The organism is Candidatus Pelagibacter sp. PS_44, assembly GCF_059417735.1.
The window spans coordinates 230,153-345,495 of the sequence record NZ_CM182063.1 but is presented as its reverse complement, the minus strand read 5'-3'; the positions used below and the strand labels follow the sequence as shown (position 1 = coordinate 345,495).

The 115,343-nt window shown below is 30.5% G+C and carries 123 protein-coding genes and 1 riboswitch (2 of these 124 running past the window's edge); of the genes, 53 read left to right on the top strand and 70 right to left on the bottom strand.

Going from position 1 to position 115,343, the window contains the following annotated elements; all coding sequences use genetic code 11:
• Both AC5SLO_RS01840 and AC5SLO_RS01835 read left to right on the top strand, forming a co-directional pair.
• Positions 1-462 carry the 3' portion of an NAD-dependent epimerase/dehydratase family protein gene (locus AC5SLO_RS01840; protein WP_494573509.1) on the top strand. Its footprint begins 561 nt before the window's first position, so the window shows 462 of its 1,023 coding nt (coding positions 562-1,023); its start codon lies beyond the left edge, outside the window; it ends in the stop codon at positions 460-462.
• A complete protein-coding gene (locus AC5SLO_RS01835) occupies positions 462-1,508 on the top strand; it encodes an NAD-dependent epimerase/dehydratase family protein (RefSeq protein ID WP_494573508.1) in 1,047 nt (348 codons plus the stop codon). Before AC5SLO_RS01840 ends, AC5SLO_RS01835 begins: the two co-directional genes overlap by 1 nt.
• Position 1,509: 1 nt before the next feature.
• On the opposite strand, the gene AC5SLO_RS01830 is transcribed toward AC5SLO_RS01835, so the two are convergent.
• Together AC5SLO_RS01830 and AC5SLO_RS01825 are read right to left on the bottom strand one after the other, a co-directional pair.
• Entirely contained in the window at positions 1,510-2,754 is a 1,245-nt protein-coding gene (locus tag AC5SLO_RS01830) for a PQQ-dependent sugar dehydrogenase (protein ID WP_494573507.1), read from the bottom strand.
• Position 2,755: 1 nt separating this feature from the next.
• Positions 2,756-4,261: a hypothetical protein gene (locus tag AC5SLO_RS01825; protein WP_494573506.1), complete on the bottom strand. Its 1,506-nt coding sequence runs from the start codon at positions 4,259-4,261 to the stop codon at positions 2,756-2,758.
• Positions 4,262-4,626: 365 nt separating this feature from the next.
• Between AC5SLO_RS01825 and AC5SLO_RS01820 the strand changes: the two genes are divergently transcribed.
• The 4 genes from AC5SLO_RS01820 (at position 4,627) to hisD (ending at position 8,624) form a co-directional block, all read left to right on the top strand.
• Entirely contained in the window at positions 4,627-5,346 is a 720-nt protein-coding gene (locus AC5SLO_RS01820; RefSeq protein ID WP_494573505.1) for a glycosyltransferase family 2 protein, read from the top strand.
• Positions 5,347-5,353: 7 nt separating this feature from the next.
• The gene (locus tag AC5SLO_RS01815) at positions 5,354-6,358 is read left to right on the top strand and encodes an Ldh family oxidoreductase (protein WP_494573504.1); all 1,005 of its coding nucleotides are present in this window, start codon (positions 5,354-5,356) and stop codon (positions 6,356-6,358) included.
• Positions 6,359-6,363: 5 nt separating this feature from the next.
• Complete coding sequence (locus tag AC5SLO_RS01810) at positions 6,364-7,275, top strand: bifunctional enoyl-CoA hydratase/phosphate acetyltransferase (protein WP_494573503.1); 912 nt, start codon at positions 6,364-6,366, stop codon at positions 7,273-7,275.
• Positions 7,276-7,337: 62 nt separating this feature from the next.
• Entirely contained in the window at positions 7,338-8,624 is a 1,287-nt protein-coding gene (gene hisD / locus AC5SLO_RS01805) for a histidinol dehydrogenase (protein ID WP_271622958.1), read from the top strand.
• A 2-nt stretch (positions 8,625-8,626) separates the two neighbouring features.
• Here the strand turns inward: hisD and AC5SLO_RS01800 are convergent, their stop codons facing one another.
• From AC5SLO_RS01800 to AC5SLO_RS01780, 5 genes are all read right to left on the bottom strand, one after another.
• A complete protein-coding gene (locus AC5SLO_RS01800; protein WP_494573502.1) occupies positions 8,627-9,232 on the bottom strand; it encodes a LysE/ArgO family amino acid transporter in 606 nt (201 codons plus the stop codon).
• Positions 9,233-9,241: 9 nt separating this feature from the next.
• Positions 9,242-10,747, bottom strand: coding sequence for an ABC transporter permease (locus AC5SLO_RS01795; protein WP_494573501.1), 1,506 nt, complete (start codon positions 10,745-10,747; stop codon positions 9,242-9,244).
• On the bottom strand, positions 10,740-11,789 hold the full coding sequence (locus AC5SLO_RS01790) for a quaternary amine ABC transporter ATP-binding protein (protein ID WP_494573500.1): 1,050 nt from the start codon (positions 11,787-11,789) through the stop codon (positions 10,740-10,742). The genes AC5SLO_RS01795 and AC5SLO_RS01790 overlap by 8 nt, the downstream gene beginning before the upstream one ends.
• Positions 11,790-11,874: 85 nt before the next feature.
• Entirely contained in the window at positions 11,875-12,837 is a 963-nt protein-coding gene (locus AC5SLO_RS01785; protein WP_494573499.1) for an ABC transporter substrate-binding protein, read from the bottom strand.
• Positions 12,838-13,008: 171 nt separating this feature from the next.
• Positions 13,009-13,419, bottom strand: a complete 411-nt coding sequence (locus tag AC5SLO_RS01780; RefSeq protein WP_494573498.1) for a VOC family protein — start codon at positions 13,417-13,419, stop codon at positions 13,009-13,011.
• Between the two features lie 75 nt (positions 13,420-13,494).
• Between AC5SLO_RS01780 and epsC the strand changes: the two genes are divergently transcribed.
• From epsC to AC5SLO_RS01765, 3 genes are all read left to right on the top strand, one after another.
• Entirely contained in the window at positions 13,495-14,073 is a 579-nt protein-coding gene (epsC, locus tag AC5SLO_RS01775) for a serine O-acetyltransferase EpsC (protein WP_494573497.1), read from the top strand.
• On the top strand, positions 14,073-15,074 hold the full coding sequence (locus AC5SLO_RS01770; protein ID WP_494573496.1) for a cysteine synthase A: 1,002 nt from the start codon (positions 14,073-14,075) through the stop codon (positions 15,072-15,074). Before epsC ends, AC5SLO_RS01770 begins: the two co-directional genes overlap by 1 nt.
• A gap of 96 nt (positions 15,075-15,170) precedes the next feature.
• Positions 15,171-15,503: a DMT family transporter gene (locus tag AC5SLO_RS01765; protein ID WP_494573495.1), complete on the top strand. Its 333-nt coding sequence runs from the start codon at positions 15,171-15,173 to the stop codon at positions 15,501-15,503.
• Between the two features lie 304 nt (positions 15,504-15,807).
• Here the strand turns inward: AC5SLO_RS01765 and AC5SLO_RS01760 are convergent, their stop codons facing one another.
• From AC5SLO_RS01760 to AC5SLO_RS01700, 13 genes are all read right to left on the bottom strand, one after another.
• Entirely contained in the window at positions 15,808-16,152 is a 345-nt protein-coding gene (locus tag AC5SLO_RS01760) for a DUF952 domain-containing protein (RefSeq protein ID WP_494573494.1), read from the bottom strand.
• 215 nt (positions 16,153-16,367) lie between these two features.
• Positions 16,368-16,928 carry a DUF924 family protein gene (locus AC5SLO_RS01755; protein WP_494573493.1) on the bottom strand — a complete coding sequence of 187 codons (561 nt, stop codon included), beginning with the start codon at positions 16,926-16,928 and terminating at the stop codon, positions 16,368-16,370.
• A complete protein-coding gene (locus AC5SLO_RS01750) occupies positions 16,929-17,735 on the bottom strand; it encodes an inositol monophosphatase family protein (protein WP_494573492.1) in 807 nt (268 codons plus the stop codon).
• Complete coding sequence (locus tag AC5SLO_RS01745; RefSeq protein WP_494573491.1) at positions 17,732-18,316, bottom strand: FMN-dependent NADH-azoreductase; 585 nt, start codon at positions 18,314-18,316, stop codon at positions 17,732-17,734. The genes AC5SLO_RS01750 and AC5SLO_RS01745 overlap by 4 nt, the downstream gene beginning before the upstream one ends.
• A gap of 23 nt (positions 18,317-18,339) precedes the next feature.
• Entirely contained in the window at positions 18,340-19,047 is a 708-nt protein-coding gene (locus tag AC5SLO_RS01740; protein WP_494573490.1) for a cytochrome c biogenesis CcdA family protein, read from the bottom strand.
• 6 nt (positions 19,048-19,053) lie between these two features.
• Complete coding sequence (locus AC5SLO_RS01735) at positions 19,054-19,896, bottom strand: fumarylacetoacetate hydrolase family protein (protein ID WP_494573489.1); 843 nt, start codon at positions 19,894-19,896, stop codon at positions 19,054-19,056.
• 1 nt (position 19,897) lies between these two features.
• On the bottom strand, positions 19,898-20,767 hold the full coding sequence (locus AC5SLO_RS01730) for an NAD(P)-dependent oxidoreductase (RefSeq protein WP_494573488.1): 870 nt from the start codon (positions 20,765-20,767) through the stop codon (positions 19,898-19,900).
• Positions 20,768-20,784: 17 nt separating this feature from the next.
• Positions 20,785-21,894, bottom strand: a complete 1,110-nt coding sequence (locus tag AC5SLO_RS01725; RefSeq protein ID WP_494573487.1) for an ABC transporter ATP-binding protein — start codon at positions 21,892-21,894, stop codon at positions 20,785-20,787.
• Between the two features lies 1 nt (position 21,895).
• The gene (locus AC5SLO_RS01720; RefSeq protein WP_494573486.1) at positions 21,896-22,753 is read right to left on the bottom strand and encodes a carbohydrate ABC transporter permease; all 858 of its coding nucleotides are present in this window, start codon (positions 22,751-22,753) and stop codon (positions 21,896-21,898) included.
• On the bottom strand, positions 22,743-23,618 hold the full coding sequence (locus tag AC5SLO_RS01715) for a carbohydrate ABC transporter permease (RefSeq protein ID WP_494573485.1): 876 nt from the start codon (positions 23,616-23,618) through the stop codon (positions 22,743-22,745). Before AC5SLO_RS01715 ends, AC5SLO_RS01720 begins: the two co-directional genes overlap by 11 nt.
• Positions 23,619-23,680: 62 nt before the next feature.
• Entirely contained in the window at positions 23,681-24,940 is a 1,260-nt protein-coding gene (locus tag AC5SLO_RS01710) for an ABC transporter substrate-binding protein (protein ID WP_494573484.1), read from the bottom strand.
• A 190-nt stretch (positions 24,941-25,130) separates the two neighbouring features.
• The gene (locus tag AC5SLO_RS01705; protein ID WP_494573483.1) at positions 25,131-26,033 is read right to left on the bottom strand and encodes an ROK family protein; all 903 of its coding nucleotides are present in this window, start codon (positions 26,031-26,033) and stop codon (positions 25,131-25,133) included.
• Positions 26,034-26,038: 5 nt separating this feature from the next.
• Positions 26,039-27,481, bottom strand: a complete 1,443-nt coding sequence (locus AC5SLO_RS01700) for an NAD-dependent succinate-semialdehyde dehydrogenase (RefSeq protein WP_494573482.1) — start codon at positions 27,479-27,481, stop codon at positions 26,039-26,041.
• A gap of 96 nt (positions 27,482-27,577) precedes the next feature.
• On the opposite strand from AC5SLO_RS01700, the gene moaA reads away from it, so the two are divergent.
• From moaA to msrQ, 7 genes are read left to right on the top strand one after another with little or no spacing between them, the layout of a single operon-like run.
• Entirely contained in the window at positions 27,578-28,570 is a 993-nt protein-coding gene (moaA, locus tag AC5SLO_RS01695; protein ID WP_494573481.1) for a GTP 3',8-cyclase MoaA, read from the top strand.
• The gene (moaC, locus tag AC5SLO_RS01690; protein WP_494573480.1) at positions 28,571-29,116 is read left to right on the top strand and encodes a cyclic pyranopterin monophosphate synthase MoaC; all 546 of its coding nucleotides are present in this window, start codon (positions 28,571-28,573) and stop codon (positions 29,114-29,116) included.
• A gap of 6 nt (positions 29,117-29,122) precedes the next feature.
• Entirely contained in the window at positions 29,123-29,593 is a 471-nt protein-coding gene (locus AC5SLO_RS01685; protein WP_494573479.1) for a thioesterase family protein, read from the top strand.
• Positions 29,590-29,859, top strand: coding sequence for a MoaD/ThiS family protein (locus AC5SLO_RS01680; protein ID WP_494573478.1), 270 nt, complete (start codon positions 29,590-29,592; stop codon positions 29,857-29,859). Before AC5SLO_RS01685 ends, AC5SLO_RS01680 begins: the two co-directional genes overlap by 4 nt.
• On the top strand, positions 29,859-30,311 hold the full coding sequence (locus tag AC5SLO_RS01675) for a molybdopterin synthase catalytic subunit (protein WP_494573477.1): 453 nt from the start codon (positions 29,859-29,861) through the stop codon (positions 30,309-30,311). The genes AC5SLO_RS01680 and AC5SLO_RS01675 overlap by 1 nt, the downstream gene beginning before the upstream one ends.
• On the top strand, positions 30,298-31,197 hold the full coding sequence (gene msrP / locus AC5SLO_RS01670; protein WP_494573476.1) for a protein-methionine-sulfoxide reductase catalytic subunit MsrP: 900 nt from the start codon (positions 30,298-30,300) through the stop codon (positions 31,195-31,197). The genes AC5SLO_RS01675 and msrP overlap by 14 nt, the downstream gene beginning before the upstream one ends.
• Positions 31,198-31,202: 5 nt before the next feature.
• Positions 31,203-31,781, top strand: coding sequence for a protein-methionine-sulfoxide reductase heme-binding subunit MsrQ (gene msrQ, locus AC5SLO_RS01665; RefSeq protein WP_494573475.1), 579 nt, complete (start codon positions 31,203-31,205; stop codon positions 31,779-31,781).
• Here the strand turns inward: msrQ and AC5SLO_RS01660 are convergent.
• Complete coding sequence (locus AC5SLO_RS01660) at positions 31,768-32,115, bottom strand: DUF779 domain-containing protein (RefSeq protein WP_494573474.1); 348 nt, start codon at positions 32,113-32,115, stop codon at positions 31,768-31,770. The genes msrQ and AC5SLO_RS01660 overlap by 14 nt on opposite strands.
• A 45-nt stretch (positions 32,116-32,160) precedes the next feature.
• The gene (locus AC5SLO_RS01655) at positions 32,161-33,711 is read right to left on the bottom strand and encodes an aldehyde dehydrogenase family protein (protein ID WP_494573773.1); all 1,551 of its coding nucleotides are present in this window, start codon (positions 33,709-33,711) and stop codon (positions 32,161-32,163) included.
• Between the two features lie 315 nt (positions 33,712-34,026).
• Between AC5SLO_RS01655 and AC5SLO_RS01650 the strand changes: the two genes are divergently transcribed.
• Positions 34,027-34,272, top strand: coding sequence for a DUF1244 domain-containing protein (locus tag AC5SLO_RS01650; protein WP_494573473.1), 246 nt, complete (start codon positions 34,027-34,029; stop codon positions 34,270-34,272).
• 12 nt (positions 34,273-34,284) lie between these two features.
• Here the strand turns inward: AC5SLO_RS01650 and AC5SLO_RS01645 are convergent, their stop codons facing one another.
• Both AC5SLO_RS01645 and moaB read right to left on the bottom strand, forming a co-directional pair.
• On the bottom strand, positions 34,285-35,001 hold the full coding sequence (locus tag AC5SLO_RS01645; protein WP_494573472.1) for a class I SAM-dependent methyltransferase: 717 nt from the start codon (positions 34,999-35,001) through the stop codon (positions 34,285-34,287).
• 16 nt (positions 35,002-35,017) lie between these two features.
• The gene (gene moaB, locus AC5SLO_RS01640; RefSeq protein WP_494573471.1) at positions 35,018-35,518 is read right to left on the bottom strand and encodes a molybdenum cofactor biosynthesis protein B; all 501 of its coding nucleotides are present in this window, start codon (positions 35,516-35,518) and stop codon (positions 35,018-35,020) included.
• Between the two features lie 18 nt (positions 35,519-35,536).
• Here moaB and AC5SLO_RS01635 point away from each other — a divergent pair, with 18 nt between their 5' ends.
• From AC5SLO_RS01635 to AC5SLO_RS01625, 3 genes are all read left to right on the top strand, one after another.
• Complete coding sequence (locus AC5SLO_RS01635; protein WP_494573470.1) at positions 35,537-36,283, top strand: sulfite exporter TauE/SafE family protein; 747 nt, start codon at positions 35,537-35,539, stop codon at positions 36,281-36,283.
• A gap of 29 nt (positions 36,284-36,312) precedes the next feature.
• Positions 36,313-36,903, top strand: a complete 591-nt coding sequence (locus AC5SLO_RS01630; RefSeq protein WP_494573469.1) for a 2OG-Fe(II) oxygenase family protein — start codon at positions 36,313-36,315, stop codon at positions 36,901-36,903.
• An 89-nt stretch (positions 36,904-36,992) separates the two neighbouring features.
• Positions 36,993-37,056: riboswitch (SAM riboswitch) on the top strand.
• Between the two features lie 9 nt (positions 37,057-37,065).
• Positions 37,066-37,974, top strand: coding sequence for a homocysteine S-methyltransferase family protein (locus tag AC5SLO_RS01625; RefSeq protein WP_494573468.1), 909 nt, complete (start codon positions 37,066-37,068; stop codon positions 37,972-37,974).
• Here AC5SLO_RS01625 and AC5SLO_RS01620 read toward each other — a convergent pair whose 3' ends face one another.
• The 4 genes from AC5SLO_RS01620 to AC5SLO_RS01605 are packed head-to-tail and all read right to left on the bottom strand — an operon-like array spanning position 37,975 to position 41,211.
• Positions 37,975-38,409, bottom strand: coding sequence for a DUF3726 domain-containing protein (locus AC5SLO_RS01620; protein WP_494573467.1), 435 nt, complete (start codon positions 38,407-38,409; stop codon positions 37,975-37,977).
• A gap of 8 nt (positions 38,410-38,417) precedes the next feature.
• Positions 38,418-38,585 (bottom strand): DUF3726 domain-containing protein, encoded by a 168-nt coding sequence (locus tag AC5SLO_RS01615; RefSeq protein ID WP_494573466.1) that lies wholly within the window; start codon positions 38,583-38,585, stop codon positions 38,418-38,420.
• A 5-nt stretch (positions 38,586-38,590) separates the two neighbouring features.
• Positions 38,591-40,243 carry a hypothetical protein gene (locus AC5SLO_RS01610; protein WP_494573465.1) on the bottom strand — a complete coding sequence of 551 codons (1,653 nt, stop codon included), beginning with the start codon at positions 40,241-40,243 and terminating at the stop codon, positions 38,591-38,593.
• Positions 40,243-41,211 (bottom strand): membrane dipeptidase, encoded by a 969-nt coding sequence (locus AC5SLO_RS01605; RefSeq protein ID WP_494573464.1) that lies wholly within the window; start codon positions 41,209-41,211, stop codon positions 40,243-40,245. The genes AC5SLO_RS01610 and AC5SLO_RS01605 overlap by 1 nt, the downstream gene beginning before the upstream one ends.
• Before the next feature lie 114 nt (positions 41,212-41,325).
• On the opposite strand from AC5SLO_RS01605, the gene purE reads away from it, so the two are divergent.
• The 4 genes from purE to AC5SLO_RS01585 all read left to right on the top strand — a co-directional run bounded on the left by purE (position 41,326) and on the right by AC5SLO_RS01585 (position 43,674).
• Positions 41,326-41,817, top strand: a complete 492-nt coding sequence (gene purE, locus AC5SLO_RS01600; RefSeq protein WP_494573463.1) for a 5-(carboxyamino)imidazole ribonucleotide mutase — start codon at positions 41,326-41,328, stop codon at positions 41,815-41,817.
• 7 nt (positions 41,818-41,824) lie between these two features.
• Complete coding sequence (locus AC5SLO_RS01595; protein WP_494573462.1) at positions 41,825-42,871, top strand: 5-(carboxyamino)imidazole ribonucleotide synthase; 1,047 nt, start codon at positions 41,825-41,827, stop codon at positions 42,869-42,871.
• Positions 42,872-42,880: 9 nt separating this feature from the next.
• The gene (locus AC5SLO_RS01590; protein ID WP_494573461.1) at positions 42,881-43,345 is read left to right on the top strand and encodes a GNAT family N-acetyltransferase; all 465 of its coding nucleotides are present in this window, start codon (positions 42,881-42,883) and stop codon (positions 43,343-43,345) included.
• 122 nt (positions 43,346-43,467) lie between these two features.
• Positions 43,468-43,674: a cold-shock protein gene (locus tag AC5SLO_RS01585; RefSeq protein ID WP_008545539.1), complete on the top strand. Its 207-nt coding sequence runs from the start codon at positions 43,468-43,470 to the stop codon at positions 43,672-43,674.
• An 81-nt stretch (positions 43,675-43,755) separates the two neighbouring features.
• Here AC5SLO_RS01585 and AC5SLO_RS01580 read toward each other — a convergent pair whose 3' ends face one another.
• The gene (locus AC5SLO_RS01580) at positions 43,756-44,514 is read right to left on the bottom strand and encodes an alpha/beta fold hydrolase (protein WP_494573460.1); all 759 of its coding nucleotides are present in this window, start codon (positions 44,512-44,514) and stop codon (positions 43,756-43,758) included.
• 59 nt (positions 44,515-44,573) lie between these two features.
• Between AC5SLO_RS01580 and AC5SLO_RS01575 the strand changes: the two genes are divergently transcribed.
• Genes AC5SLO_RS01575 through AC5SLO_RS01565 form a run of 3 tightly spaced genes read left to right on the top strand, consistent with a single transcriptional unit; the run spans position 44,574 to position 46,148 of the window.
• Positions 44,574-44,921: a cupin domain-containing protein gene (locus AC5SLO_RS01575; RefSeq protein ID WP_494573459.1), complete on the top strand. Its 348-nt coding sequence runs from the start codon at positions 44,574-44,576 to the stop codon at positions 44,919-44,921.
• A gap of 36 nt (positions 44,922-44,957) precedes the next feature.
• The gene (locus AC5SLO_RS01570; protein ID WP_494573458.1) at positions 44,958-45,704 is read left to right on the top strand and encodes an aspartate/glutamate racemase family protein; all 747 of its coding nucleotides are present in this window, start codon (positions 44,958-44,960) and stop codon (positions 45,702-45,704) included.
• Between the two features lie 3 nt (positions 45,705-45,707).
• Positions 45,708-46,148, top strand: coding sequence for a hypothetical protein (locus tag AC5SLO_RS01565; RefSeq protein WP_494573457.1), 441 nt, complete (start codon positions 45,708-45,710; stop codon positions 46,146-46,148).
• On the opposite strand, the gene AC5SLO_RS01560 is transcribed toward AC5SLO_RS01565, so the two are convergent.
• Positions 46,138-46,452 carry a hypothetical protein gene (locus tag AC5SLO_RS01560; protein WP_494573456.1) on the bottom strand — a complete coding sequence of 105 codons (315 nt, stop codon included), beginning with the start codon at positions 46,450-46,452 and terminating at the stop codon, positions 46,138-46,140. The two genes, AC5SLO_RS01565 and AC5SLO_RS01560, sit on opposite strands and share 11 nt — an antisense overlap.
• Positions 46,453-46,558: 106 nt before the next feature.
• On the opposite strand from AC5SLO_RS01560, the gene AC5SLO_RS01555 reads away from it, so the two are divergent.
• Positions 46,559-47,410 (top strand): DMT family transporter, encoded by an 852-nt coding sequence (locus tag AC5SLO_RS01555; protein WP_494573455.1) that lies wholly within the window; start codon positions 46,559-46,561, stop codon positions 47,408-47,410.
• A gap of 4 nt (positions 47,411-47,414) precedes the next feature.
• On the opposite strand, the gene AC5SLO_RS01550 is transcribed toward AC5SLO_RS01555, so the two are convergent.
• From AC5SLO_RS01550 to AC5SLO_RS01535, 4 genes are read right to left on the bottom strand one after another with little or no spacing between them, the layout of a single operon-like run.
• The gene (locus tag AC5SLO_RS01550; RefSeq protein ID WP_494573454.1) at positions 47,415-48,002 is read right to left on the bottom strand and encodes a sarcosine oxidase; all 588 of its coding nucleotides are present in this window, start codon (positions 48,000-48,002) and stop codon (positions 47,415-47,417) included.
• A complete protein-coding gene (locus AC5SLO_RS01545) occupies positions 47,999-50,995 on the bottom strand; it encodes a sarcosine oxidase subunit alpha family protein (protein ID WP_494573772.1) in 2,997 nt (998 codons plus the stop codon). The genes AC5SLO_RS01550 and AC5SLO_RS01545 overlap by 4 nt, the downstream gene beginning before the upstream one ends.
• Before the next feature lies 1 nt (position 50,996).
• On the bottom strand, positions 50,997-51,263 hold the full coding sequence (locus AC5SLO_RS01540; protein ID WP_494573453.1) for a sarcosine oxidase subunit delta: 267 nt from the start codon (positions 51,261-51,263) through the stop codon (positions 50,997-50,999).
• Positions 51,264-52,520, bottom strand: a complete 1,257-nt coding sequence (locus AC5SLO_RS01535) for a sarcosine oxidase subunit beta family protein (RefSeq protein ID WP_494573452.1) — start codon at positions 52,518-52,520, stop codon at positions 51,264-51,266. It abuts the gene before it with no gap.
• A gap of 125 nt (positions 52,521-52,645) precedes the next feature.
• Here AC5SLO_RS01535 and AC5SLO_RS01530 point away from each other — a divergent pair, with 125 nt between their 5' ends.
• Complete coding sequence (locus tag AC5SLO_RS01530) at positions 52,646-54,331, top strand: formate--tetrahydrofolate ligase (RefSeq protein WP_494573451.1); 1,686 nt, start codon at positions 52,646-52,648, stop codon at positions 54,329-54,331.
• A gap of 3 nt (positions 54,332-54,334) precedes the next feature.
• On the opposite strand, the gene AC5SLO_RS01525 is transcribed toward AC5SLO_RS01530, so the two are convergent.
• Genes AC5SLO_RS01525 through AC5SLO_RS01510 form a run of 4 tightly spaced genes read right to left on the bottom strand, consistent with a single transcriptional unit; the run spans position 54,335 to position 57,517 of the window.
• Positions 54,335-55,126 (bottom strand): type 1 glutamine amidotransferase, encoded by a 792-nt coding sequence (locus AC5SLO_RS01525; RefSeq protein ID WP_494573450.1) that lies wholly within the window; start codon positions 55,124-55,126, stop codon positions 54,335-54,337.
• Positions 55,123-56,286, bottom strand: a complete 1,164-nt coding sequence (locus AC5SLO_RS01520) for an iron-containing alcohol dehydrogenase (RefSeq protein WP_494573449.1) — start codon at positions 56,284-56,286, stop codon at positions 55,123-55,125. Before AC5SLO_RS01520 ends, AC5SLO_RS01525 begins: the two co-directional genes overlap by 4 nt.
• Before the next feature lie 14 nt (positions 56,287-56,300).
• Positions 56,301-56,495 carry a hypothetical protein gene (locus tag AC5SLO_RS01515; protein ID WP_494573448.1) on the bottom strand — a complete coding sequence of 65 codons (195 nt, stop codon included), beginning with the start codon at positions 56,493-56,495 and terminating at the stop codon, positions 56,301-56,303.
• Entirely contained in the window at positions 56,489-57,517 is a 1,029-nt protein-coding gene (locus AC5SLO_RS01510; protein WP_494573447.1) for a 2-dehydropantoate 2-reductase N-terminal domain-containing protein, read from the bottom strand. Before AC5SLO_RS01510 ends, AC5SLO_RS01515 begins: the two co-directional genes overlap by 7 nt.
• An 80-nt stretch (positions 57,518-57,597) precedes the next feature.
• On the opposite strand from AC5SLO_RS01510, the gene AC5SLO_RS01505 reads away from it, so the two are divergent.
• Positions 57,598-58,935 carry a trimethylamine monooxygenase gene (locus AC5SLO_RS01505; RefSeq protein WP_494573446.1) on the top strand — a complete coding sequence of 446 codons (1,338 nt, stop codon included), beginning with the start codon at positions 57,598-57,600 and terminating at the stop codon, positions 58,933-58,935.
• Between the two features lie 20 nt (positions 58,936-58,955).
• On the top strand, positions 58,956-59,330 hold the full coding sequence (locus AC5SLO_RS01500; protein WP_494573445.1) for a cupin domain-containing protein: 375 nt from the start codon (positions 58,956-58,958) through the stop codon (positions 59,328-59,330).
• Here the strand turns inward: AC5SLO_RS01500 and tmoV are convergent.
• The 6 genes from tmoV to tmoX all read right to left on the bottom strand — a co-directional run bounded on the left by tmoV (position 59,327) and on the right by tmoX (position 65,012).
• Complete coding sequence (tmoV, locus tag AC5SLO_RS01495) at positions 59,327-61,480, bottom strand: trimethylamine N-oxide ABC transporter permease protein TmoV (RefSeq protein WP_494573444.1); 2,154 nt, start codon at positions 61,478-61,480, stop codon at positions 59,327-59,329. The genes AC5SLO_RS01500 and tmoV overlap by 4 nt on opposite strands.
• A gap of 3 nt (positions 61,481-61,483) precedes the next feature.
• Positions 61,484-62,515, bottom strand: a complete 1,032-nt coding sequence (gene tmoW, locus AC5SLO_RS01490; protein WP_494573443.1) for a trimethylamine N-oxide ABC transporter ATP-binding protein TmoW — start codon at positions 62,513-62,515, stop codon at positions 61,484-61,486.
• A 64-nt stretch (positions 62,516-62,579) separates the two neighbouring features.
• Entirely contained in the window at positions 62,580-63,131 is a 552-nt protein-coding gene (locus AC5SLO_RS01485) for a hypothetical protein (protein WP_494573442.1), read from the bottom strand.
• The gene (locus AC5SLO_RS01480; RefSeq protein WP_494573441.1) at positions 63,131-63,508 is read right to left on the bottom strand and encodes an MORN repeat-containing protein; all 378 of its coding nucleotides are present in this window, start codon (positions 63,506-63,508) and stop codon (positions 63,131-63,133) included. Before AC5SLO_RS01480 ends, AC5SLO_RS01485 begins: the two co-directional genes overlap by 1 nt.
• Before the next feature lie 35 nt (positions 63,509-63,543).
• Entirely contained in the window at positions 63,544-64,005 is a 462-nt protein-coding gene (locus tag AC5SLO_RS01475; protein WP_494573440.1) for a hypothetical protein, read from the bottom strand.
• Between the two features lie 62 nt (positions 64,006-64,067).
• Entirely contained in the window at positions 64,068-65,012 is a 945-nt protein-coding gene (tmoX, locus tag AC5SLO_RS01470; protein ID WP_494573439.1) for a trimethylamine N-oxide ABC transporter substrate-binding protein TmoX, read from the bottom strand.
• Positions 65,013-65,122: 110 nt separating this feature from the next.
• Between tmoX and AC5SLO_RS01465 the strand changes: the two genes are divergently transcribed.
• The 14 genes from AC5SLO_RS01465 to AC5SLO_RS01400 all read left to right on the top strand — a co-directional run bounded on the left by AC5SLO_RS01465 (position 65,123) and on the right by AC5SLO_RS01400 (position 80,311).
• Positions 65,123-67,450, top strand: coding sequence for a trimethylamine N-oxide demethylase (locus AC5SLO_RS01465; protein ID WP_494573438.1), 2,328 nt, complete (start codon positions 65,123-65,125; stop codon positions 67,448-67,450).
• Between the two features lie 2 nt (positions 67,451-67,452).
• The gene (locus AC5SLO_RS01460; protein ID WP_494573437.1) at positions 67,453-67,803 is read left to right on the top strand and encodes a hypothetical protein; all 351 of its coding nucleotides are present in this window, start codon (positions 67,453-67,455) and stop codon (positions 67,801-67,803) included.
• Positions 67,804-67,905: 102 nt separating this feature from the next.
• Positions 67,906-69,234, top strand: coding sequence for an NAD(P)/FAD-dependent oxidoreductase (locus AC5SLO_RS01455; RefSeq protein WP_494573436.1), 1,329 nt, complete (start codon positions 67,906-67,908; stop codon positions 69,232-69,234).
• A 75-nt stretch (positions 69,235-69,309) separates the two neighbouring features.
• Positions 69,310-70,779: a glutamine synthetase family protein gene (locus AC5SLO_RS01450; RefSeq protein ID WP_494573435.1), complete on the top strand. Its 1,470-nt coding sequence runs from the start codon at positions 69,310-69,312 to the stop codon at positions 70,777-70,779.
• A gap of 25 nt (positions 70,780-70,804) precedes the next feature.
• Positions 70,805-71,749 (top strand): class II glutamine amidotransferase domain-containing protein, encoded by a 945-nt coding sequence (locus AC5SLO_RS01445; RefSeq protein WP_494573434.1) that lies wholly within the window; start codon positions 70,805-70,807, stop codon positions 71,747-71,749.
• Positions 71,737-72,591 (top strand): GltB/FmdC/FwdC-like GXGXG domain-containing protein, encoded by an 855-nt coding sequence (locus tag AC5SLO_RS01440; protein WP_494573433.1) that lies wholly within the window; start codon positions 71,737-71,739, stop codon positions 72,589-72,591. Before AC5SLO_RS01445 ends, AC5SLO_RS01440 begins: the two co-directional genes overlap by 13 nt.
• Positions 72,591-74,000, top strand: coding sequence for an FMN-binding glutamate synthase family protein (locus AC5SLO_RS01435; protein ID WP_494573432.1), 1,410 nt, complete (start codon positions 72,591-72,593; stop codon positions 73,998-74,000). The genes AC5SLO_RS01440 and AC5SLO_RS01435 overlap by 1 nt, the downstream gene beginning before the upstream one ends.
• An 8-nt stretch (positions 74,001-74,008) precedes the next feature.
• Positions 74,009-74,434 carry a hypothetical protein gene (locus AC5SLO_RS01430; RefSeq protein ID WP_494573431.1) on the top strand — a complete coding sequence of 142 codons (426 nt, stop codon included), beginning with the start codon at positions 74,009-74,011 and terminating at the stop codon, positions 74,432-74,434.
• A gap of 128 nt (positions 74,435-74,562) precedes the next feature.
• A complete protein-coding gene (locus AC5SLO_RS01425; protein WP_494573430.1) occupies positions 74,563-75,963 on the top strand; it encodes an ammonium transporter in 1,401 nt (466 codons plus the stop codon).
• Positions 75,964-75,974: 11 nt separating this feature from the next.
• Positions 75,975-76,199 (top strand): hypothetical protein, encoded by a 225-nt coding sequence (locus tag AC5SLO_RS01420; protein ID WP_494573429.1) that lies wholly within the window; start codon positions 75,975-75,977, stop codon positions 76,197-76,199.
• Positions 76,200-76,257: 58 nt separating this feature from the next.
• Positions 76,258-76,410 (top strand): hypothetical protein, encoded by a 153-nt coding sequence (locus AC5SLO_RS01415; protein ID WP_494573428.1) that lies wholly within the window; start codon positions 76,258-76,260, stop codon positions 76,408-76,410.
• A gap of 17 nt (positions 76,411-76,427) precedes the next feature.
• Positions 76,428-77,753, top strand: a complete 1,326-nt coding sequence (glnT, locus tag AC5SLO_RS01410; RefSeq protein WP_494573427.1) for a type III glutamate--ammonia ligase — start codon at positions 76,428-76,430, stop codon at positions 77,751-77,753.
• Position 77,754: 1 nt separating this feature from the next.
• Positions 77,755-78,885, top strand: coding sequence for a diaminopropionate ammonia-lyase (locus AC5SLO_RS01405; protein WP_494573426.1), 1,131 nt, complete (start codon positions 77,755-77,757; stop codon positions 78,883-78,885).
• 4 nt (positions 78,886-78,889) lie between these two features.
• A complete protein-coding gene (locus AC5SLO_RS01400; RefSeq protein WP_494573425.1) occupies positions 78,890-80,311 on the top strand; it encodes a cryptochrome/photolyase family protein in 1,422 nt (473 codons plus the stop codon).
• A gap of 10 nt (positions 80,312-80,321) precedes the next feature.
• Here the strand turns inward: AC5SLO_RS01400 and AC5SLO_RS01395 are convergent, their stop codons facing one another.
• Genes AC5SLO_RS01395 through AC5SLO_RS01360 form a run of 8 tightly spaced genes read right to left on the bottom strand, consistent with a single transcriptional unit; the run spans position 80,322 to position 87,783 of the window.
• Complete coding sequence (locus AC5SLO_RS01395; protein WP_494573424.1) at positions 80,322-80,741, bottom strand: secondary thiamine-phosphate synthase enzyme YjbQ; 420 nt, start codon at positions 80,739-80,741, stop codon at positions 80,322-80,324.
• Complete coding sequence (zapE, locus tag AC5SLO_RS01390; protein ID WP_494573423.1) at positions 80,741-81,796, bottom strand: cell division protein ZapE; 1,056 nt, start codon at positions 81,794-81,796, stop codon at positions 80,741-80,743. Before zapE ends, AC5SLO_RS01395 begins: the two co-directional genes overlap by 1 nt.
• Positions 81,796-82,227: a hypothetical protein gene (locus AC5SLO_RS01385; RefSeq protein ID WP_494573422.1), complete on the bottom strand. Its 432-nt coding sequence runs from the start codon at positions 82,225-82,227 to the stop codon at positions 81,796-81,798. The genes zapE and AC5SLO_RS01385 overlap by 1 nt, the downstream gene beginning before the upstream one ends.
• A 1-nt stretch (position 82,228) precedes the next feature.
• Positions 82,229-83,530, bottom strand: coding sequence for a PQQ-binding-like beta-propeller repeat protein (locus tag AC5SLO_RS01380; RefSeq protein WP_494573421.1), 1,302 nt, complete (start codon positions 83,528-83,530; stop codon positions 82,229-82,231).
• Complete coding sequence (locus AC5SLO_RS01375; RefSeq protein WP_494573420.1) at positions 83,523-84,167, bottom strand: hypothetical protein; 645 nt, start codon at positions 84,165-84,167, stop codon at positions 83,523-83,525. The genes AC5SLO_RS01380 and AC5SLO_RS01375 overlap by 8 nt, the downstream gene beginning before the upstream one ends.
• Before the next feature lies 1 nt (position 84,168).
• Positions 84,169-86,838: an aconitate hydratase AcnA gene (gene acnA / locus AC5SLO_RS01370; protein ID WP_494573419.1), complete on the bottom strand. Its 2,670-nt coding sequence runs from the start codon at positions 86,836-86,838 to the stop codon at positions 84,169-84,171.
• 6 nt (positions 86,839-86,844) lie between these two features.
• Positions 86,845-87,435 (bottom strand): LysE family translocator, encoded by a 591-nt coding sequence (locus AC5SLO_RS01365; protein WP_494573418.1) that lies wholly within the window; start codon positions 87,433-87,435, stop codon positions 86,845-86,847.
• Positions 87,436-87,441: 6 nt separating this feature from the next.
• The gene (locus AC5SLO_RS01360) at positions 87,442-87,783 is read right to left on the bottom strand and encodes a tRNA-binding protein (RefSeq protein ID WP_494573417.1); all 342 of its coding nucleotides are present in this window, start codon (positions 87,781-87,783) and stop codon (positions 87,442-87,444) included.
• 27 nt (positions 87,784-87,810) lie between these two features.
• Here AC5SLO_RS01360 and argE point away from each other — a divergent pair, with 27 nt between their 5' ends.
• Genes argE through AC5SLO_RS01340 form a run of 4 tightly spaced genes read left to right on the top strand, consistent with a single transcriptional unit; the run spans position 87,811 to position 91,428 of the window.
• The gene (argE, locus tag AC5SLO_RS01355; RefSeq protein WP_494573416.1) at positions 87,811-89,001 is read left to right on the top strand and encodes an acetylornithine deacetylase; all 1,191 of its coding nucleotides are present in this window, start codon (positions 87,811-87,813) and stop codon (positions 88,999-89,001) included.
• Between the two features lie 38 nt (positions 89,002-89,039).
• On the top strand, positions 89,040-89,939 hold the full coding sequence (gene puuE, locus AC5SLO_RS01350; RefSeq protein ID WP_494573415.1) for an allantoinase PuuE: 900 nt from the start codon (positions 89,040-89,042) through the stop codon (positions 89,937-89,939).
• A gap of 2 nt (positions 89,940-89,941) precedes the next feature.
• Positions 89,942-90,928, top strand: a complete 987-nt coding sequence (alc, locus tag AC5SLO_RS01345) for an allantoicase (RefSeq protein WP_494573414.1) — start codon at positions 89,942-89,944, stop codon at positions 90,926-90,928.
• Positions 90,925-91,428, top strand: coding sequence for an ureidoglycolate lyase (locus AC5SLO_RS01340; RefSeq protein WP_494573413.1), 504 nt, complete (start codon positions 90,925-90,927; stop codon positions 91,426-91,428). The genes alc and AC5SLO_RS01340 overlap by 4 nt, the downstream gene beginning before the upstream one ends.
• 46 nt (positions 91,429-91,474) lie before the next feature.
• On the opposite strand, the gene AC5SLO_RS01335 is transcribed toward AC5SLO_RS01340, so the two are convergent.
• The 3 genes from AC5SLO_RS01335 to speB form a co-directional block, all read right to left on the bottom strand.
• On the bottom strand, positions 91,475-92,923 hold the full coding sequence (locus tag AC5SLO_RS01335) for an NCS1 family nucleobase:cation symporter-1 (RefSeq protein ID WP_494573412.1): 1,449 nt from the start codon (positions 92,921-92,923) through the stop codon (positions 91,475-91,477).
• A 190-nt stretch (positions 92,924-93,113) separates the two neighbouring features.
• Positions 93,114-94,550 (bottom strand): aldehyde dehydrogenase family protein, encoded by a 1,437-nt coding sequence (locus tag AC5SLO_RS01330; protein WP_494573411.1) that lies wholly within the window; start codon positions 94,548-94,550, stop codon positions 93,114-93,116.
• 13 nt (positions 94,551-94,563) lie between these two features.
• Positions 94,564-95,529, bottom strand: a complete 966-nt coding sequence (gene speB / locus AC5SLO_RS01325; RefSeq protein ID WP_494573410.1) for an agmatinase — start codon at positions 95,527-95,529, stop codon at positions 94,564-94,566.
• Between the two features lie 55 nt (positions 95,530-95,584).
• On the opposite strand from speB, the gene AC5SLO_RS01320 reads away from it, so the two are divergent.
• The 3 genes from AC5SLO_RS01320 to AC5SLO_RS01310 all read left to right on the top strand — a co-directional run bounded on the left by AC5SLO_RS01320 (position 95,585) and on the right by AC5SLO_RS01310 (position 98,236).
• Entirely contained in the window at positions 95,585-96,334 is a 750-nt protein-coding gene (locus AC5SLO_RS01320) for a putative zinc-binding metallopeptidase (protein ID WP_494573409.1), read from the top strand.
• Positions 96,335-96,357: 23 nt separating this feature from the next.
• Complete coding sequence (locus AC5SLO_RS01315; protein WP_494573408.1) at positions 96,358-97,002, top strand: peptidylprolyl isomerase; 645 nt, start codon at positions 96,358-96,360, stop codon at positions 97,000-97,002.
• 76 nt (positions 97,003-97,078) lie between these two features.
• On the top strand, positions 97,079-98,236 hold the full coding sequence (locus AC5SLO_RS01310) for a primosomal protein (RefSeq protein WP_494573407.1): 1,158 nt from the start codon (positions 97,079-97,081) through the stop codon (positions 98,234-98,236).
• Here the strand turns inward: AC5SLO_RS01310 and AC5SLO_RS01305 are convergent.
• The 14 genes from AC5SLO_RS01305 to AC5SLO_RS01240 form a co-directional block, all read right to left on the bottom strand.
• The gene (locus tag AC5SLO_RS01305; protein ID WP_494573406.1) at positions 98,233-100,455 is read right to left on the bottom strand and encodes a 3-hydroxyacyl-CoA dehydrogenase/enoyl-CoA hydratase family protein; all 2,223 of its coding nucleotides are present in this window, start codon (positions 100,453-100,455) and stop codon (positions 98,233-98,235) included. The genes AC5SLO_RS01310 and AC5SLO_RS01305 overlap by 4 nt on opposite strands.
• A gap of 16 nt (positions 100,456-100,471) precedes the next feature.
• A complete protein-coding gene (locus AC5SLO_RS01300) occupies positions 100,472-101,326 on the bottom strand; it encodes an ABC transporter permease (protein WP_494573405.1) in 855 nt (284 codons plus the stop codon).
• A 3-nt stretch (positions 101,327-101,329) separates the two neighbouring features.
• A complete protein-coding gene (locus AC5SLO_RS01295; RefSeq protein WP_494573404.1) occupies positions 101,330-102,577 on the bottom strand; it encodes an ABC transporter permease in 1,248 nt (415 codons plus the stop codon).
• A gap of 67 nt (positions 102,578-102,644) precedes the next feature.
• Complete coding sequence (locus AC5SLO_RS01290) at positions 102,645-103,760, bottom strand: extracellular solute-binding protein (RefSeq protein ID WP_494573403.1); 1,116 nt, start codon at positions 103,758-103,760, stop codon at positions 102,645-102,647.
• 142 nt (positions 103,761-103,902) lie between these two features.
• Positions 103,903-104,991: an ABC transporter ATP-binding protein gene (locus AC5SLO_RS01285; RefSeq protein ID WP_494573402.1), complete on the bottom strand. Its 1,089-nt coding sequence runs from the start codon at positions 104,989-104,991 to the stop codon at positions 103,903-103,905.
• Between the two features lie 49 nt (positions 104,992-105,040).
• Positions 105,041-106,207, bottom strand: coding sequence for a M24 family metallopeptidase (locus AC5SLO_RS01280; protein ID WP_494573401.1), 1,167 nt, complete (start codon positions 106,205-106,207; stop codon positions 105,041-105,043).
• Between the two features lies 1 nt (position 106,208).
• A complete protein-coding gene (panB, locus tag AC5SLO_RS01275; protein ID WP_494573400.1) occupies positions 106,209-106,982 on the bottom strand; it encodes a 3-methyl-2-oxobutanoate hydroxymethyltransferase in 774 nt (257 codons plus the stop codon).
• An 81-nt stretch (positions 106,983-107,063) separates the two neighbouring features.
• The gene (gene guaA, locus AC5SLO_RS01270) at positions 107,064-108,629 is read right to left on the bottom strand and encodes a glutamine-hydrolyzing GMP synthase (protein ID WP_494573399.1); all 1,566 of its coding nucleotides are present in this window, start codon (positions 108,627-108,629) and stop codon (positions 107,064-107,066) included.
• A complete protein-coding gene (locus AC5SLO_RS01265) occupies positions 108,619-109,056 on the bottom strand; it encodes a hypothetical protein (RefSeq protein WP_494573398.1) in 438 nt (145 codons plus the stop codon). The genes guaA and AC5SLO_RS01265 overlap by 11 nt, the downstream gene beginning before the upstream one ends.
• On the bottom strand, positions 109,056-110,132 hold the full coding sequence (gene guaB / locus AC5SLO_RS01260; RefSeq protein WP_494573397.1) for an IMP dehydrogenase: 1,077 nt from the start codon (positions 110,130-110,132) through the stop codon (positions 109,056-109,058). The genes AC5SLO_RS01265 and guaB overlap by 1 nt, the downstream gene beginning before the upstream one ends.
• Before the next feature lie 37 nt (positions 110,133-110,169).
• Positions 110,170-110,781: an RlmE family RNA methyltransferase gene (locus AC5SLO_RS01255; RefSeq protein WP_494573396.1), complete on the bottom strand. Its 612-nt coding sequence runs from the start codon at positions 110,779-110,781 to the stop codon at positions 110,170-110,172.
• Positions 110,782-111,693 carry a glycosyltransferase gene (locus tag AC5SLO_RS01250; RefSeq protein WP_494573395.1) on the bottom strand — a complete coding sequence of 304 codons (912 nt, stop codon included), beginning with the start codon at positions 111,691-111,693 and terminating at the stop codon, positions 110,782-110,784.
• Positions 111,694-112,497, bottom strand: coding sequence for a CDP-diacylglycerol--serine O-phosphatidyltransferase (gene pssA, locus AC5SLO_RS01245; RefSeq protein WP_494573394.1), 804 nt, complete (start codon positions 112,495-112,497; stop codon positions 111,694-111,696).
• Positions 112,498-112,500: 3 nt separating this feature from the next.
• Positions 112,501-113,148, bottom strand: a complete 648-nt coding sequence (locus AC5SLO_RS01240; RefSeq protein WP_494573393.1) for a phosphatidylserine decarboxylase — start codon at positions 113,146-113,148, stop codon at positions 112,501-112,503.
• A 77-nt stretch (positions 113,149-113,225) separates the two neighbouring features.
• Here AC5SLO_RS01240 and AC5SLO_RS01235 point away from each other — a divergent pair, with 77 nt between their 5' ends.
• On the top strand, positions 113,226-114,440 hold the full coding sequence (locus AC5SLO_RS01235) for an NADP-dependent isocitrate dehydrogenase (protein WP_494573392.1): 1,215 nt from the start codon (positions 113,226-113,228) through the stop codon (positions 114,438-114,440).
• On the opposite strand, the gene alaS is transcribed toward AC5SLO_RS01235, so the two are convergent.
• Positions 114,433-115,343: the end of an alanine--tRNA ligase gene (alaS, locus tag AC5SLO_RS01230; protein WP_494573391.1), read on the bottom strand. It continues 1,759 nt past the right edge of the window; 911 of the gene's 2,670 nt are visible here — the last part of the coding sequence; its start codon lies off the right edge, out of view; it ends in the stop codon at positions 114,433-114,435. The two genes, AC5SLO_RS01235 and alaS, sit on opposite strands and share 8 nt — an antisense overlap.

The following is a 115,343-nucleotide window of genomic DNA, read 5'->3' as shown; positions in this document are numbered from 1 at the left end:
GTGGTTTCTGGTCCTTTACAATTTGGAAAACAAGATCAGGGATTTGTTAGTCTTTGGATTTGGAAACATTTAACACAAGGTAAATTAAAATATTTTGGATATGGTGGATTCGGTAATCAAGTAAGAGACATTCTGCATGTTTATGATTTGTGTGAACTCATAAATATTCAAATTAAAAAAATGCACTTAATTAATAATAAGTTATTTACAGTTGGTGGATCTATAAAAAACACAATCTCTCTTAAAAAGCTAACAAAAATATGTGAAAAAATTACAAATAAAAGATTAAAAATTTCAAAAATTAAAAAAACATCGATCTATGATATACCATATTATGTAACTGATAATTCAAAAGTTACAAAAACTTATAGCTGGAAACCAAAAAAGACTGTAATAAATACTATTAAAGATACTTACAATTGGCTAACAAGTGATAAATCTAAAATAATTAAATATTTTTAATGTCAACTATAATCATAACAGGATCAACAGGTTTGGTTGGATCAGAGTCTGTAGATTTTTTTTGTAAAAAAGGATTTGATGTTATTGGTATCGATAATAATTTGCGAAGTTTTTTTTTTGGTAAAGAAGGATCAACTGAATGGGTAAAAAAAAAACTTTTAAAAAGATTTAATAATTTTTATAATTATAATACAGATATAAGAAACTTAAATAGTTTGAAAAAGATATTTCAAAAATACAAAAAAAATATTTCTCTAGTTATTCATTGTGCTGCTCAACCATCTCATGACTATGGTAAAAATTTTCCAATCTTAGATTTTAATGTTAATGCTACAGGGACTTTAAATTTATTGGAAATGACAAAACTTTTCTGTCCTGATGCACCTTTTATATTTATGTCTACAAATAAAGTTTATGGAGATAATCCTAATAAACTAAGTCTAATTGAAAAATCAAAACGATGGGAAATTAAAAAAAGCCACATTAATTACAAGGGAATAAATGAAAATTTTTCTATAGATAACTGCACACATAGTTTTTTTGGTGTCTCAAAAACTTATGCTGATTTAATCGTTCAGGAATATGGTAAAAACCTTGGTTTAAAAACTGTTTCTTTTAGAGGTGGCTGCATTACAGGTCCAAATCACTCTGGAGCTAAACTACATGGTTTTTTATCATATCTAGTTAAAACAGGTATTTCAAAAAAAAAATATTCACTAATTGGCTATAAAGGGAAACAAGTTAGAGACAATCTTCACAGCCACGATCTGGTAAACTGTTTTTGGGAATTTTTCAAAAAACCAAAGTATGGTGAAGTTTATAATATAGGTGGTGGTAGATATTCTAATTGTTCAATTTTAGAGGCTCTAGAATTGGTTGAAAATATTAAAAAAATTAATATTAAAAAAGAGATTATTAAAAAAAATAGAGTTGGTGATCATATGTGGTACATTTCAGATACAAGAAAGTTCAGAAAAGACTTTCCAAATTGGAAGCAGAAATATAATACAAAACGGATAATCGAAGAATTAATAGATAGTAATTAGTCTATTTAGATTTGGATATAATTCCTATCTCACCCTTCAATTCTAAAGACAAATATACTTCATTTAATTGATTATTATAAATTAAATCTCTTATTCTCTCCCCAATAAAAATTCTCTCATAATAAACAATTTTATTAAAATTTTCATCAAATTTAACTCTATATAAATATTTTCCATTTAAAGAAGCAACTAAAAAATTATCTTGCCACATATCAGAAAAGTTATTTGGTAATTTTATAATCTCTGAAATACCAATTGCTGGTATAAAAGAAAAAATTGGTTCAATAAAACCATGTTGTTTGTGATTTTTTTTATAATTAGGTGGTTCATTAGACTGACCTCGCGAATACTTTTCTCCATATGATGAAACGGGCCATCCATAACTATTACCTTTTTGTAATTTGTTTATTTCATCACCAGCAAATGGTCCATGTTCGGTTGAAAGAATAATATTTTCATCAGCGTACATTCCTATAATATTTCTATGTCCACTTGTAAAAATCTCATATTTTCCTGTTAATGAGTTAATTAATAATGTTTTACCACAAATGCTATCAGAATTTAAATTTTCCATACCTTCATTATCAGCTGAGGAATTTACACTCAAAATAATTTGATCTTTATTTCCTTTATAGGATTGTATTTTTCCTGAGTGTACAGCGTGTCTAAAAAAACATTTTTTTGACTGTAATTGTGTTATAGTTTGGAAATTCAATTGATCAAAATTTATATTTGCTCTAGCGACATGTAGTTCTGTATTATTATTGTTAATTTTTTTTCCAGAAACGTAAATTAAATCATCCACTATGAAGGTATCTAAAATAGTATCGAAATTTAAATTTGAAGGAATTGTTTTTAAAAAATTTATATCTTTTTTAATTTCATCAAATTTTGCAAATCTAAATGATCCAAACCGATCGGTAATAACTAAGTTATCATTATATTGTTCTAAATAGAAAGTATAGCATTTACCAAAATAACAATCATTCAAAGTTAAAAAGTCTAAATCAATTTTTTTATATTCTAGTTTTATGAATTGTGTGTTTGGTAAAAACTCTTCTCTATAATCGTTAAAGATATGATTACTAATAGTATTTTTCTTAATAATTGATTTTATTATTCTTCTACTATCTTTAATTGAAGGTTCGTTTGAATTAATGATATAAATTAAAGAGCAAATAAATATTATAAATAATAAATAAAACATATAGACACTAATTTTTTTTATAATTGTCAAATAATTCATATTACTTATATCTAAATTCCCATTTAAGAATTTTTTTACTATTTCTAAAATTTATATTTATATATTTGTTTACCATCGTCAATTTTTTTTGTGGAGAAGGACCCCAATTATCAGTTTGACCTCTATAGATAATGAATTCAGTATTTTTTAAATCTTTAATCAAGGACTCTTGATCTTTAATTGATCCTAATGAATAAGTAAAATAAAATTTTGAACAGTTTGGTTTTTTCAGAATATAAGGTAATGCAGCATCATATGTAAATAGTTGGATACATTTGTACTCATTAATAATTGGTTTTAGATTTTGTATTAAATAATTTTGATCATCTGATAAATAATTTTTATCTTCTAAATAAATAAATTGTTTTAATCTCAATGAATAATCTGAGATATTTTTCATATCAATTTTTAAATTAAAGACAAATATTACAAATAAAAGTATGCTTAAGATATACGAAAAATTAAAATTTAAGACTTTTTTTGAAAAAAAGTACTCATTAAATTTTAAAAAATAAAAAGAAACAAAAATTGAAAAAAATAAAATTACAGTTCCAGTTGTTTGTTTTATATGTCCTCCATCAGATCTGCTGAGTGCATATAAATATGAACAAAAACAAATAAAACTTAATGAAATTATGATAATTTTGAAAGTATTGTAATATTTTTTTTTCTCATGAAATAAAAAGTTTAAACTAATTATTATCGATAAAATAATCAATAATAAAGATCGAGTTGCTCTTGAAGAGTGCGGCATTTCACTAAATGGCTTTGGATGTACCAAGCCATGAATATAATTTTGATTTTCTAAAACTGACAAAGTATTACTAATAAAATAATAAAACTCGTTTTCTAAATAAAAGTAAAAAAAAATCCAAAAAAATATTATTGATATAATGATAGTTAATATATTTTTGAATTTTCTATTAATAAAAATATATGAACATATAAAAATTATGAAAAGATTGCTTACTATAGCTCTATCTATGCTCCAAAAAAAAGTTGCAATACTTAGTAATCCTATCAATATTAAGTTTAATTGCTTAAAATTATTTAAATATTTAATAAATAATATTAAACAAAATATAACTGGTAAATCTCTATATGAGTATGAGTCTCCTGAATTTAAATTATAATCAATTAATTGTGTTGAAATAATAGAAATTATTAAAAAAAAAACTAATTTAATGTCACTTCTAAATAAACTGTTTTTAACAATCTGATAAATTAAAATAATCAATGAAATTTTAAAAAACAGAATATAAACTAACTGTAGGTATCGCATTGACCCTATGCTTTGATGATTTATAATTTTCCAAATTGCTTTAATGCCGAGGTTTTCATTAATTATTCCTGTTGTAACAAAGGATCCAGACCATAATTTTTCATCTATTAAACTTTTAAAAGGAGCACTTAGTTTTTGCCCCTCATGAAATATATCAATTTGATTAAGTGGAAATGAGATAGAGCAAAATTCTATAAATAAAAATATTATTGTTAATAAGCTCAAAAATAGAAGATTAGTGGAAAAATCATCCTTTTTGAGTTTTTCGGATTTAATATAATCAAAGTAAATTTTTTTTTTTCAAAAAAAAACTTAAAACTAAGATAGGTAACAATTGGTATAAATACAAATGCAATAAATCTTAAGGGATCATTTAAAGCGTGATGGCTATTATTATAATATTCACCCAATATTTGAGTGTCCCCAAAATTAATACTTATTTTGTCCCATATTACTGTCGAAATAAAAATTGAAGAAAGTATAAGTAATGATAAATAAATATTATTTTTCATATTATTATTTGATGTATTACTAATTTATATCAATTATACTAACAACAGTTTTATAAGAATATTAAGTTTATAATTTAAATGTCTCTTTCAGTTATAATACCCGTCCATAATGAAAATAAGAATATTAAAAAAACTATAAATAACTTAAAAAAATTAAAGAAATACATTAAAAATTTCAATATCTTGTTTATAGATGACTTTAGTAAAGATGATACTTTTGAATTACTAAAAAAATATTCAAAGAAGTATTATTTTATAAAAGTTTTCAAAAATAAAAAAAAAGGACTCGGCTCTGCTATAGAAGAAGGGATCAAGAGATCAAAATTAAATTATGTTAGTATATTTATGTCAGATTCTTCAGACTCAGTAAGTGATTTGATTAAATATTATAAAATTATATCTAAATATAAATGTGATGCAGTATTAGGATCAAGGTTTATTAAAAAATCTAATATAAAGGATTATCCATTAATTAAATTATTTTTAAATCGATTGTTTAATAATTTTGTAAAGTTAATTTTTTTTTCAGATTATAATGATTTTACAAATGCTTTTAAGATTTATAAAAAAAATGTTTTAAAAGATCTCTTGCCTATTGTATCAGAAAATTTCAATGTTTTTTTAGAAATACCACTTAAAATAATTTCAAGAAAATACACTTATAAGATTATTCCAATAAATTGGAAAAATCGCAAAATTGGAAAATCAAATTTTAAAATAAAAGAATTAAGTTCTATGTACATTTTTACTTTATTTTATTGTGTCATAGAAAAAATTTTATTAAATAAAAAGAAATAACTTTAAGATGAAATCAAAAAAACTAAATCTACTTGTTACTAATATTTTTAAAAAACATGGTTTAAGCAATCAGCATGCTAAAATAAGTTCTTCTGCTCTAATAAACGCAGAGTTAGTTGGTGCCTACGGGCATGGTCTATCGAGGTTAAAAATGTATTGTGATCGTATTTTAAAAAAAGTTATAAATCCCAAACCAAAAATTAAGATAAAGAAAGTTTCTCAATCTATTTATCATATTGATGCTAATAATAGCATTGGGTTTGTGGCGGCTGATCTTGCAATTAAAACTGCAATTAAAAGTGCTAAAAAAACTGGTATTGGAATGGTAGCTGTAAAGAACAGCGGTCATTATGGTCTTTCAGGATATTACGCTGAACAAGCTGTTAAAAAAAATCTTATTACAATGATTTATACAAACGCACCTCCTGCCGTTGCACCACATGGTGCGTTAAAAAGTTTATTTGGAACCAACCCTATTTGTTTTGGTACACCAACCGGATCTAAAATACCTTTTATTTTAGACACTTCGATTTCAATGATAAATAGAGGAAAAATTAGAGTAGCAGCAAGAAACAATCAAAGTATACCTGAAGGCGTAGCGTTAGATAAATTTGGTAAACCTACCACAGATGCAAAAAAAGCTTTAGAAGGTGTTCAGCTTCCAATTGCTGGTTTTAGAGGTTCTGGCCTTGCATGGATGGTGGATATTTTAAGTGGTGTGTTAACTGGCGGAAACCATGCTGGAAGGGTCAAAGATCCTTTTGACGATTTTTCAGGCCCACAAAACATTGGTCACTTATTTATCACATTTAAAACAAATTTATTTGTAAATAATTTTAATAGTAGAATTAAAAATAATATAAAGACAATTAAAAGATTACCAAAGATTAAAGGGATAAAAGAAATAATGTATCCTGGTCAAAATAAATATAAAAGATTTAAAATAAACTCAAAAAGAGAAATTAAAATTTCTAAAATTATTAAAAAAGATATAGAAATTCTTAAAAATTAAAAACTATGCTTTCAAATAAAGAAATTATTTGTCCAAATAACCTTTTGGACCATTCCAATAAAAAAAGAGGCGTTAATGCAGCTATTGTTAATGCGGGTCTACCCTTGCCCATGCTCTCCGTTCAAGATGCTGTAAAAGAAGGTCTGATCAGACCTATCTTTATAGGAAATAAAAAAGAAATCTTAAAATGTGCAGAAAATTTAAAATGGGATATCTCTGAATTTGAAATTATTGATGAGCCTGTAGAAAATAAAACAGCTGCTATTGCTGCAAAGCTTGCTAGTGAAAAAAAGATAAAGATTATTGTTAAAGGTCATATTCATACAGATATTTTAATGAAAGAAGTTTTAAAAAGAGATTATAATTTACTTGGAAAAACTAGACTAAGTCATATATGGCATATGACAAATACTAAAGACGACAAACCACTTATAATTACTGATGGTGCTTTAAATGTTTTGCCTAATGTAAAAACAAAAATGCATATTTTAAGAAATGTAATTGATTTTTCAAATCGTATAGGAATTGAAAGACCAAAAATTGCAGTTCTGTCAGCGACAGAAGAAATTTTAGATAGTGTACCAAGCTCAATCGAAGCAGATGAAATTACAAAACTTGCAAAAGAGGAGAATTTAAATGCTGATGTTTTTGGTCCCCTGGCATTTGATAATAGTATTTCAAAAAAATCTGCTGGTATAAAAGGTGTTAAGAATATTGTTGCTGGTGATGCAGACGTATTATTAGTTCCTAGTGTTGAAACTGGAAATAGTTTGGTTAAAATGATGATTTACTTTATGGGAGCTTGTGCAGCTGGTGTAGTTGTTGGTGGTAAAGTTCCAATAGTAATTACAAGTAGATCTGATGAGGCACAAGCTAGATTGGCTTCTATTGCTGCTGCTGTTGTTGCTTTAGACTAATTCTTCATTGAAATAATCATATTAATGTTTTAAATAAAGCTTCAAAATTAAAGAGAAAAAAAATGGCTATAACTTATTTAAAAAAATCACCTAAAACATCATCAACAGATGACACTAAAACAACTGGAATTGTTCAAGATTTATTAAAAAATATTGAAACTACCAAAGAACAAGGGTGTATCGATCTTACAAAGAAATTTGATAAATATGATGGTGATATTATTGTTTCCAAAGAAAGAATTGAAGAAATCAAAAAAACATTAGACCAAAAAACAAAAGATGATGTTCAATTTTCATATGAAAGAGTTAGAAAGTTTGCTGAAGCACAATTAAAAAACTATGGTCAGGACTTTGAAGTAGAGCTTTCAGATGGATTATTTGCTGGTCAAAAATTAATACCAGTTAATACTGCCGGATGTTATGTACCAGGAGGTCGTTATGCACACATTGCATCTGCAGTGATGAGTGTAACAACTGCTAAAGTTGCTGGTGTAAAAAATGTTATTGCATGCAGCCCTCCTAAAGAAGGTGTGGGTGCTCATCCAACAATTATTTATACAGCTGACTTGTGTGGTGCTGATGTAATTTTAAATTTAGGTGGTGTTCCAGCTATAGCTGCAATGACTAATGGTTTATTTAATAATCCTCCTGCTGATATTATTGTTGGTCCTGGAAATCAATTTGTTGCTGAAGCTAAAAGAATTTTATTTGGAAAAGTTGGTATTGATTTATTTGCAGGTCCTACTGAAATTGGAATTATTGCAGATGCTAAAGCTGATCCTGAAATAGTTGCTGTTGATTTAGTGGGTCAAGCTGAACATGGTTATAATTCACCCTGCTGGTTATATACAACAAGCAAGGAACTAGCAGAAAAAGTGATGAAAAGAGTTCCAGAATTAATTGCAGAATTGCCTGAAGTTCCAAGAACAAACGCTGATGCAGCTTGGAGAGATTATGGAGAAGTTATTCTTTGCGATACTGATGAAGAAATGGCAACCATTAGTGACGAGTATGCTCCTGAACATTTAGAAGTTCAGACGGAGAATTTAGAGTGGTTTCACAAAAGACTTACAAACTATGGTTCTTTATTTATTGGTGAGGAAACGACTGTTGCTTATGGAGATAAGTGTTCAGGAACTAACCATATTCTTCCAACCAAAGGTGCTGGAAGATATACGGGTGGACTATTTGTTGGTAAGTTTGTTAAAACATTAAGTTTCCAAAGAATGACCAAAGAATCTACAGAGCTAGTTGGTGCTGCAGCTGCAAGAATTTCTAGATATGAAGGAATGGAAGCGCACGCAAGAACCGGTGATGTTAGACTTAAAAAGTATGGTTATTCTAACTAAACTTAGATAATTTCTATTAACACTGTTAAGGCTAAAATAGACATAAAAAGAATAATTAAATAATTTATTCTTCTCCATATATTTTTACTTTTTAGATGTTTGGAAAAATATTTTGATAAATATCCCAACATAAAAAAAAATAAGAACGAAGAAGTAGCTGCACCAACTCCAAAATAATACTTATCTATCTGGTTAAAATTTTTAGAAAAATTTCCAAGAAAAAATACAGTATCTGAATAAACATGTGGATTAAGAAAGGTAAATCCTAGAGTTTTAGTTAAAATCCCAAAAAAATTATTAGTTTCACTATCCACATTGAATGTTGCTTCTAAAACTTCAGTTTTTAATTTTCCCCAAATAAAATGTAATAAAAATATTAAGAGTAAAATGTTAAAGATTAGCTCTACTGTTGGAGTAAAAAAATTACTTAAATATTGAAATAAAAAAATACCTAAAAAAATTAACAATAAATCTGATAATGAGCATACTAAACAAACAATAAAGATTTGTTTTTTTTTTAAACCTTGTTCAATGACAAATATATTTTGAGCACCTATTGCTAAGATTAAACTTAGTCCAGTAAAAAAACCCAATAATAAAAAATCCATTAAATTTTATTAAACTCTTTTTTTACCTTGAACAACTCTATCCAATATTAAAGCGACAAACAAAATAGCAATACCTGCTAGTATACCTTGTCCAACATTAGCATACTGTAAAGCCTCAAGAACATCTTGTCCTAAACCTTTTGCACCAATTAGAGATGCTACAACTACCATAGCTAAACTAAGCATTACAGTTTGGTTAACACCTGCCAGAATTGAAGGTGTGGCTAGTGGTAAATCTACTTTTCTAAGTAAATACCATTTAGTTGCACCGTAAGCGATAGCTGCCTCACGAATTGTTTCTGGCACTCCACGTAACCCTAAAACCGTAAGTCTTACAACAGGTGTACCACCAAAAATCATTGTAATAATTACTGCCGCAACTTTTCCAGTTCCAAAAAAAGCTATAACTGGAATCATAAATACAAAGGCTGGCATTGTTTGCATGAAATCCATTATGGGTCTTATTAGTGAATAAAATCTTTGTCTTCTTGCACAATAAATTCCAAGAGGAATACCAATTGCTATACTTAAAATTGCAGCAGTTCCAAGTAACGCAAGAGTTGTCATAGCTTTTACCCAAAACCCTAGAAATCCCATATAACATAAAAATCCAGTTGAGTATATTGCTGCCCTTGGTCCAGCTGATAAACCAGTAAGTGTTACAATGGCTGTTATAATTACTATCCAAGGGGTTTTAACGAATAGTAATTCTAAAAAATCTAGAACTGACCTAATACCAATTGTTATAGCAGTAAAAATTACATCTCCTTTAACAACCGCATAATCAAAAATAATTTCTATCCACTTAATTGAAAATAATCTTATTTCTGGATGAGTTGGAAACGTATCCATTAACTGAAGTAAACCTGGAAAGCTGTAATGGATAACAGTAAAAATCATTATTACAGAAGTAAAAACACTACTTAAGATATAATTTTTCATCTGCATACCTGGATCAATAGATTTATCAGATAACCATTCAGAATATTTTTTTTCCAAAATTGAATTCGCCAAAACTCCTTGGACAACCTTTACTGCTATCAATAAAATAAATCCAAAAATTGTAATCCAAATTGCTGAGGCCTCTACTCTTGTAATCTCATCAAGATAACCTTGCATAGCATCCTCTAATGATTTTATATTTCTTTTAAAAACATCAATCTTATCTGGATTATTTTCTATTGCTGCTTCTAATTGTTTATTCCTAAAAGCTATTGTACTTTTAACTTGTTCTACTTTAGCAATAGCTTCTGCTGTAATATTGCCAAATAAACCTCTAATAATTTGTACTACTGAAAAAGTTTCAATAATTAAAAAAGCTAATGTCCAATTCCAAACATTACGCATTCCAAACCAAACTGGACCTAAAATAAATGCAAATAGATTAAATGAAAATGAATAAGTAGGTTTACTACCAATTTTTTTAAACTCTTTAATATAGTAATTTGGATTACTTTTTACAAAATCAGTAATCAATTCATCTCTAGATGGATTTTTAACTGCTCTATTATCCATCACTACCCTCTACAACAGCCTTAAGTAAATCAGCTTGTGTTATCACCCCAACATTTTTATTATCATTGTTAATTACTAATATTGGTTCGTCTTTAATAGAAGATTTTTCAATCAATTTATTTAGCAAATCATTTTCATAAACACTTTCTAAATCTTTGGCCAGTGATCCAAATTCTTTTTTGAATTTTTCAATTGGTTGCATGATAGATTTAGCTTGAACAATTTTTAATCTAGATATTCCTTTTACAAAATCAGCAACATAGTTATCCACTGGCTTCATTACTATTTCTTCTGGTGTTCCTATTTGAATAACTTTTCCATCTCTCATGATAGCAATTCTATGACCTACCCTAACAGCTTCATCTAAGTCATGCGTTATAAACACTGTAGTTTTTTTCATTTGTTTTGAAAGTTTGATAAATTCTGCTTGAAGTTGTCTTCTAATTAATGGATCTAATGCACTAAATGGTTCATCCATTAATAAAAAATCAGGATCGGCTGCTAAAGCTCTTGCTAATCCTACTCTTTGTTGCATTCCGCCTGATAGCTCATGAGCAAATTTATTTCCCCAGCCTTGAAGTTCTACGATATCTAAAATTTTATTAGCGGCATCTAGCCTATCATTTTTGCTTATACCTCTTATTTCAAGTGGCATTGCTATATTATCCAGTACAGATCTATGGGGCATTAAAGCAAAGTTTTGAAAAACCATACCTATTTTTTTATTTCTTAAATCTTGCAAACTTTTTGAGTCAAACTTCATCACGTCTTCATTATTGATTAAAATTTGTCCAGAGGTTGGCTCTAATAATCTATTAATATGTCTAACTAAAGTAGATTTACCACTTCCAGAAAGACCCATTACACAAAAAATCTCTCCTTTTTTAACATTAAAAGAAACATCAGATACACCAATTACTGAATTATATTTTTCTAAAGCTTCCTGTTTTGAAATACGTTGATTTTGAATAGCATTTAATGCTTCTTCAGAATTATTACCAAATATTTTCCAAACATTTTTTATTTCAATAGCTGATTCCATCAGATCCATTCGAAAATTTAATAAATTTTTTTTTAAGAAAATTACCTGGCAACTTTTTAGTTGCCAGGTAAAAATTTAATTTAAACTAAAGTCCTAACCAACCGTCAACTTTGGACTTATTATTTTTCATCCATGTTCTAGCAACAGCAGCTGGATCTTTTTTTTCAACTGAAATTTGATAGGCCATTAATGAAACATCATCTGCTGACAATTGAAAGTTCTTAAAAAATTCAACAATAGCTGGTGATTTAGCTTCTAATGAAGTTCCCCAACCAATTTGAATTTGTTTAAGAGCATCTTTTGATGCAACATAAGATTTTTTGTACCAGTCAGCATCTTCTTTGGGTTGAACCATTTTATATTTAGCTTCATCAAACTTTGGTTCTGTTAACATTACAACATCTGCCATTCCCCAAATTGCATGTGGCTTGTAACAATAAAATGCATAGCCCTCACCTTTTTTAATTGAATCAAGCACTCTTGCATTTTTAACAGCTTCTGCTGCTCTTATGCCTTCAATACCAGCATCATATAAACCGTAATCTCTAAGTTTAACTTGGTTTACATTTGCTGAAGCCCATCCATCAGCACCAATCCAAAACTCTCCTTTTCCATTTCCGTCGCTGTCCATTGCTTTAACAACTTCTGGTCTAGCTAAGTCTTCAATTGCTGTAATATTCATTTTTTTAGCAAATTGTTGAGACACACAATATCCTTGGTTTCCCTCATACGGCTTTGAACTTAACTTAAGAGTTCCTTTAGGAACTAGATCGTTAGTATAAGCCTGTTGATTAGGTAGCCAGATATCTGGGTGAACTTCTATTTCACCTTTACTTCTATCAATTGCTGCGTAGATAGCAGTATTGTTCCCTGGAACTAATTCTGCTTCTCCACCCATTTTATCATTAACAACTGCTGCTAATAAATTTGCAATAGCTGTTGCACCTGTCCAACCTGGATCTCCAATTTTTACTTTCTCAGCAAATGTTGAAAAAGTAGCAAATAAAGAAATCAAACCAGCTACAAGTGTAGTTTTAATTATTTTCATTATTTTCTCCTATTAATTTAAAAAATAAGTCTAACGCGAATGAACAAAGTGTGTCAAAGGAAATAAAGATATAAAAAATATATATAACTGGCCTATATTTTACAAATTTATCAAAATCAATTATGACTGATTCAGATAGTTTTTGTTTGAAGATAAGCTGTTATTTAACAGTTATTCAGGATTACTTGTAAGAGTTTTAATTTCTAAAATGTTTTCGTTAGGATCTTTTACAAAGAAAGTTTCTTGCTCATATTTAGTACCCTTAAATCTTAAATAAGGTTCATCGTAATATTTAGTACCATTATCTTTTAATCTTTGTTTAAGAGCATCAAAATCTTTTCTTGATAAATGAACACCAAAGTGTGGGACAGAAACATTTCCCATATCAACATCGTGTCTTTCGTTTTCTAATTTATGAGCACTTGCGTGAAGGGTTAATTCATTTCCCCAAAAATCAACATCAGCCCATTCTTGAGCTGAATTATCTAATCTGCAGCCTAAAGCTTCGTTGTAAAACTTTTTTGCAACTTCTAAGTCACCGCAAGGTATTGCTAGGTGAAAACAGTTGGTATTTTTGTACATATTTTTTTCTCTTTAATTACTAGATATAATGACTATATAAAGATCGCTTTTAAGTCAATCTAGCAAAAAGATAAAATGGAAAAATTTTTACAATCTATAATAGACAGAGACCCTGCTGCAAAATCAAAATTAAGTTTAATATTAACTTATCCTGGAGTTAAAGCAGTTTTTTTTCACAGAATTGCTAATTTTTTTAGTACTGCTAAATTTGATTTAATTGCTAGAATTATTTCACAATTTTCAAGATTCTTAACTGGTATTGAAATTCATCCAAAAGCAAAAATTGGAAAAAATTTATTTATTGATCATGGTATGGGAGTTGTGATTGGAGAAACTTCTGAAATTGGTGATAACGTCACTATCTATCATATGGTAACACTAGGTGGAATTGCTCCAAGTATTAATTCAAAGGATCAGCGTAATATAAAGAGACATCCAACAATTGAAGATGAAGTTGTAATTGGCTCAGGTGCGCAAGTATTAGGTCCTGTTAGAGTTGGAAGATGCGCAAAGATTGGTGCTAATGCAGTGATTACAAAAGATGTTCCAGAAAAAGCTGTAATGGTTGGCATACCTGCGAAAAATGTTGGTATCGCTGATAGTGAATTCAAACCTTATGGTATTACTCCAGATAGTGATACAAAATCAGATTAATGAGCAACATTCAAAATGATTTTATTTCAGGAATTGGTAATACTCCTTTAATAAAATTAAAAGCAGCATCAGAAATTACAGGGTGCAATATTTATGGTAAGGCTGAATTTTTAAATCCAGGTGGATCAGTTAAAGACAGAGCGGCCCTTGCTTTAATTAAAGACGCTCAAGAAAAAAAATTAATTTCAAAAGGTGGAATCGTTGTTGAGGGTACAGCTGGCAATACTGGAATTGGCTTAGGACTTTTAGGAAATTCATTAGGATACAAAACAATTATCGTAATGAATGATAATCAAACTCAAGAAAAAAAAGATTTACTTAGAAATTTAGGTGCAGAACTAAGATTGGTTGCTCCAAAACCCTACAAAGATGACAATAACTTTGTAAAAATTGCAGCTAGACTTGCTGATGAGCTTAGACCATCAAACAATAATGGAGTTATCTGGGCTAATCAATTTGACAATACTGCAAATGCAAAAGGCCATTACGAGGGAACAGGACAAGAAATTTGGAAACAAACAAAAGGTAAGGTTGATGGTTTTGTATGTTCATCTGGAACAGGTGGAACAATTTCTGGAGTAAGTAATGCTCTTAAAGAAAAAAATAAAGATATTAAAATATTTTTATCTGACCCTAAAGGTTCTGCTCTTTATAATTATATTAAAAATGGTGAATTAAAATCTGAGGGTGGCTCAATTACTGAAGGAATTGGCTCAAGTAGAATAACAAAGAATTTTGAAAATGCTAAAATAGATGATGCCTATTCTATTGATGACCATGAAGCATTACCTATTCTTTATGATCTAATTCAAAATGAAGGACTAAGTCTTGGGACTAGCTGTGGAATTAATATAGCAGGAGCAATAAGATTAGGTAAAGAATTGGGGCCTGGAAAAACTGTTGTGACCATTCTTTGTGACAGAAGTGATAAATATTCTACAAAAATGTTTAATAAAAAATTTCTTGAAGAAAAAGGCTTGCCTTTCCCTAATTGGCTTTAAATATCAAGATGGAAAAATGATTTCACTTGAAACAGGGGCAACTAAATTACCTAAATAATTATATATATTTAGCAAGATTTCATTTAATGTTAAGGAATGAGTCTTGCTACTTCATATGGATTTCTACTCCTAGCAGTTATTCTTGGAGTAACCTCAAATAGTTTTGCAAAAAGTGCAGAAGGTTTTACCCTTCTCTTTCCAAGTATTATTACCGCAATTACAATTGTTTCATGCATGTATGCTTTGTCTATGGTGATGAAAAATATTCCAATGGGAATTACCTATGCATCATTTGCAGGATTAACAATTATTTCAACAGTAATTGTTGGCGTCATAAGATTTAATCAAATACCAAATCTTTATTCAATGATTGGTTTAGGTTTAATTATAATAGGTGTGTTAATGGTTAACTTGCTTGGAAATAATTAAACAATGATTTAGTAAAAAATATTATGGAAGAGTTTATTAAATTATCGAGACTCTATTCTTAAGTCAGGTTGTATTCAATAAATATATTTAAATAAATATTTTGAATGAAGTTTTTTAAAATGTTATATTGAATATATCAACAAAGGAGGTGCGATTATGAATTTATCACCACCTGACACTTAGCTGGTGTGATTTAATAATCAAAGTTAATAAGAAAACAAAAAATAAGTCCATTATTATGGATTTTGCGTAAATCGCTAAATTATAGGGGAACTCTTTTGGAGTTTCCGAAAGGGTGTCCCCCTTAGAAATTATCTGGTAATACGTGAGAACCATCATCCTTCAAAGAAATTTCAAATTCTTCTACAACATTAGATAAATCAAGTGGTGAATATAAATGGGGAAACATAGTTCCGTCTGATGCTTGTTCCCAAACTAAATGATCTAACTTTAAAGTATCAACCTTTAATAAAATTAAATCATTTTGATTTTGGTAAAATTTTTTAAGAGTTCCTGCAACTTGGTCATCACCTGAAAAGTGAATAAAGCCATCTTCTAAATCTTTTTTAGAACCTGTTAATTGACCTATATTTTTAACTTCTTGCCACTCAGATTTAGTGCATATTTTATAAACAAACTTAAAGTTCATTTAAAATTTATATTATTCAGTGAGGATGATGACAATAAGAAACTTCCCCTTGCGGGGAAGTTTATATTAACTACCTAATAGAGGGAGAAGATAATGTTAATTTTTGAATTCTTAAATTCTTTATAGACGGCACATCAAAATATTAAAACGATATATTATCATTATAGGTATGATAATATTGAATATCTTATTTTACCTGTTCACTTAATGAATGTTTACCAGGAAGAGTTCGGTTGACTTAAAAACTCTATCTCTTCAGGAGTAGATTTTCTTCCTAATACTATGTTTCGGTGAGGGTATCGATGAAATTTCTTAATTGCTAATGTGTGATCTTTCCAAAATTTTTTTATAGAAACTAAGTCTGGATGATCTTTTAAATATTTATCGAGTAAATAGTAGGCCATATCATGGTCGGTTATTTCTTCACTATGAATAAGTGGCAATAACATAAAAAATCTTTGGTCTTGTTCCATTTCATCTAAAAATCCTGCATAAACAGAATCATTAACTATTAACCTTGCTTTATGATCTTGGCTAAAGGCTTTTGGGTCATCTCTAAACATATTTCTTGAAAATTGGTCAAATAAAATAACTAAAGCTAATGAACCAAGGGGGCTATCTTGCCAATCATCATACTCATTGGAACCTGCCAGTTCATAATCTTTTAAAAAATTATTTTTTATTAGTGCATCAAAATCTTTATGTTTTTGAAATCTTTTTTTTGGTGAGGTTTCTTTAAACCAAAAATCTAATATTTTTTTAGCTCTTGTATGCATTTATTTTGAAATAGGTTTTAAAAGTTTAAGCATTTTATTATGAATAGATTGATTAGCTGAAACTAAAATATTTCCAGCATTAACTGCATTTCTATTATCCCAAGTTGTAACAATTCCTCCTGAAGCTTTTATAATTGGCATCAATGGGTGAATATCCCAAATTTTATTATTAGCTTGAAAAACAACATCAATTTTTCCCTCACATAAATGAGAGTAGCTTAACGCATCTGCAGTTGGAAATTGCATTAATTTTAAAACTTTTGGAATTCTACTTTGCTGCTTAAGAGAGACTGCTCCATGAAATGCTCCTGATACTTTAATCTGACTAAATAGTATTTTTTTTGAAACAGAAATTTTTCTTTTTTTACCTTTTTCAAAAACAAAAGAATTTTTATTATCAAAGTTTAAATAATATTTATTTAATATCGGGAAATTTGCTAAACCCACAACTGGTACACCTTTAAAATTAAGAGATATTAAATTACTCCAAGTTGGGTTACCTATTACAAATGATCTTGTCCCATCAATCGGGTCTATCACCCATGTAAAATCACTAGTTGATTTTTTGTGACCAAACTCTTCACCTATAACTTGATGATTTGGAAATTTTTTTTTAATTTTTAATCTGATAAATTTTTCAAATGCTTTATCAGATGTTGTAACAGGATCGTACCCTTTGCCTTTTAGTTTGTTAGATATGGCAAAAGTTTTATTGAGTTTTGAATAATAAAATTTATTTAAGTCTTTTGCTAAAGTATTTAAAAAGTTTGAATATAATTTGTACTCGTTCACACTTAATAAGCTCATTGTGTTATGTTCTCAATTTGACTTTCAGCTTCTTTAATTGATTTTTCATAATCTAACGCCATCTGATCAGCACTTATTACTTCAACTTTTTCAATTCCAAAGAAATTTAATATAAATTTTAACCATGGGGTTAAAAAATCCTCTGAGCTATTTAATTTAGTTCCACCTGAAGTAATTACTAAATAAGCTTGTTTATTTTTAAGTAATCCCTCTCTTCTCCCATTAGGTTTAAACCTGAAAGTCTCACCAATTCTTGCTGCTAAGTCACACCAAGCTTTAAGAGTTGCTGGAGGGCCATAATTATAAATTGGTGCTGAAATTATAATGATATCACTTTCTTTTAATTCACTTACAAGTTTATCTGATAGTTCGAACATTTTTTTATGCTCTTCAGTTTGGTCTTTTTCTGCGATTTTCATTCCAGACTCAGTTAAACCACTAACAAAAAGCATATCATCATCTAAATCTCTATAAATTACTTCATCACCTGGTTTTTTGATTTTATCTAATAATTTTTTTGCTAATGCTCTTGAACTTGATCCTTCTTTTCTGGCACTTGAGTCAATTTGATAAATTTTCATAAGTATAGATTGTTATTAACCTATTAACCGAAGTTTTGCAAAAAGGGTAAGTAGTTTAAAATATAGTAGCCTAAAATTTGCAATTGGTTTGTTAAAATTAGAACCCCAGTTATTAAAAGTATTATGCCACCCCCTTTAGTTACTAAATTAATATTTTTTTTAAAATTCTTTGAAAATAACAGAAACCTTTGCATCAAATACCCTGATAAAACAAAAGGTATCGCAAGTCCTAAAGAGTAAAAGCTTAAAAGTATAATTGCTCTATAAATTGTTTCCTCTGTTGAAGCTAAAGCAAGTATTGATCCTAAAATAGGTCCTATGCAAGGTGTCCATCCAAAACCAAATGCCATTCCTATAATAAATACAAAGAATATATTATTTGATTTTTTTGTATAAAATTTCTTCTCAATATTAAGAAATTTAATATTTAAAATACCAATCAATTGAAGTGAGAAAATAACTATTATACTTCCAGCAATAAGTCTTAGGATTTGTGAATTTTGTAAAAGAATTTGCCCTAAAAAGGATGCAGTAGCTCCAAAAATAATAAAAACAAAAGAGAAGCCAAGTGAAAAAATTATTAACGGCAATAAATTAATTCTTTTATTTTCTAAAATTTCATTTAATGAACTTCCAGTAACAAAAGAAACATAACCAGGTATTAAAGGTAAAACACAAGGTGATAAAAAACTAATAAGACCTGCTCCTAGCGCAACGACTAATTCTATCATATCAAATTATTCTTTTATAACCTTAATATTTTGTTTTCCAAGATTATCGACCGAAAGTTCCATTTCATCTCCATCTTTTAAAAAAATAGGTGGTGTCATTCCAAGACCCACACCCGGTGGTGTTCCTGTTGTCACTATATCACCAGGCATTAATGTTATAAAACTAGTAATATGAGCAATTAAAAAATTAAAATTAAAAATCATCTGGCTTGTATTTCCTGTTTGATGTCTATTACCATTAACATCTAGCGTTAAACTCAAGTTATTAACATCTTCTATCTCATCTTTTGTCACTAAATATGGGCCTAAAGGTCCAAAGGTATCGCCAGATTTTCCTTTAACCCATTGACCGCCTTTTTCTTTTTGCCACTCTCTCTCACTTATATCGTTACAAATGCAGTATCCAAAAATATAATCTTGTGCATCTTTTTCTAAAACTCTTTTTGCTTTTTTTCCTATTACAAAAGCAATTTCAACTTCATGGTCTAGTTTCTTTGAGTTCTTAGGTATAATTACATTGTCATTTGGTCCTATAATTGAATGAACAGATTTATTAAATAATACTGGATGCTCTGGTGGCTTTGCCCCAGTTTCTTTTGCATGCTCAGTATAATTCAATCCAATAGCAAAAAAATTTCCTGGTTGAGTAATACAAGATCCTATTCTTCCACTTCGATCTATCTCTTCTAGATTTTCTAAATTTATTTTCTTTAATTTATCGAGAGTTTCAAAATTAATATTTTCTGGATTTAAATCTTTGATAATTGATGATAAATTTCTAAATTTTCCATTTTTATCTATAGCTGCTGGAACTTCCTGGCCAATTTTTCCTATTCTTAATAATTTCATTCTATTTTTTATTTATTTTTTCAATAGCATTGTATAAAGAGCTATGATCAGTATTTCCATGTCCATCAGCTACTAAGTCTTTATACATTTCTTTTATTAGGCTCGAAATAGGCAAATGAGTCTCTACAGCCTTTCCTGCATTAACAATATTAGTCATATCTTTTAGTTGTGTTGTTGTTTTTCCTTTTGGTGTAAAATCTTTATCAATCATTCTTTTTCCGTGCGTTTGCAGTATTTTGCTATCAGCCCAACCTCCTGATAAAGCTTCAATCATTTTATTAGGATTGGTTCCTGATTTTTCACATAATGTAATTGCTTCTGCAACTGCTCCAATAGTAACGCCTACAATAATTTGATTAGCTAATTTAGATATTTGACCTGATGATACTGGGCCAACTAATGTAGGGTTACCCATTTTTTTTAGAAGCTCGTAGCAATTTTTAAACGTTTCTTCATCACCACCAACCATTATAGCTAAAGTTGCTTCTTCAGCTCCTATTGTTCCACCTGAAACTGGGGCATCTAAATAATTTATTTTTTTTTCTTTTAATTTTTTTGAATACTTAATGGTCAAAACTGGATTAACCGAACTCATATCAATAACAGTAGCTCCTTCTTTAATATTAGATATAAATTCATCACTACTCATTACTTTCTCAACTGCAGCATCGTCTGTAAGCATTGTAATAACTACATCTGCATTAGTAACAACGTCCTTAACGGATAGGGATATTTCTGCTCCAAATTCTTTTAATCTATCTGCTTTATCTTGAGATCTATTATAGGCTTTTAAATTATACCCTGATTTAAGAAGGTTTTTTGCCATGGGAAAACCCATGAGTCCGATTCCAATAAACCCAATACTTTTCATTATATTGATTATATAGCTTATATTCTCTGTTTGGTATCTTTATCAAAAATAGAAATATTATTTAAATCAATAAACAGTGTCATTTCTTTATCAATCTCAACATCTATAGAAGATGCAAATTTACCCAATAGTTCCTGCCCCAAATAACTAAAAGTAATTATTTGTTCATGACCAATATATTCATGTAATTCGGTTTTAACTTTAATTTCAGCAAAATTTTCATCTTTTGCCACTCTAGCAGCATGAGTTTTTTTTAAAAAAATATGTTCTGGTCTTATACCGAATAAAGCTGCAGAATTATTTTGTAATTCTTTATTGTGATTAAAATTTATAGTCTCATTTTCACTTGCATTATCTGGTAAGAATGAAATCAATTTATTATTTGATGTCAAAGAGCCTTTAATAAAATTCATTGACGGAGAGCCTACAAAGTCAGCAACAAACACACTACTAGGTTTATTATAAATATTTTTTGGAGTATCAAATTGTTCAATTTTACCATTATTCATTATTGCAATTTTTGTTCCCAAGCTCATAGCTTCAGTTTGATCATGTGTTACATAAACCATAGTTGTTTTTAAATTCTTATGTAGTTTCTTAATTTCTCTACGCATCTCAATCCTAAGTTTTGCATCTAGATTTGAAAGTGGCTCATCAAACAAAAAGATTTTAGGCTCTCTAACTAATGCTCTGCCCATGGCTACTCTTTGCCTTTGTCCTCCAGATAGTTGCGCTGGTTTTCTATTTAACAATTCAGTAATCTTAAGCAATTCTGCTATTTTGCTTAACGATTGATCAATTTTTTCTTTGGAAATTTTTCTTTGTTTTAAACCAAATGTAATATTATCTTTGACGCTCATTGCTGGATAAAGAGCATAAGACTGAAACACAAAAGCTATATCTCGCTCACTAGGCTCCATGTTGTTTACTATTTGGTTGTCTATTAATATTTCGCCTGCACTAGATTCTTCAAGACCAGCAATAGTATTTAGCAACGTAGATTTTCCACAACCAGATGGGCCTAATAATACAAGAAAGTCACCTTCTTCAACGTTTAAGTTTATTCCCTTTAAAACCTCTGTTTGTTTAAATCTTTTTTCTAAATTATTAATATTTAACGTTGCCATGTTATCCTTTCACTGAACCTGCTGTTAGTCCTTTAATAAAATAATTGCCTGCTAACACATATATTATTAGTGTGGGTAATGCAGCCATAATTGCTGCTGCCATATCAACATTATAATATTTTACAGAAGCCGATGTTAATACCATATTGTTTAACGCTACTTGTAGCGGTGCATTTTCACCAAAGGAAAAAGTCACACCAAACAAAAAATCATTCCAAATTTGTGTAAATTGAAAAATAATTGTCACTACTAAGATTGGTAATGATACAGGTAACAATATTTTAAAAAAAATTTTAAAAAAACCTGCTCCATCAACTTTAGCAGCTCTAATAATCTCATCTGAAATTGAAACATAATAGTTTCTAAAAAACAAAGTCGTGAACCCTAAGCCGTACACGGTGTGAACAAGTATTAAACCAAATGGGGAATTTGATATTCCAAGAAAACCCAAGGTTCTAGCCATGGGAAGAAGTATTGCTTGATAAGGAATAAATGTGCCAAAAAGAAATAGTAAAAATATTAAATTTGCACCTTTAAATTTCCATTTTGTTAAAGCATATCCATTTAGAGCTCCTAGAAATGTTGAAATTATTAGAGCAGGTATAGCTATTTTAAGTGAATTAAAAAAATATGGTTTTAAAAAAACATCGCTAGTTCCTTCACCTCTACCAGCCCATGCAATTTTCCATGATTCAAAATTAATACTGTTTGGCAAACTAAAAAGGTTACCTTCTCTTATTTCGTTCATTGTCTTTAATGAAGTAACAATCATTACATACAAAGGGGTAATATAATAAAAGACAAATATTCCTAAAACTAAAAAAAGAAAAATACGTGATACTTTTTTTTTATTTAGCATCTTGCTCCCTTCTTAATTCTGAATAAAGATATGGTACGATTATTGCTGAAACAGTTGCAAACATCATGATTGCGCTTGCAGATGCTAAACCAACCTCACTTCTGCCAAAAGCCATTTTTGTCATAAATACTGCTGGCATATCTGAAGAAATTCCTGGGCCACCAGCAGTTAAGGCAATTACCAAGTCATAACTTTTAATTGATAAATGAACTAAAATTACAATTGCACTCATAAAAACTGGTCTCATCATCGGTAAAACAATTTTTATATAAATTGAAAAAGTGCTAGCACCATCTACTTTTGCAGCTTTAATAACTTCATCATCTATAGATCTTAAGCCTGCTAAAAAAATAGCCATTATAAATCCTGATGATTGCCAAACTCCTGCAATTACAATTGTGTAAATAGACATTCCTGGGGTAACCAACCAATCAAATTGAAAATTTTCAAATCCTATTTGATGTGCAAATTTTTCAATTCCCATTGTAGGGTTTAAAATCCACTTCCAAGCAGTACCTGTAACAATAAAAGATAATGCCATTGGGTACAGATAAATAGTTTTTATAACTCCTTCAGATCTAATTTTTTGATCTAAAAATATTGAAAGGATAACACCAATGAAAATACATAAAATAATAAATAAAGTTGTAAAAATAAATAAATTCTCAACAGCTATATGCCAACGAGGCATTTGCCATAAGCGAACATATTGGTGAATTCCCCAAAATTCATAATTAGGTAATAGTTTTGATTTTGTAAATGATATATATAAAGTCCATCCAATAAAACCATACACAAACCAAAGCACTACCGCAAAAGATGGTGCTACTACAATTTTAGGTAAATTTTTTTTTAACCAATACATTATAAATAAGTAATCTGCGCTACTAAGTTAGTAGCGCAGATTTTAGTGCTTTTAATTAAAAATTACAAAGATGCTTTAACAGCTGCTGCTAATTTTTTTGCAGCATCTTTTGAAGACATATTTGAATTGAAATGTTCAGTCACCACGTCAGTAATTGCACCTGATTGAGCTCCTTTAAGAGCCATTCCATGAGCATAACTTGGCATTAACCCACCAGCTTTACTAGCTGCATTCAAGTCTGAATTTGATTTTTTTGCACAATCATCAAAGTCAGCCATTGAAACATCTAATCTTGCAGGTATTGAACCTTTGTACATGTTAAAAACTTTTTGAAAGTTTTTACCCATGATTAAACTAGCAAGCAACTTTTGACCTTCTAATTTATCAGCTCCTTTAACATTGTAGAATACAAAAGAATCTACATTATAAAGGTATCCGTTATTAGAGGGTGTTGGTGAACAAAGATAATCTTTTCCAGGTGTTAAGCCTTTTGCAGAAAATTCTCCTTTTGCCCAGTCACCCATAATTTGAAAAGCAGCTTTGCCATCCATAACCATACCAGTTGCAACGTTCCAATCTCTTCCTGGTGAACCTGCATCAGTGTATCCTTTAAGTTTTCTCATTTGGTCAAATATCTTAACCATAGTTGAACCGCTCAAGGCTTTTGGATCTAAATCTATAAAAGCTTTTTTATAGAAATCATTTCCACCTATTCCTAAAGCAACAGCCTCAAAAACAGTAGCATCTTGCCAAGGCTGACCACCATGAGCAAATGGAATTATACCTGCAGCTTGTAGTTTATCTGCTGCAGCATTAAATTGCTTCCAAGTAGTAGGCATTTTAATTCCATTAGAGTCTAAAACACTTTTGTTAGCCCAAAACCAATCAATTCTGTGAATGTTAACTGGAGCAGCACAATATTGCGTAAAATTATTACACTTCATATGTTGTGCAACTTGTTTGCTTACTAAATTGTCCCAACCCTCAGCTTTTGCAACAGAGTCGATGTTGTAAGGTTTGATAACACCTTGATCATCATATTCTTGAATTGCAGGTCCTTTAACTTGTGCAGCAGCAGGTGAATCACCAGCTACAATACGAGCCTTTAAAGTTTGCATAGCAGCATCTCCACCACCACCTGCAACAGGCATATCAGTCCAAACTCCACCTTTTGCAGCAAAGTCAGCTTTTAAAACACTCAAAGCTTTTGCTTCTCCACCAGATGTCCACCAGTGAAGTACTTCAGCTTTAGGTGCAGCAAATGAAATATTTGGAACTAAAGAAATTGCAAATAATGCAATTAATATTTTTTTCATTTTCATATTTTTCCTTCTAGTTAATTTAAGTAAATTAAATGTTTGAATAGAATTTGTACAAATAAAATCTTTAAATAGTAAGTGCTAATTGAACACACAACTCACAATTGTTTAGACAGATTTTATTAATTGATATTGATTTAATTATTAATTTCTATTTATAAAAAGAATAAAAATCACTTTTCACGAGAATTAACTAATAGTTACTTTTTCTACCCAATCTAGCAGCTCCTCTAACACCGCTAGCATCACCATATTTAGGTTTAAGAAAAACTCCTTCATATTCTCTTCCAATAACGTATTTTTTTACCAGATTTTGAACTTCAGGGAAAAAATCAATTGAGTTAGAAACGCCTCCACCAAAAACAAATGCATCAGGATCGATTATATTTACAATGGTTGCTAATGACATTGCTAAATTAATTTTAAATTGATCAATAAATTTTTCAGCATCTATATCGTGTCTAGAGTAAAGTTGAAAAATATCTTTAGTTTTTAAATTTGTTTTATGTTTTTTATTATATTTTTTTGCTAAACCTATCCCCGAAATAAAACTTTCTATCTCAGACTCTCTAAGGTTCGATGTTTCAAGGTTTTCTTTTTTAGCAGCCATATATGGTAGTTGATTATGACCCCATTCTCCTGCAATACCATTTGGTCCAGATACAATTTGTTTATCTATAACAAGTCCTCCTCCAGCTCCTGAACCTAGAATAATACCATAAACAATTTTATAATTTTTTCCCGAACCATCAATTGCTTCTGATAATGCAAAACAATTACCATCATTTTCACAAAAAACCTCTCTTCCTAATGCTTCATGTAAATCTTTTTGAAATGGTTTTTTTTCAATCCATACACAATTGGGTGCATTTTTAACAAGACCACTTTGTGGTGAATGAACGCCTGGATGACAAACTCCCACTTGAAGAGTTTGTGTTGTTTTTTTCTCTAATTCTAAAGAGGTGTTTTTTATTAATTTAATAATTTCGTTATAATTTTTTGGGCAGTCTCTTCTTTCTCTAAAATGTTCAGTTCCTTCTTTATCTAAAACTACACTTTCAATCTTTGTTGCCCCAACATCAAACCCTATCTGCATTTAACTTAGCCTTTAATTCCCATATGAGTATATTTAACATTAAGATAGTCTTTGATGGCCATTGATCCACCTTCTCTACCATAGCCGCTTTGTTTAATACCTCCAAACGGTGCTTCCGCAATCGCAACAAATCCTGTGTTAACAGCAACAGATCCTGTTTCCAATTGTTCAGATGCTAAATGAGCAGTCTCCATTGAGTTGGTGCAAACATAACTACAAAGTCCAAGCTCATGATTATTTGCTCTTTCGATTACTTCATCAAATGATTTAAATGATAACATTGGAACCAATGGTCCAAAAGGTTCTTCTTTCATAATGGTAAAATCATCTTTTACATCATCAAATATTGTTGGTTCATAAAAAAACCCTTTATTGAATCCTGCGGGTCTTTTTCCACCTAATAAAATTTTAGCTCCTTCTTGCTTTGTTTTTTCAACTAGTGTTTCAATTTCATTCAATCTTTTTTGGGTTGTTAAAGGACCTAGTTGAGTATCAGGATCCATACCATTACCAATTTTTAATTTTTTAGTTTTTTCTATAAATAGATTTATAAATTCATCTTTCTTTTTTTCATGAATGTAAAATCTATTAGGAGAAATACATACTTGGCCATTGTTTCTAAATTTTGCAGCTATAGCCATATCTGCTGCCTTTTTGATATCAGCATCATCAAAGACTATAAATGGTGAATGACCACTTAATTCCATTGTTACTCTTTGAACTTTATCAGCGGCTTGTTTTAATATTAATTTTCCTACTCTTACAGAGCCAGTAATAGAAATTTTTTTAATTATATCTGATTGAATTAATTGGGATGCAATACTTGGAGGGTCACCTGATAAAAGATTAACTGCTCCAGGAGGAACACCACATTCTCTACAAATATCAACTAACTCCATTACAACGCCAGGGGTGATTGTATCAGGTTTAATAATTACCGAACAACCTGCAGCAAGTGCAGTAGATATTTTTCTAGCTGCTAAAATAAGTGGAAAATTCCAAGGCGATAATGCTGCTACAACTCCAACTGGCTGGTAATAAACATGAACTCTTGTGTCTTCAAATCTACTTTCAATAGTTTGTCCAAAAATTCTTTTTGTTTCTTCAGCATTCCATTCAAAAATGTCTGCTGCTCCATTTGTTTCACCAACACCTTCTGCTAAAGGTTTTCCATTTTCTAAAGTCATCCATTTGGCTAATACATCTTTTTTCTCTCGAAGTTTATCTGCTATACGTCTAAGAATATAAGATCTGTTCCAAGGTGTTGTTTTTTTCCAAACTTGTAATCCTTTTTCAGCTGACTTTAATGCTTTATCAACATCAGCAGATGTTGCTTTAGAAGCATGACCTAAAACTTCTTCTGTTGCTGGATTGATAACCTCATAAGTTCCCTTGTCTGTTGAAGGAGACCAGTTACCATCGATGAATTGTCCAAATTTTTCGTACATTATTTGCTAAATATAGAATTGATTTTATAAAATTTTGTCTCAATTATCTAACAAATATGTTTTAATGTTTCAATTTAATAATGTAATTAAAATTAGATGAAAGCACTTACTGATACTTTTGGAAGAAAATTTCCCTACATAAGGTTGTCTATTACTGATGTATGTAATTATAAATGCTCTTATTGCTTGCCTCAAGGTTATAAAAAAACACCTGGAGACACGAGAAGCTTTATGTCTGCCGAAGAAATATCCAGATTAACAAAAGCATTATCTGAATTAGGTGTTTGTAAAATTAGATTAACTGGTGGAGAGCCAACGGTTAGAAAAGATTTTTTTGATATCCTTAAAGATATGAAACAAAATTCAAATATTCCCAAAGTAACAATGACGACTAATGGTTATCGTTTGGACAAAATTGCAGAACAATTATCTGAAGCTGGCTTAGATGGAATAAATATTAGTATAGACAGTTTAAATAGAAAAACTTTTAAAAAACTGACAGGACATGATAGGCTTGAAGAAATTTTAGAAGGCATAAAGACTTTACAAAAATTAAATTTTAAAAATATCAAAATTAATGCTGTTTTACTTAAGGGTGTTAATGATAACCCTGATGAGTTTAATAAATTTGGAAATTTTATAAAAAATAACAAAATTGACTTTAGATTTATAGAATTGATGCAAACTGGTGATAATTTTGAATATTTTAAGAAAAATCATGTTTCTTCTAATTTATTCAAAGATTATTTAGAGAAAAATAATTGGATCCCTCAAACTTATGGGAAAGACGCAGGCCCTTCATTAAACTTTATACATCCAGAATTTAAAGGTAAATTTGGATTAATTGCTCCTTACACTAAAGATTTTTGTCAAACATGTAACAGATTGCGAATTACCTCAAGAGGTGATTTGAGATTATGTTTGTTTGGTAATACTGGAATTAGTATTAGACATTTACTGCAAGACGATGCTCAAAAAGATGAACTTGTAAATCTTATTATAAAACAATTGCATCTTAAAAAAGAGTCACATTATTTAGAATTAGGTGATACTGGAATTACTCCTAATTTATCAAGTACCGGGGGATAAATGAAAAACTTAAAAATTATAAATGAAGAAAAATTAAAAGATTGGGCAAAAGAAATTTTTCAAAAAAACTCTTTTAATATGGTCGATGTTTCATCTAAAAAAGAAACATTCCGTAGAGCTTTGGCTTCTGGAAAAATTTATGTTGGAATAGAAGTTTTTAATTTAATCAAAAGTAAAAAAATGCCTAAGGGTGATCCCATTGCATTAGCAGAAGTATCAGCTGTACTAGGTGTTAAAAAAACTAGTGAATTAATTCCTTTGTGTCACCCACTAGCAATTGATCACACTGCAACAAAAATTATTATGAATGAAGATGATAACTCATTGGAAGTTTTTTGTGTTGTGTCAGCGTTAGCTAAAACAGGTGTTGAGATGGAAGCAATCATGGGAGTTAATGCTGCATTAATAACCATTTATGATTTAAGTAAAATAGTAAATCCTCATCTTAAAATTGATAATGTTAAGTTATTAATTAAAGAAGGTGGAAAAAGTGGATTGTGGACTAATCCAGATGGATTACCTGAATTTCTTAAAAATATTTTTTAATATTTAATGTCTGTTTATTTAAGTTCTCAAAAAGTTATCAAGGATTGGATTGATTATAACGATCATATGAATGTTTCATATTATCTTTTAATGTTTGATAAATATGGTGCTGATACTCTAAATAATATTTTTAAAATGGGTGAATACTCTGCAAAGACAACTAAGAAAAGTACAATGATTGTAGAGTCTCATATAACTTACAATCAAGAACTCCAACTAAATGATGAGGTTGATATTAATTGTGTTTTTTTTGATCATGATAAAAAAAGACTTCAATATAAAATGGAAATGATACATAAAGAAAAAAAATTCCTAGCCTCAACAATTGAAATTCTAGCTTTATATGTAGATCTTAATGAAAGAAAAGTTGCTGAATTTGAGGAAGAAAAAGTAAAGATTATGAATGACTTTATTAGTAAAAATAAATCTGAATTTAAAGATAAAGACTTAAAATTTTCATCTAAATTAAAAAAATGAAAATCAAATTAGAATTATTTGGAGCTAGTAGAGATTTTAGTGATAAAGATCACTTAGAATTAGATATTAAAGATAAAGCTTCAATAGATGATTTAAGGAATGAAATTATCAAATATATAGACAAAAATTTTCAAGGTAACGAAGACTTCATTAAAGTTGTAAAATCTTCTGCTTTTTGTTCTGAAAATAATGAAATAATTAGCGACAATTATAAAATCACAAAAAATCAAAAGATTGGTATTATACCACCTATCGGAGGAGGCTAATGCTTCATACAAAAATAGTAGATTATAAAAAAGATAAAATACTAACTTCAAACGCTGAAAAATTTATTAAAGATTCTAAATTTGGAGCTTCAATTTATTTTTTAGGTACTGTGAGAAATATCAATGACAATAAAACAGTCACTGGAATTACTTACGACAGTCATGATGAAATGGTGATCAAAAGCTTTGAAGAAATTTATAATGAAGCAGATCAAAAATTAGATATTAAGGATAAGGCTGTGTTTATTGAACATGCAAAAGGTCATCTAAAATTAGGTGAAATAAGTATTATTATCGCAGTTGCTTGCAAACATCGTGATCAAGCTTATGTACTCTCAAGATATATAATTGAAGAAATTAAAAAAAGATCTCCAATTTGGAAAAAAGAACATTATGAAAATAAAGAAAGTGAATGGTTAAAAGGAAATCCTATTGCTAATGAAAAAGTTTAGATATTCAGAGATAACTCCAGAAAAAATTTATAACAAAAGAAGATCTTTTATAAAGTCTATGGGCTATGGTTTGAGTGCACTTACCTTTAGTTCAGTTCCACTAATTAATGCTAAAGCAAATAATTTAAATGAGCCAACTAGTTATAAAGATATAATTACATATAACAATTTCTATGAATTTGGTACTGGCAAAGGTGATCCCCATAGACGAGCAAAAAATTTTACTACAAGACCCTGGACTGTTAAAATTGAAGGTGAAGTTGAAAAGTCAATTGAACTTCCAATTGAGGAAATTCTAGATATCAAATCTGAAGAGAGAATCCTAAAACTTCGATGTGTTGAAGGTTGGTCTATGGTAATTCCTTGGTTGGGCTTTTCATTAAGTGAGCTACTTAACAAAGTTCAGATTAAATCAACTGCAAAGTTTGTAGAATTTGAAACAGTTTATAATCCAGAAGAGATGGTTGGACAGAGATATCCTGTTTTAAACTGGCCTTACATTGAAGGTTTGAGATTAGATGAAGCAATGCATCCTCTAACAACTGTTGTAACTGGTTTGTACGGCAAGTCACTACCAAATCAAAATGGTGCACCTTTAAGAATATTTATTCCGTGGAAGTATGGTTTTAAGAGTGCTAAATCCATTGTTAAAATCAGGTTAACGAAAAATATGCCTAATACTGCTTGGAAAAATGCTTCACCAAGAGAATATGGTTTTTACTCAAATGTAAATCCAGAAGTTGGTCATCCACGATGGTCTCAAGCAACTGAAAGAGTAATTGGGGAAAGCATATTAGCTCCAAGAATAAAAACTTTAATGTTCAATGGTTATGGAGATGAGGTTGCTCATCTTTATAGTGGTATGGACCTTAAAAAAAATTATTAGATAAATTGAAAAATTATTTCAAGCCCGCTGTTTTCTTACTATCACTTTGGCCAATTTATATAATCACCTATCAATTAATATATAATAAATTAGGTCCTGAGCCTGTTGATAGGATTGTAAATCATTTTGGAGAATGGACTTTAATCTTTGTACTTTTAACTCTTTCAATGACACCTCTTAAGAAAATCACAAATTCCTTAGAGTGGATAAAATTTAGAAGGATGCTGGGTTTGTTTGCATTTTTTTATGCTTCGGTTCATATGCTTAGTTATGTTGGTCTAGATTATAGGTTTGATTTTGAACCATTAATTGATGATGTTTTGAAAAAAAAATTTATTTTTATAGGATTTTCTGCTTGGTTATTACTAATTCCTTTAGCGATAACTTCATCAGATAAAATGGTTAGAATTTTAAAAAAAAATTGGAAAAAACTACATAGATTAGTTTATGTAATTTCAATTTTTGGAGTTTTGCACTTTATTTGGTTATCAAAAACAATATTTTTTAAACCTTTAATATTTTTAATTATCTTAATTATTCTCCTTTTATTCAGAATAAATTTAAAGAAATTTAATTTATCGTAGTATCTTCGGGAATACAGATCTCAGATCTAGTTAAAAATCTTCTACCAGTGCCATTATCTAGAGAAAACATTCCACCCATACCTTTGACACAATCAATTATCAAATCTGTATTTTTCCAAGCTTCATGTTGAGTTTCACTAATATAAAAAGGAATGCCGCCTATTTTACCTATCATTAAATCATCTTGTCCTACTTGATATTCTTTAGATGGATAACACATTGGAGCACTACCATCACAACATCCGCCTGATTGATGGAATAGCAATTCTTTACCGTGATTTTTTTTTAAATCTTCAATAAGCTTTAAAGCAGAAGGTGTCGCTGTAACTTTCATATTTATATGGCCCGTAATTTAATACGGGCCATTATAATATATCTGTTAAAAGAAGCCTAATTTTTTCTCACTGTAAGACACGTGTAAATTTTTCACCTGTCTGTAGTGATTAAGCATCATTTTGTGGGTTTCTCTACCAATACCAGATTGTTTGTAACCACCAAAAGCAGCATGAGCCGGATAAGCATGGTAACAATTAGTCCAAACTCTTCCTGCCTGGATTCCTCTTCCCATTCTATAGGCTATGTTACCATTTCTAGTCCATACACCAGCACCTAACCCATAAAGAGTATCGTTAGCAATTTCTAATGCTTCCGCTTCATCTTTAAATTTAGTAACTGAAACTACTGGTCCAAAAATTTCTTCTTGAAAAACTCTCATAGAGTTTTTTCCTTCAAAGATAGTTGGTTCAATGTAGTTACCTTTTTCAAGACCACTATTTACTTTCGCAACATTTCCACCACATAGAACTTTGGCACCTTCTTTCTTACCTAAATCTAAATAAGATTTTATTTTTTCCATTTGTTCTACCGATGCTTGTGCACCAATCATAGTTTCCATCTGCAAAGGATTTCCTTGTTTAACAGCTTTAGTTCTAGCTACAGCTTTTTCCATAAATTTATCATAGATAGACTCTTGAACTAGCGCTCTACTAGGGCAAGTACAAACCTCACCTTGGTTAAGAGTAAACATTGCAAATCCTTCCATACACTTATCAAAGAAATCATCATCATGATCCATGACATCTTCAAAGAAAACATTTGGAGATTTTCCACCTAATTCTAAAGTTATTGGAATTAAGTTTTGTGATGCATATTGCATAATTAAACGTCCAGTTGTTGTCTCACCAGTAAAAGCAATTTTTCTAATTCTTTTAGATGAAGCTAATGGTTTACCGGCCTCAAGACCAAAGCCACTTACAACGTTAACAACTCCTGGAGGTAATAAGTCTCCAATAAGTTCCATTAAAAGTAAGATAGACGCTGGTGTTTGTTCAGCTGGTTTTAGAACTACACAGTTACCTGCAGCAAGTGCTGGTGCAAGTTTCCATGTTGCCATTAACAATGGAAAGTTCCATGGTATAATCTGACCAACTACACCAAGAGGTTCAGGTATATGATAAGAATATTCACTATTACTTATCTCAGCGACCGAACCTTCTTCTGCTCTTATTACTCCAGCAAAATATCTCCAGTGATCAACAACTAATGGTAAATCTGCTGCCATACATTCTCTAATTGGCTTTCCATTATCTAAACACTCAGCAGTAGCTAATAGTTCTAGATTTTTTTCAATTACATCTGCTATTTTAAGCAGCATGTTTGATCTTTCAGTTATTGAAGTAACTCCCCATGTAGGAAATGCAGCGTGTGCAGCATCTAAAGCAGCATCAACATCTTTAGCATCAGATCTTGGAACAGAGCAAATAACTTCATTATTAATTGGGCTTACGTTATCAAAATATTTACCTGATTTTGGTTTAACGAATTTACCCCCTATAAAATTTCCATATTGCTCTTTAAAAGGAAATTTAACTTTAAGGTGAGATGTATCCAGTAAAGGAGACTTCCCAGCTTTGATTGTTTCTGTACTCATCTTTTTTACCTTTCTTGTTTTTTTATTTTTTAGCTTAATATTTATTCTAGATTTTTTAGAACTCTTCTTAGTCGCAGACTTTTTGGTCACAACTTTTTTATTTTTTTTTATTTTTCTAGATTTATTGACCAACTTAGATTTTTTCTTTTTGGCCTTAGTTTTTTTCTTTTTGGCTTTTTTTCTCTTTTTAGTTGCCATAATTAATTTAACCAAAGAAACTGCGTAGGATCTACTTTTATAAAAATTTTATTTCTACCAATGATTGAATTAAACCTACATCTTGTGCTTAATTGAAATGTGTCTAATATTTTAATTATGACTGAAAATAAAAAACAAGAATTACAATCAGCTACTTTTGAGAGACTACTTAAACATTTAAATGAGAGAAAAGATGTTCAAAATATAGATATTATGAACCTTGCTGGTTTTTGTAGAAACTGTTTATCAAAATGGTATCGAGAAGAAGCTGAGAAAAGAGGTGTTGAAATTTCAGACCTAGATGCACGTGAGCATGTGTATGGTATGCCTTATTTTGAGTGGAAAGAAAAATATCAAAAATAACTATTATTTAATTTAAATTATTTTTATTAAATCTTCATATTCAATAATATTCATAAGTTCTTTATGCTTATAAAAATAATCTTCAAAATTAAGTTTAGAAAAATTTTGAATATCTATTTTTAAAGGGTTTTTATTTTTTCTATTAAAAATTACACCTATTCCAAAATCAGCGTAACAAGTGTAAGTATCAATATTTTTTTTTATTCGACATTCTACTATTGCCTTCCAAACATCACCATTCCATGTTATTTGACATCTAGGCACAGCTTGTTCAAAGTAATTATTTGGCAAACAGTCATGAAGTAAAATTATTCCATTTGTGTTTAGTGCTTTAAGTGAGTTTTCAATATCTCTTTTAACCTGTGAATAATAATGAAGTCCATCTATAAAAATACAATCAAATTTTTCTTTATTATCTTTAAAAAACTCATCACTAGTTTTTCTAATTGTTCCACCAGAAACAGGGTCTACTCCTACTTTTTTATCACATTTAATATTTTTAAATAATTCATCATGAAAGGTTCCTATTTCTAAATAAGATTTATATTTTTTTGTTTCAATTATTTTTTGTACAACAGTTAGCCTGTTCGGTTTATCTGAAAAATCAAAACCAATATTGCCTAGTTTTTTATCTCTAAAATACTTTTCAATAAAATAATTTAATTTTAAAATATTTCTACTTCCTTGTAAGCGTATATATTTCTTTTTTATAAAATTTTTTATGTTCATTAGATTGTTTTATATATTACTTCTCTTTTAGCCTTGGAAACAGCTCTACAAAATTACAAGGTTTATGATTTACATCTAACTGGTGTTTTAAAATTCCATCCCAGGCATCCGTGACCCCACCTGAAGATCCTGGTAAAGCAAACACATACTTACCGTTAGCCAGTACAGCACAAGCTCTAGATTGAATGGCAGATGTACCAACTGTTTTTAAACTTATCGTTCTAAACACCTCTCCAAAACCTGGAATATGTTTGTCAGCTATTTCGTTTATTGCCTCTGGTGTAATATCTCGACCCGTAAGTCCAGTGCCACCTGTTGTAATTACAACGTCTATTTCAGATTGATTAATCCAATCTTTAAGGATTTTAATAATGTCTTCTTTATTATCTTTACAAATTTTTCTATCTACTAATTTATGTTTAGCCTCCTCTATTTTTTTTACTAAGATCGCACCTGACTTATCATTCTCAAAAGTTCTGGTGTCCGTAACAGTTAAAAGTGCTATATTTACAATCATAAATTTAAAATAATTATTGTGATCATATTATCATTTTTATTTCTTCTAACAGCAACTTTATACTCTAGTGTTGGATTTGGTGGTGGCTCTACCTATCTAGCTCTTCTGTTGATTTGGGATGTTCCTTACTTAATCTTTCCTGTAATTGCTCTTTTTTGTAATATCATTGTCGTGTCAGGAAATTGTATTAACTATATTAAAGCTGGAAATATCAATCTTAAGATCCTTGCCCCATTTTTAATATCATCTGTCCCACTTGCATTCATAGGTGGCTCTTTATCAATAAATAAAGAAATTTTTGAAATTTTACTTTTTGTAGTCTTAACACTAGCAGGAGCTTTACTTCTTGTGAAATTTAAATCTTTTGATCAAAAGATTGAAGTTTATAAAGAGATGCCAAAAATGTTATCATTATTAATAGGCGCATCTATTGGATTTGTGTCTGGTGTAGTTGGAATTGGTGGTGGAATTTTCTTAAGCCCCATATTGTTATTGATTAGAGCAGATAAAGTAAAAAATATTGCAACTGCCGCATCATTATTCATACTGATTAATTCTCTATCAGGTCTTGCTGGTCAATCTACAAAGTCATCAATAATAAATGGGCTTTATGATTATTGGCCATTATTTTTGTTTGTTTTAATAGGCGGTCAACTAGGAAACTATTTAAATCTTAAAATTTTTCCTGCAAGAATGTTGGCTCTAGTGACATCAGCACTTGTCATATTTGTCGCTATTCGAATAGGATTGAAGTTGTTTGCATAACGAAAGTATTAAATTATTATAGATAGAATATGAAAACATTTAGAGCTTTTGGACCAACTATAGGAAAAACAAAGTTATCCAAAAAAATTATTAGTATATTAAATAATCACGTTGATAAGACTCAATCATCTATAAAAAATGATTATAGTTCTAAACTAGCAAGTCAAATTAAGAGTGAAATCAAGATACCTAAAACAATAGTTAATAAAAATTTGTCTAAAGAAATAATAAAAAATATCAAAGTTTATCTTGATAAGTCAGAAGTTAAAAAAATTAAAGAAATTAAGATAATTAACCTATGGGTAGTAAGACAATTAAAAAATGAGTATAACCCCATTCATTATCATGGAGGACAATTATCAGGGGTTGGCTATCTTAAAATCCCAAAAGATATGAATCAAAATAAATTTCTTAAGAATAAAAAGATTAAAACTAATGGAACTATTGATTTTATCAATGGTCAAAAAAATTTTTTAAGTAAAAGCATCTACAATTTAAACCCTAAATTAGGGGATTTATTAATTTTTCCTAATTATTTAATGCACACAGCTTACCCATTTAATGTTGATGGTGAGAGAAGATCCTTCTCATTTAATGCTAAAATATTATTTAAGAAGTGATTTACTAATTAGTCTATTAGATATATAAATACATTAACCGATTTGATCCATATTGCAGGTACTAACTGCTAAAAAGGAAATCATTAGATAATTGGTAAAGGTAGTTGGACTATATTGTGCACCTGGCATAAAGCTAAAGCACTAAAAAAGTAAGGAGTAAAAATGGATATTAATTTTTTTAAAACAACACGAATTCTAGATGGTGGTATGGGGCAAGAATTATTAGCTCGTGGTATGAAACCTAATGGAACATTGTGGAGTGCTAATGCATTGCTTAAAGAAGAATATCATCAGCTATTATTAGATACTCATTTAGATTTTATTAAAGCTGGAGCTGAAGTTATTGTTACCACAACTTTTACAACTAGAAGAGTTAGGTTACGTGATAATAAAGTTGAGGATAAATTTGAATACCTAAATAAAAAAGCTGGGGAGATAGCTCAAAAAGCTAAAAAACAATTTCCACATATTTTTATAGCCGGGGGTCTTCCACCTCAATATTTAACTTACGAAGAAGATACGAGAGCAAATGAAGAAATTAAACAAAATTTTTATGATCAAGCAAAATTACTTGATCCATATGTTGACTTTTTTTATTTAGATGTTTTATCAAGTGTTAAAGAATTCAGACTAGCAATTGAAGCAATCCAGGATTTCAAAAAACCTTATCTGATGGGCGCACACATATCTGAGGGTGTTAATCTTCCAAGTGGTGAAAAAATATCTGATATTATAAATAATATTGACCACAAAAATTTACTTGGGGTAATCTTGTCTTGTATTTCACCTGAAAATTTTTCTAAAAATTTGGAAGAGGTTAGAAATTTGGGTATTCCTTTTGGATTTAAGTTTAATGCATTTGAAACAACCAAGCCCAAAAATGGATATACTAATCATTATAATAAAAGTAAAACAGGAAATCCAAATGAGTTTTTAGGTCAAAGAAAAGATTTAACACCTCAATTTATGGCTAAATTTGTTAAAAAATTTAAAGATGATGGTGCTACTATTTTAGGTGGATGTTGTGAAACAAGGCCATCTCATATTAAAGCAATGAGTGAAATTAGATAGCTAATCGTTATCTGTTAATCCAGCACCAGCTCCACTTTGTTTTAATGATTCATTTTCTTCAACAAATGTTTCCTCTGAAAGTTTATAAAGTTCATTCCATTCTTCAATATTAAAGGAATCTCTATTTTCGATAACTTTAAAATAAATATTGTCAGCAATCTCAATAATTTCATTTTTTGCATAATTTGAATAAATATTATTATTAAAATTTAATAGAAACTCTTTATCATCAATCTTTAAGAAAATTCTTTTTCCAATTACTGCTGTAGCTCGACTTATAAATGGTAGAAAAAGTAAAGGATAGAGTACCTTTTTAAAGTTTATCTGGTTTAATTTTTCTAAAGTTTTGATTTGATCTAAAACATTTACTCCAGAAATTATTGGACAATATCCGTCTCTATTTGCTATGTTGTCTTGATTAATCATACTAATCATATCAAGACTTAATTTTTTTTTTTCTTAAAAAAACTATTAAGATTTTTAATTCCAGGCAGATTGAAAATCTCGAGCAATCTTATATTCTTTGCAACTTCTTCTGCAATGCCCCAGGAATAACCGGCAGCTCTACTTGCTCTTTTTGAAACAGTTTCAATTTCACTTAAAGACTTCATCTTCTTTAATTATAAACCCAATACTCGTCATAGTTTTTTAATTGTTCTGGTAAGGGTGCGCCTTGAAACATGCATATTCTTAACCATTTATCAGAGCGTGGATCAAATTTTAAAGCCCCAAAAAATGACAATTTTAATCTCAACATATCAATTGGTATAATTGTTTTACCAATTGTATTATCCTGTATTTCTGAATAAGGAAATTTTTCAACTATAAATACTCTTCTAATAACATGTCTCAATTCGTTATTGGTTGATAAAAATTTAGCAATAGTCCAATTATTATTAGTTTCTAATAATACTTCATATAATCGTTTAATATCTCGAGCGATTGCAAGAGGCTGCTCTAATTCTGCACCCATTTCATCAAATCTATTTGCTAATCTTGGCTCCTCTTTATTTTTTGATATAAACCAAAAATTTAAATTATTTTCATCTTTAGAGAAATCTATATCTAAAATATCTGGATATTTATTTTCTATAATTTTTCTTAATTCTTCTACAGTTCTATCAGTTGGAATATTAAAGTAATTTTCTTCCTCTGAGCTCATTCCTTTAATAAGTGATGAGACAATATCATCATATGGCTCCATCATCATTGAAACAACATACTCAATACATTCCTCACAATATTTCTTTTCTAAATTTGAGTACAATTCATTAAAAGCATACTCTTGGTCAAAATCAAAATTTTGATCTAAAAACAAAATAAGTCTATTTAAATCTTCAAGTAAAGACTTAATCTTATTTATTTGATACTCACTCTCAGTATTCCACGAAGTAATATTTTTTATTGATTTTTTTAAACATTCTAAAAAAATATTCTGATCTTTTTTTGATACTTTTTTTATTTCTCTTATTTTTTTTAGAGCAATTTCTCTTGCTGATATCCAATTATTTAAAAGTGTTGGATGATTAACAATAAATGGGGCCATGCCAAGCCCAGTTGAATTTCCAATGCCTAAACTTTTACAAATATTTTCATCAAGCTTTACGGCTTTTTTTGGATTTTTAGTTTTTGCAACATGATTGACTTGATCAAAAGTAAATTGTCGAACTAAATAAACCAACATCATTTCCAGTCTAAAAGGTCCATATATTTCTTCTCTATCTTTAATTCTAAATCTATCTGCTAACCCAAACTTACCTGAACCATAAACTGCTGTAGTTCTATATAAATATCCAACACTATTTAGTAAATTTTTATCAGGTTGTTTGCCCTCACTTAAATTTTCAACAACATGATTAAAAACTCTAACTGATTTATTGGCTCTGGATAGTGTTAATTCTTTAAAAGAAAGCCTTCCAAATTCTTGCTTTGGCACTTCATTTCTTAAACGTTCAATATCTTGTTTTGTAGGAACACCATCATGAAGCGTGAAGGCTGCGTCCCACTTTGTAGCAATTACTCTGTCTGATCTTTCGCTTTCGTCTAATTCATTAGCAAAGCAGATTAGGGAATACACTCTATTTTTTTTCTTAAATGAATAAACTGCCGTTCCATACCCTTTCTCATTTAATTCAAATAAATCTCTTTTATAATCCCAGTCTTTAAACTCATTTAAAAAACTTCTTAAAAATGAAAGTTTAGATTGGTGAAATGATCCAAGTCTAGATAATTTCATTACTACATTGGGGTCTCTTAACTCAACATTCATTAATTCATACCTTTGTAAAAATTATACCAATTATTTCCTAGAATTCCGTTTACTTCATTTTCTGAAAAGCCAACTTTTTTAAGGCCAGCTTCTATATTTTTAAAACCTCTTGCATCTAAAAACCATTTTGGTTGCTCAGGAAAACCTGGTTTATTTTTAGAGCCTTCTCCATAATTTCTACTTTTTGTCCAGGTACCATTTCTCATCCACTCAACAACAGTGTCTGGTTGATTCAAACAAAGATCAGAGCCAATTCCAATATATTCTGCTCCCATTATTTCAGCAGTTTTTGCTGCCATTTCACAAAAACAATCTAGCGTACAATTTTTGCCATTTTTTAAATGATGTGAATAAAGAGACAGTCCTAACATTCCTTTATTTTCAGATAAAATTTTTAAAAGTTCATTAGATTTATTTCTTTTTGCTGGGTGCCAGAATGATGGATTGGCGTGAGTGATTGCAATTGGTTTTTCACTTATTTTAATTGCATCAATTGTACTCTTTTCCGCAGAATGAGACATGTCAATTACAAATCCCAGTCTGTTCATTTCTTTAATTACTTCTCTTCCAAAATTTGTAACTCCACTATCTGTATTTTCATAACAGCCTGTGGCTAGTAACGATTGATTATTATAAGTTAATTGCATAAATCTGCAGCCAAGATTATATACCTTTTCAACTAAGCCAATATCGTCTTCTATAGGAGAGCAATTTTGAAAACCAAAAAATATTGCAGTTTTATTTTCTAATTTTGCTTTTTCAATATCTTTAAAATCTTTACCATGAAATATAAGGTCTGAATTTTTTGTAAAATGATCTTCCCATTGTTTAACCACTGTTTTTAACTCATTAAAATCTTCATGATAAACAATAGTTACGTGTATCGCATCAAGACCTGCTTCCCTATTAATTTGAAAAACTTCTCTAGACCAATTGCAGTATTGCAAGTTATCAATTTTGAAATTCATAATGATTTTATTTGTTATAAAGAATATCAATAAGTTGAATAAATTCTATTAATTTTATTGAAATATTTAACTTAATTTGAAATAACAATTTAAGTTAAGATGGAATTAGATTAAATGAGCAAAAATAATAAAAAAAAAGTATCAATTGTAATGGGTAGTCAATCTGACTTTAAAACCATGATATTTTGTGAAAAAGCCCTAAAAAAATTAAATATAAAATATGAAACTAAAATCATATCAGCTCATCGAACACCAGATCGAATGTATCAATATGCTAAAGATGCAGAAAAAAATAATATAGGGGTTATTATAGCTGGTGCTGGTGGTTCAGCTCATTTACCGGGAATGATTTCTGCACTTACATCAATACCAGTTTTGGGAGTTCCAATTGAAAGTAAAAAACTTAAAGGACTAGATAGTCTTTTATCAATAGCTCAAATGCCAAAAGGTATACCAGTAGGTACTTTAGCAATTGGTGAGGATGGTGCAATTAATGCTGCGTTATTAGCGGCATCTATAATTGGAATAAATGATCTTGGTGTAAAAGAAAAATTAGATCAATGGCGCTCAAGTCAAAGTAAAGCTGTTAAAAAAAAACCTAAATAATTTACATATGTTTAAACCAACTCTTGGAATAATAGGCGGAGGTCAATTAGGTAGCATGCTAGCAGTTGCAGCAAAAAAATTAGAAATTAAAACTGTAATTTTTTGCGATGATGTAGACGCTCCTGCCCAACAATTTGCAAATGATTTTATTCATGGGGAATATAATGATCAAAATAAGATTAAAGAATTCATTAGCAAAGTTGATGTTATTACTTATGAATTTGAAAATATTCCTTATGAGACACTAAAAGAAATCAATAAGATAAAACCTGTTTTGCCAAAACCTTCAGTTAATAGAATAATTCAACATAGATTAGCAGAAAAAGATTTCATTAATAATTTGAATATTAGAACTACAAGATACGTTTCAATTGAAAAAAAATCTGAAATAGAGTCTGTTGAGGATCTTTTGCCTGGAATTCTTAAAACTGTAACTTTGGGGTATGATGGCAAAGGCCAACATCCAATTCAAAATTTAGAAGCTTTAAATTCTCTGAATATTGATTATTCAAAAGGTTATGTTTTAGAAAAATTAGTCAAACTCAAAAAAGAAATTTCAATTATTATTACAAGGTTTGATGTTCGAAAATATGAAATATATGAACCTATTGAAAATGTACATGAAGATCAAATTTTAAGAAGCTCTAAAATACCAGCAGAGATTAATAAAAAAATATTAGAGCAATCAAAATTATGGGCAACACAAATTGCTGAAGAACTAAAATATGTGGGAACTTTGTGTGTTGAGTTTTTCATAGACAGAAATGAAAATTTATATGTAAATGAAATAGCGCCACGAGTGCATAACTCTGGCCATTTAACTATTAATGCCTATAATATTAGTCAGTTTGAAAACCATATAAGAGCTGTTTGTAAATTAGATCAACTGCCTATTAAAAAAATCTCTGATGCCCAAATGTTAAATATAATTGGAAATCAAATAATCAATTATAGAGACAAGAAATATGCTGAAAATGAATTTTTCTTTGACTATTTAAAAAAAGAAATTAAAGAAAAAAGAAAAATGGGCCACTTAACAACTTTAATTAGTTAAAAAATTTTCATGTTAAAATCAATTGAAGGTAACTTTGATCATCCAGATGTTAATTCACTTTTAGTTAAGCATTTTATAGAACTGAGATCCGTATCACCAGAGGGAAGCGCTCATGTACTCGATATCGCAGGATTAAAAAATCCTACTATAAAATTTTGGAGCTTATGGGAAGATGAGGTATTAATGGGTTGTGGAGCTCTTAAATTTTTAGATAAAGAGCATGGTGAGTTTAAATCTATCAGAGTTAATGATAAATTTAGAGGCAAAGGTAATGGCATAAAGGTTATCAATCACCTAATTTTTGAGGCTAAAAAGTTAAATATTAAGAAATTAAGCCTGGAAACTGGATCGGGTGTTTTCTTTAAAAATGCTAGAAAACTTTTTACCCAATCTGGATTTAAAGTTACTGGACCCTTCTCGCACTACAAAGAAGACGTTAATTCAGTTTATATGAGCATGCTAATAAACAACTAATAAAGTTTAAATTAGATAAATATTCTATTTTTTGTTGACAAAACCTCAATAAATATAAACAAAGCGATATTACTTAATTATAAGTAATAAAAAGTAACATAACAAAAAGTAAGAAGATAAATATGAGTCTACAAGGAAAAGTAAAATGGTTCAATCCAACTAAAGGTTTTGGTTTTATTGAAAGAGAAGATAAAGAAAAAGATGTATTCGTTCACGTTTCAGCTGTAAGAGATGCTGGTATGAATGGTTTAGATGAAGGTCAAGCTTTGACTTTCGATGTTGAAGATGGTCCAAAAGGTCCTTCTGCAGTAAATTTAAAAACTGCATAATTTTCACACTTTTTATTGGCTGCAATTTTTTAATTAAATTAATTTTTTAATTATTTAGCTAAATATTTCAGCCAATACCAATCAGTTTTTTTTAAGAAAATTACTTACTATTGAATTAAATTCATCTGGCTTCTCTAAATGAACATTGTGAGAGCAGCCATCAACTATTCTAAGATCGCTATTTATAATATTTTCTTTTAAAGTTTCTACTTGATTGTAATTATAGGCTTTGTCTTGATCTCCCCAAATTATCAAAGTTTCATTCTTAATATTTTTTAAATTTTCAATACCACTCCAATTTTTCATAGCAACAAGAGCATTGTCCGCCGCCTCTAAAGAAGTTTGTTTACCCGCTTCTTCACATAAATAAAAATATTTAGATTTATCCTCTTCAATGAACCATGTTTTTGCAATTCTATAAGCTGTGTTATCCAGTCCATTAATTTTTAGTTTGTCTCTAGAAACATCTATGGTTTCAAATCTGCCAGGTATATTTCCTCTTGGTCCTGTACCATAACAAATTAATTTTAATATTTTTTCACCTGCTAACTTTGCCATTTCTTGCACAATCATGCCACCCATTGAGTGACCTAATAAATAAAAACGTTCTATTTTCTTTTTTTCTAAACTTGTCAATATAGATTTAGCCATACCTTCAATTGAATTATATGAGTTAACTTTATTACTTTTTCCAAAACCAGGTAATGCTGGTGCCAAAACTCTAAAATTCTTTTTAAAAAAGTCAGTTTGTAAAGTCCACATCTCAGAAGATCCTAAAAAACCATGCACTAACACTAATGGAGTGCCACTTCCCACATCTTCAATAAATATATCTTGCATATTTATATTTTATTAATAATCATCAGATATAACAATTTAATAATAAGTAACTAACAAGCATGACAAATAGAAAAATAACTGACCTTTATAATGTTGAATTCACTCCATTTGATAATTATGGGGTAGTTGTGCCTGGAATGAGTTGGCATAAAATAAGTTATAATAAAGAAAATGGTGGTAATGGAACTTATCTTTTAAAGATGGAGCCAAATACAAAAAGTTTGCCCCATGTTCATACAGGTTTTGAGGAGTTTTTGATGTTAGAAGGTGAATTAACTGATCCAGATAATAAGGTTTTTAAAAAAGGTGATTTTGTTACTTACGAACCAGGCTCAACACATTCGTCTTATACTAAAGATGGTTGCTTAATTTTAGTTTTTATGAGAGGTATCAATAAACCTCTTTAGGAAATATTAAATAAATTTAATAAAAAATATATATTTATGATTGGAATTTTAGGTGGAATGGGAACTCAAGCAGGGCTTGATTTTTGCAATAAACTTGCAATGTTAAATAGAGGAAAAAGTGATCAAGAATACCCTCTATTCATGCTTTATAACAAGTCAAATATTCCTGGAAGACCAGAATCTATAGGTGTTCAAACTAAATTATTATCTACAATTCCAAGGAATTCCAAAAATACAAAAAAATACAATAGCGTTTTAAAAAGTTTGTTAGAGGGTTGTAAATCATTAGAAAAAAGTGGGTGCAAATTTATTGTGATACCCTGTAATACTGCACACTATTGGTATGAAGATTTAAAGAAAAAAATCAAGATACCCGTCATTAACATGCCTAAAGAAGTTTTTACACAAACAAAAAAAAGTTGTAAGAAAAATTCTAAAATTGGACTTCTTGCAACAGAAGGAACTTTAAAAACAGAGATTTATGATAAAATTTTTAAAAAAGATTTTGTATTAATCAAACCTTCAAATAATTTACAAGCAAGTTCAGTAAATAAAACTATCAAACATGTAAAAATGGGGAATATAAAATTGGCAGAAAAAACTATCAAGCCTGCAATTAAATATTTAATTAAACAAAAGTGTAAAAAAATAATACTTGGTTGTACTGAGATACCTATAGCAATTTTTGCTTATAAATCTCTACAAAATGCTAAAGTTTCAAAATTGTATCTTGATCCTAATTTAATATTAGCTAACTCTTGTATGGCAAAATATAAAAAATAGATAATGAGCGCAAAAGTCAAAAAGCCATATGTTATATATATGGCTGAAATTATTTACTCCTATGTTTCCATCGAAAAAAACAAATATCCAGAGATCGATGTAAAACAAGCTATTAATAAATTCATGGAAACTAATGAATTTGCAAAATTAAGTACTGGCGCATTACATGATGAATGGTTTAGTGAACTAAAGAAAAATGAATATTTGGACAAAGATACTGGAAAAAAAATACCAGATGAAACCATCAAACTTTTAAAAATTCAAAAAGATATGACTGTTAAAAATTTAATTAAAATTCCTAAACTTTATGAGACTGAAAATAATACTCTCATTGATGCATCTAATAGAGCAAACCAATTCTTATGGCGTATGTGTGAAAGTTATGAACTTTGGTGCAAAGAAACTGGACAATCAGAGCAACTTTTATTGGGTATTACTGATTAGCTAAATTAATAATTTTACTTGTTTTTTCTATTCTATTTTTTACTAATGTAAAAAACTCATCGTAGTTTTGCTCTTCATCAATTTTTGATTTTTTTCTATCTGTAAAACTTTTTATATTTTCAGTAGGAGATTTTCCTGTAATTTTTGTTATTGCTTGGTTCGATCCATATGAAAGACCAGCTTGATAGATACTACCTGTACCAGCCAATGTATAAGCTGGTCCCAATAAAGCTGTACCTTGTACACAGCCATTAAGAAAAAATAGCAAAAATAATCCAGCAAATATTTTTTTTAGACTCATCATTCTCCATATCAATCCTAAGTATTTAAAAGCACAACTCAAGAGAGAAAGTGTTCATTTTGCATATTAATCTCTAATATTGCTATAAAATATGGCCTATAACCTTGATATGGTTAAAATTTTTCCATTCATTTTTATTATTTTGTGGTCCTCAGCATTTGTGACAACAAAACCAATAATAGATAACAGTGATCCTTTTGCTGCATTAGCCTTTAGATTTTTTGTGGTAGCATTTGGTTTCTATATTTATTCAATTTACACAAAACAAAAAATTTTAACTAACTCGAAAAACCTTCTGCAGTCACTTTTGAGTGGAGTGCTTTTTCATGGTGTTTATTTAGGGGGTGTTTTTTATTCAGTTTCAATTGGAATGCCCACAGGTATTGCTGCATTAATTGTAACCTTGCAGCCAATTTTAACTAATGCTTTAGCAGGAAAATTTTTAGGTGAAAAAGTTACTTTTATGCAATGGATTGGCGTGATCCTTGGATTTATTGGTGCTGCTTTAGTTTTAGGTTTTGATATTGGATCAAGCCTTCCTGTTTTTGGAGTGGTAGCATCTTTTGTTGCTCTTCTGGCGATTACAACATCTACTTTATGGCAAAAAAAAATAAGCAACAATTTACCTTTGTCTGTCAGCAACATGTATCAAGCAATAGGTGGCTGTTCTTTTCACATAATAATTATTTTAATTTTTAGTGAACCTTATATTAATTTTACATCCACATTCTTAATAGCAATGAGTCACCAAATATTTCTTGTATCTTTTGGAGCATTTACAATCTTAATGTTTTTAATTAAAAATAACTCAGCAAGTAAAACTGTTTCTATATTTTTTTTAATACCGCCAACTACAGCAATAATGGCCTGGTTATTTTTAAATGAAAAATTAAATAATCTAGATTTAATTGGTTTTGCTGTGGTAACTCTTGGTGTTTATATAGCAACAAGAAAGCAATAAATTTTTAAACTCCTTTATAGCCAAACTCTAAGCAAGCATCAGTAATTGAATGGTAAAAGGATTCTCCAAAACTTCTTAATGTGAACATTCTAACTTTATCTGGATTATCATCTAACATATCAATTGTAACCGACATTCCGTTATAAATTGAATTTAAACATGTATCTTTTTTTAATTCATTAAAATTAAAAGGACATCCCTTTTTTAAAATCTCTTTTGTATTGTTTCCCTCTATTTGAATTATTGCTCTGCTATGAGATGTATCTGTTATAGCAAAATCTGTTACTGGTAATTTTTCATTAATTTCTTTTATAATTTCTTTTTTTGAAGAAACTAAAAGCCAGTTATTTGGGCCATTCCATAAAATTCTTGTATTAGTGTTACAGCTTATATTTAGAGCTTCGTTTTTTAAGTTCAGATTATCTAACCTAATATTTTCAATAGCTATTGCAGAACTACTATATTTAAAAATTTGAATAATTAGAAAATCAGTTAATTCACTTACTTTTAACAACTCATTATCATTTTTTCCTTCATGATCACCAAATAAACCTTTGTTATGAATATTTTTTAAAGCAGAAATTGAGCTCATGACCTTACCCTTTCACCCTTTGGATCTACATAATGTGATGAAACAATCTCAACCGGTATTGTTTTATTTTTTAAAGGTGACATTGCAAATAGTTTTTGTCCTATCATATTTTTTCCATCCTTGAGAATTGCTAAGGAAAACGGATTATCATATTCAACACTCCAACAAGATGCTGAAATATATCCTAATTTAGGATTTGGGATTGGAGCCATTGCGTCTTTAACTAAATGAGATCCTTCAGGGATACTTGTTTTCTTATCAATTGGAACAACTCCCACTACCTTTTGTCTATCTTTTGCTGTAAATGCCTCCCTATCTAAAGAGCGTTTTCCTATAAAATCTTTCTTTTTACTGACCAGTCCTTCTAAAGAGTTGTCATAAGGAATAGTTCTTCCATCAAGTTCTGATCCTGCAATGTGTCCCATTTCAATTCTTAATGTTGATAATGCTTCAGTTCCATAGGGTTGAATTTTAAATTCTTGTCCTATTTCCATTATTTTCTCCCACATAAAGTTTCCATTATCAGATTCTACATTAACTTCATAAGCAAGCTCTCCTGAAAATGAAATTCTAAAAATTCGTGCATGAACTCCAAATAAATTAGCTTCTAAATACCCCATAAAAGGTAACCCTTCATTTGAAGCATCAATATTTGGAAATAGTTTTTGCAATAAATCTCTAGATTTTGGTCCAGCGATTGCTGCTCCAGCCCATTGCTCTGTAGTTGAAACTACATTTACATTTAGTTCTGGCCATACAAGTTGTAGATAATATTCAAGATGAGATAAAACATTTGCTGCTTGTGCTGTTGTTGTTGTCATATGATAATGGTTTTCAGAAATCCTCGTTGTTGTTCCATCATCCATAACAATTCCATCTTCTCTTAACATTACACCGTATCTAGCTTTACCAACGGGCAGTTTTAACCAAGCATTAGTATAAACTCGATTTAGTAGTTCTGCTGCATCAGGTCCTTTAATGTCAATTTTACCTAAAGTAGTTACATCGCAAACTCCTACATTTGTTCTAACATTTTTAGCTTCTCTTTTTGAACCTTCAAATAAAGTTTCTTCTCCAATTTTGTAATATCTTGGTCTCAACCAAACGCCCGCATCTACAAACACTGCATTATTTTTTTCATGCCAAGTGTGCATCGGTGATTTTCTTGTTGGTTTAGAATGTTTGCCAATTTCTCTTCCAACAATTGCACCAATAGTAACTGGTGTATATGGAGGTCTAAAAGTTGTATGACCTACTTCTGGCACTATTTTATTTTCGATGTTTGAAACTAGTTGCAAACCGTTGAGGTTACTTGTTTTTCCTTGGTCTGTAGCCATTCCTAGTGTCGTGTATCTCTTTACATGTTCTATTGATCGATAACCTTCTTTAAGTGCAATTTCTACATCGGACACTGCTACATCGTTTTGAAAATCTAAAAATCTTTTATATGTTTTGTCTTTAGGCAAAGGTACACACCAAAATTTATCATGTGTAGTTGATTTTTTCTCCATAACTGTTGGAGTTGATGTTTTGTTTTCATTTTTAGTAATTTTTTTTGAAAGTTCATATCCACTTTCAAATGATTTTTTTAAAGTTTCTTCTAATGTGAAAGTTCCATTTGCAGCACCCAAGGTTGTTTCATTTTGTTTTGATAGTCCTGGCACGAATGCATCTATCTCTTTATTAAAAGTTGTTTTATTTCCTGATTGGGAAGCTAAGTGTATTGTTGGAGTCCAAAAGCCTGAAACACAAATACAATCACAATTAATATTTTCTAAAGCTCCTAATTTTTTTTTATCATCTGAAATTTTAGCAACCTCAGCAGATTTAACTTTTTTATATCCTTTGGCTGCAACAACTACGTAAGAAAATTTAATTTGAATATTTAATTTTTTTGCTTCATCTATAATTTCAGATTTTAGTTCTTTTCTCGTGTCTAAAACAACTGGATCAACTCCATTTTTTTTAAATTCTATAGCTGTTTCATATCCGCTATCATTATTAGTAAAAATTAATGGTTTTTTACCTACTAAAACCCCGTAGACTTTTAAATATTCTTTTGCAGCTGAAGACAACATCACACCTGGTGTATCATTGTTTCCAAATACTAATGGTCTTTCAATTGATCCAGATGAAATTACAACTTCTTTAGCTCTGATATACCATAATCTTTGTTTAGGATTATATTTTTTGGTTTTAGGCAAATGATCACTTAATTTTTCAGACATCACGAGCATATTGTGGTCATAATAACCAAATACTTGAGATCTATTTTTAACAATAACATTGGGCATTTCTTTAAGTTCTGAAATTATATTATCTGCCCACTCTTTTCCTGATTGATTACCAATATTAACTTCACTAGTTAACAATGATCCACCAAACCTTGGTTTATCCTCTGCTAATATAACTCTGGCACCATTTTTAGCTGCAGCATATGCACTTGCTAAACCAGAAGGTCCTGAACCTGCAACTAGTAAATCACAGTACTCATATTTATGTTCGTATCTCTCTTTATCATGTTTAATTGATGCTACCCCAAGTCCTGCTGCTTTTCTTATAAAAGGTTCATAAACTTTGTACCAAAAGCTTTTTGGCCACATAAAAGTTTTGTAATAAAATCCTGCTGGTAAAAATATTTTTAAAAAATTATTTATAGCACCAATATCAAAATTTACACTTGGCCAGCAATTGACACTATTAGCTTCTAAGCCTTCAAACAACTCTTGTTCTGTAGCTTTTACATTAGGTTCAGTTTCATTATTTCTATAGAGCTGGACAACTGCATAAGGCTCATCCACTCCCGCTCCAAAAAAGCCTCTGGGTCTATGATACTTAAAGCTTCTTCCTATTAAATGAACTCCATTAGCTAATAGGGCTGAAGCCAGCGTATCCCCTTCGTAACCAAAGTATTTTTTACCATTAAATTTAAAAGAAATCTTTTTGTCTCTATTTATTAAACCAATATCATTTAATCTATAATCCTGCTTCATACTAAAGTTCTTCATTTGCTTTAACTGTTTTGAATATTTCATGAGTTGCAGTGTCTCTTTCTACTTTAATCCACTGTCTACATCCTGATATATGTTGCCATAACTCTTTGTGTTTTCCTCTTAAGCTTTTTCTATTATAGACAAAATTATTCCAATCTTGGTCTGAAACTTCCTTATTAAGCTCTGGTCTTTTAACAGTTGCATCTCCACCATATGAAAATTCATTTTGAGATCTCATCCCACAGTGAGGACATTTAATATGGAGCATTTATGAAATCCATGTTTTAGTTCCAAGTCCTTTTTCATCTAGTAAGTGACCTGTGTTAAATCTATTCAAACTATACCCAGCATTTAATTTGTGAACTCTATCTTGTGCAATTGTATGTGCGAATGTCCATCCTGATGCAGGTGTTGCTTTAAACCCACCATAACACCATCCACAATTTAAATACAATCCTTCAATATGAGTTTTATCTATTATAGGTGAACCATCCATAGACATATCCATTATCCCACCCCAAGTTCTGAGCATTTTTAGTTTGCTAAGAAACGGCATCATTGCAATTCCTTCGGTTAAAACATGTTGTAGAGTTGGAAGGTTACCTCTTTGTGCATAACTATTATAACCATCTAAATCTCCTCCCATTACCATCTCACCTTTGTCTGACTGACTTATGTAAAAATGACCAGCACCAAAAGTTACAACTCTATCTAAAACAGGCTTAACTGGTTCTGAAACACAAGCTTGTAAAAGATGTGTTTCAACTGGCAATGTCATATTTAATTTCTCTGCTAAAATATTTGTACTGCCTGCAACACAAAGTCCAATTTTTTTAACTTTAATATCTCCACGTGAAGTTCTAACTCCCTGGATTTTTCCACTCACAACATCAAAACCTGTTACTTCACAATTTTGAATTATATCTACACCCATAGAATCTGCTTGTCGTGCATATCCCCAAGCTACCGCATCATGACGAGCAGTACCTGCACTTGGTTGCATCAATCCACCGAATATAGGAAACCTTACATTGTCTGAAAAGTCAGCCATTGGAATAATTTCTTTCACTTCTTCTCTATTTAATAAAACTGCGTCGATACCATTTAATCGCATTGAGTTTCCTCTTCTTGCAAAAACATTCATCTGGGCATCTGAGTGAGCAAGGTTAATAATTCCTCTTGGGGAAAACATTACATTGTAATTTAAATCCTGGCTCATCTTTCTCCACAAATCCATTCCAAATTCACTAAATAAAGCGTTATCATCATGCATGTAGTTTGATCTAATGATTGTGGTATTTCTTCCAACATTTCCTCCTCCTATCCATCCTTTTTCAATAATGGCGACATTCGTAATATTGTGCTCTTTTGCTAAATAATAAGCGGTTGCTAGACCGTGTCCGCCTCCACCAATTATGACAACATCATACTCTTTTTTAGGAGTAGGATCTTTCCAGGCTAAATCCCAATTTTGATGACCAGAAAAAGCATTTTTGATCAAATTAAATATAGAATATTTTTGCATTAAATAATTTTATACAAACGAATATAAATAGTTCTTATTTTTTTTATATATATTTTTTAGAAGTTTCCAAAAAATTATAATAGGATATCAATTGATCATTAAAAATTAATTTTATAGGAGTTTAAATGAGCGAAGTTAAGTCAGATATTCAAATAGCTAGAGAAGCTAAAATGCAACCTATAAATGATATTTTAGCAAAGATAAATGTACCTGATGAAAGTGCTGCTTTTAGTCCAATGGGAAGGCACATTGCAAAAATTAATTTAGAATATTTAGATACTTTAAAAAATAAACCAAATGGAAAACTTGTATTAGTGACAGCAATCACTCCTACTCCAGCTGGTGAAGGAAAAACAACAACTTCAGTTGGTTTAAATGATGGATTAAATAAAATTGGAAAAAAATCTATTGTTTGTTTAAGAGAACCAAGCCTTGGTCCCTCTTTTGGAATGAAAGGTGGAGCAGCAGGTGGTGGTTATGCTCAAGTAGTTCCAATGGAACAAATTAATTTACATTTTACTGGAGATTTTCATGCAATAACATCAGCTCATAATTTGCTGTCAGCCTTAATTGATAATCATATCTATTGGGGAAATAAATTAGACATCGATGTTAGAAGAATTGTTTGGAAAAGAGTAATAGATATGAACGATCGTTCTTTAAGATCTATAAATATAAATTTAGGTGGAGTTGCAAATGGTTTTCCAAGAGAAGATGGTTTTGATATAACAGTTGCATCTGAAATCATGGCAATCTTTTGCTTATCAAATGATTTAGAAGATTTAGAAAAGAGAATAGGAAATATTACAATTGCCTATACTAGAGATAGAAAACCTATTTATGCTAAAGACTTAAAAGCACAAGGACCAATGACGGTATTATTAAAAGATGCAATTAGACCTAATGTTACTCAAACTTTAGAAAATAATCCTGCAATTATTCACGGTGGCCCTTTTGCAAACATTGCTCATGGCTGTAATTCTGTAATTGCTACAAAGACTGGATTAAAACTTGCTGACTATGTTGTTACAGAAGCTGGATTTGGTGCAGACCTTGGTGCAGAAAAATTCCTTGATATTAAATGTAGAAAATCAGATTTAAAACCTAGCTGTGTTGTAATTGTTGCAACTATTAGAGCATTAAAAATGCATGGTGGTGTAGCAAAAGATGATCTTAAAACAGAAAACGTAGAAGCCTTAAAAAAAGGTTTGGTTAACCTTCAAAGACATGTGGAAAATGTAAAGAAATTTGGTTTACCAGTTGCAGTAGCTGTTAATCATTTTATTAAAGACACAGATAACGAAGTAAAAGCATTAATAGAATTTTGTGACACTATTGGAGTTAAAGCAAGTCTTTGTACTCATTGGGCAAATGGTGGTGAAGGTACAAAAGAACTTGCAAGTCATGTTGCTGAATTATGTGAGAAAAAAGAGGATAAATTCAAATTCTTATATGAGAGTAAAACTCCTCTATTTAAAAAGATAGAAACAATTGCAAAAGAAATTTACAGAGCAGATGAGGTTATTGCAGATACTAAAATTAGAGATCAATTAAAAAGCTTTGAAGATGCTGGATATGGTGACTTTCCAATTTGTATTGCAAAAACTCAATACAGCTTCTCAACAGATCCAAGCTTAAAAGGTGCACCAACAGGACACTCTTTACCAATTAGGGAGATTAAACTTTCTTCTGGAGCAGAGTTTATTGTTGTTATATGTGGAGCCGTTATGACGATGCCTGGGTTACCAAGAGTTCCAGCTGCAGACTCGATTAAGCTAAATAAAGACGGTGAGATTGAAGGTCTATTTTAAAAATTAGTTACGTAGATAATTAATCCAGTTTCTAACTTCGCATGTCCTATTATTAAAATCTAATAGTTCGTTTTGAGATTTTATATAAGAGATATGGTTTTCATACTCTTCTTCATTTAAAAAATTTTTATTTACAAATAGTCGTTCTTTACGACCTTCAATAAGTTTAAGCATCTGAAAGTACTCATAATCAGGATGATACTGTAGGCCAATAATTTCGGAGTTTCCTGCATTAAAACTAACACCCATTACATTGTTAACTTTATCACTTGATAGAAGAATAGCATTTTTTGGTAATTCACTTACTTCATCAAAATTAAATGCTGGTGATGTAAAAATCTTTTTTTTATCTTTATAAATAAAATGCTTCTCACCTTCATTGTTAATAATTACATCTGATGCAATTCCAATATGGGCACCTTTTTTTCCAGGGTTTACTTTGCCCCCAGCCGCTGTTGTGCAGACTTGTAACCCCCAACAAATAGCTAAAATCTTTTTTTTTTGAATAAAACAATTTGATGCAAAATTAATATGTTTCTTAATCACATCTGTCATATCATTTATTCGCATTGCACCACCGGTAAACACAATTCCATTATATTTATTCATATCTTTTAGAGCATTCGCTGTCTCATCATCATGACCAGGGTTTATAATTTCAGTAATTGTAGATGGTTCTATTTTTAAAATTAAGTTTTTTAAGTTATCTGCCGCAGAAGCTCCAGCTGCTTTAATAAAAAATTCACTATCTTCTCTAATATTTCCTTCAACAATTAAAATATTCAAATCACTCATTTAAACAATTCACCTGTCATACTGTGCTGGTACATTATCCTCATATCATCCTCAGTTAATTTTTTTGGATTTCCTCCAGTAGATGGGTCTGCTAAAGCCATTTTTGATAATTTATCAATATCAAAATCTTTTTCATCAATCACTTCTGATAATTTATGAGGCATATCTAGTTTTTTTCTTAAATCTAAAACCCAATTAACAAAACCATCAAAAGATCTATCTTTAAGTTTTAAAAAATCAGAAATCTTAATTATTTTCTCTTCGATAACATCTTTATTAAATGTCAAAACATAAGGCATGAATATTGCATTCGATAAACCATGATGAATATTATTTAATGCATTTACTGGGTGACTTAATGAATGAATTGCTCCTAGTCCTTTTTGAAATGCTGTTGACCCCATACTAGCAGCTGTTAGCATGTTTTGCCTTGCTTCAATATTTGATCCATTGTTAACTGCTTCAAGTAACCATTCATTAATTAATCTCATGCCCTCTAAAGCAATTCCATCAGCCATAGGGTGGTATCCTGGAGCACAATATGCTTCCAGGTTATGAGCTAGTGCATCCATACCAGTTGCAGCTGTAATCTTTGCAGGCAATCCAACTGTTAAAACTGGGTCCAAAATAACTATTGAAGGTAAAAATTTAGGATGGAAAATAATATTTTTTACACCCGTTTCTTCATTTAATATTACTGATGCTCGTCCTGTTTCAGAACCGGTGCCTGCAGTTGTGGGTACAGCAATAATTGGTGCAATTTTATCAGGGTTTGCTTTAGTCCAGTTATCACCAACATCCTCAAAATCCCAAATAGACTGTGTTTGACCCGACATAAATGCGATAGCCTTACCAACATCTAAGCCACTACCTCCACCAAAAGCTATTACTCCATCACAATTATTTTTATTATAATAATCAGCACCTTCAGTTACATTGGTGCCAGTTGGGTTCCCAACAACATTTGAATATAATTTAACCAAAATCCCATTTTCTTTTAGGTTGTTTAAAACATTATTTACAATTTTTGATTTAGCTAGACCACTATCAGTTACTAGCAATGGTTTATTAATATTTAAAGTTTTACAAGCAATACTTAAATCTTTAACTCTGTTTTTGCCAACCCACATTGTTGTTGGATAATTCCAATTTGAATTCATGAGTTAATCTCTTTCTAATTTTTCTTTTTTTTAATTTCTTCTTCACAAAATTTTTTAGCTTCTTCAAGATCAACAATTTTAGATTTAGATAATTTTTGGCTTCCTGCTAAACAAGCATCTACAGCTCTTTTAAGATTATGATCGCTAAAATTTAAAATAACTACCATTCCAAGTATTATAAAAAAAAATATTAATATATTTTTTACCATTTAATTTCTAATTTTTTATTTTCACAAATAGTTTTTAACATACTAAACATAAGTGGGAAGTCGTTTTGATCAAGTTCTTCTAAAATTTTTGGTCCAATCTCTAAAGCAAGTTGTGCTCCTTCAACTGTAATATTTTTCATAAACTTTTCTTTAGCATCTTTATAAAGATAGCCTTCTCCTAAATATTTACCCATTAAACTATTTCTTCCACCTATTGCACTGACATATAAATCACCCAAGCCAGCTAGACCATAAACTGTATCTGTTTTGCCTCCATAGTAAGAAACAAATTCTACCATCTCAGAAATTGATCTATGAATTAATGAAGCAGATGTGTTTAAATAATACTTAGATTGAATTTCTTTTGAAGCTTTAGAGTTACTCAATCCCTCAGAAGCCCCAATCAACATTGAATATATATTCTTAATTGCACCAGCTAATTCTACACCTGTTAAATCATCTGAAGTTTCTGTTGAGTAATAATCAGTTGATATAAATTTTTTTAGTTTTTCAGTTTCTTTAATGTTTGGATTGGCAATAACTGTACCTGTTCTCATTTTATTTGCAAGACCAGCTGCCAAACAGGGACCTTTAATCGCTGAAACATTTACTTCAGTTTGACCTTGATTTTTTAGAAGTTTTTTAATTTTATCTGAAAGTGTTATTAATTCATTATCCTCTATGGCCAAACCTTTTGTTAATAAAATAATGGGAATATTTTTTTTATAATTTTTTGATATTTGATTAACAAACCATTCAATTCCTATAGAACTAACTCCAGCAACAATTATATCTACCTTATCTTCAAGTATTGATCGTAATTTTTCAAATTTTTCTACCTTCAATTTTGATGGTAATTCAATATTTAAAGCTGGATGGAAATTATTATTTAATTTAATTTTATTTATTAAATCATCTTCTAAATGTGTACCAACAAGTGTTACTTCATTCTGGTTTTCAAGGCATGGAACAGCGAATGCTGACCCCATTGCTCCAGCACCAATAATAATAATTTTTTTCATAATACTGTATTTTTTTATATTAACTTTTAGCATTTTGTTGATAAAGTACAGTTATAAATTTATTAGGGAGAGGTGATTTTATGACAAAAGTGGCAATTATTGGTGCTGGACCTTGTGGTTTATCTGCTTTGAGATCTTTTGAACAAGCTGAAAAAAAAGGTGAAAAGATACCTGAAATAGTTTGTTTTGATAAACAAGAAGATTGGGGAGGCTTATGGAATTACAGTTGGAGAACAGGTTCTGACCAATACGGAGACCCTGTACCTAACAGTATGTATAGATATCTTTGGTCAAACGGTCCTAAAGAATGTCTAGAGTTTGCAGATTATTCATTTGATGAACACTTTGGAAAACCAATTCCATCTTTTCCACCTAGGGAAGTATTGTACGATTATATTTTAGGTAGAGTTAAAAAAGGAAATTTAAAAGATAAAGTCAAATTTAATACGTCTGTTACCAATGTTTCTTATAATGGTAAAAGTTTTGAAGTTTCTTATCGAGATAAGATAAATAATAAAATTTTAAAAGATATATTTGATTATGTGATTGTATCAACGGGTCATTTTTCAGTCCCTTTCATTCCAGAATACCCAGGAATGAAATCATTTCCTGGAAGAATAATGCATTCTCATGACTTTAGAGATGCAGAAGAATTTAGAGGAAAAAATGTTGTTGTCTTGGGAAGTAGTTATTCTGCTGAAGATGTTGCTCTTCAGTGTCATAAATATGGAGCAAAAAGTGTAACCATAGGCTACAGACATAATCCAATGGGATTTAAGTGGCCTAAAGGAATGAAGGAAGTTTTTCACTTAGATAGACTTGAGGGCAATAAAGCAATTTTTAAGGACGGTCATGAACAAGAAACAGATGCTGTTATTCTTTGCACTGGCTATCTTCACCATTTCCCTTTTTTATCTGAAGATCTTAAACTTAAAACTAGCAATAGATTGTATCCACCAAAATTATATAAAGGTGTTGTTTGGCAAAATAATCACAAACTAATGTATTTAGGTATGCAAGATCAGTTTCATACTTTTAATATGTTTGATTGTCAGGCTTGGTATGCGCGAGATGTTATAATGGGAAAAATAAAAATTCCAAATGACTCAGAAATTGAAACAGACATAAATAAATGGGTATCGATGGAAGAAAAATTAGAAAATCCAGATCAAATGATTGATTTTCAAACTGAATATACCAAAGAACTCCACTCTTTATCTGATTATCCTAAAATTGATTTTGAATTAATCAGAAAACATTTTAAAGAATGGGAACATCATAAAGTTGAAAATATTATGACTTATAGAAATAAATCTTTCTCTTCACCGGTAACGGGATCTGTTGGACCAGTTCATCATACACCATGGGAAACTGCAATGGACGACTCTTTGAAAGTTTTTTTAGATCAAAAAAAATAAATATTTAATATTTAATTTATATGATATTTGTAAAAAACCTTAAATCTGTCTCTGATCAAGATTGGACAACCACGGATAAATACCCAGGAGTGAGATGGAAATTTTTAATTGATAAAGATTTTGATGGGAGTTCTGGACTATCACTTGGTTATGCTGAAATAGCACCGGGAGGTGATTTAACTCTTCACTATCATTCTCCTGATGAAATATATGTGATTACAAATGGTGAAGGTATATTAAATAAATCAGGTGATTTAGAAAAAATCAAAAAAGGTGACGTTGTATATATTGGCGGAAATGAAAAACACGCTTTAAAAAATAATGGAAAAGAAACTTTAGAATTTTATTGGATTTTTCCAACAGATCGTTTTTCAGAGGTTAAATATCTAAGCTAACTTAACCCAAGGTGTTTCTTTCGCTGATCAACCCAAGTTCTAATTAAGTTATCAAATATCAAGCCAATAAAGGCAACGCAGAGTCCTAGTGTTAATCCTATACCCGCTCCATTTTTGTCCGACAAGGCCTTAAGAATATATTGACCTAAATCTTCTGTTCCAATAAATGCACCGATAATCACCATGAATAGAGCAAATACTATTGTTTGATTTAAACCAAGCATCATATGAGGAAATGCTAAAGGAAATTCTATTTTGAATAATCTTTGAAATTTTGTTACACCCGACATTGTTGCTGCATCATGTAAGGCTGCAGGAACACTTCTTAATCCCTCAATGGTATATCTTGTTGCTGGAATAGTTGCGTAAACTATTACCGCAATCAATACCGACGTATCTGTTATTCCAAAAAGCATCATTACAGGTATTAAATATACAAATGATGGAAATGTTTGAAAAATATCACAAACACCCAACATAAAACTTGCTGAATTTTTATTTTGAAAACACAAAGTGCCAACTGTAAATCCAATTATACAAGATATGACAACTCCAAAGGTTGCCATATAAGTTGTAACTAAAGCTCTATCCCACCATGGACTTAATGCTATAAATAATGTTAATCCACAAACAATTAAAGCAGAACGAATGCCACCTATTATATATCCTGCACCAACAACCAAAACTAATGTGGCTACAGCAGGCATTCTTAAATATAAAGCACGCATTGGCTGAAGCACATCTACAATTAACCAAGTATTAAATGCTTTTATATATACAAAGAATGTATCAAAAATCCAATCAACCCCTTTGTTCCAAAAATCAGCTGTCGATATTCCTTTGTTATGTGGAATTTCAAAAAAATAATTAAAACCTTCTTTAAAGTAAAAAGATCCAATGTATGCAAATACAATCCCTAATATTATAGCTACAATAAAAAAGAATGTATTTTTATGACGTTGAAAAAAAGTTAAGTTTCCAAAATAATCAATTTGTTTATTAGCCCAAGCTAAAGACATTTTGTCTAATAAGATTGCAATCAGGCTTATACATAGTCCAGCTTCTAACGCTAATCCTATGTTTAACTGATTTAAAGCTAGTAATAAATTAAATCCTAAACCTTTTGCTCCTATAAAAGCTGAAATAACAGCCATAGAAAAGCAAACCATGATAACTTGGTTAACGCCAATTAATATATCTCTTCTGGCTGTTGGAATTAATACTTTAGACATCAATTGCCAATTACTACATCCACTCATTTTACCTGCTTCAATAACCTCTGGGGATATACCTCTAAGACCCAATAAAGTTAGTAGTATCATTGGCGGTACTGCAACAACCATAGTTATAATTACAGCTGCATGATCACCAACTCCAAAAAGAACAATTGCTGGAACTAAAACTGCGTATTGAGGCATAGTCTGCATTACCAAAAGTATTGGATATAAAGCTTTCTCAACTCGTTTACTTTTAAATGCTGCAATCCCTAGGCCTAAACCAAAAATAAATGATAAAGGTGCTGCAACTAATATAAAAGAGAGTGTTTGCATCGAAGGTTTCCATTGACCAAAAATGGAAATATAAATCATGACTAAAGCAGCAAATAACGCAAGACCCTTACCACTAAGTTTATAAGCTAAAATTGTTGCCCCTGCTGCCACGATTGTCCATGGTAACCCTGGTAATTCTGCCCAAGGATTAGCGTCAATCCAGTCCCAACTAGAAAATGCAACAATAGTATTAAGCCCACCTAACAAAAACTCTCTTATTAGCTCAATAAGAAAAGTCATAAAAGAAGTTAAATTTCTAGTGATTTGCAGCACTAAGGGTCGAGTTTTAAACTCTTGAGTATCTTCATTCCAAAACTCCATTGGCATCCACTCATTCATTAAGAAAAATAAAGAGTCATTTATCCAAATAGGAAGCCACCCTAGAAGCGGTGGTAATCTCCAAAAAACATCAAAGGCATAATATCTTACCTCTTTACCAAATAAGACGTATGAACTTTGGTTAGGATCTTTAATAAATTCTGCTTGTCCTCTAATAAAATTGTATGTTTCGGGAACATCAATAGCAAAACATAGTGCAAAAAATACAATTAATAAAAATAACCACTGAAATAATTTGGGATATTTTTTAATAAATTCCATATTTTAATTGTTATTTTTACGTCCTCCAAAAACTGTATTAATTATTTTTGATGGATTAATAGAACCTACAATTTGATTATTTTCATCTACTACAGATACTGTTTTTTCTTGAGTTAGAATTTTTTCTGCTACATTTTCAATAATTTCATCTTTTGAAACTTTTAAATCACTTAAATTTTCTTTTGTAATTACGTCCATTACATCTTCAATTAGCAGAACTTTTTCTCTAGGGACTTCTTCAGTAAATTTTCTTACATATTCTGTTGCGGGATTTAAAACAATATTGGCTGGTGTGTCTAATTGTTCAATAATACCGTCTTTCATAATCGCAATTCGATCCGCTAGTTTTAAAGCTTCATCAAAATCATGGGTAATAAACATTATTGTTTTTTGTAATTTTCCTTGAAGTCTTAAAAACTCGTCTTGCATTTCTTTTCTTATTAATGGATCTAACGCCGAAAAAGGTTCATCTAAAAACCATATGTCTGGTTCAACAGCTAATGATCTGGCGATACCTACTCTTTGTTGTTGACCTCCTGAGAGTTCTCTTGGAAAATAGTTTTCTCTTCCATCAAGACCAACTAATTTTACCATTTCCATTGCTTTACTAATACTATCTTCAGTTTTAATTCCTTTAATTTGAAGTGGAAAAGCAATGTTCTCTACAACTGTTTTGTGAGGTAATAGAGCAAAACTTTGAAAAACCATTCCCATTTTATTTCGTCTTAGATCAATTAGCTCTTTATTGTTTAGTTGAAGTAAATCTTGCCCTTCAATAAAAATTTTTCCACTTGTTGCATCTGTTAATCTAGAAATACATCTTAATAAAGTTGATTTACCTGAACCAGATAAACCCATTACAACTAACATTTCTCCTTTTAAAACTTCAAAAGAAGCATTATTAACGCCTACAATACATCCGTTATCTTGAAAAGTTTTTGCATCTACATTGCCATTAGATTCATTAAGCATTTTTTTGGCATTTTCTCCAAAAATTTTATAAACGCCTTCACATTTGATTATTGGATCGGACATAACTTGTAATTAGGTTATACGAAATTAAGATAAATTAAAATCGATATAATTATTTTTTTCCTCCTTAAAAATTTTTTATATAATAAACTCTTGTATCAATTCCTGTGCTTAAAAAACTTAAAGCTTCACCACTAACAGTAATTGTTTCATCAACACCAACGTTTTCTCCACTCACTACAAATCCTGCAAAACATTTATTCTTTTCTTTGTCCCATTTTACAAATGTATCACTTATTTGATTACCATTCATTGTGTAAAGCTCATGTGCTCTAAAGTTTAAAAAATTTGCTCCCATTATTGCACGTTGTGGAATAAGCTTTGTAGCATTACAAACTTTCTCATAAACTTCATCAGTTAGTCTAAAATGATCAGTCCCATCAAAATATACTAAAATTCCTGAAGGAAGACTTGAAATTAACTTGTCTAGTTTTCTTGTTTCAGCAACTCTTTCTTCCTCAATTTTCATTTTTGCAACAAGCTCGTCTCCTTCTCCAAAAATGTTATTCAAGATAGCAAAAAATAAAATTACAATTATCATTACGAGTGTCAAACCACCAAATTCTTTAATACTACCTGGTAACTCTTTTATTTTATGTAAATAATTTTCTTTTAACATTACTCTTGTAACTTTCCATTAACCCATGTTCCTGATTTTTGTTTTCCATCAGACCAAGTAAAAGTACCTTGGCCGTTCATAAAGCCTTTTTTCCATTCACCTTCATATGTTGAGCCATCAGGAAAACTTAGAGTGCCTATGCCACTCCACTCACTATTTTTAAATTCTCCTTTATAAATATATCCATTTGGCCAGGTTTCAGTTCCTTGACCATGTTTTTTGGTTCCAACCCACTCACCTTCATATGTTGTTTTGTCAGTGTAAATCCATTTCCCATAACCATTTTCACAATTTCCTTCTTTACATCCAGTGCTTCGCGCAAATGCTGAAGATATAATCAACAAGCTTAAAATTATGCTAATGAGATATTTTTTCATTTTAATATTTTACACAAAATTCATTAAAAAAAAAATCAAACTTTTTTCTCTTTTTTGCTACATGAATAAAAAGAAATTTCTTTTTCAGAGTTTTTGCTTTTAATATTTCGTGTAATTTCATGAATTAATTCTCCAGATTTTCTATCTATAATAGCTGACTCTGAATATTTTTTTTCTTGATCTATGGATTTAAACAAAATTATATTTTTATTTACAACTTTAACATTTAATTCTTCAGATTTTGAAAGAAATAAAGATAATCCATTTACAAAAAGTTCTTCTGGTTTTGATGCTATAATTTCAAATTTATCAAGACCCTTTTCATCCAAATCTTTAGCTAAAAATGTTTGATAATTGTATTCTAAATTTTTTATTATTTTTTTTTCTAAATCACATATAAATTTTAAATCTATATTTTCTTGAATATTTATATCTTTAGCAAATGAAAGATTGCCAAAAAATAAACTAAAAATTATTACTGCTAGATATCTGATCATTTTATTAAAAAAAAATCTCCCCCAACTTTGTTGGGAGAGATTCAAATTTAAAAGCTTTACCCTTATTTAGTAAAAGCTTTCCAAACTTTTTTGTTCTTTTTTAACCATGCTTTTGCAGCATCTTCATGAGTCATTTTGTCAACGTCAACTAAAGCTGCCATTGCACCAATTTGACTTGTAGAGAATGACATTTTTTTGAATGCCGCAGCTGCTGCTGGATGAGTTTTTGGAAAATCAGCATTTACTGCTTTTTTCAAATAACCATCTGGCGAACCACATTTACCATCTCCACCGTCTTCTGGTCTACAACCAGCTGTGTATGGAGGAAAATCGATAAATGTAAAACCAGCACCATCTGTAAAGTTTGGTGTCCAGTTGAAGATAATTGTTCCTCTTCCTTCTTTTTCAGCGGCTGATAACTCTGCCCAAAGTGCATCTGCACTTCCAGCGAATTTAACCATCCAAAGATCACCTAGGCCTAAAGCGTCAACCCTTTGAGGTATCAAATCTCCATGCCAAGTTTGTGGACCTTCAAGCATTCTTCCTTTTCCACCTGAGTCAGGTGTTACGAAATTTTTCGCACAATCAGGATTTTTTAAAGCAGTCCAATCTGGTAGACCTGGACATAATCCTTTTTCAGCAACCCAGTTAGGATAACCCATATCCTCTAGAGTTCTTGCTTCGTGATCACCCCAATCAAGTAAACCACCTTTGTCTAATGCTGTAGTAAATGACTTACCAAAAGCAGATTCCCATACTTCATGAGAAATAGATACGTCACCAATTCTAATTGACTCGTATACTGCTTGAGAGTCAGCATTTACATAGCTAACATTATTACCCATACTTTCGAAAATTCCACCAATAACATAAGCCATTACAATTTGACTTGACCAGTTATGAGTTGGGATTACGATAGGTTTTTTACTATCTGCTGCGTTAGATATTCCTGTAAAACTTACTACAGTAATTATCAGAGCAGATATTAATGATGTTATTTTTTTCATTTTTTCTCCCTCTATTAATTTAATCTTTAAAGTATGTTCTTAATTAAACTTCTAGTCAACTCATTTTGATTATATTATGTTTCATATAAAATATATAAAAAGCTAAGTAAATGTTAGGAACTAGCAGAGATATCAATAATCCAGGTTTAAGGATTTTGCCACCAGGAGTTGAAAGATACTTCGTCAAAGGTGGTGGCTTATCTGTAATAGAAGTTTTTCCCGAAGATAAAGTTGAAATAATTAATGAAGAAGGAAAACAAATTTGTGAAATAATTGTCTTTGACTCAATTGGCAAACCTGATTTGTCAATTTTAGATTTAAAAGAAAATTCAAATGCAGATTTCTCTAAAAGAACAATTGCAAAAGATGAAAAAATTTCAAAAATTTTTAAGAAAAGAAATCTAAATCTTAAACAAGCTAAATCATCAATTATATTCAACGAAGATTGTCTGATGGGAGAAAAGATAACACTTTCTTCAAAAGATAAATGTTTTGTTTTAATAGCAGCGCCTGGTGACCCGCTAAATGTTCATGAGCAAAATCCACCAACAGATTTAACAATTTTTGTCAATAGAGCAAAATTTTCAGAAACTGATGAACAGTTTATTTTACCAGAGCCTTTAAGTGATCCTATTGTTGAGCAACTTATTAAAAGAAGAACTGCTGAAACTTACGAAGTAAAAGCTGGAGAATATATTCAAATTATAGACACAGGTGGAAGACAATGTTCTGATTTTTTAGCTTTTGATACTCATAAATTAAATGATGGTATTGAAAGTATTATTGACGATAAAGCAACAAGAACGTTTATGGGTAGCGCATATCCTGGACCAGGATTGTTTTCAAAATTTTATGATGGAGATCATGAAGCAATGGTTGAGGTAGTAAGAGACACAGTTGGAAGACATGATACTTTTAATTTAGCTTGTACTTCTAAATACTATGAGGACCTAGGTTACATGGGGCACATCAATTGCACTGATAATTTTAATAAAGGTTTAGAAAAATACAATATAAGTGCTCGAAAAAGTTGGTCAGCTATAAACCTTTTTTTTAATACAGCAATTGATGCTAACAATGTTGCAACATTTGATGAGCCATGGTCAAGACCTGGAGATTATGTTCTGTTTAGAGCATTAAAAGATTTAACGTGCGTTTCATCTGCTTGTCCTTGTGATGTTGATGCTGCTAATGGGTGGAACCCTACTGATATATTTGTTAGAACTTACGGAAAGAATAATAAGTATTCAAAAGCAATTGCATTTAGAATGAAAACAGACTCAGAACCAAAACTAACTCAAGAAACAGGTTTTCATAAAAAAACATCTGAACTAACTAGAAATTTTGTTGAATACAAAGGTTTTTGGTTAGCAAATAATTTTACTAATTCAGGAACAATAAAAGAATATAACGCCTGTCGAGAAAGTGCGATAGCAACAGATCTTTCTCCACTTAGAAAATTTGAAATCCTGGGTCCTGATGCAGAAAATTTAATGCAATACACTTTAACAAGAAATGTTAAAAAATTATCAGTAGGTCAAGTTGTCTACACTGCAATGTGTTATGAAAATGGATGTATGTTAGATGATGGTACATTGTTCAAATTTGGACAAGATAATTTTAGATGGATTGGTGGAGATGAATACAGCGGTGAGTGGTTAAAAGAACAGGCTAAAAAGAAAAATTATAAAGTTTGGATAAAATCTGCAACAGACCATATACACAATATTGCTGTTCAAGGACCTAATAGTAGAAAAATTTTAGAAAAATTTGTTTGGACGGCCCCTATCCAGCCCTCAATAACCGAACTTGAATGGTTTAGATTTAATATTGCAAGAATTGAACATGAAACAGGAACACCTATTGTAATTTCTAGAACAGGTTACACTGGGGAACTTGGTTATGAAATATGGTGTCATCCAAAAGATGCTGGTGAGGTTTGGGATAAAGTTTGGGAAGCTGGAAAAGAATTTGACATCACACCTTTAGGTTTAGAAGCTTTAGATATGGTTCGAATTGAAGCTGGACTAATATTTTATGGATATGAATTTGATGATCAAACAGATCCTTTTGAAGCTGGAATTGGTTTTACTGTTCCACTTAAAACTAAAGAAGATGATTTCATTGGCAAGGAAGAATTAATAAAAAGAAAAGCTAATCCTCAAAAAAAATTAGTAGGTTTAGAGCTTATTGGTCACGAACCAGCTGTTCATGGTGATTGTGTTCATGTTGGTAGAGCACAAATTGGAGTTATAACGAGTGGAATGTTGTCACCAAAGCTTGGTAAAAATATTGCGCTTTGTAGAATTGATGTAAAATATTCTGAAATTGGAACTGAAGTTGAGATTGGTAAATTAGATGGGCACCAAAAAAGAATTGGTGCAAAGGTTGTTGCTTTTCCTTTCTATGATCCAACAAAATCTAGAGTAAGAGCTTGAAAATGCCCAAAGATAAAAAAACTCTTTTAATTTTTTGGGAAGACCAAATGAAACAATCTCATACATCAAGTAACTATTTTTTTAGAAAGTCTCCTTCTCATTATCATATGATGTTATTAGTTATGTCAGCTTATAAAGAACAAACAAAATTGTCTGTTGAAGAATTAAAAACAAAACTTTTTAAAACTTCTAGACCAAAATCTGCATTAATCATTACTGAAGCTTGCGAAAAAGGATTCTTTCGCCTTGAAAAAACTTCAACTGATCAGAGAATAAAAAATATAGTGCCAAGTGAGTCGTTTATTAATGAGTTTAACGATTATTTAGATACACTTAAAAACATAAGCTATTAGCCATTAATTTATCAAAATTACAAAGTATATATCTTTTATATATAATTTTTAGTTCTATAAAAAATTATATTAATTACTATTACCAAAAAATAATGTTTTGATATGTCAACATTACCTACAAAAGCAAAAGTAGTTATCATTGGTGGTGGTATTCATGGATTGAGTACTGCTTGGAAACTTTCAGAGACATATAAAAATCCTGGTGACATTGTTGTCCTAGAAAAAAAAGATATTGCAGCTGGGGCAAGTGGGATTGCGTGTGGAGTTATTAGAAATAATTATTTTCAACCAGCCATGAGAGAATTAATGGCACACTCAGTTTCTGTTTGGGAAAGTGATCCAAAAGCATTTAAATATAATGCGGTAGGATATTTACAAATTTCTCCAGAAGTAATGCATGCAGATGTAGCAACAATTTACGAACAACAAAAAGCAATTGGATACGATTCAGAATTTATTGAAGGTGAAAAAGATTGTATGAATTATATGAAGGGAATGTTTGATGACTGGCAAGCTCAAGGCATCACTTCAGTTCTCCATGAAAAAAAAGGTGGTTATGCATTTAATAAAGATTCTATCAAAGCTCTTGAAAATAAATCTACTTCAAATGGTGTTCAAGTAATGAAAGGTATTAAAGTTACAGGTTTTAAAAGAGGTAGCAATAGTAAAGCAGTTACTGGAGTTGAAACTGACAAAGGAACTATTGAGTGTGAGCAAGTAGTAGTTGGTGCTGGTCCTTGGGCTAGAGATTTTTGGAATATGTTAGAACTTCCAAAAACAGCAAATATCAAGGGTAAAGATGGCAAAATGCACGAAACTGATATGTGGACATATTGGATGCTTCAAGAAGGTGTGATTGGTGTTGAGCCCGACTTTTTAAAAATGAACAATGGAAAACAACCTCCTGTGATCCATGTTGACTCTACTGCTCCACTATATTCAGATAAAACAAAAAAATTAATCACTGATAAAATTTGGGGAATTTATTACAAACCTGACATTGAAGGACTTGGTGTTCAAGGTGGAACGTCTCCTTACATAGTTGATAAACATTTTGATAAAGTGAATATAGATCCTTATGGAGTTGAATCTCCTGAATATCAAACTACAGAAGAATTCAATGATATGTGGTGTTCAGCTTTAGCGCATTGTCAAAAAAGATTTGAAGGAAAATCTGATCTTTATAGAAAAGGGCCGTCTGGTGGTCTTGGATGTATGACACCAGACTCGTTTCCAATCTTTGATAGATTTTTAGAGAACGTATATATGATTGCTGATGCTAATCACGGTTATAAAATGATTGGTGTAGGAGAACTTGTAGCAAAAGAAATTCTTGGTACTGAGAGTGATTTATTAAAACCGTTTAGATTCAACCGTTACGAGAAAGGTGAACTTCACCCTACATCGAACAGTCCGTTCCCTTGGAGTTAAACTTCAAGTCTAGACACTAATAAAAATTTCAGCTACCTTTGAATAAATTATAATTCATTGAGGGGTGAAATTAAAATGACTGATCTAGATAAACACGTTAACCAACCAGGCAGAGCTAAACTAGTAAAACAAGTTAGAGCAAAAATTGATGAGCTTGGTATTGAATATATATTTTTTCAATTCATATCAGTAACTGGTAGAGTTGTTGGAAAAGGAATTCCAACAGACCATTGGGAAAGAACATGTGAAAAAGGTTTTCAATTAGTTTATGGAGCAACTGCAAACTTATTTACAGATCGTCATGGTAGATACATAGGTTATGGACCCGAAGCAAAAGAGCTTGTAGGGATACCTGATCCGGAAACTTTTTGTCAACTTCCATGGGATAAAAAAGTAGCAAGAGTTTTTGTTACTTGTTTTAGAAATCGTGAAGAAAGAGAAAACCCAGGTGCTCATTTAACCTCTGATTGTCGTGGAAATTTAAGAATTCATGCTGAAGAATTTAAAAAAAAGCATGGCTACCAATTAAGAGTTGGAACAGAACCAGAAATGATGTGGTTAACTAAAAATGAAGATGGGTCTCCAACAGGTAAAGGATTTTCTAAACCTTATTGCTATCACATAGATCAATTTGAATCTTTAAGACCTGTATTTATGAAAGTTTTCGAATATGCTAGAGCAATGGGCTTTGATATGATTCAAGGTGACCATGAGGATGCACCAGGACAACTAGAATTAAACTGGATGTACGATGATGTTTTAAGAAATGCTGATAGACTATCAACTTACAGACAAATTTGTGCCCAAGTTGCTAGAGAATTTAATTTAATTGCTTGCTTTATGACAAAACCTTTTATGGGTGTGTCTGCAAGTGGTTGCCATACAAATATGTCTTTATGGACAGGTGGAAAAGATGTTGTGAATAAATTAAGTCACAAATCTTTGCCAGGAATGGACCATGTATTTACTTATGTTGAGGGTGGAACAAATACATTCATGCCAGATACAAAAGATGTTCAGTTACCTGGTAAGGTTGGTCTAAAAGCAATTGGTGGTGTAATGAAACACCTTGGTGCTTTAACTGCAATTGGTTCTTCAACTGTAAATTCATATAGAAGATTATGGGACACAGGTTTTTGGGCTCCTGTTTATGCTGACTGGGGATATCAAAATAGAACATGTGGATTAAGAGTTTCTGCCCCTGGAAGATTTGAATATAGATCGGTAGACTCAATGCATAATCCTTATTTAATGGGTTCAGGATTATTAAAATCTTTTGATGACGGAATATCAAATAATATTGATCCTGGAAAACCAGAATCTAGAAGTATGTACGAAGCTCAAGCAGCTGGTAAAGAAGTCAAAAAATTACCTTTAAGTCTTGGTGAGGCTCTTGACCGTTTAGCTGAAGACGAAGTTATCAAATCAGCTATGCCAGATGAAATGTATAAAGTGTTTCATTGGTACAAAAACGATGAGTGGGAAAGATTTTTAGGTGCAACAACTCAGTGGGATTTAGATACTTATCTGGACTGCCTACCGTAGTCTTTAATTATAAAAAGGAAAATATATGTGTGGAATAGCAGGATTAATACATAGAGGTAAATCATCAAATGTAGGAAGTGAGCTGCAGGGAATGCTTCAGGCTCTAAAACATAGAGGGGAAGACTCAACTGGTTACGCTTTATACGGTGATACAGATGGTAAAAATTTTATCATGCGCTTTAAAGTTGGAGAAAATGTTGGGGAAGGAAGCTCATCAATAATGGAAGAAACTTCAGTTTATGATGAAAGAAAAAAAATTGTTGATCAATATCTTTCTGAGATGGGTGCAAAAATTCTTAAGGAAGAAAGGATTTTACCCTACTCTTTAAGATATGAACTTGATTATAGCGCAAAAGATTTACTTTCATTTTCACAAAAAATTGAAAGTATTCCAGGTGTGGAAATACTTTCTATGGGGAAATCATTAGAAGTGATTAAAGATTTAGGTAATGCTAAAATGGTTTGTGATAGATATAATTTAGATAAAGTGGTTGGAACTCATGCAATTGGTCACGCAAGAATGGCAACGGAGTCTGGTGTTGATATTAAATCAGCACATCCTTTCTGGGGTTATCCTTTTAGTGATGTATCCGTGGTTCATAACGGACAATTAACTAATTACTGGAATAATAGAAGACTGTTAGAAAATAAAGGTATGAGATTTATGTCTGAATGTGACTCAGAATTAATTGCCGTTTATATTGCTCAAAAGATGAGAGAAGGAGCAAGTCTTGAAGAAGGTATGAGGGACTCTTTAACAGGTCTTGATGGAGTATTCACTTATTTTGTTGCAACAAAAGACTCGTTAGGAATGGCAAAAGACACTATGGCAGCAAAACCTTTGGTTCTTTATGAGTCAGATGATTTAGTTGCAATGGGTTCAGAAGAAATAGCGATCAGATCAGTTCTTCCACAAGAAATTGATACATATGATCCATTTGATGGAGAGGTAAAAGTATGGCAAATCTAAAAACAACCGAGAAAAAATCAAAAGCCCAGTCAATGGGTATGCACACAGAAGTTTTAACAGGAAGAACTCAACAAAAGTTTTTTAATCCTGATGAAGCAGAAAACTTTTATTACTTTGGCACATATGATGTTGATTTTAATAAAAGAACAGAGCTTGATGTTAAAGATATGACTGCTCCAGACGCAAATAAAGAAATAGATAATTTAATGAGCCAAGGCTATGGAACAATTGTTATAAAGAATCCTCAAGGAAAACACAGTTTAGGTGTTGGGATTCTAAATAAATTAAACTTAATTTTTGAAGGAAGCTTAGGTTATTTTGGTATGGGTTCATGCGATGGTCCAACTGTTAGAATTAACGGTAGAGTTGGTTGGTCTTGTGCTGAAAATTTAATGGCTGGTAAAGTAGTTATTGAAAAAAATGCAGGATCTTGTTTCGGCGCTGCTATTAGAGGTGGAGATTTAATTTGTAAAGGTAGTGTTGGTGCTAGAACTGGTATTGATATGAAAGGTGGAACTATCATTATTGGTGGTGATGCTGGTGCATTTACAGGTTTCATGATGCAAAGAGGGAGAATAATTATTCTTGGAGATGTTGGAATAAATTTAGGTGACTCTATGTATGATGGTACAATTTTTATTGGTGGCAGTATTGGATCTTATGGAAGTGATGCAGTTGACGCTGAACTTACTAAGAGTGATCAAGACTGGTTAAGAAGAAAATTAAAAGTTGCAGAAATCGGTGAAAATTTTGATGTAAGTAAAATGAAAAAAATTGTAGCTGGTAAAAAATTATGGAACTACGATAATTTAGAACCTACTGAGAAGAAAGGAGCAATTTAATGCCTAAGAAAAAAACTAAAAAGAAAAAAAGTAATGGAAGTGTTGGTGGAAAAGCTGATGTTCATGCCTACGAGGAAGGTAAAAGAAATAAAAGTTTATTAGGTCATAATGCTATTTTTACTCCTGAAGTAATTGACGATATTCACATAAAAGCTCAGTTAGGAAGATACAGAATGCGTGGAATGGCATTGATGAAGAAAATTCCAACATTTGATGATTTAGTTTTCTTACCTGGAACACTTACAAGATTTGTAATTGAAGGTTACAGAGAAAAATGTGAAACAAAAACTGTAATTGGTCCAAGATGTGAAAACCCAATTGAACTTGATATACCTGTTTACATTACCGGTATGAGTTTTGGAGCACTTTCTTATGAAGCTAAAACTGCTTTAGCAAGAGGAGCTACTATGGCTGGTAGTGCTACTTGTTCTGGAGAAGGAGGAATGATACCTGATGAAAGAAGATATTCTGAAAAATGGTATTACCAATGTATCCAATCAAGATATGGATTTAATCCACACCACGCTCAACTTGCAGATGGAATAGAGGTTTTCATTGGTCAAGGTCAAAAAGTTGGAATGGGTGGACACTTAATGGGTCAAAAAGTAACTGATCAAGTAGCTGAGATGAGATCATTACCATCTGGTATTGACCAAAGATCACCTGCTCGACACCCTGACTGGCTAGGTCCAGATGATTTAGCTTTAAAGGTTGAGGAATTAAGACAACTTACAAAAAATAAAGTACCAATTCAATTAAAGCTTGGTGCATCAAAAGTTTATGATGATGTGCGTATGGCTGCAAAATGTGACCCTGACTCTATTTATTTGGATGGAATGGAAGGTTCTACAGGAGCTGGCCCTCACATTGCTGCTGCAAATACTGGTATTCCAGGAATTGCTGCAATTAGAGAAGCTAGAAGAGCAATTGATGATGTCGGCAAAACTGGAAAAGTTACTTTAATTTACGCTGGTGGTATAAGAGATGGTGCTGATATGGCAAAAGCTTTGGCATTAGGTGCTGATGCAATTGCAATTGGAACTGGATCTATGATCGCTTTGAATTGTAATAAAGATATCCCTGAAGCTAATTTTGAAAAAGAAATGGGTGTAAAAGCTGGTGAGTGTTACCACTGTCATACTGGTCGTTGTCCAGTTGGTGTTGCAACGCAGGATCCTAAACTAAGAGCTAGATTAAATCCAGATGATGCTGCTTTAAGAGTTTACAACTATCTTCATTCAATGACGTTAGAAGCTCAACTTTTGGCTAGAGCGTGTGGTAAAACTAATATCCACTCTTTAGAGCCTGAGGATTTAGCTGCATTAACTACAGAAGCATCTGCTTTAGCAAAAGTTCCTTTAGCTGGAACTAACTACACTGTAGGTGTTGATAACTATCACAAAATATAGAGGTAAATATGGCTAAGAAAAAAACAAAAACTAAAGCAAATGTTAAAAGTAAAGTTAAAAAAGAAAAAAAACTAAAACTTGGTACTTTTAAAGAAACAGCTAGAGAAAAGTTAATTGGTCAACATATCGGTTACAGATATGATGTAAACTTACTTCCAGATTATAAAAGAGTAACTCCATTTCTTAAAAAATATGTGGAAGCAATGGGATGGGATGATCTTAACTGGTTAGAAGACGTTCATATGGGTTATGAAGAAGGAAGACCAGCAGTATTTTGTAGAAATGCAAATGGTTGGGTTACAATTCCAAAATCTATTAAATTACCGAACAACCAACAAGATAGAGATATGATAGCAAGAGAGCTTTTGGTTAAATTTCAAATGTCTCCAAAACACCCTCTTGTTGATTTGAAAAAAGCTTACTTAAAATTTTAATATCTCAATCTATAGTTGTTTTTATTTTACAAACTTGTTGTGAGTATTGAGTTTTTATAGATTGTTTCATTTGTCACACTCTTAGAAATCTCATAAGCTTTTTAAAAAACTAATATGGGAGAGAGAATATGACTGATCAGTTAGGTGCTCTTACAACTATATTTACAGAGTTTTACTATTGGGTAACAGTAGTACTGATGTTTTTAATTCACGTCGGTTTCTGTATGTATGAAGTTGGAGCTTCTCGATACAAACATCACCAACATACTTTAATGAAAAACACAATGCTGATACCATTGGTTACAGTAACTTGGTTTTTCTTTGGTTGGTGGATTTACTGGGCATTTCCAACAGGACCAGGAATTGCACCTTCAATAATGAATGAGAGTACAGCGTTAATTACTGACGATAGCACTTTTAGTGCTAAATGGTATTTAGCTAACTCAGAATTTATGGCGATCAATTTAGGTGATCACATAAGTGGAGTATTCTGGGCTGCATTCTTACTATTTTCATGGACAGCTGCTTCAATCGTCTCTGGAGCAATCATTGAAAGAATTACAACTTTTGCATTTGGAATTTTAGCAATTGCAATTGGTTCGTGCTTCTGGGTGATTGATGCTGCTTGGGGATGGCACTTTGATGGATGGATGCTTAAAATTTTAGGGTATCATGACGCTTACGCATCAGGAGTAATTCACGCAATTGCGGGTGGATTTGCTTTAGGTGTTCTAATCGTTTTAGGACCTAGAATTGGAAAATTCTCATCTAGTGGTGAACCAAGAAATATAGGACCAAGGAACCCATGGCTAGTTACAGTTGGATTATTTTTAATCTATACTGGTTTCTGGGGATTTTATGCGGCATGTAATATACCGATATTTGATCTTGGACCTGAATATGGAATGGAAGGTGTCACGTACTGGACAGCAACAAACATATATGTAACCCCTACCACGCTGAGTGGAATTACCTTTAACTTCTTGATGTCATTATCAGGTGGATTATTGGCTGGATACGTGGTCGCCAAAGGTGATCCGTTCTGGACATACTCAAGTGGACTAGCAGGTATCATCTGTGCATCTGCAGGTAATGATTTGTATCACCCGATACAAGCAATGCTTATTGGTGCGATCGGTGTAGTTATTGCATATAAAATGCATTACTGGGTTGAACGTAAGTTCAAAATCGATGATGCAGTTGGTGCAGTAGCAGTGCACGGTTATGCAGGGTTTGTTGGTCTTGTAATTTGTGGATTTGTTTTAAATGGCTATCCTTCATCTGGATACAGTGTTGGAGCTATGTGGGACGGATCAACTTATGCATCAATCAATCCATTGGGGCAATTCTTAGGAGCAATAATTATGTTTGGTGTTCTTGGAATGCTACCGGGTTATGTAATAGCTAAAGTACTTCATGGAATGGGTAAATTAAGAATACCTCGTGAAGTTGAAATAGCTGGACTAGACTATGAAATAATGGAGGACGATAGAGAAGCTGAAAAAGCAGTCGCCTCTTCAACTAGGTAAAGGAGAAAAATATGGCTACAGTTACAAACTGGATAGATCATTTAAGTGCAAAAGAGGTTGTCGGAGCAGTTTATCCGGGAGCTGGATCCACTGAAACTTTACTGGTTATTCTTGGTATAGTTTTTTGGATTGGCTGGCATGTTTTGACTGCTAAATCTGAGAGTGAAAAACTCTCAAGGTTAGCTAGAAAAAGACATGGTGCTAATGATCATAAAAGCAATATTACCGATTGGTAATTAAACTTAAAATTTGGGCGCTACTTGAAAGTGGCGCCCTATTTTATAATCTTTAAATATGGCTGACAATAACAACGAAGAATTGAGACCTACTAAAATGAGGGGTGTTGTTTTTCCTAAAGCAAAATATGGAGTAATATTAGCTATAGTAATAATAATTGTTGTAAATTTAATTTATTATAAGGAAACTATCTTTTCACTATTTAGATAATAATGTTAACTTAATTTATGCCTAAAAATTTATTCAAAATCGCAAAAGAGAAAAAAATTAAATATTTTCTAATAAGTTTTGTTGATTTATTTGGTGTACTTAGATCAAAATTAGTTCCTGCTCATGCTATAAAAGAAATGCAGAGTGCTGGTGCTGGCTTTGCGGGGTTTGCTGCATGGCTTGATATGTCTCCAGCAGACTCAGATATGTTTGGAATACCAGATCCAGATAGCTTAATCCAATTGCCATGGAATAAAGAAGTAGGATGGTTAGCTTCTGACTTATGGATGAATGGCAAGCCAGTTGAGGCCTCACCAAGAGTAATGCTTAAAAAACAAATTCAAAAACTTAAAAAACAAAATTTAATAATGAAATCAGGTGTTGAATGTGAATATTTTTTAATTTCACAAGATGGTAACTCAATTGCAGATTCAAGAGATACTCAATCAAAACCTTGCTATGATCAATCGGCATTAATGAGAAGGTATGATTTAATCAAAGAAATTTGTGATTGTATGATTGAAATGGGATGGGGCCCATATCAAAATGATCACGAGGACGCTAATGGCCAATTTGAAATGAATTGGGATTATGACGATTGCTTAAAAACTGCAGATAGACATACTTTTTTTAAATATATGGTTAAAACAATATCTGAAAAACATGGTCTAAGAGCAACTTTCATGCCTAAACCATTTGAAAATTTAACTGGAAATGGCTGTCACGCACACGTTTCAGTATGGCAAGGTAATAAAAATAAATTTTTAGATAAATCAGATAGTCTTGGCTTAAGTAAAATGGCTTATAATTTTCTTGGTGGAGTAATCAAAAATGCATCTTCTCTTTCAGCTTTTTTTAATCCAACAATTAATAGTTATAGAAGAATAAATGCTCCACCAACAAAATCTGGTGCTACATGGTCACCTAGTAGTATTTCTTATACAGGAAACAATAGAACTCATATGATTAGAATACCTGACCCAGGTAGATTTGAATTAAGATTAATGGATGGATCTGTTAATCCATATCTGTTACAAGCAAGCGTATTAGCTGCTGGATTATATGGTTTAAAAAATAAAATCGATCCAGGAAAACCACTTAATTGTAATATGTACGAGGACCACGCAAAATATCCAGATTTACCAAAATTACCTAATGAGTTAAGTCAATCATTAGAGCAATTAAAGAATAATAAAGAAATGAATGAGGCCTTTGGTAAAGAAACAATTATGAGCTATATCAAACTTAGAAGTTTGGAAATTAGAGAATTCCAATCCAAAGAAAGTTTTGATAAGACAAAACCTATTTCAAAGTGGGAAAAAGATAATACTCTAGATTGTTAGAATGACAATTTTATCTAATGGTCATCAATGGAAATTTTCTGAAATTTTAAATAATAAAAATTATTCCTTTGATAAACAACAAATTTTAAACTCATTATCAGAAAAAGAAATAGATGATGCTTATTCTAGTATTTCAAAATGGAATGGTTATGCCCCTACTCCTTTAATTTCTTTAAATAAATTATCAAAAGAATTAAATTTAAAAAATATTTACTACAAAGATGAGAGTAAAAGATTTAATTTAAAATCTTTTAAAGCTTTAGGTGGCGCTTATGCTGTTGAAAAAATAACAAAAGGTAATAAAGATATTGTAGTCGCAACCGCAACTGCTGGTAATCATGGAAGATCTGTTGCTTGGGGTGCTAGAAGATTAGGTTTAAACTGTAAAATTTTTATTAGTGAGTTTGTAAGTGATGCAAGAGGTCAAGCTATGGCTGATCTTGGAGCAGATGTAATTAAAGTAAAAGGAAATTATGAAAAATCATTAATTGAATGCATCAAGCAATCTACGGAAAATAATTGGCAGATAGTACAAGATGTTGCTTGGAGAGATTATATACAGGTGCCTACGTATACGATGGCTGGATATACGGTCATGATGAAAGAAATTGCAGATCAAATTGATAATGAAAAAATTTCTCATATAATTTTACAAGCTGGTGTTGGTGGAATGGCTGGAGCAATGATCGCAGGGATTGCCAAATATTTAAATAATATTCCATCTACTATAGTAGTTGAACCTGATAGTGCAGCTTGTGTTTTAGAAAGTATAAAAACTGGAAAAATAGAAAAAATTGACATCAAAAGAGAGAGTTTGATGGGTGGCATGTCTTGTGGAGAAGTATCACTGGTCCCATGGAAGATTCTAAAGAACTCTGTTAAACATTGTATAAGTCTGCCGGATGACGATATTGCAAAAACTATGAAATTATTAGGAAACTCAAGCTTTAGTGATCAGCCTATTATTGCTGGTGAAAATTCGGCCCCAGGAGTAATAAGTTTAATTGCAAGTTGTGAGGATCAAAATTTAAAACAAAGTTTAAGATTAGATCAAAATTCAAATGTTTTAGTAATTGGTTGTGAAGGTGATACAGATAAAGCAATGTACCAAAAGTTAATCAATCAAAATTAATTACATGTCAGACATAGGCATTTTCTGGATAAGAGATGATTTTAGAATAGAAGATAATCCTGCATTATCTTTTGCAACTCAAAATCATGAGAGTGTAATTGGATTGTTTATCTATAATAACAAAAATTTTGATAATCAAACTGAAGCTCAAAAATGGTGGGTTTCAAAGTCATTAGAAGTTTATAAAAAAGACTTATCTAAATATAATATTGCTCTTCAAATAGTGAAAGGTGATGAGCTTGATACTTTTTCTAAGATTAAAAAAAAAGATAATCTTTCTATATATTGGAATAAAGTTTATGAGCCAGATGTAATTGCTAAAGGAAAAAAAATTAGAGATATTTTTTTAAAAAATGAAATCAATTTTAAATACTTTAAAGGAAATATTTTAAATGAATTTCAAGAAGTAACCAAAAATGATGGAACACCTTTTAAAGTATTTACTCCATTTTGGAGAACTGCTGAGCAAAAATATTTAGCTTCACCTCCTAGTAAAAAATATATTATTAAAGATAAGTCAAAAGAAAAAACTTTTTTTAAAAACTGTATTAAACCTAAAGATATTTTGCCTAAAAAAAATTGGTATAAAAAATTTGATAAATACTGGATAATATCTGAAACTAATTCAAAAAAAATTCTAAATGAGTTAATAGAAAATAAAATCAAAGATTATGGAACAACAAGAGACATTCCGTCTGTTGATGGAACTTCAAAACTTTCACCATATATAAAACATGGTCAAATTCATGTGGCAAGTATTTGGAAAAAATGTAGTGAAATCAAATCTAAAGGTATTGGATATAGAAAATATATTAATGAACTTGGTTGGAGAGAATTTTCACATAGTTTGATCAATTATTTTCCAGAATTTTTAAAAGGCAATTATAGAAAAGACTTTGATAAATTTCCATGGATTAAAAACGAAAAATATTTAAAAGCTTGGAAAACTGGAATGACAGGATATCCAATAGTGGATGCTGGTATGAGAGAATTATATGAGACTGGCTGGATGCATAATAGAGTTCGTATGGTAGTTGGATCTTTTCTTGTTAAACATTTAAGAATTAATTGGACTGAAGGAGAAAAACATTTCAGAAATTGTTTGTTGGATTTTAATAAAGCAAACAATGTTGCACAATGGCAGTGGGTTGCTGGTTGTGGGGCAGATGCCGCTCCTTATTTTAGAATTTTTAATCCAATCCTGCAGGGTGAAAAATTTGATAAAGAAGGGCTTTATGTAAAAAAATGGGTCCCCGAATTGGATAAAGTGCCAAATAAATTTATTCATAAGCCTTGGGAAATGGAATTAAAGTACCAACAAGCAATTAAAACAATAATTGGAAAAGATTATCCTCAGCCAATAGTCGTACATGAAAAAGCTAGAGCTTCGGCCTTAGAAGCTTTTCAAAGCTTAAAAAAAGTATGAAATTAACAAATTAATCTCCAATAAAATGATGAATAATTGTTCTATTTTGAGCATTTAACCTGTGTTCAAATAGATATAAACCCTGCCAAGTTCCAAGCAATAATTCACCTTCTTTAATACTAAGGGCAATTTGATTATTAGTTAAGGTAGATTTAATGTGTGCGGGCATATCATCTTTTCCTTCAGCTGTGTGAATATATAATTTGTTGTCCATAGGAACTAGTTTATCGAAATAATTTACTAGATCTGTTTGAACATCTGGATCAGCATTTTCTTGTACAATTAAAGATGCACTGGTGTGCTGAATACTTAAATTAAGCATCCCATTTTTAAAATTGTTTTGATTAATCCATTCAATTGTTAGGTTAGTAAATTCGTATAATTTTTGACCATCAGTATTTATTTTAAGATTATAAAATTCTTGTTTCATCAATTATTTTCCATGGATGTTAATTCGTATAGACGACTGATGGTACGTTTGAATGGTTTTTCTAATAATTTTGATGAGGCAAATTTATCCAGGCTTTGGTTTGCTGTAACTGAAATTGGAATATTTTTATCATAAATTATATCTAGTAAAGTAATGAAACGTTGTTGTTGATTTGAATTTATATCATTAAATTGTGGTATTTGATCTATTACAATAAATTTACAATTTTTAATAATTTCCAAATAATCTTCTGCACCTAAGTTTTGAGCACATAACTCATTAAAATTAAATCTAACAACCCCTTCATAAAAATTTTCTATTTTAAAATCTCTACCTTTAATATTAATTATTTTTAAAGAATGTTTTTTATTTTTTGTAATAGTTCTAAAAAATTTATTAATCTTAAAGTTGGTTTCCTGATTAAGTGGATAAAAATATCTTTGTTTTTGATTATTACTGGATTTTCTATAATCATCTTCAATTTTTAGCTCACATTCAATTGACTTCTGTTCCATAATTTTAATAAAAGGGTTAAATTGATCTCTTTGAAGTCCATCTTTATATAACTCATCGATTTTAGTATTTGAAGTTACAATAATTTTAATATTTTCTTTAAAAATTTGATCAAACAATTTTCCTAAAATCATAGCATCAACTATATTTGTTACCTGAAATTCATCAAAATAAATTAATGAAGCTTTTAATTTTAGATTTTTTACAAAATGATTGATTATATTTTCTTCTTCTTTTTCTTTTTTTTCATGTACAAAATTATGAAAATTTAACATAAACTCATTAAAGTGCAGTCTTAATTTTTTTTCTTTTAGATGCTCAAAGAAAAAATTTAAGATCATAGTTTTACCTACACCAACATCACCATAAAGATAAAAACATTTTTTTGATGATTTTTTTGAAAATAATTTTGAAAAATAAGATTGAAAATTCTTTTTATAATATTGTTCTAATTTCTTAACAATTTCTATTTGATTTGAATTAACTTCTAATTGTTGAATATCACAATGCGATATAAAAAAATTTTGTAATTGGTTTACCATTAATTTTTTTTGGTTTTAAAATCAATACCATATTCTGATCTTGGCCCTTTTCTTAATCCAAAGGGACCAGGAATAAATATTGTCATAGGCTTTGTGCCTTCTTTTAAGTCTACTCTATGATGGGCATTTGCTGAACGAAATCCTATATAACCTGGTTTTCTCCAAAATTTACCCTCTTTTGTAGTTTCCCAGTAACCACCTCTAAGAATGATAGTAATATATGGACATAAGTGATTATGCACACCTTCACCATGATCATCTGCGAGCATTTCATGGATTAAAATATTAAATGGAAACCATTTTGGACGATGTCTAAACAAAACATAATATCGATTCATCCAAGGTTTTGCTTGATCATATTTCGGGTGAGAAGGACCTCTATCAAATACAACTTTTTTTTTTCCTAATATTTCAAGGAGCTTTAGAAACATGTTAATCTAATTTAATAATAGAGTTATTACTTATAATATATAAATTTTTATTAAATATAGCTGGTCTTGAAATTTTCTTATTATCAATTTTCAAAATATTTCTTGTTACACCAGTTGCAATATCAATAACTGATAGACGCCCAATATTATTTGATAAATAAATGTTTTTATTACCAATAATAAATCCTGTTGGTTCAATATCAGGTCTTTTCTTTTTTTTAAATTGATTAAGTAAATAATTAGATCTTACAATATTCCCACTATTTTTTTTTACAATTACTAAATATCCCTCTAATGTAACAGTAAAAATTAAATCATTAATTATTACTGGTCTTAAATTAGAGTTTATTTCTTGTTTCCAGTTCAAATTACCAGTTTGAGCATCAAGTGAAAAAAATTCATTTTGATTGTTCGAAAAAAATAATGCATTTTTTTCTACTACAATATCAGATGTCTTTAAGAAAAAACCAGCATCAAATGCTAAACTGCTTTGTGTTGGTATTTGCCATATCAAATTACCATTGTTGATGTCTACTGAGCTAATATCGCCTAAAGAGTTATTAAAATAAATTTTTTCATTTTTGATGGCTAATGATAATTTTTTTTGTGACCTTATAAATGACTTTTGAGTTTTTATTGACCAAATCTCATCACCATTATTTATAGAGTAAGCTTTTAATGTATTATCATAATCTACCACATAAATATTATCTTTATAAATTTTTACTTGTGAATTGTATGGAGCGGTATTTTTTTTTTCCCAAAGCAATTCACCTGTATTAATATTTATAGCATATAATTTCGCTACATTGTCTGCAATTACTAAAATTCTATCGGTGTATCCAAAAAATAGAAATGGATTTTGTTTTTTTTCAGATTTTAAATAATAGTTTTTTTTCCATTTTAAATTAGAATTTTTATCAAAACTTAAAATAGATCCTTCGTTATCAAAAAAAATGACATTTTCTTGGTTAAATGTAATTTCTGATTCATATTCAAAAAAATTTTTAATTTTTTTGAATTTATATTTAGAAATATTTTCAAGTTTGCCATCAAAATCAATTTTTCCATGATTATTATCTAAACTATTTAAAACACTATTATTTACAGCTCTTGAGTCTAACTCAATTTTCAAAGCGGGATTAAATTCAAAATTAAGCGTTTCTTCTTTTTTAAAAATTTCTGTTAGATTTTCTTTTGTTTCTTCTTCAATTTTTTGTTTATTCCAAAATTCTGAGTTTTTATGAAATGAGCAATTGGTGATAAAGATAAAAATTAATAATATTGTAAAATTTTTACTCACTTAAATCTCTATTTATTCTTTTTTGTGATGCTGTTTTGATGTCGTTATTAACTTGAGGAAGGCTTAGTATCTGATTAAAAAATTCTTTTGCTTTTTGCTTTTCATCTTTTGAATAAAAATATTCAGCAATCAAATATAAAGCATGTGATTTCCATATGCTCTCTGAGTTAATTAAAGGATTTAAAATAATTAATAATTCATTCTCTGATACAAAGTTTGAATTAAATAGCCCCTTTTTATAAATATTTAGATTTTTTATTTCTTTATCAAGCTTCGTTTTGTTAATTACCTCATCAAATAACAGATTAATTTCTTCTTGGTTTTCAATTAAACTATTATCTATTAAAAAGTATAATGCCAGTGGTGAATAGGTAGTGTCATTCGCTTTCACTATTTCAGTTAAGTCTTCTATTATTTTTTGAGAATTTTCAGGTTTAAAATTTATTACAGCAAAATTATATTTATCAGCCAACTTGAGTTTGGCTTGTTTTTTATAGGTATCAATTGAATAAATGCTAATTACCAAAATAACTAAAATTAATACTGATGAGATTATTTTTTTTTTATTATTTGTTAAAAAGTTTTTAATCTTTTCATTTCTCGTGTTTGAGTCGATTATTGAAATTTCTTCATCCATATTAAATCATATTTCTTAAAACAAATTGAAGAATACCACCATGCTTATAATATTCTAATTCGTTCTTTGTATCAATTCTACAAAGAGTTTTAATTTTTTTTATATCTCCATTTGCATATTTTATCTCTATACTAATATGGTCAGAAGGATTCACTCCATCTTGTATTTCTAAAACAGTAATCAATTCAGAACCAATTAAATTTAAGTTGGTTCTATTGTTTCCCTCTGTAAACTGAAGCGGTAAAACACCCATTCCAATTAAATTTGATCTATGAATTCTTTCAAAACTTTCTGCAATAACTGCTTTTACACCTAATAGTTTTGTTCCTTTTGCCGCCCAGTCTCTTGAAGAACCTGTTCCATATTCCTTGCCACCTATAACAACTAAATCTACACCTCTTTTTTTATATTCTTCAACTGCATTGTAAATTGGCATAACTTTATCTTCTGGATATAATTTAGTAAAACCTCCTTCTGTTCCAGGAGCCATTTCATTTCTAATTCTAATATTTGCAAATGTTCCTCTCATCATAACCTCGTGATTTCCTCTTCTCGAACCATAAGAATTATAATCTTTCGGTTGTATTTGATGTTCCATAAAATATTCACCTGTTGGACTTTCTTTTTGAATATTTCCTGCTGGCGAAATATGGTCAGTCGTTACCATGTCACCTAAAATTAAAAGTAGTCTTGCATCCTTGATTGGTTTAAAGCCCTCTGGTGTATCAGATAAATTTTCAAAGAAAGGTGGTTTTTTTACATAAGTAGAAGTGTCATCCCAATTATATATACTTGTGTTTTCTGTTTTAATTTCTTGCCACTGTTTAGGTCCTTCTGAGACATTAGAATATCTTTTAATAAACATGTCAGCATTAAGTGCATCTCTTAATGTTTCTTCAATTTCTTTATTTGAAGGCCAAATATCTTTTAAAAAAATATCTTTTCCATCTTTATCTTTTCCTAAAGGGTCTTTGTATAAATCAAATTCCATATGACCTGCTAATGCATAAGCTACTACAAGAGGTGGAGAAGCTAGATAATTAGCTTTGATATGAGGAGATATTCTTCCCTCAAAATTTCTATTTCCTGATAATACAGATACAGCATATAAATTTTCTTTTTGAATAGCGTCTGTAATATTTTCAGGTAGAGGACCAGAATTTCCTATGCATGTTGTACACCCATAGCCCACTAAATTAAATCCAAGTTTATCTAAAAATATATTCAGGCCAGCTTTTTCTAAATAATCAGTTACAACTTGTGAACCTGGGGCTAAAGATGTTTTGACCCAAGGTTTAGTTGTTAAGCCTAATTCAACAGCTTTTTTAGCTAAAAGACCAGCACCAATTAAAACATTAGGATTTGATGTATTGGTGCAGGATGTTATGGCAGCAATTAATATTGATCCATCTTTAATTTCATAATCTGTATTTTCAACTTTTGAAACACTTTGTTTATTTCTTTGAGTGGCATCTTTAAAAACTTTTTTAAATTCAACAGAAGCATTTGTAAGCAAAACTTTATCTTGAGGTCTCTTGGGCCCTGAAATTGTGGGTACAACTGTAGACATATCTAAAGAAATAGTATCTGTAAATTCTATACCCTCACTTGCCCATAAACCTTGTTCTTTAGCATAAACTTCAACAATTTTTACGGTTGCTTCATCTCTTCCAGAAAATCTTAAATATTTTAATGTTTCATTATCAATGGGAAAAAATCCACAAGTTGCGCCATACTCTGGCGCCATGTTTGCAATTGTTGCTCTATCAGCAAGTGTTAAATTTTTTAAACCCTCACCATAAAATTCAACAAATTTTCCAACAACTCCTTTATCTCTTAACATCTTTACAACTGTTAATACTAAATCAGTAGCAGTGGTGCCCTCTGGCATTTTATTTTTAACTTCAAAGCCTATTACTTCAGGAATTAACATTGAAATTGGCTGACCTAACATTCCAGCTTCTGCTTCAATGCCTCCTACACCCCATCCAAGCACTGACAATCCATTAACCATTGTCGTGTGGCTATCTGTACCAACTAAGGTATCAGGAAATAGATAATCCTCTTCATTAAATTTTTCAGACCACACTACTTTAGATAGGTATTCTAAATTAACCTGGTGACAGATTCCTGTTCCAGGAGGAACAATCCTAAAATTATTAAACGCCTGCTGACCCCATTTTAGAAATGAATATCGTTCTCCATTTCTTTCAAATTCTATATCAACATTCTTTTCAAAAGAATCTGATTTAGCAGATTTGTCTACTTGTACAGAGTGATCAATAACTAAATCTACCGCTGACAAAGGATTAATAGAATTTGGATCTCTATTTTTTTCTTTTACAGCCTCTCTCATAGCAGCTAGATCTGCTACAGCTGGTATTCCCGTATAATCCTGTAACAAAACTCTAGCTGGTCTATAAGCTATTTCAGTTAATGATTTTTTTGTTTTTAACCATTCTTTAATTGCTTCTATTTGGCTTTTAGTAACTGATAGATCATCTTCGTATCTTAATAAATTTTCTAATAAGACTTTAAGGGATTTTGGAAGTTTTGAAATTCCATCTAAGCCATTTTTTTCTGCCTCTAATAAAGAATAATATTTGTATTCAGTGTCATTTATACTGATAGATTTTAATGAGTTATATGAGTTTTTGTTTCCTGGTTTCATTTAGTTTTAGATGTAGAACCCTATTATACAAACGATAAGTAGCAATGACATAGCATAATTAAATCGTTTAATAAAATTATTATTTGTAGCAAATTTCCTTAAAAACTTACCTAAAAATGTCCACGAAGTGATACTTAAAAATGCTGTTACACTACAAACTACAATTACCCAAATAGAGTGATTCAAATAGTTTTCCCCTTGTTCTACAAAATTTGAACTCAATGTAACTCCAGCCATTACTCCTTTTGGATTTATAAACTGAAAGATAAATTTATCTAAAAACTTTACTGGATTTTCTGTTCTTCCATCTGAAGATACTTTTGAAAATGAGATTTTATAAGCTAGATAAATTAAAAAAACTGTCCCAAGAACTCTGATGACTTCCTGAATGATTGGATAATTTTTGAAAGTTGATATTAAAACAAAATTAATCAATATAATTAAAGTTGTATAACCAAAACCAACTCCTAAGATTAATGGTAAAGTTTTTCTGATACCAAAATTAAAGCCTGAATATGCAGCAACAGCATTATTTGGTCCTGGTGTAAATCCCAATGATAAAGAAATTCCTATTAATAATAATAATTCTGGGTGCATAAAAAATTAAGCTATCGAAAGACCGTTTTCAGATTCTTGAGATGGATGAAGTAATATAACTTTTCCTTCTTTATCAATTGAACCTAAAATAAGAACTTGTGAAATAATTCCTGCAATATTTTTCTCAGGAAAATTACAAATACCCACAACTTGTTTTCCTTTTAAATTTTCCTCATTATAATAATGGGTAATTTGAGCTGAAGACTGTTTAATTCCAATTTCATTACCAAAATCTACTTCAATAACTAAGGAAGGTTTACGTGCTTTTTCATTTTTTTTTACAGAAATTACAGTTCCAACTCTAATATCTATTTTATCAAAGTCATTATAGGTGATTTGTTCTTTCATATATTTAATATATAATGGTTGATAAATATGAGTACAGAAAATAATTCAGAACTATTGTATAATAATTCAGTTCAAATTTTAACAGACTTAATAGCTTTTAAAACTATTTCAGGAGAAGATAATAGCTCATTAATTGATTATTGTGATGGTATCTTAAAAAAGTTAGGTGCTACTTCTTTTAAAACTTATGATGATGAAAAGAAAAGAGTAAACTTATTCGCTACGCTAAAAGCTAAAAATTCAAATAATAAAAAACCAATTATATTATCAGGCCATACTGATGTTGTTCCAGTTTCAAAAGGTTGGAGTTCTGATCCTTTTATAGCAACTATTAAAGGTGATAAATTATATGGTAGAGGTTCATGTGATATGAAAGGTTTTATTGCTTGTACTTTAGCTTATGCTCCTATTTACTCTAAATCAAATTTAGATAGAGATATTCATTTCTCGTTTACATTTGATGAAGAAACAGCATGCCAGGGTGCACCTATACTAATAGAAGAATTGAAAAAAAGAGATATTAAAGATGGTATTTGCATTATTGGTGAACCAACTAACATGAAAATTATTGATGCTCATAAGGGGTGTTATGAATACACAACTTACTTTAAAGGTTTAGCAGGACATAGCTCAGCACCTCATAAGGGTGTAAGTGCCGTTGAATATGCATCAAGATATGTAAATAAATTAATTGAACTTAGAGAGAAACTTAAAAGTAGAGCACCAAAAGACTCTATTTTTGACCCACCTCACTCCACTCTTTCTATTGGTGGTGTGTTTGGTGGTATTGCTCATAATGTAATAGCAGACAAATGTCATGTTAATTGGGAAACACGACCAGTTGTTAAAGAAGATGGTGTATTTTTAAACCAAGAAATCGACAAATATGCAAATGAGGTGTTATTACCCGAAATGAAAAAAATTTTTCCTAATGCTTCAATTGAAAAAGATATTATTGGTGAAATAGTTGGGTTTGATAGACTAGACAAGTCAGATGCTTGTGAATTAATTTCGAGTTTAACAGGTGATAATTCTAGACAAGTTGTTTCATTTGGAACTGAAGCAGGTTTATTTCAAGAAATTGGGATTAGTACTGTTGTTTGTGGTCCAGGATCAATTGATCAAGCTCATAAAATTGATGAGTTCATTGTTTTGGATGAGCTTAAAAAATGTTTAAACTTGCTTGATGGCATCAAAGCAGAGTCAGTTTCAAATTAATAAATTGTTAAACAATACAAAGTAAATTATAATTTTTTATGTCTAAAAAAGATCCAAGAGATATGATTGGGTATGGTTCCAAAGATCAAAAGATTAAGTGGCCTAATAACGCACGTATAGCTGTTCAAATAGTTTTAAATTATGAAGAAGGTGCTGAAAATTGTGTTTTAAATGGTGACAATAACTCAGAAATTTTCTTATCAGAAATCATTGGTGCTCAACCTATCAAAGGTAGACATATAAATATGGAGTCTCTTTATGAGTACGGTTCAAGAGCAGGATTTTGGAGATTGCATAAACTGTTTCAAGAAAAGAAAATTCCTATAACGGTTTTTGGAGTCGGTATGGCTTTAGAAAAAAATCCTGAAGTTTGTAATGCTATAATAAAAGCTGATTATGAGGTTGCATCTCACGGGTGGAGATGGATTGACTATCAAAATATTAAAAAAGCAGAAGAAAAAAAACATATGAAACTTGCCATTCAAGCTCATACAAAAATTTTTGGGGAAAGACCTAATGGTTGGTATACCGGTAGATGTAGCCCCAATACTAGAGACTTAGTTATGGAAGATGGTGGTTTTTTATATGACAGTGACTCTTATAGTGACGACTTACCATACTGGGAAACTAGAAATAAGAAAAAACAATTAATCATTCCTTATACTCTAGATAATAACGATATGCGATTTGCTACCAATCAAGGGTTTAATACAGGTGATCATTTTTTTTCTTATCTAAAAGATAGCTTTGATGTTTTATACGAGGAAGGAAAAACAAACCCTAAAATGATGTCAGTAGGATTACACTGTAGATTAATTGGAAAGCCTGGAAGAGTTCAATCTTTAAAGAAATTTCTAGATTATATTCTTAAACATGAAGATGTATGGATATGTAAAAGAATTGATATAGCCAAACATTGGATTAAAAACTATTCTTAATAATGTCAAAAAAAATTATTTTTACAAATGGTCTTATCGATTTAGCCCAACCTAGATTGGGAACTAAGGTTATATTTAAAACTGATGATTTTTTTGCTTCAGCAAATAGAATTATTAGTCCTTTACCAGCAATTTTTAAAGATGGATTGTTTGATAAAAATGGTAAATGGATGGATGGATGGGAATCTAGAAGAAAAAGAATTAAGGGGCATGATTATATAATTTTAAAATTAGGAAAACCTGGTTCTATTAAAAAAGTTGATGTTGATACATCTCATTTTAATGGAAATCAGCCAGCAATGATTTCTATTGAAGGAACAAGCTCAAGTTCAAATAAAATAAGTCAATTAAAGTGGGAACCATTACTTTCTAAGAAAAAAATTAAAGCCAATAGCCATCACTTCTTTACCACAAATAGTAAAAAAAAATTTACACATATAAAATTTAATATTTTTCCTGATGGTGGGGTTGCTCGATTGAGGTTATTTGGTTCAATTGCTAAATCTAATAAATTTAAAAATAAAAAAACAAATCTTGCATCACTATTAGATGGTGCCTCTGTTATTGCTTGTAACAATGAACACTTTGGTAAAGCTGAAAATATTTTAGCCCCTGGTAAAGCTAAAAATATGGGAGATGGATGGGAAACGAGGAGAAGACGTGGTCCAGGATTTGATTGGCTAATATTAAATTCTTTAGATGGAAAAGAAATTGATAAAATTGAAATTTCTACTCATCACTTTAAAGGAAACTTTCCAAGCTATTGCTCTTTACAAGCTGCTTATTTACCAACAATAAAAGGCTCTAAACAAATTGTAAATTCTTCAGTCAAATGGAAATATTTATTAAAAGATGCAAAATTATCCTCTAATAAATTACATATTTTTAAAAATAATCTAATGAAAAAAGATAAAATTAATTTTATAAAAATTAATATTTTTCCAGATGGTGGGATATCTCGATTTAGAATATATGGAAAGAATGTATGACCAACTTAGCAATCAAACCCAAACCTATTAATAAAGAAAATTTTAAAAAATTTGGAGATATGATCACAACAGATGATATTAAGCCTTTAGAAATAAATGATGGTTACGCAAAACGATATGATGGAATAGCTAACCTGGATGCAAAGAAAGATGGTGGAGAGTCTATAATTAGTATTTTTTCAGCTTTAAAAAGATCTTTTCCTATGAAGGTTGATATGATGGAAAAACATCCACTTGGTAGCCAAGCCTTTATCCCAATGAAAGAAACAATATTTTTAGCTTTTGTTGCTCCTGAAGGTGATAAGCCTGATTTAAATAAAGTGGAGGCTTTTATTATTCCAAACGGAATTGGAGTAAATTATAATGCTGGCATTTGGCATTTTCCTTTAATTGCAACTGAGGATATGAATTTTTTGGTTGTTGATAGAAAAGGTGAAGGTGACAATCTAGTTCTTCATGATTTAAATAAAGAAAATATCACTTTAGAATTTAAAATATAAAAAAAAGCCCACCAATGAATTGATGGGCTTTTAGTTATAAATTTAATTATCTTTTAGATATAGCTAGATGGACTATGGCACCTAATGATGCTCCAATTATCCATGCATATCCCCCGCCGCCGCCTAAGTTAGCGAAGAAATCATCTAAACCTAAAATTAAAATGTTTGGCCAAACAGTACCAACAGCAATGTAACCTGAAAGTATCCACGCTAACATTCCTTTGTAGTTAAAACCACCATTGTAGTGATACTTCCCACTAGGGCTAGCATCAAACAAAGCATCAACATCTAATTTTTCTTTTTTGATGATATAGTAGTCTACAATCATTATACCAAATACAGGTGCAAGAATTGCTCCTAGTGTATTAACAAATGGAAATAAACCCATTTGAGTAATAACAGCAACCCACATTCCACCTATAATAAATCCAAAACCAGCAGTAATTAATCCACCTGTTTTGAAATTTATCTTATCTGGCATTAAATTAGCCAAGTCATAAGCTGGAGGTATAAAGTTCGCAACCATATTGATACCAACTGTCGCTGCAAAAAATGCAAATGCAGCAATAATTGTTAATCCTAAGTTGTCTACTTTAGCTACCATCTCAGTTGGGCTTGCAACATATTCACCAAAAATTGCGATTGTTCCACCTGTGATCATTAAAGTAATAAAAGAGAATAAGATCACGTTACCTACTAATCCCCATAGATTTCCTTTTCTCATTTCTTCTTCATTTTTAACAAATCTAGCGAAATCACCGAAGTTAATAACTACTGCAGCAAAATATCCAACCATAATTGAAAATACAGCTATGAATGCTCCAAATGATCCTAAGCCTTCAAAACCACCAGTTCGTTCTCCCCCAGAAAATATAGTTCCTACTTCTGAAAAAAGTCCGCCACCAGCTTTAGCCCATATAACTAACATTAAAACAATCATCACAACGTAAACGGCTGGTCCAGCAAAGTTTAAGAATTTTTTGATAAGATCTACACCTTGCCAAAATAAATAAACTTGGAATCCAGACACAAATATAAATGACACCCACATTACACCTGTCATTCCTAAGAACATTTCTGTACCTGCGTTTCCAGTAATACCTGTAATTAAAAGTGCTACAGCTGTTGATGCTGCATAAGTTTGTGCTCCATACCAAAACATTGCAACAAGACCTCTGGCCATTGCTGGAAAGTTTGCTCCAAAGACACCCATACTAACACGAGCGAATACTGGATATGGAATTCCATGTTTTACACTTGGTTTACCTGATAAGTTTACTAGCCACATTATAAAAAATCCTGCTAGAATTAATGCAGCAAATACAGCCCAACCATTTAGTCCTGACGCTAAAAACAAAGATGCTGCCAAAGTATAACCAAATAAACTTTGAACATCATTAGCCCAGACATTAAAGATTTCGAACCATCCCCAATTTTTTTTATTGCTTGGAGTTGGAGCTAAATCTGAGTTGTAGAGTTTTGACGATCTACCCATATTATTTCTCCCTTTTATTTTTGTTACTCTTATTAACTATCAAGTTATGGTAACACTACCTGCGACATTATGGATTATTTATGTTCTGTAAAGTATAAAGCGATACAACTTCTAGGTTAGAAAATTAACTAATAAATATAGGGCTTATTGAATTGCAGAAAACCTATTATGAACAGCAACATAAATTGGATTAATCGTTCCAACCACTAACAACTTTAACCTCAAGATACTCTTCTAGGCCTAATTTACCAGCTTCACGACCAATGCCTGAATGTTTATAACCACCAAATGGAGCATCTGGTGCTAAACCAGCTCCATTAATATCAACCATTCCTGATCTTAATTTTCTAGCAACTCTATTCGCTTTTTCTTGATCTTGAGTTTGAATAAAATTTAATAAACCATAGGGTGTGTCATTTGCAATTGCAATTGCTTCTTCCTCTGTCTCAAAAGGAATTATACATAACACGGGTCCAAAGATTTCTGTTCTTGCAATTTGCATTTGATTATTAACATCTGCAAATGCTGTAGGTTTTACAAAATAACCTTTATTTAAACCCTCAGGTTTACCTAATCCACCAGCAACTACTTTGGCTCCTTCATCTATTCCAACTTGGATTAATGATTGGATTTTATCAAATTGGGTTTTTGAAACTACAGGTCCTATGTGATCCCCTTCTTTATTAGCAACATCAACTTTCATAGAATTAGCAAAATTCTTAACTCTTTCAACTGCTTCATCATACATTGATTTTTCTACCAACATTCTTGTTGGGGCATTACAAGATTGTCCTGTATTTCTAAAACATCTAAGCGCTCCTCTTTCAACCGCTTCAGCATCAGCATCTTTAAATATAATGTTAGCACCTTTTCCTCCAAGCTCTAAACTAACTCTTTTAAAATCTTTTGCTGCATTTTCAGAAATTAAAGCACCGGCTCTAGTAGATCCTGTAAATGAAATCATATTAACATCGGGATGACTTGTTAATGTATTGCCAGCAACTGCTCCATCCCCATTAACCAGATTAAATATACCCTTTGGTAATTTAATTTCATCAATCATTTCTGCTAAAATCATAGATGATAGTGGTGCTATTTCAGAAGGCTTAAGAACCATTGTGCAACCAGCAGCAATGGCTGGGATTACTTTTAGACAAACCTGATTCATTGGCCAATTCCATGGTGTGATTAATGCACAAACTCCTTTTGGCTCATGTAAAATATTATTATTAAGGGCATGCTCTCCTAATTTTGCTTCAAATGTATATTCTTTCAATACTTTAATATAAGATTTGATATGGCTTGCTCCAGTTCCAGCCTGTAATTGCGTTGAAAAATCAATAGGAGCTCCCATTTCAAGAGAAATAGCTTGCGCCATATCATTCCATCTTTTTTTATAAACATCATATAGTGCTTCTAAATATTTTATTCTTTCTTCCTTAGAAGAGAACGCCCAAGTTTGAAAAGCTTTTGTTGCAGCACTTACTGCTTCATTCACATCTTCAGCTCCCGCAAGAGATATTACTGCACATTCTTTTTCGGTTGAGGGATCAATTACTTTAAAATCATTTTGTTTTTTTGGAGCAACCCATTTTCCATTAATATAAAAATTTCGTTTATCTAGCATTTTAAAAAGTACCTTATCTTTTAGTTTTTGCAAATAAATTAGTTAGCTCATAAACAATTGTTGCAGCAGCTAATGATGTAACTTCTGCATGATCATATGCTGGTGAAACTTCAACTACATCTGCAGATATTAAATTTAAACCTGACAAACCTCTTATAACATTAACCATTTCTCTTGTAGTCATTCCTGCAATTTCAGGTGTTCCAGTTCCTGGAGCAAAAGCTGGATCTAAAACATCTATATCGATTGAAAGATACAGTGGATTATCTCCTACTCTTTGTCGTATTCTTTCTGCAATTTTATCTGTTCCTTGTGTTTGAAAATCATCACAATGAATAATCTTAAAACCAAACTCTTCATCATTTTTAATATCATTTCTGCTATAAAGAGGACCCCTGATCCCTACATGCATAGATGCATCATCAAGAAATAAATTTTCTTCACGAGCTCGTCTAAATGGTGTTCCGTGAGTGTAAGGTGCTCCAAAATATGTATCCCAAGTATCTAAATGAGCATCAAAATGAACTAGTGCAACTGGTCCGTTATTTTCTTTATTAATAGCTCTTAAAAGCGGAAGTGCAATTGTGTGATCTCCACCTAAACTTATTATACCACCAACTTTTTTTAAAAGCTCTGTCGCTCCTTCTTCTATTTGTTTAATGGCCTCATCAATATTAAATGGATTACAAGTTATATCTCCAGCATCTGCTACCTGCTGAACTTTGAATGGCTCAACATCATAACTTGGATGATAATTAGTTCTTAAATGTCGTGATGCCTGTCTAATGCTCATGGGTCCAAATCTAGCTCCAGGCCTATAACTTGTACCAGCATCAAAAGGTATTCCAACGATAGCTACATCACAATCTTTGACATCTCTTAATTCTGGCAGCCTTGCGAAGGTGGAAGGTCCAGCAAATCTTGGTACTTTAGTTCCACTAACTGGCTGAACAGGGTTTTTATTTTTTTCTTTTTTCATCTAAATAAAATGTACCACATTCTTTGAATTTGGAATATCTTCTATATTAATATTTATGAAGCTATTTAAAGTAATTTTATTAATAATTTTTTTTATTACACCATTAAAAGCAAATACTATCTATAATCTGATTAAGATACCTAACTTAGAACTTTATCAAATCGATAAAAAAAATCAGCTTAGATATTTATATGCTTCAAGCTCGTTTAGATTAGGAGTTAAAAAAAATATTGTTTGCATGAACTCTACCAAAGAAGATTATAACAAAAAATTTGATTTAATTAGTTATAACCTTAATAGATACTCAAAAAATTTTTTAAAAAAAATAAACTTAAGATATGTAGTCATGTGTGAAAATTTATCAATTTCTGGAATTAATACTGCTGGGATACCAGATAACATTATGAAGACTTTGATATTGGACATCAAATTTAATGAAAAGTATTTTAATAGAACAATTCATCATGAGGTTTTTCATATAATTAATGATAATTTTAAAGAAATTTTTAATGAAGATGAGTGGGTTAAATTTAATAATAAAAATTTTAAATATGCAGATTGTTCTACTTGCACTAAAAAACTTGGATTAAATACTTATACAAATACAAATGGTTTTTTTACTGAATATTCTCAATCTACACCCTCTGAAGACATGGCAGAAACATTTTCTCATATAATGACTTTAAGTCCAAAAAAATTAAAAGAAATTAATGATGCAGACAGTATTTTAAAAAATAAAGTTGAATTTATAAAATATAGGCTATTAAAAATTTATAAAGATTTTAAATTTTCAGAAGAATTTTAAACAAGTGTGGATTTAACAGTAAAATGATTAAAAAAATTAAAGCAACATTATTTGAAAAAATAATATTTGTATTTTTGATAATTTTGGCTTCAGTTACTCTAGGTTCTTATTATATTATAAAAAATAAATGTTTATTTGTTAAAAATCATAATCCTGAAAATATCAATTTTGAAAAACCAGAAAACATAGTAATTCTTAATGCACCGTGTGGAAATGTAATTATTGAGCTGTACCCAAATGTGTCTCCAAAAGGTGTTGAAAGATTTAAAACGTTAATAAAATCTGGCTTGTATGATGACGTAGCTTTTCATAGAGTAATAAAAGATAAATTAGTCCAAGCAGGTGACTTAGAGTTTGGTAAAAAAAGTTCAATTAATTATGGTAAAATTGGAACAGGCAAGTCTGGCTTAGGTACTATTAAATCTGAAGTAGATAATGATTTTAGCTTTACAAAAGGAAGTGTGGGTTTGGCAAGAACTTTTAAGAATGATACAGAAGACAGTCAATTTTTTATAATTCTGCAAAATGAACCATTGTTTGAGGGCGAATATACACCTTTAGGAAAAGTTCTTTATGGTTTAGAAATTTTAAAGAAAATTAAACATCAACGACATTCAGAATATATATTGAGACCTGATTTCATTAACTCATTTAGAATGCTAAATTGAGAAATAAACTATAAGTTGAACCCATTATAGTCAATCATGGTCTTTTTTTATCCTCTAAATTTTGGTTAAATAATGTGTGAAAAATGTAATAGAAGACAAAATTAAAATACTTAAAAAAAGTAATAGTAAAATTCTGAAAGAGCCTATTGCTGCTATAAAAAAATTAAATTTTCAAAAATTTAATATCATTAAATCATTTTCTATAAACAAAACTTTAACTAATTTTAAAGAAAAATTAAGAAAAGCTGAATTAGAAAGAATTAAGACTTTAAAAAAGAATAAAATAAAACAAGCTAAACAAGAAAAACTTCAACAACAACAACAAAAATTAGAGGAGGCTCGTCAAATCAAAAGGGAGCAAGATTTAAAAGAAAAAGAAGAAAAAAAAAGAATACTTGATCAAGAAAAACAGAGAATAAAAATTCAAAAACAACAACAACTTATTGAAAATCAAAAAATTAAACTAGAACAACAGCGGGTGCAAGCTGAAGCGCAAAGAATTAAGGACGAAGAAGAAAAAAAAATCAGAGAAGATGATTTAAAATTAAAAGAAGAAAAAATAAGATTAGAATATTTAGAAAAACAAAGAATAAGATTAGAAAGACAAAAAATTAAAGAAGAAGAAGAAAAAATAAAAAATATTGAAAAAGAGAAATTAGAAACGGAAAGAAGAATAGCAAGAGATGAAAAACAGAGGCTAAAAGATATTCAAATTGCCAAACAATTAGAAGAGCAACGTAGACTGGATGAAGAGGAGCGTAAATTAAAATATCAAGAACAAAAACTTAAAGAAGCTGCAGAGCGAATAAAGGATATTGAAGCTCAAAGATTAAGAGAAATTGAAATCCAAAAACTTAAAGAAGTTGAGGAATTGAGAAAAAAAGAAGAAGAATTTAGATTAAAAGAAAAAAACGAAATTGAAGAGTTAAGAGCCTTAAGAGAAAAAGATGAAAAGTATAAAAAAAGACAGATAGAAATTAAAAAGAAAGAAGAAGAAATTAGATTGAGAGAGATTGAAGAACAAAAGGCTCATGATGCAAGAATTGCTGAAGAAAAAAGAATAGAAGAAGAAAATGCAAGAATTAAAGAATGGGAAAGAAGATTTGATGAGGAGCAAAGAAAAAAAGAAGAAGAAATGATAAAAAAACTAAATGAACGAGAAAATTCATTTAAGGACGAAAAAGATTCAGAAGAAAATAGTTTATCTACAAACAATCAAACAAAAGAAAATTAATTTACTAAAGGTTTGCCAGTAGATAGAGTATGCTTGATTCTATCTTGAGTTTCTTTTGTTTCAATTAATTTAATAAATGCGTCTAGTTCTAATTTAAATAAATCATCTTCTGATAATGTTTTATCTATTGTAGTGTCACCACCACTTAATACATTCGCTAATTCTTTTGCAACTATTACTCCATGATCTAAGATTATTTTTTCATTATAAAGATTATCTAAAATTTTATTCATATCTTCCAATACTGATTTTCCAGGAAGATTGAATTTAAGCTCCTCTGGTGCTTTAAAGTCTGTGTTCTCCATTATAATTTTTTTTGAGACTTCAAATAAACTGTTTCTATTCATTATTTTTTTATCCTCTGGCATCAAATATTTCATTGGTTCTGCCTCTACAGGTGATGTTGCGGTTTTACCGTAACCGATAATATCAAACACTTTTAAAGGTGCAAAATTAGGATCTTTTTTAGCTTCATCTGTATCAAGCCATCTAGCCAACATTTCTTTACATCCACCACCTGCTGGAATTAATCCTACAATAGTTTCGACTAATCCGACTACAATATTGGTATGTGATGCTACAAAGTTACTTTGAACCATTACCTCAAAACCACCACCTAAAGTTAATCCTGATGGAGCTGAAATTACTGGATATTTTGAATATTTTAGGTGTTTACAAGTTTCTTGGAAATATTTAATAAATTTTTCAATTGATTTGAAATCTCTTTTATCTGCAAACTCCATTGTGTAAGTTAAATTAACACCAGCTGAAAATTGCATACTTTCATTAATTATTATTAATGGTTTATCAGTTGCTTTTTTTAATGCATCCATCGAGTCATAATCAAGTGCGTTAGCTTTAGTTGTAAATTCAACAATATTATAATCATTAAATCTATAAATCTTTGCAGAATTATTTCCATCAACACTTGAGGCAGTTTTTTTTACTTTTCCTAAAGTTTCAATATTTGTGTACTTTTGCCTTTCACCATAAAAATTTTCATTTTTATTTTTTGATAACTCCTCTAAAAAGTTATTTCCTTTAAAATCATCTATTTTATCAAAGAAATTTTTAACTCCTATTTCATCAAGCATCTCAAATGGACCTTTTGACCAGTTAAAACCAAGTCTCATTGCTTCATCAATATCATTAAATTCTTTTGTAATTTTTGGAACTAATGAGGATGCATATTTGATTATTTTAGATATAACTGACCAAGCATAATCTCCATATTTATCTTTTCTATTAATTAATCTCTTTAAATCTACTTGGTCTGTTTTAATATCAATCTTTTTACTAATTGAATAATCACCAGTTTCAAGATTGATTGCTTCCATGACTTTGATAGATCCTGTTTTATTCATTCTATAAAAACCACCCTTACCTTTTCTGCCTGTATAACCTGTTTCAATTAATTTTTTCACCAATGGAATTTCTTTTGCTACCTCGTGAAACTCATCAGATTTTGGCAATTCTTTAATAAAACTTTTTAATACATCGGCCATTAAATCAATTCCAATTAAATCATATAATCCAAATACACCTGTTTTTGGAATACCCATTGGTCTTCCAAAAATTGCATCGGCTTCTTCTATTGAAAGTTTCATTTTAAAAGCTTCAGTCATCGCCACTTGCATTGCATAAACACCAACTCTATTTCCTAAAAAACCTGGAGTATCATTACAAATTATAGCTCCTTTACCTAATTCAACTTCACAGAATTTTTTTAATTGGTTAATCTTATTTAGGTCGTTATTTTCATTTTTAACTATCTCTAAAAGACCCATATATCTAACTGGATTAAAAAAGTGGGTAATACAAAAATCTTTTTTTTCAATATTTGTTAAATGTTCAGATAATATCTTAATTGGAATTGATGAGGTGTTTGAAGAAACTATTGCCCCATCTTTTCTTACTTTGAATATTTTTTCATAAATTTGATGCTTAATATCAATTCTTTCAACCACTGCTTCAACAACCCAATCCGCATCTTTAACTGCATCAAAATCATCTGATATATTTCCAACTTTAATATTATTGATTTTAGATTTATCAATTAATAATGGAGGTTTTGATTTATGAATTCGATCTCTTGCCTTTTCACTAATCTCTGTTTTTAAATCTAATAAAGTTACAGGAATATTTGCATTGCAAAGATGTGCCGCTATTCCACTTCCCATTGTTCCAGAACCAATGACAACTACTTTTTTAATATTCATGAAATTTGAAAATGTCTTATCTGTTAATTCCTCTTAGTCTCTCAGAACGTCTTCTTAAAAGTTCTGCACTAACTAGAATTAAAGTTGACATAATAATCAAACATGTTGCAACAGCTAATATCGTTGGACTTAATTGCTCTCTTAAACCAACCCACATCTGAATTGGAATAGTTGTATTTTCTAATCCAGCTAAAAACAGAACAACTATCACTTCATCAAATGATGTTACAAACGCAAATAATGCACCAGAGATAACTCCTGGAGTGATTAAAGGTAATGTCACTTTCATAAAAGTATTAACAGGATTGCTTCCAAGACTTGCGGCTGCTCTTGTTACACTATGGTCAAAACCACTTAAAGTAGCTGTAACTGTTATAACAACAAATGGTGTTCCTAAAATTATATGAGATAAAATAATTCCAGTATGTGTTGCGGCCAAGCCTACTTTTGCCATAAAGAAAAATATTGCTGTTCCTGAAATAATTAATGGAACGATCATCGGTGAAATTAACAAAGCCATAAATGCAGCTTTATACGGCATATGTCGACTGCTTAAACCAAGAGCAGCAACAGTTCCCAGGATCGTTGATCCTATGGTTGCAAAAAATGCAATAATTAAACTATTTTTTGTTGCTAAGCCCCAAGGATTTTTTGTTCCCCAAATCATGTCTTTATACCATCTTAAAGAAAAACCATCTGGGTCTAGCGCCAACATTTTTTCTGAAAAATGAATATATTGCTCAGCATTAAATGAAAGTGGTAGAATTACAAATAATGGAGCAATTAAGAAAAAGAATACTAGTCCACAGATGGTTAAATATGTGTAGTGCCAAATTCTGTAATGTATTGGTGTATAATTTGGTAAAGCCATAGTTTATCCTAGTTTAATATTATCTATTCCAACTAACTTATTATAAATCCAATAAATTGTTAAAACTCCAACTAACAACATTGTGCCTAATGCAGAAGCAAAAGCCCAGTCTAATGAACTCTTCATGTGATATGCAATTGTATTACTAATTAATGATCCACTAGCACCACCCACTAAAGCAGGAGTAATATAGTAACCAATTGAAATAATAAATACTAATAAACAGCCCGCACCAATTCCAGGCATAGTTAATGGAAAATAAATTTTAATGAATGCTGTTAATGGTGTGCCTCCCAAAGATTTTCCTGCTCTCATTAAGCTTGGAGAAATCGTTTTCATTACACTGTAAAGCGGCAATACCATAAAAGGTAAAAGAATTTGTGTCATTGCAACAAAAGTTCCAATTACATTATACATTAGTTCAGGTCTACTATCATCAGCAGCAAAACCTAACCAGACAATTAAATCATTAATCGGGCCTTGTTGTTGAAGTAATACCATCCAGCTTGAAGTTCTAACTAATAATGAAGTCCAGAAAGGAAGTAAAACACAGATCATTAATAAGTTACTGTATTTCATTGGCAATGTAGCGAGTAAATGTGAAATCGGGTAAGCTAAACAAAAACAAAAAACTGTAACCCAAAAAGCTACATTTATAGTTCTTAACCATAAAATTTTATGTATTTTTCTATCCTCAGCTACTTCAACAATGTTTCTATTATCGTCAAATTTTAAATCCATTCCTTTTAAATACTTTGCATAAGACCATTTGGGAGCTGTATTTTTTAAGGCTACCCAATATCCAACTTCATTCCATATTTTGTGAGTTGCCATGAACTGCTCTTTATAATTTCCTTCTTCAAATTTTTTAATTTTTCTATTTGTTTTTTTTAATCCACTACTAAAACCAGATTTTTCATAATTTAATCTTTGATAAAGTTTTCCCGCTTCTTTAGCCATAGCTAGCGGATAAAAATCCTTGTAAAATGCTTCATATACTTTTTCATCTGGTAAATCTTTACCATCCCACTGTTCTAGTGCTGCAAAGGTATTCGGCAACTTACTTGTAATCATTCTATCATCAACGCTTCTAAACAACATATCGCCGATTGGAAACACGTAAGTAATTAAAAGAAATAAAAATAAAGGACCCACAAGCATTAATGCTCTTATCTTGTTTCTTCTCTCGGCTTTTTTTAAACTAACCTCAAGAGGTACACCATCAGATGATAAAATTTGTTCTGTGCTCATAATAAAAAAAGGGCGGTTATATAATAACCGCCCTTTAAATAAAATAAAAGTTTAATCTATAATTAAATTACAGACCAGCTTTCATAGCTTCCCATTTTTCACCAATTTCGTCCTGGTTATCTGCCCAGAATTCAGGGTTCATAAGAATGTATGATTTAGTGTTCGCAGGTGCTGTTGGCATATGTGGTACCATGTTAGTTTTACCATCTTTAAACCAAGGCTCTCCTGCTTCCATGATAGCAATTGAAGATTTTCTCCAAGGAGCGTAAGCAATATACTTAGCACTTCCTGCTAGACCTTCAGTACTTGTCATTTCTCTAAGAACTTTCAAAGCTTTACCGTTAGCATCGTTAGGTCCACCTTTAACCATAGCGAAATACTCATAGTCAAGAATTTGTGAATCCCATACTTGCACAATTGGAGTTCCTTCCATTTGAGCATTAAAGAATCTACCATTCCAACCAGTAGCCATAACAACTTCACCATTAGCTAATAGTTCTGGTGGCTGAGCTCCAGCATTCCAGAATACACATCCGCCATTTGGATCTTGGCAAAGTGCTTTAATAGCGGCAATTGCTTCATCAACTCCACCTTTTTCAAGTGATTTGTAAATTTTATCACCACCTTTACCAGCTTTTGTTCCAGTGCCAGCCATAGCTAATTCTAAGTTAGACATTGCACCTTTGTAGATAGCTCTTTTACCAGGAAACTTTTTAGTATTAAAAAAGTCTTTCGCTGATTTTGGAGTACCTTTTACGTTGTTCTTGTTGTAAGCAAAGTTCCAAGAGTAAAGAATGTTTCCAACTGCACACTTAGAAGGCATACCTGTGAAAAAGTCTTTACTTGCTGGTGTTCCATCTGGAGCAGGAGCGAAGTCTTTGTCGAAATCGAATTCAACAAAAATACCTTCGTCACAGCCAATGATAGTGTCTTTTGCGTACACATCAATGATGTCCCAAGTGATTTTTCCAGCTTCTTTTTGTGCTTTGATCTCTGATAATCCACCAGTGTAGTCTACCCAGTTAACAGGTATTCCAAGCTTTTTAGCTGTTGGATCTCCATAGCCTAATTTTTGACTTTCTGTATAAGCTCCACCCCATGACACTACAGTAACTGCAAATGCCGAAGTAGTAATAGAAAGTACAAATGATAAGGCTAATAATAGTTTACTTAGTTTTTTCATTTATCCTCCGTTTAAACGTTTTTTTTAAAAATTAAGTAAAACAAGATCAGAAAGATGAGTCAACAGTTGAATCTGGGTTTTTTACCTTTATTTATGTAAGAATATTATAAAGATTGATTAGAAATTATGAAGGTTTTATTTTTTATTTAGGGTCTAAAGCTCTACTATCAATAGCATTCCAGCCAACATTTATTTCATTTCCAAGTTTGATATCTAGGTTTGATGAGCTATTTGGAATTTTTAAAATAAATTGTTCATTACCTAGTATGTCCATTCTCAATCTAGTGTGATCTCCATGGTAAATTACTTCTTTAATTTTTCCTTTATGATTATTGTCCATTTTATCTTTTGGATTAATTAAAGCTCTTTCTGGTCTTAAAGATACAGTAGTTTTATCACCTTTAGCTTTTACAGAAATAGGATTAGCTAAAATTTCAGTTCCATTATTTAATTTAATTTTACAAGTATTTCCTGACACATCGTTCACTGTTCCATTAAACGTGTTATTCTCGCCAATAAATTCCGCCACGAAAGAATTAACTGGTTTTTCATAAAGATCATCAGGACTTGAAAGTTGTTGAACTTTCCCATCATTAAATACTGCAATTCTATTTGACATTGTTAATGCTTCAGTTTGGTCATGAGTAACATACACAACTGTTACACCAATACTTTCATGAATATGTTTTATTTCATATTGCATGCTTTCTCTTAAATTTTTATCTAATGCGCCTAGTGGTTCATCCATCAAAACAAGCTTTGGATCAAACACAAGTGATCTAGCCACTGCTACCCTTTGTTGTTGTCCACCAGATAATTGCATTGGCATTCTAGCTTCAAAACCTTGAAGCGATACCATTGATAAAGCTTTGTCAATTTTTTTATCAGCTTCATCTTTTGGAATTTTTCTAACTCTTAATGGAAATGCTAAATTCTCATAAACTGTCATATGAGGAAACAAAGCATAGTTTTGGAACACCATTCCAATTCCTCTTTTATGAGGTGGAATGTTTGAAATAACATTATTGTCTAAATAAATTTCACCATGAGTTGGAGTTTCAAAACCAGCCAACATCATTAAACATGTTGTTTTACCCGAACCAGAGGGTCCTAACATAGTTACAAATTCACCTTCTTGAATATCTAAGTTTAATCCCTTAACAACTAAGACTTTTCCATCGTAGCTTTTATCGACATTATCAAATTTTACGAATTCACTATTTTTTGACATACGAGATATTTAAAACATTTGTGGAGATATTAATCAAGCCCTTTATTGGTCATTTAATATGTAAGTCTCTTGAAAAATTATAAAATAATTCACTACCCTTCTCTGTAACTCTAATAGCTTCAGATGCTTCCACACCCCAGTTTCCAAATTGCATTACAGCAATCATGTGGAATGTTAAGTTTGGTTCTAAAATTGTCATATCCCCTTTAGATATATTTAGAGTATGTTCACCCCAATCAGGTGGGTAACCAATTCCAATAGAATATCCAGTACGCGAGGTTTTTTCTATGCCATACTTATCAAGAACCTTCCAAAATGCCTGAGCCACATCATCTGCAGTTTTCCCAGGTTTAATAGCATCTATTCCTGCTTGAAGAGCCTCATTAGTTTTTTTCATTGTATCAATTTTAAGCTGGTCAGGTTTTCCAAGTAATACTGTTCTAGCCATTGGGCAATGATATTTTTTATGGGATCCTGCAATTTCAACAATTGTTGCTTCACCTTCAACAAATTTATCTTGCGTCCATGTTAAATGTGAAGCTGACGTACCTTTTCCCGTTGGAAGCATTGGAACAATAGATGCATAATCACCCCCAAATTCAGGAGTTCCTTTTATAAGCGCAGCTTGTATTTCAGAAACAGCATCACATTGTCTAAGTCCTGGATTAATTACCTCAAAAGCTTTTTGCATTCCAGTTTGAACTATCTTTGATGCAGCTTTCATATAATCAATTTCTGAATCTGATTTTACAACTCTTGCCCAATTGACTAATCTTTTGCAATCTAAAATTTTAGCATTAGGTAAACCTGTTTTAATTTTTTCATAACAGTAAGCAGTGAAATAATGACTATCCATTTCAACACCAATGGAAAGTTTTTCCCATTTTCTTTCTTTAATAATATCAGTTAAAGCATCATAGGGATGAAGTGGCCAATTATGGATATATTTTTCACCATACTTTATAATATTTTCATCTTTTAAATAAGTTTTGATATATGCGCCACCTGCATCTTGGTCTCTAACAAAGCATAATGGTTCATCTGCATTAACATGTATTATTACGCACTGGGCATAATAAAATGACCAGGCATCGTAGCCTGTTAGATAATTCATGTTTGATGGATCTTGTGAAATTAACAATTCGATGCCATTATCTTGCATCATTTTTTGAACTTTTTTTAATCTATTTTTATATTCTTCTTTTGTAAAATTCATTTTAATAAGAGTGTTTCATTTTTGGAAATTTTTTATTTTTAACATCTTTTTTAAAAGATATTGTAGCTTTATTAATAATTTTTTTTAAATTAATGTATTTTTTAATAAACCTAACATTGATTGAATTAAGTCCTAACAAATCATCAGTAACCAATACCTGGCCATCACAATTTACAGAAGCACCAATTCCAATAGTTGGAATATTTATTGATTTTGTAACTTCTTTTGCAAGAGAACTTTCAATGCATTCTAAAACCATCGAAAAAACACCGGCCTCTTCTAAAATTTTTGAATCTTTTAAAATTTGTGCTCTTTCAGTTAACTTCTTTCCCTTAAATTTAAAACTTTTTGCAGATTGAGGCAAAACTCCCAAGTGTCCCATTACCGGTATCTTATTTTTAACCAGTGTTTTTATTATTTGAGCAACTTTTTTTCCACCCTCTAATTTTACAGCATCACACTTAGTTTTTGATATTATTTTCTTAGCATTGTTAAGAGCTTCTCGTGAATTTCTATAAGTGTTATGAGGCATATCTACTACTAATAAGCTTTTTTTAACACCCTGTCTTACACTTTTGGAATGTTCAATCATCATATCAAGTGTAACTTTTTTTGTAGAAGAAAAATTGTAAAGAACTGATCCAAGAGAGTCTCCTACTAAAATAAGATCACAATGTTTATCTATAATAGATGCGATATTCTTTGAATAAGCGGTAAGGCTTATAATTTTAGATTTATTTTTTTTTTTAATAAAATCTATAATTTTTTTATTCATTTTTTTTTCTGGTTTCTATACTTGATCTAAGACTGTAACTAATATTAAAGATATTTCATAATTTAATATTTTATAGCAAAGTTACTCTAATTCAATGGTACTTGGTGGTTTTGATGTTACGTCATAAACCACTCTATTTATGCCCCTAATATTATTAATAATTTGATTGGAGATTGCTTGCATAAAGCCTTTTGGAAAATCAAAAAAATCTGCAGTCATTCCATCTTCTGATGTAATTGCTCTTAATAAACAAATATGTTCATAAGTTCGGTTATCTCCCATTACACCAACCGTTTTTACTGGTAATAAAGCGGCGTAAGCTTGCCAAATTTTATCATATAAACCGTAATCTTTTAAAGCCTTGATGAAATAATAGTCCGCTTCTTTTAAAATGGTAATTTTTTCTCTAGTTATATTTCCTGGCATTCTTATTGCTAAACCAGGACCTGGAAATGGATGTCTAGATATTATATCTTTTGATAAATTTAGTTCTAACCCAAGTTTTCTAACTTCATCTTTAAAAAGAAATTTCAATGGTTCAACTAATTCTAATTTCATTCTTTTTGGTAAACCTCCTACATTATGATGGGATTTAATTTTTGATGTCTGACTTCCTGTAACCGACTTACTTTCTATTAAATCAGGATAAAGAGTACCTTGAGCAAGAAACTTTACATTCTTTATTTTTTTTGCATATCTTTCAAATATTTTAATAAATAAATTTCCAATAATTTTTCTTTTTTTTTCAGGATCAGAAGTGTTAGTTAATCTATTAATAAATTCTTTTTCTGCATTGACATAAACTAAATTTATTTTTAATTTTTTTTTAAATGTTTTGACTACTTGTTTTTCCTCATTTTTTCTTAAAAGACCATTATTAACAAATATACAGGTAAGGTTTTTTCCAATAGCTTTACTCAATAATTGAGCAACAACACTACTGTCCACTCCACCCGATAGACCACAAATTACTTTATTGTTACCTACTTGTTTCTTTATGGCTCTGATTAATTCTAATTTTTGATCTTTTGAAGACCAGTTTTTTTTGATTTTACATATATAAAAAACAAAATTACGTAATAAGATTTTACCCTTAAAAGTATGGGTTACTTCAGGGTGAAACTGTACACCATAATAATTATCTTTAGTATTTTCAATTATTGCTAATTTTGAATTTTTTGAAGATGCAATAATTTTAAAATTTTTTGGCATCTTAGATACTTGATCTGCATGGCTCATCCATACATTGTTAATGTTGTCTTTATTAAAAAAATTTTTTGTTAATTTACTATTCGAAATCTTTTTAATAGTTGCTAGACCAAACTCTCTATGTTTAGATTTTTTAACACGTCCACCTAGTTCTTTGGACAGTATTTGATGTCCAAAACATATACCTAAAACTGGTATTTTTAAGCTTAATATCTTTTTATCAAATTTAAATTTATCATTTTCATATACATTAAGCGGACCTCCTGAGAGAATTATTCCACCAATGTTATTATTAATAATTTGATTTATTTTTATTTTTTTATGACTAATGATTTCTGAAAAAACACCAAATTCTCTTACCCTTCTTGCAATAAGCTGTGTAAATTGAGACCCAAAATCTATTATTAGAATTTTGGTGAGCTTATTATTAAGACTCATTTTTTGGTTCCAAATCTTTTAAAGACTCTAAAATAATTTTTTCTTTACCACATAACTCAATGCAAATTTTAGAGAAACTTTGGGCCAATTCTCTAACTTTTAAATAATTGCTTCTTTTAAGTTCTATTTCCATAAGCATATAATTTGCTTCTTCATTTTTAGGTTCTAGTAACAAAACTGTATCTATATTCTTTTTTTCTTCTTTTTTATTTTCTTCAATATTAAAAATTTTTGCTAAATATAAATATGATTTTTCATCTTTAGGATTGAATACTATTCCTCTTTGAAATAAAAACTTCGCCTCTTCATAACTTTTTTCATCGTATTTAATTTTTCCCTCTTCAAAAAAATTATCTTCCGCAAAAGATAAATTCGAAATATTTAAAAATACAAAAATTATAAAGACTAGTTTGTTAAATTTAATCATTAGTATTTGCTGTCACTCTTTACTTCATCAACATTGTGAACCATACTTTCATAAAATCCAGCTTTTGTTATTTTTACAAAATTAGGTTTAGTTTTTAGATATAAAACTTTTTTTGCTCCCAAATAGCCCATAGAAGATTTTAATCCACCAATTAATTTATAAATTATATTTTTAACATCACCTTTATATTTAACAAAACCCTCTACACCTTCTGGTACATATTTGGATGTATCTTTTTGTTTTTTTTGAAAATATCTATCAGCAGAACCTTTATTCATTGCTCCCACAGAACCCATTCCTCTAAAACTTTTAAATAATTTTCCATTTTTTTTTATTAGTTTTCCTGGTGTCTCTGTGCTTCCAGCAAATAATGAACCAATCATTACAGCATCTGCTCCTGCTGACAATGCTTTTGCAATATCACCAGAATATTTAATTCCACCATCAGAAATTATTTTTGTTTTATTATTTTTTATTCCTTGTTTAACTGCTAGGATTGCACTCAATTGAGGGACACCAATACCAGCTACTAATCTAGTAGTGCAAATTGAACCAGGTCCAATACCAACTTTAACTATATCTACACCTAATTTTATTAAAAATTTTGCAGCGTCCGCTGTAGCAATATTTCCAGCACACAAGGTTGTCTTTTTAGTTTTAATTTTCTTAATTGCTTTAACAATTTCAGCTACTTTTTTGCTGTGACCATGTGCTGTATCAACTACAATTAAATTAATTTGTTCTTTTAAAATCGCCTCTGCCCTTTTAAGTTCTAGTGGACCGGCTCCTACAGCAGCTCCAACTAATAATCCTTGTTTTTTTACTTTTCTAATTTCTTCAATTTGTTTTTTTATATTTAAATTTCTGTGAATTACACCAATGCCTCCTGCTTTAGCTATCGCTATTGCCATTTTACTTTCTGTAACAGTATCCATTGCTGATGATAATAAAGGTATTTTTAATGTTAAATTAGCTGATAATTTTGTGCTTGTGTCAACTTCTGAAGGTAAAACCCCTGAGTACTTCGGAGCCATTGTGACATCGTCAAAGGTGAGTGCTTCTTTAATAGGATCCATAATAATTTATATACGATTCCTTTTAAAAATAAAGTTACTATCTTAGAGTTTTACAAATAATAAAGCTTTCCTTAGATTCTTTTCTACTGGATTTTGGCTTAAATACCTTCACCTCTTTGAATATTTTTTTACCAAGTGCGACTATTTCGTTAAATGATGATCCTAAAAAAATTTTAGAAACAAATCGCCCTTCTTTAACTAGCATTTCTTTCGAAAAGTTCATTGCTTCCATGGCAAGTTCCCCTGTATAAATTGCATCAATATCCTTTATGCCCGTTGTATTAACAGCCATATCGGACACAACAACATCAACTTTTGATTTGAATAAACCTTTTATTTTTTCTTGAGATTCTAAATCAGTAAAGTCTCCTTTTATTTGAATTATGTTTTCAATTGCTTCCATATTTTTTAAATCTATAGAAACTAATCTTCCACTTTTTACCGTCCTTGCTATATACTGAGACCAACTACCAGGTGATGCACCTAAGTCTATTACTGATATTCCATTTTTAAATATCTTAAATTTTTCATCTATTTCAATTAATTTATATGCAGATCTAGCTCGATACCCATCCACATGGGACTTTCTAACATAAATATCTCTTTTTTGTTTGTTGATCCAGTTTTTAGAGATTCTATTTTTTTTCAATTAATGACCAAATCTAAGACTTTTAGATAATATTTTTTGCTGGATAGTCTTAATATTAATTTTAACCTCTCTATCTAACCTCATATCTTTACCTGAGTCCCAAATTCCAGCAGCTAAGTGCATAATTCCTATTTTATAATTTGGTAAGTAAGGTTCAACGAATGTATTTTTAATTTCGTCAAATTTTGGTAATAAATTACTAGCAATCCAATTGCAATTTAATGGTAAAAATTCAGTTTCTAGATCATCTATATAAACTGACATATTGATAGCAAGACCCTCTGAACCAAAGATATTTCCACTTTTTAATGTTTGTTCTAGATTTTTTTGCCAAGAAGCCCAACCAGGTGAATTTTTTTCTAATGAAAAAACGCCTATATTTATATGAGGAGCAAAAGCTAATTTTCTAGCTTTATTAATTCCAACTTTTGATTTTATTGCATGTTTAAAATTTTGAGATTTAATTATTGCTACTTTACCAAACAGCCAATTTACTTTTGACATTATTTTGTATCCCGGTCCTAATGTTTGAGTAATTCCTAATTTGCCATTTTCACAAGCTTTAAAATATAATTCAACAGAATTCCAATCATTTACCCACGCGTCACAATCTATCCATAGAAATTTTTCATAACTGGGAAAATATTTTGGTAGAAATGCTCGAGATACTTGACTCTTTAGCCACTCTTTTCCTTTTACTTTAAATGCTGGAACATCAATATCCCATTCTGCTGATTTAATTTCATCAACCTTTTTAGATAATTCATTTTTTTGTTCTTCAGATAAACCAGCATCTAAAATACAAATTGCTGTATCTTTGCTTTTTTCAAAACTCTTAATAGAATCAACTAATTCATTAAGTAATTCAAAGTAATTTGAGTCAGCCAAAGATACAATTACGTTTTTTTTCATTTAGAGTATGTCTTCAAGATCTTCGACTTCTTGGTTTTCACCACTTAAAATCTTTTGTTTATAGGTTTTTTTATAACTGAAATATCCAAATGGAAGTAAGGTTATATAAATCAGGCCACAAATGACTAAGACTTTAAATGTATATATAAATAATAGACCAAAAAATAACACAACACCAAATAATACAAAAATTGTCATTCGACGAGGTATTGAGATCTTTTTAAATGCAAAAGTTGGTATTTTACTAATCAATAAAAATGAATTTACAATAAAGAATAATGGTACAAGAATATCATAATTAATATTAATTAAATTTATATCACTTAGACTTAATATTAATGGCATAAGAATTAAAATTCCTCCAGCAGGAGACGGAACACCCTCAAAATAATTATCTTTCCATGAAGGTTCAGTATTTGAAGTTACATTAAACCGCGCAAGTCTAAGGGCAACACAAACCACGTAGATCATTGTAAGTAACCAACCAAATTTACCAAAATTATTTAAAGACCAAAAATACATTATAAAAGCTGGAGCAACACCAAAACTAATTAAATCAGCTAATGAATCTAACTCCTTTCCAACCAACGAAGTGCCTTTTACTAATCTTGCAACTCTACCATCTAGTGCATCAAAAACTGCAGCAAAAATAATAGCTATAATAGATAATTCAAATTTTTCATCTAATGCAAATTTAATAGAGCTAAGACCAATGCAAATATTGATTAGGGTAAGTGTATTTGGAAGAAGCATCCTTGCTTTTTTATCAGATACAATTTTAAAATTATTTTTGGGTTGTTCCATATGCTACCTCTTAGCTAATAGTGTTTCACCTGCGATTGTCTTTTGTCCAACTTTAACTAAAGGCTGATAATTTTCAAAATAGACATCAGCTCTACTTCCAAATCTGATCATTCCTATTCTATCACCTTGTTGTAGTTGTTGATCTTTAGATGACTCACATACAATTCTTCTTGCAATCAAGCCTGCAATCTGCACGACAATTACTTCTTCTCCTTGAGAGTTTGTAATTTTATAATAATTTCTTTCATTATCTTCACTTGCTTTATCAAGTGATGCATTTAAAAACTTTCCTGGTTTATAAAGTATTTCTGAAATTTTACCATCACATGGTGTTCTATTAACGTGGCAATCAAATACGTTCATAAAAATACTAATCTTTGTAAATTTTTTATCCTCCAAACCTAATTCTTTTGGTCCATCAACCTCATGAACCATTAAAACCTCTCCATCTGCTGGGCTTGTTAAGTAATTTTCATCATTGATTGAAATTCTCTCAGGATCTCTAAAAAAATAGTAAACCCATATAGATAGTACCAATCCAATTAATCCTAAAAAAGTACTAAACAAATACAAAAAAAAAGTTGCGATTATGGCTATTGCCAAAAACTTGTACCCTTCAGAATGAATTTTTGGAAAAACCTTGTCTAACATAAGCTTCTATTTGATAATATTTTATTAATATGTATATAAAGCACTAAATTACAATTACTAATATTTATTATTTAATTATGGCTAAAATAAAGGTTAAAAATCCAGTTGTTGAACTAGATGGTGACGAAATGACTAGAGTCATTTGGGAGTTCATTAAAAAAAAACTAATTTTACCCTATTTAGATTTAGATATTAAGCACTACGACTTAGGAATGAAAAGTCGAGACAATACAAATGATCAAATAACTATAGATTCCGCTAATGCAATTAAAGAGCACAATGTTGGTATAAAATGTGCAACAATTACTCCAGATGAGGCTCGTGTAGAAGAGTTTAAACTTAAAAAAATGTGGAGATCACCTAATGGAACTATAAGAAATATACTAGGTGGAACAGTTTTTAGAGAACCAATAATTTGTCAAAATATTCCAAAACTTGTGCCAACATGGACTGATCCTTTAATTATTGGAAGACATGCTTTTGGAGATCAATATAGAGCAACTGATTTTAAGGTGCCTGGTAAAGGTAAAATGGAAATCAAATGGACATCAGAAGATGGAAAGGATGAAATAAAACATGAAGTATTTAACTTTCCAGGACCAGGGGTAGCTTTATCAATGTACAATTTGGATAAATCTATTGAGGACTTTGCCAGATCTTGTTTTAATTATGGAATAATAAAAAAATGGCCAGTCTATTTGTCAACAAAAAATACTATTTTAAAAATTTACGACGGAAGATTTAAAGACATTTTCCAAGATATTTTTGATAAAGAATTTAAGACAGAATTTGAAAAACTAAATATTACTTATGAACACAGATTAATTGATGACATGGTAGCATGTGCAATGAAATGGAGTGGTAAATATATTTGGGCTTGTAAAAACTACGATGGTGATGTTCAGTCAGATACTGTAGCTCAAGGATATGGGTCGTTAGGATTAATGACCAGTGTGCTTCTTGCACCTGATGGAAAGACTATGGAGGCTGAAGCAGCTCATGGTACTGTAACAAGACATTATAGAATGCATCAACAGGGTAAAGAAACTTCTACTAATCCTATAGCTTCAATTTTTGCTTGGACTAGAGGTTTGGCGCATAGAGGAAAATTAGATGGCAATGAAGAATTAATTAAATTTTCAACTAACTTGGAAAAAGTTTGTATAGACTGTGTTGAAAATGGATCGATGACTAAAGACTTGGCGATCTTAATTAGTCCAACTAGTAATTATTTAACTACTAACCAGTTTTTAGATGAATTAGATGGACAGCTTAAAAAGAAGCTTAATTAATTAAATTTTTAATATTTTCAAAAGACTCTTCAATTTTATTCGGTAATGTTCCACCTGCTTGAGCAAAATCTGCTCTGCCACCACCACCTTTTCCACCAATAATCTCTGAACCAGCACGTACAATTTCTACTGCATTAAATTTGTTCTCTAAAGTTTTTGTAACACCAACTGCTAATCCAACTTTATTATCATTAACAGCATAAATTACAATCAGCCCTTCACCAATTTCTTTTTTTCCTTGATCAATTAATTTACGCAAATCTTTGAAGGGTAGATCTTGAATATTTTGAAATCTAACATTAATTTTATTTACAACTAAATTGGTTATCTTATTTTTTGACTTATCTTGTAATATAGATCCGACTTTAAGTTGCTCTAATTGTCTATTTAAGTCTTTAATTAGAGATAACGTATCCTCGTTTTCAATATTTGGTTTACCACCTAGCTCGATAATTTTTTTTGATAAATCTTTTATAATCTCATTGTTTTTTTGATTAGTTTCTGTTGATAATTTTTCTTTATTTTTAAGGTATTCATCAAGCTGCTTGTCCCTTAATGCCTCAATTCTTCTTATGCCTGATGCCACTGCGGATTGACTAATAATTTTAAACCTTCCAATATCGGAGGTATTTTTAACATGGGTGCCTCCACATAACTCAGTTGAAAAATACTTTTCCCCCTCATCTCCCATTGATAAAACTCTGACCTCATCACCATATTTTTCTCCAAACAAAGCGAGGGCACCATTAGCAACCGCCTCTTTTGGGGTCATTATTCTTGTTTTAACATCAGATTTTTTTTCTATAACAGCATTAACATTGTGCTCAATTTTTTCTATTTCTTCTTTTGAGATAGGTTTCATGTGGCTAAAATCAAACCTTAATCGATCAGATTGAACTAGTG

What these genes read in the sequence shown, in the direction of transcription:
- AC5SLO_RS01250 (WP_494573395.1), bottom strand. Translation starts at nt 111,693, where the DNA reads ATGAAAAAAAACGTAATTGTATCTTTGGCTGACTCAAATTACTTTGAA.
- AC5SLO_RS01300 (WP_494573405.1), bottom strand. Translation starts at nt 101,326, where the DNA reads ATGGCTTTACCAAATTATACACCAATACATTACAGAATTTGGCACTAC.
- AC5SLO_RS01440 (WP_494573433.1), top strand. Translation starts at nt 71,737, where the DNA reads ATGGCAAATCTAAAAACAACCGAGAAAAAATCAAAAGCCCAGTCAATG.
- msrP (WP_494573476.1), top strand. Translation starts at nt 30,298, where the DNA reads ATGAAAAAGTTTAGATATTCAGAGATAACTCCAGAAAAAATTTATAAC.
- AC5SLO_RS01375 (WP_494573420.1), bottom strand. Translation starts at nt 84,167, where the DNA reads ATGGATGAAGAAATTTCAATAATCGACTCAAACACGAGAAATGAAAAG.
- AC5SLO_RS01520 (WP_494573449.1), bottom strand. Translation starts at nt 56,286, where the DNA reads ATGAATTCAAATTGGAATTATCCAACAACAATGTGGGTTGGCAAAAAC.
- AC5SLO_RS01685 (WP_494573479.1), top strand. Translation starts at nt 29,123, where the DNA reads ATGTCTGTTTATTTAAGTTCTCAAAAAGTTATCAAGGATTGGATTGAT.
- AC5SLO_RS01335 (WP_494573412.1), bottom strand. Translation starts at nt 92,923, where the DNA reads ATGGGTAGATCGTCAAAACTCTACAACTCAGATTTAGCTCCAACTCCA.
- AC5SLO_RS01745 (WP_494573491.1), bottom strand. Translation starts at nt 18,316, where the DNA reads ATGAAAATTTATCAAATTGACTCAAGTGCCAGAAAAGAAGGATCAAGT.
- hisD (WP_271622958.1), top strand. Translation starts at nt 7,338, where the DNA reads ATGGCTATAACTTATTTAAAAAAATCACCTAAAACATCATCAACAGAT.
- AC5SLO_RS01560 (WP_494573456.1), bottom strand. Translation starts at nt 46,452, where the DNA reads ATGATGAGTCTAAAAAAAATATTTGCTGGATTATTTTTGCTATTTTTT.
- AC5SLO_RS01740 (WP_494573490.1), bottom strand. Translation starts at nt 19,047, where the DNA reads ATGATAGAATTAGTCGTTGCGCTAGGAGCAGGTCTTATTAGTTTTTTA.
- AC5SLO_RS01590 (WP_494573461.1), top strand. Translation starts at nt 42,881, where the DNA reads ATGTTAAAATCAATTGAAGGTAACTTTGATCATCCAGATGTTAATTCA.
- acnA (WP_494573419.1), bottom strand. Translation starts at nt 86,838, where the DNA reads ATGAAACCAGGAAACAAAAACTCATATAACTCATTAAAATCTATCAGT.
- AC5SLO_RS01755 (WP_494573493.1), bottom strand. Translation starts at nt 16,928, where the DNA reads ATGCATACAAGAGCTAAAAAAATATTAGATTTTTGGTTTAAAGAAACC.
- purE (WP_494573463.1), top strand. Translation starts at nt 41,326, where the DNA reads ATGAGCAAAAATAATAAAAAAAAAGTATCAATTGTAATGGGTAGTCAA.
- AC5SLO_RS01725 (WP_494573487.1), bottom strand. Translation starts at nt 21,894, where the DNA reads ATGGCAACGTTAAATATTAATAATTTAGAAAAAAGATTTAAACAAACA.
- AC5SLO_RS01680 (WP_494573478.1), top strand. Translation starts at nt 29,590, where the DNA reads ATGAAAATCAAATTAGAATTATTTGGAGCTAGTAGAGATTTTAGTGAT.
- AC5SLO_RS01605 (WP_494573464.1), bottom strand. Translation starts at nt 41,211, where the DNA reads ATGAATTTCAAAATTGATAACTTGCAATACTGCAATTGGTCTAGAGAA.
- moaA (WP_494573481.1), top strand. Translation starts at nt 27,578, where the DNA reads ATGAAAGCACTTACTGATACTTTTGGAAGAAAATTTCCCTACATAAGG.
- alc (WP_494573414.1), top strand. Translation starts at nt 89,942, where the DNA reads ATGTCAAAAAAAATTATTTTTACAAATGGTCTTATCGATTTAGCCCAA.
- argE (WP_494573416.1), top strand. Translation starts at nt 87,811, where the DNA reads ATGAGTACAGAAAATAATTCAGAACTATTGTATAATAATTCAGTTCAA.
- pssA (WP_494573394.1), bottom strand. Translation starts at nt 112,497, where the DNA reads ATGGAACAACCCAAAAATAATTTTAAAATTGTATCTGATAAAAAAGCA.
- AC5SLO_RS01305 (WP_494573406.1), bottom strand. Translation starts at nt 100,455, where the DNA reads ATGAATATTAAAAAAGTAGTTGTCATTGGTTCTGGAACAATGGGAAGT.
- AC5SLO_RS01425 (WP_494573430.1), top strand. Translation starts at nt 74,563, where the DNA reads ATGACTGATCAGTTAGGTGCTCTTACAACTATATTTACAGAGTTTTAC.
- AC5SLO_RS01580 (WP_494573460.1), bottom strand. Translation starts at nt 44,514, where the DNA reads ATGCAAGATATATTTATTGAAGATGTGGGAAGTGGCACTCCATTAGTG.
- AC5SLO_RS01525 (WP_494573450.1), bottom strand. Translation starts at nt 55,126, where the DNA reads ATGAGTGATTTGAATATTTTAATTGTTGAAGGAAATATTAGAGAAGAT.
- AC5SLO_RS01500 (WP_494573445.1), top strand. Translation starts at nt 58,956, where the DNA reads ATGATATTTGTAAAAAACCTTAAATCTGTCTCTGATCAAGATTGGACA.
- AC5SLO_RS01750 (WP_494573492.1), bottom strand. Translation starts at nt 17,735, where the DNA reads ATGAGCTTATTAAGTGTGAACGAGTACAAATTATATTCAAACTTTTTA.
- AC5SLO_RS01835 (WP_494573508.1), top strand. Translation starts at nt 462, where the DNA reads ATGTCAACTATAATCATAACAGGATCAACAGGTTTGGTTGGATCAGAG.
- AC5SLO_RS01555 (WP_494573455.1), top strand. Translation starts at nt 46,559, where the DNA reads ATGGTTAAAATTTTTCCATTCATTTTTATTATTTTGTGGTCCTCAGCA.
- AC5SLO_RS01405 (WP_494573426.1), top strand. Translation starts at nt 77,755, where the DNA reads ATGACAATTTTATCTAATGGTCATCAATGGAAATTTTCTGAAATTTTA.
- AC5SLO_RS01530 (WP_494573451.1), top strand. Translation starts at nt 52,646, where the DNA reads ATGAGCGAAGTTAAGTCAGATATTCAAATAGCTAGAGAAGCTAAAATG.
- AC5SLO_RS01545 (WP_494573772.1), bottom strand. Translation starts at nt 50,995, where the DNA reads ATGAAGCAGGATTATAGATTAAATGATATTGGTTTAATAAATAGAGAC.
- AC5SLO_RS01710 (WP_494573484.1), bottom strand. Translation starts at nt 24,940, where the DNA reads ATGAAAATGAAAAAAATATTAATTGCATTATTTGCAATTTCTTTAGTT.
- AC5SLO_RS01465 (WP_494573438.1), top strand. Translation starts at nt 65,123, where the DNA reads ATGTTAGGAACTAGCAGAGATATCAATAATCCAGGTTTAAGGATTTTG.
- AC5SLO_RS01715 (WP_494573485.1), bottom strand. Translation starts at nt 23,618, where the DNA reads ATGTATTGGTTAAAAAAAAATTTACCTAAAATTGTAGTAGCACCATCT.
- AC5SLO_RS01645 (WP_494573472.1), bottom strand. Translation starts at nt 35,001, where the DNA reads ATGAACATAAAAAATTTTATAAAAAAGAAATATATACGCTTACAAGGA.
- AC5SLO_RS01460 (WP_494573437.1), top strand. Translation starts at nt 67,453, where the DNA reads ATGCCCAAAGATAAAAAAACTCTTTTAATTTTTTGGGAAGACCAAATG.
- AC5SLO_RS01285 (WP_494573402.1), bottom strand. Translation starts at nt 104,991, where the DNA reads ATGTCAAAAAATAGTGAATTCGTAAAATTTGATAATGTCGATAAAAGC.
- AC5SLO_RS01450 (WP_494573435.1), top strand. Translation starts at nt 69,310, where the DNA reads ATGACTGATCTAGATAAACACGTTAACCAACCAGGCAGAGCTAAACTA.
- AC5SLO_RS01420 (WP_494573429.1), top strand. Translation starts at nt 75,975, where the DNA reads ATGGCTACAGTTACAAACTGGATAGATCATTTAAGTGCAAAAGAGGTT.
- glnT (WP_494573427.1), top strand. Translation starts at nt 76,428, where the DNA reads ATGCCTAAAAATTTATTCAAAATCGCAAAAGAGAAAAAAATTAAATAT.
- AC5SLO_RS01770 (WP_494573496.1), top strand. Translation starts at nt 14,073, where the DNA reads ATGAGCAACATTCAAAATGATTTTATTTCAGGAATTGGTAATACTCCT.
- AC5SLO_RS01615 (WP_494573466.1), bottom strand. Translation starts at nt 38,585, where the DNA reads ATGAAGTCTTTAAGTGAAATTGAAACTGTTTCAAAAAGAGCAAGTAGA.
- AC5SLO_RS01365 (WP_494573418.1), bottom strand. Translation starts at nt 87,435, where the DNA reads ATGCACCCAGAATTATTATTATTAATAGGAATTTCTTTATCATTGGGA.
- tmoW (WP_494573443.1), bottom strand. Translation starts at nt 62,515, where the DNA reads ATGTCCGATCCAATAATCAAATGTGAAGGCGTTTATAAAATTTTTGGA.
- AC5SLO_RS01510 (WP_494573447.1), bottom strand. Translation starts at nt 57,517, where the DNA reads ATGAAAAAAATTATTATTATTGGTGCTGGAGCAATGGGGTCAGCATTC.
- AC5SLO_RS01505 (WP_494573446.1), top strand. Translation starts at nt 57,598, where the DNA reads ATGACAAAAGTGGCAATTATTGGTGCTGGACCTTGTGGTTTATCTGCT.
- AC5SLO_RS01575 (WP_494573459.1), top strand. Translation starts at nt 44,574, where the DNA reads ATGACAAATAGAAAAATAACTGACCTTTATAATGTTGAATTCACTCCA.
- AC5SLO_RS01815 (WP_494573504.1), top strand. Translation starts at nt 5,354, where the DNA reads ATGAAATCAAAAAAACTAAATCTACTTGTTACTAATATTTTTAAAAAA.
- AC5SLO_RS01570 (WP_494573458.1), top strand. Translation starts at nt 44,958, where the DNA reads ATGATTGGAATTTTAGGTGGAATGGGAACTCAAGCAGGGCTTGATTTT.
- AC5SLO_RS01625 (WP_494573468.1), top strand. Translation starts at nt 37,066, where the DNA reads ATGGATATTAATTTTTTTAAAACAACACGAATTCTAGATGGTGGTATG.
- AC5SLO_RS01455 (WP_494573436.1), top strand. Translation starts at nt 67,906, where the DNA reads ATGTCAACATTACCTACAAAAGCAAAAGTAGTTATCATTGGTGGTGGT.
- AC5SLO_RS01540 (WP_494573453.1), bottom strand. Translation starts at nt 51,263, where the DNA reads ATGCTCCATATTAAATGTCCTCACTGTGGGATGAGATCTCAAAATGAA.
- AC5SLO_RS01235 (WP_494573392.1), top strand. Translation starts at nt 113,226, where the DNA reads ATGGCTAAAATAAAGGTTAAAAATCCAGTTGTTGAACTAGATGGTGAC.
- moaB (WP_494573471.1), bottom strand. Translation starts at nt 35,518, where the DNA reads ATGATTGTAAATATAGCACTTTTAACTGTTACGGACACCAGAACTTTT.
- AC5SLO_RS01475 (WP_494573440.1), bottom strand. Translation starts at nt 64,005, where the DNA reads ATGATCAGATATCTAGCAGTAATAATTTTTAGTTTATTTTTTGGCAAT.
- moaC (WP_494573480.1), top strand. Translation starts at nt 28,571, where the DNA reads ATGAAAAACTTAAAAATTATAAATGAAGAAAAATTAAAAGATTGGGCA.
- AC5SLO_RS01535 (WP_494573452.1), bottom strand. Translation starts at nt 52,520, where the DNA reads ATGCAAAAATATTCTATATTTAATTTGATCAAAAATGCTTTTTCTGGT.
- AC5SLO_RS01810 (WP_494573503.1), top strand. Translation starts at nt 6,364, where the DNA reads ATGCTTTCAAATAAAGAAATTATTTGTCCAAATAACCTTTTGGACCAT.
- AC5SLO_RS01430 (WP_494573431.1), top strand. Translation starts at nt 74,009, where the DNA reads ATGGCTAAGAAAAAAACAAAAACTAAAGCAAATGTTAAAAGTAAAGTT.
- AC5SLO_RS01395 (WP_494573424.1), bottom strand. Translation starts at nt 80,741, where the DNA reads ATGAAACAAGAATTTTATAATCTTAAAATAAATACTGATGGTCAAAAA.
- AC5SLO_RS01630 (WP_494573469.1), top strand. Translation starts at nt 36,313, where the DNA reads ATGAAAACATTTAGAGCTTTTGGACCAACTATAGGAAAAACAAAGTTA.
- AC5SLO_RS01295 (WP_494573404.1), bottom strand. Translation starts at nt 102,577, where the DNA reads ATGAGCACAGAACAAATTTTATCATCTGATGGTGTACCTCTTGAGGTT.
- AC5SLO_RS01330 (WP_494573411.1), bottom strand. Translation starts at nt 94,550, where the DNA reads ATGCTAGATAAACGAAATTTTTATATTAATGGAAAATGGGTTGCTCCA.
- panB (WP_494573400.1), bottom strand. Translation starts at nt 106,982, where the DNA reads ATGAATAAAAAAATTATAGATTTTATTAAAAAAAAAAATAAATCTAAA.
- AC5SLO_RS01820 (WP_494573505.1), top strand. Translation starts at nt 4,627, where the DNA reads ATGTCTCTTTCAGTTATAATACCCGTCCATAATGAAAATAAGAATATT.
- AC5SLO_RS01360 (WP_494573417.1), bottom strand. Translation starts at nt 87,783, where the DNA reads ATGAAAGAACAAATCACCTATAATGACTTTGATAAAATAGATATTAGA.
- tmoX (WP_494573439.1), bottom strand. Translation starts at nt 65,012, where the DNA reads ATGAAAAAAATAACATCATTAATATCTGCTCTGATAATTACTGTAGTA.
- AC5SLO_RS01790 (WP_494573500.1), bottom strand. Translation starts at nt 11,789, where the DNA reads ATGGAATCAGCTATTGAAATAAAAAATGTTTGGAAAATATTTGGTAAT.
- AC5SLO_RS01785 (WP_494573499.1), bottom strand. Translation starts at nt 12,837, where the DNA reads ATGAAAATAATTAAAACTACACTTGTAGCTGGTTTGATTTCTTTATTT.
- AC5SLO_RS01610 (WP_494573465.1), bottom strand. Translation starts at nt 40,243, where the DNA reads ATGAATGTTGAGTTAAGAGACCCCAATGTAGTAATGAAATTATCTAGA.
- AC5SLO_RS01415 (WP_494573428.1), top strand. Translation starts at nt 76,258, where the DNA reads ATGGCTGACAATAACAACGAAGAATTGAGACCTACTAAAATGAGGGGT.
- AC5SLO_RS01595 (WP_494573462.1), top strand. Translation starts at nt 41,825, where the DNA reads ATGTTTAAACCAACTCTTGGAATAATAGGCGGAGGTCAATTAGGTAGC.
- AC5SLO_RS01280 (WP_494573401.1), bottom strand. Translation starts at nt 106,207, where the DNA reads ATGAATTTTACAAAAGAAGAATATAAAAATAGATTAAAAAAAGTTCAA.
- puuE (WP_494573415.1), top strand. Translation starts at nt 89,040, where the DNA reads ATGTCTAAAAAAGATCCAAGAGATATGATTGGGTATGGTTCCAAAGAT.
- AC5SLO_RS01435 (WP_494573432.1), top strand. Translation starts at nt 72,591, where the DNA reads ATGCCTAAGAAAAAAACTAAAAAGAAAAAAAGTAATGGAAGTGTTGGT.
- AC5SLO_RS01400 (WP_494573425.1), top strand. Translation starts at nt 78,890, where the DNA reads ATGTCAGACATAGGCATTTTCTGGATAAGAGATGATTTTAGAATAGAA.
- AC5SLO_RS01515 (WP_494573448.1), bottom strand. Translation starts at nt 56,495, where the DNA reads ATGGTAAAAAATATATTAATATTTTTTTTTATAATACTTGGAATGGTA.
- AC5SLO_RS01565 (WP_494573457.1), top strand. Translation starts at nt 45,708, where the DNA reads ATGAGCGCAAAAGTCAAAAAGCCATATGTTATATATATGGCTGAAATT.
- AC5SLO_RS01675 (WP_494573477.1), top strand. Translation starts at nt 29,859, where the DNA reads ATGCTTCATACAAAAATAGTAGATTATAAAAAAGATAAAATACTAACT.
- AC5SLO_RS01720 (WP_494573486.1), bottom strand. Translation starts at nt 22,753, where the DNA reads ATGCTAAATAAAAAAAAAGTATCACGTATTTTTCTTTTTTTAGTTTTA.
- AC5SLO_RS01315 (WP_494573408.1), top strand. Translation starts at nt 96,358, where the DNA reads ATGATTAAAAAAATTAAAGCAACATTATTTGAAAAAATAATATTTGTA.
- AC5SLO_RS01800 (WP_494573502.1), bottom strand. Translation starts at nt 9,232, where the DNA reads ATGGATTTTTTATTATTGGGTTTTTTTACTGGACTAAGTTTAATCTTA.
- AC5SLO_RS01795 (WP_494573501.1), bottom strand. Translation starts at nt 10,747, where the DNA reads ATGGATAATAGAGCAGTTAAAAATCCATCTAGAGATGAATTGATTACT.
- AC5SLO_RS01585 (WP_008545539.1), top strand. Translation starts at nt 43,468, where the DNA reads ATGAGTCTACAAGGAAAAGTAAAATGGTTCAATCCAACTAAAGGTTTT.
- AC5SLO_RS01265 (WP_494573398.1), bottom strand. Translation starts at nt 109,056, where the DNA reads ATGATTAAATTTAACAAACTAGTCTTTATAATTTTTGTATTTTTAAAT.
- AC5SLO_RS01765 (WP_494573495.1), top strand. Translation starts at nt 15,171, where the DNA reads ATGAGTCTTGCTACTTCATATGGATTTCTACTCCTAGCAGTTATTCTT.
- AC5SLO_RS01240 (WP_494573393.1), bottom strand. Translation starts at nt 113,148, where the DNA reads ATGTTAGACAAGGTTTTTCCAAAAATTCATTCTGAAGGGTACAAGTTT.
- epsC (WP_494573497.1), top strand. Translation starts at nt 13,495, where the DNA reads ATGGAAAAATTTTTACAATCTATAATAGACAGAGACCCTGCTGCAAAA.
- AC5SLO_RS01620 (WP_494573467.1), bottom strand. Translation starts at nt 38,409, where the DNA reads ATGATTAGTATGATTAATCAAGACAACATAGCAAATAGAGACGGATAT.
- AC5SLO_RS01780 (WP_494573498.1), bottom strand. Translation starts at nt 13,419, where the DNA reads ATGTACAAAAATACCAACTGTTTTCACCTAGCAATACCTTGCGGTGAC.
- AC5SLO_RS01320 (WP_494573409.1), top strand. Translation starts at nt 95,585, where the DNA reads ATGAAGCTATTTAAAGTAATTTTATTAATAATTTTTTTTATTACACCA.
- AC5SLO_RS01730 (WP_494573488.1), bottom strand. Translation starts at nt 20,767, where the DNA reads ATGAAAAGTATTGGGTTTATTGGAATCGGACTCATGGGTTTTCCCATG.
- zapE (WP_494573423.1), bottom strand. Translation starts at nt 81,796, where the DNA reads ATGGTAAACCAATTACAAAATTTTTTTATATCGCATTGTGATATTCAA.
- guaB (WP_494573397.1), bottom strand. Translation starts at nt 110,132, where the DNA reads ATGGATCCTATTAAAGAAGCACTCACCTTTGACGATGTCACAATGGCT.
- AC5SLO_RS01705 (WP_494573483.1), bottom strand. Translation starts at nt 26,033, where the DNA reads ATGCAGATAGGGTTTGATGTTGGGGCAACAAAGATTGAAAGTGTAGTT.
- AC5SLO_RS01655 (WP_494573773.1), bottom strand. Translation starts at nt 33,711, where the DNA reads ATGAGTACAGAAACAATCAAAGCTGGGAAGTCTCCTTTACTGGATACA.
- speB (WP_494573410.1), bottom strand. Translation starts at nt 95,529, where the DNA reads ATGAAAAAAGAAAAAAATAAAAACCCTGTTCAGCCAGTTAGTGGAACT.
- tmoV (WP_494573444.1), bottom strand. Translation starts at nt 61,480, where the DNA reads ATGGAATTTATTAAAAAATATCCCAAATTATTTCAGTGGTTATTTTTA.
- AC5SLO_RS01660 (WP_494573474.1), bottom strand. Translation starts at nt 32,115, where the DNA reads ATGAAAGTTACAGCGACACCTTCTGCTTTAAAGCTTATTGAAGATTTA.
- AC5SLO_RS01385 (WP_494573422.1), bottom strand. Translation starts at nt 82,227, where the DNA reads ATGTTTCTAAAGCTCCTTGAAATATTAGGAAAAAAAAAAGTTGTATTT.
- AC5SLO_RS01340 (WP_494573413.1), top strand. Translation starts at nt 90,925, where the DNA reads ATGACCAACTTAGCAATCAAACCCAAACCTATTAATAAAGAAAATTTT.
- AC5SLO_RS01480 (WP_494573441.1), bottom strand. Translation starts at nt 63,508, where the DNA reads ATGAAAAAATATCTCATTAGCATAATTTTAAGCTTGTTGATTATATCT.
- AC5SLO_RS01760 (WP_494573494.1), bottom strand. Translation starts at nt 16,152, where the DNA reads ATGAACTTTAAGTTTGTTTATAAAATATGCACTAAATCTGAGTGGCAA.
- AC5SLO_RS01290 (WP_494573403.1), bottom strand. Translation starts at nt 103,760, where the DNA reads ATGAAAAAACTAAGTAAACTATTATTAGCCTTATCATTTGTACTTTCT.
- AC5SLO_RS01650 (WP_494573473.1), top strand. Translation starts at nt 34,027, where the DNA reads ATGACTGAAAATAAAAAACAAGAATTACAATCAGCTACTTTTGAGAGA.
- AC5SLO_RS01485 (WP_494573442.1), bottom strand. Translation starts at nt 63,131, where the DNA reads ATGTTAAAAGAAAATTATTTACATAAAATAAAAGAGTTACCAGGTAGT.
- AC5SLO_RS01700 (WP_494573482.1), bottom strand. Translation starts at nt 27,481, where the DNA reads ATGTACGAAAAATTTGGACAATTCATCGATGGTAACTGGTCTCCTTCA.
- AC5SLO_RS01550 (WP_494573454.1), bottom strand. Translation starts at nt 48,002, where the DNA reads ATGAGCTCAATTTCTGCTTTAAAAAATATTCATAACAAAGGTTTATTT.
- AC5SLO_RS01830 (WP_494573507.1), bottom strand. Translation starts at nt 2,754, where the DNA reads ATGAATTATTTGACAATTATAAAAAAAATTAGTGTCTATATGTTTTAT.
- AC5SLO_RS01735 (WP_494573489.1), bottom strand. Translation starts at nt 19,896, where the DNA reads ATGAAATTATTAAGAATAGGAAAAATTGGCCAGGAAGTTCCAGCAGCT.
- AC5SLO_RS01445 (WP_494573434.1), top strand. Translation starts at nt 70,805, where the DNA reads ATGTGTGGAATAGCAGGATTAATACATAGAGGTAAATCATCAAATGTA.
- guaA (WP_494573399.1), bottom strand. Translation starts at nt 108,629, where the DNA reads ATGAGTCTTAATAATAAGCTCACCAAAATTCTAATAATAGATTTTGGG.